Source organism: Paraliobacillus ryukyuensis, from assembly GCF_003315295.1.
Taxonomy (GTDB): Bacteria; Bacillota; Bacilli; order Bacillales; family Amphibacillaceae; genus Paraliobacillus; species Paraliobacillus ryukyuensis.
Genome location: NZ_QNRI01000003.1, coordinates 1 through 115,343, shown reverse-complemented (window position 1 = coordinate 115,343; position 115,343 = coordinate 1). Strand labels below are relative to the sequence as shown.

The window sequence follows — 115,343 nt, the reverse complement described above, 5'->3', positions numbered from 1 at the left end:
CATTGCAAGGGGCACAAGAGCTTCTCTGCTTCAATGCAGAAAAAGTATATGATTGGGTTATTCTACAAAACACCATTAATCAAAATGTACCTGCTGCAGATATAGGTGTACTACCAATTGACCCAGTTAGTCCAGCGGTAAGTAACTTAACCACTAGATGTTATTTAGTAGATCCACTAACAGGGAACCCACTACCACCAAATGCAGAAATTGAAGTCGTGGAAACTGCAGACAGACAAGATCGTATGTTTGTTATCGATGGTAGCCAAGTTACACTTCAACGTGTGAGCTTTGAAAAAGTCATTAACGTAGTTATTGAGTTCAGTGGATTTGATGGCACCACACCATTTGTAGAGATTTCAGATCCAATTGAAATTACCATTCCTGAGTCTGTTTTTCTTTGTGCACCTGAAGGAACAAGGTTAGTAGTAAGAATCTCTGATGTGGAATGTAGTGCTAGTGTTAATGGTACTGCTGGTGAATTAGTAAGTGTAGATCTTACTTTAGATCTTTGCCAAAGCGTGCAAGCAGTAGCAGATGTTACATTAGAGTTAGTAGCGGACTTCTGTGAACCAAGAGACAACTTAATCACAGAAGATTGCCCAAATCCGATTATTCCACCACAATGTCCAGTTGTTTTTCCAGGAATTACTGGCAACAATGGAACGCCTACAGTAACAAATAACTAAAAAATCAGTGACTATTTCTTTTGAAATAGTCCTTTTTTATTGTATTAAAAATTATCGTCATAGTGCTGCTTTGCGTTTGTGATTTTCCCTCGTACTTTTATTTAATAAATTTTGTTGAAAAGCATAAATTGATATAGAGGAGGGGTTATATGACTAGGTTATCTAAAATTGAAGAGAAGTTAGAGGAGTTGGATTTACAACGTGAGGCATATATTTCAAAAATAAAACGGATTATGGATAATAACAAGCAAAGTGAACAGCCTATACCAGAGCAGTATGAATCGGTAGTTGCCTTTTTTTCTTACAGTTGCAATCTAACGGAACAAGCAGATGAAGATAATGTCATTATTGGAAGTTTAGCAATACATAATTTTACATTTGATCCAATTGAGCAGTTATCGGTCTGTCTTGTTATCGAAACAGATGATAATTATCAGTTTTCTGGAAAATATGTGACGAATAATAAACAACAAAATAACCAAAACATAGCCGCAAATTGGGAAAGAATCACCGATACCGATGAACAAAATATGTATTGGTTTCAATGGGTAGGTAAACAGCCAATTGAACCATTTACTAGTGTGGCTTTTTCCGATTTCACCGTTAGTTGGCCTGTGGAAAGAAGTTTTTTTTGTTCGATTAAAGGTTTCATTTATAGTGAAAATCATACCACGGGGTTAGAGGCAATGAATACGGTAAGCTTGCAAAAAGTGGAAAGGGAGTGGGAGTGATCGTGAAGGAACAACTTTTATGGAATCAAATAAATGAACAAGTTGAACAATTATTAGTAGCGGATGAATCGGATAAAGAGTTAATTGAAGATGCTATTTGTTTACTTTTACTTAAAAAGAAGTGGAGAAAAAGTAGCGAGCAATCCAATCTAACAACTCAGTTTGAATCCCATATTGTCGAAGAAATCAAACAGTTAATGGAAAAAGATAGGAATAGTTTTGAGGGGATTCTATCTGATCTAAATCGGACATTTTATTAAACTAGTAGCTATAGTCAACATGTTAATGGAAACATGTCATGGATTTATTTTTGCATACACTTTTATCAGTAGCGTCATATTGATAGAAGTGTATTTTTTTATTACTTCAGTCAGCTATTTTCGTTTGTTTTTGTCAAAAAAATGCTACAATAAGGACAGGAAACGAAATAGGAGATGGGGTGATATTCAGTGAAAGGAAAACTATGGGGGAAGCGAATGAAGCGTCTGATGAAAGCTAGTATTCTATTAATTGGTGCGATTATAACCATAGGGATGGTACTTTTCTTTGTTGTTATCTTTGCAAATGAAGTAGGCAGAGAAGAAGTAAATCCATATCCATTAACGGAGGATGTTATTTCCTATCAACCTATCGTTGAAAAAGAACTAGCTAAAGAAGCGAAAGAGGAATATACAGCTGTAGTCCTAGCGCTAATGATGCAAGAATCAGCTGGGCGAGGAGATGACCCTATGCAAGCTTCTGAAAGTGCCTGTGGTGAGGTAGGGTGTATCGACAATCCGAATCAATCGATTAAACATGGTGTATCTTATTTCTTAGATACCTTGGAAGCAGCTAATGGTGATCTTGAATTAGCACTCCAATCTTATAACTTTGGTTTAGGGTTTATTGACTATGCAGTAGAAAAAGAAATGGGATATTCACAAGATTTGGCTATTAAATTTTCACAAAAAAAATACGATGAACTAAAAAATACAGGCAACTATAGTTGTTTGCGAGATGAAGCAGAAGAATATGACGCTTGTTATGGGGATATTTATTATGTTGATGCGGTGTATAAGTATCTACCGAGTGCGTTAGAACAGACAGACGAATCGGTTCAGGTAGCTCAAGTATCAGAATCGAATAAATAATTTTTGAAATACTCGAAATCCGTCGAATAAATATAGTACAATATTTTTAATTACATAGAAAAGGGGATGCAACAATGACCAAAAAAGTATATTTTAATCACGACGCAGGAGTAGACGATCTAGTATCGCTATTTTTACTAACACAAATGGAAGATGTAGAATTAACTGGTGTCGGAGTTATCCCAGCAGATGGATATTTAGAACCTGGTGCTGATGCAAGTCGAAAGATCATCGATCGATTCGCCTCTTATCAAGTCGAAGTGGCAAAATCAAACTCACGTGGAGAGAATCCTTTTCCAAGTGCTTGGCGCATGCATACATTCACAGTTGATGCTTTGCCAATTCTAAATGAAAGTGGTGAAATGAACACACTATTAAGTCCGCTCTATGCGCATCGTCATATGATCGAAAAACTACTGGAAACAGAGGGAAAAACAACGTTGCTATTCACTGGACCATTAACGGATTTGGCGAGAGCGTTAGATGAAGCACCAGAAATTGAAGATAAGATAGAAAAGCTCGTTTGGATGGGTGGCACATTTGAAGATGTAGGAAACGTGCAAGAACCAGAACATGACGGTACAGCAGAATGGAATGTGTTCTGGGATCCGTCCGCGGCTCAACGTGTGTGGGCAAGTGACATTACGATTGAAATGGTCGCATTAGAAAGCACACAACAAGTACCACTTACTTTAGATGTGCGTCAAAAATGGGCTTCTTTACGAAAAGATGAAGGTATCGACTTTTTAGGTCAATGTTATGCTGCTGTTCCTCCACTAGTACATGTGGAGACAAACTCAACATATTATCTATGGGATGTATTAACGACTGCTTACATAGGTAAACCGGATCTGGTTAAAACGAAAACAGTTAAAGGAAAAGTTTTAACAGAAGTACCTAGTCAAGGACGTACGATTGAATCGGAAACGGGTCGCGAGGTCAGTGTTGTCTATGATGTTACAGCAGATGCGTTTTTTGATTATATCACAGATTTGGCGCGACAAGTGAAGTAAGGAGGAGGCTACGTGAAACGAGTCATTATTGATACAGATACAGCTGGAGACGATACAATTGCCATCCTAATGGCCCTACATCACTTTCAAGTCGAAGGTGTGATGATTACCGGTGGAAATGTGCAGTTTGCTCAAGAAGTTGAAAACGCATTGTATACGATTGAAGTAGCAGGTAAAGGGGGACAAGTGCCTGTTTTTAAAGGACACGAAACCCCGATCCTTCAGTTAGGAAAGTCCCAACACCGTACCGTGGAAGATGTGCATGGCTCGGATGGTATGGGTGGTGCGAATTTTCCACTAGCCAAGCAACGTCCAGAACAAGAACATGCCGTTGACTTTTTCATTCGAAAAATTCATGAAAATCCAGGTGAAATGTCTGTTCTTGCGATTGCGCCCTTAACTAATATTGCGATGGCGATGAAAAAAGATCCAACCATTGTTCCGAAGATAAAAGAAATCTTCATTATGGGTGGAACAAATAATTACCTCGGTAACATTACACCAGCTGCTGAATATAATTTTTATGTTGATCCAGAAGCGGCAAGAATTGTGTTACATTCCGGTGTACCGATGACAATGGTTGGTTGGGAAATGTGCACGCAGTATTCCGTCATGGATGATGCCGACCATGCGGACATTGAACAGCTTCAGACAAAAGGATCGGATTTTTTCGTTGCGGTTAATACAGTCGTAAAAGCCTTTAATAAAGAAGTCCACCGTTTAAATGGAACCACCCACCCAGATACGTTGTTAATGGCGATTGCCGCCGATGAAGCAATCATGGCCAAATCGAATGATTATTATGTTGATATTGAAACAAAAGGGGAGCTGACACGAGGATATAGTTTAGTCGATATCAATGGTAGGTTAGCACACCCAGCCAATGTTCGTGTTTGTGAACTTGTTGACCGAGAACGATTTAAAGCGGCTTTGATAGACTGTTTAGCAGCAATTAATTAAAAGATGGAGGTAGAGAGAGAATGGACGAGATAGTTAAACGAACAGACGAACCCCGTACGAAACAATCGATTACGAATGACCTAAAAGCTTTAGGCGTAGAAGCGGGTATGCAAGTTATCGTTCATTCCTCTCTTTCTTCGCTTGGCTGGGTGAGTGGTGGACCGATAGCGGTTATTCAAGCATTGATGGAGGTCGTAACCGAGGAAGGTACGATTGTAATGCCTACTCAATCTGCCGACTTATCTGATCCATCAGAATGGGGGAATCCGGCTGTACCAGAAGCATGGTGGGATGCAATCCGCAATACAATGCCTGCTTATGATCCTGCTTACACACCTACTTTTCAAATGGGTAGAATCGTAGAAACTTTTCGCTCCTATCCTGGTGTGAAACGTAGTAGTCACCCGAATTTTTCATTTGCTGCTTGGGGAAAGTATCGTGATACTGTTATTAATGGGCAACCCCTTGCATTGGGCTTAGGTGAGCAATCTCCATTGCAGAAGCTTTATACACTTCCGAATAGTCATATTCTTTTGTTAGGCGTAGGGTTTGATAATTGCACTGCTTTTCACTTAGCAGAATATCGTCTCCCGAATCAAAAATACAAAGAAAGACATGCACCGGTGTTGGAAGACGGAAAGCGGGTTTGGAAAAGCCATCAAGAAATCACGTTTCGAGATGAGCTCTTTCCTTACATTGGGGAGAGTCTAGAAGATACAATGTATATTCCTAAGTCTAAAATTGGGTCAGCAACATTCCGAATAATTCCTTTCAAAAAAGCAGTAGATTTTGCCGAAAATTGGCTAACAAAGCGTGACGCTTATCAAGGTATTTGATAATAAATGCAAAAGGACGGATAACAAACGAGTTATTCGTCCTTATTTTCTTTTTTGTTAGCGCATCACAGCTCCACCAGAAATTTTGACCGATTCACCAACGATGTTCTTTGCTGCATCCGTGAGTAAGAACACAATGGTATTAGCCACTTCTTTTGGTGTAGTGATATGACCTGAAGGTAATCCCTGACGAGAAACTTCATATTGTTCTTCAAAAGATCGATTAGCACGCATACCTTTTTTCCTCATAGCGGTATAGGCCATCTCTGTCTCCACAAAGCCAGGGCAAACCGCATTTACACGTACACCATACTGGATTGCTTCCAACGCAAATGATTGAGTGAAACCAATTAAGGCAAATTTAGATCCGCAATATGCCGTCCCACCAAACGTACCGCGCAAGCCAGATAAAGAAGAAACATTTACAATAGCACCAGTATTCATTTTTTTCATTGCTGGAAACACTTGTTGGGTTAATAAGATTGGAATGGTGTAATTAAGATACATCGTATGCTCTAGTTGTGCTTGTGTTAGATCTTCGACTTTGTCGTCAGCAAATGCACCGGCAGAATTAACTAAATGGGTGATGGGCCCAAACGTTAACTGGGCCTGTTCGATTAGTGCTTGTTGTTCAGTCGGTTCAGCAAGATCTGCTACATAGCTAAATACTTCAGTTTGTGTGTTTTTTTCTTTTAACACTTGTTCTAACTGCTTCAACTTTTCCTCTTGTCTACCGGTTATGGTTACTTTAGCTCCCATTTCCGCAACTGTAATAGCTGTTTGATAACCAATACCACCTGTTGCACCAGTGATTAGCACATGTTTTCCTTGTAATGTTGTTTCGTTAAAAATCGTCATAAGCGACTCCCTCCTTAATTATTCATTCGTTTATTTAATGGAATACTCCTGCTTTTCATATAAGTTCTTCTTCCTTGTGTTAACGAAAAAAGCGTGAAAAGAATAGCTTGTATCTTTTCACGCTTGGTAATTTTTTAATTATGCTTGATGTATGATTGATAATTTTTGTTTCCACCTGAAAGGTTAAAGACTTCTTTAAATCCCATATTGAGTAAAACATTTTGCGCCGCGTTTCCGGTTACACCTTTATTACAATACGTTACTGTCGGTAGATTATGGTCTAACTCAGTTGCTTTTTCACGTAATTGTGCTAATGGAATGTTAATCGCACCAGCTACGTTGGCTACGTCATACTGTTTTGGTGCCCGTGTATCAATAATCTGGAATGCTTCCCCATGATTAATCCGATCGAGTAATTCACCAGGGGTAATTAATTTGTTCTTTTTATCAATGGCATTTTGTAAAGCCATCCCCGTATACATGACGGGGTCTTTTGTTGTACTAAAAGGTGGCGCATAAGCCAGGTCTAAATGGAATAGGTCTTCTGCTTTTGCCTTTAAAGAGATAGCTGTAACAAATACATCCAATCGTTTATCGACTCCCGTTTCCCCAATAATTTGGACGCCCAGAAGATGACTTGTTTTTCGGTCAGCAATGGCTTTAATCACCATTTCTTTCCCGCCCAAATAAGCTGCATTTCCTGGTTTAATATTGTGCAACACTTCAATGTCAAAGCCTTCAGCTATTGCTTCTTGTTCATTTAATCCGGTATAACCTACAGCTAAATCAAACACACGTAAAATACCAGTACCTAAGATGCCACGGTGTTCCAAACTACCACCAGTAATGATATCACCAGCAATCCGTCCCATTTTATTTGCGGTCGAACCTAATGGGCGATAGATTGGTTGATTGGTGATGAATGAAAAGCTTTCCGCAACATCACCAACCGCATAAATGTCGGTTATGTTGGTTTGCATTTTTGTGTTAACTGCGATACCTCCAGTCTTACCTAGTTTGACCCCAGCCGTTTGTGCTAGTTTAGTATTTGGTTTTACCCCGGTTGCTAAGATTACCATATCTGTATCAATGCTTTTTCCACTTTCGAGATCAACGGAGGTTGCTGTGATGTTAGCAGCTGTTTCATGTAAGAGAAGATGAATATTATTTTTCCTAAGATGTTTTTCGACACGAAATGCCATATCTTTATCTAGATGAGACATAATTTGCTTCCCTCGTTGCACAATCGTAACGTCTAAACCTTTATGTGCTAATTGCTCTGCCATCTCTAAACCGATAAAACCTGCACCAATAATCGTTACTTTTTTCGGTTGGTTTGTTGTCATAAACTGATGAATCGCAGCTGTGTTCTGGATGTTACGAACTTGGAAAACATGCTTTTGATCGATTCCTTTAATTGCTGGTGAGATAGGCGTCGCGCCAGTTGCAAATACTAAGGTATCATAGTGATCTTCTTTTGTTTCCTCCGTTTCTAAGTTGTTAACTTGTATTGTTTTCGTATTAGAATCAATCGCTACTACTTCGTGACGGGTATAGATGTCGACGTTATAACGTTTCTTAAACCATGCCGCATCTCTTGGGGTTAGTTGTTCCAGCTCGTCCACTTCGCCCCCTAGAAAGTAGGGGATTCCACAGATGGAATAGGAGATGTCATAATCGGCATTATAAATCGTAATTTCAGCATCTTCATTATTCCTTCTAGCTTTTGCTGCAACTGATGTTCCGGCTGCAACAGAACCAATAATAATGATTTTCATATAAATACCTCCGTACATGGGTGATTAGTAGTAGTATTTTGCTAATTTTTAAAAATAATCGACTTATAAAAAGCGCAATGTGAGATATAAACCGACAAGTGTAAGAAACAAAATTGGTATAGTTAATATAATTCCTGTCTTAAAGTAAGTGCCCCAAGAAAGTTTTATCCCTTTTTGTGATAAAACATGTAACCACAACAGGGTAGCTAGTGATCCGATTGGTGTAATTTTTGGTCCCAGATCTGAGCCAATCACATTTGCATAAATAAGCGCTTCTTTAATAATTCCTGATGTGTTCGTTGCATCAATTGCAATGGCATCAATCATAACGGTAGGCATATTGTTCATGATTGAAGATAAAACTGCTGCGATAAATCCCATTGAAATGGTACCAATAAATAATCCTTGTTCTGCACTTGCTTGAATGACAGTTGCTAATAAATCAGTGAGACCCGCATTTCGTAAACCAAAGACTACGACATACATACCAATAGAGAAAAATACAATTGCCCAAGGTGCGCCTTTTATTACCGATTTTGTATCCACGGCTGTACTTTTTTTCCCCATAATTAAGAAGCAGATAGCGATGATCCCAGCAACAACTGACACGGGAAGCTGAATAAATTCACTAACAAAGTAACCAATTAGCAACAGTGCTAAGACGTACCAAGATAAGCGAAACATTTTATTATCTTTGATGGCTTCTGATGGTTGTTTAAGTTGTGTATAATCATAGCTTCTAGGAATACTTTTTCTAAAATATATGAATAACACAAGGATGGTGGCGCTAAGAGAAAATAGGTTAGGTACAATCATGCGTGAAGCATATTCAACAAAGCTAATAGTAAAATAATCTGCTGATACGATATTCACTAAATTACTGACCACTAATGGTAACGACGTCGTGTCCGCAATAAAACCACTGGCGATAATAAATGGGAAGACCATTTTTTCTTTAAAATTCAAATGACGAACCATAGCGAGAACAATTGGTGTTAAGATTAACGCGGCACCATCGTTTGCAAAAAAAGCAGCAACCACTGCACCTAATACACTTACATAAATGAACATCTTCATGCCATGTCCTTTAGCAGCCCGCGCCATATGTAGCGCTGCCCATTCAAAAAATCCGATCTCATCTAATATTAAAGAAATAAGTATAATAGCGACAAATGCTAATGTAGCATTCCAAACAATTCCTGTAACTTCTATGACATCATGAAAATCAACCACACCCACAAGCAAAGCCAAGATGGCACCGCCGCAAGCGGACCAACCAATGGATAAACCTTTTGGCTGCCAAATAACGAGTACTAGTGTAATCAAAAAAATAAGTAAAGCTAAGATAACTGATGTAGACAATTGCAATACCTCCAATTAGCAACACGTAATGCGTGTTCCGTTTTCTTCCAGATATTTAATTCTGTAATCTTGCTTTGGTACTTGTTTTAATACTTCTTTTAGAAAAGGGAAGAATGCATGCTCTGTATTAATGGAATAGAAAATCCACTGTCCTCGTCGTTGCTCATTTACTAAGCCAACATCTCTGAGCTTGCGTAAGTGTTGACTAATCGAAGGTTGACTTGCTTGAAAAATTTCAACAAATTCACAAACACAACAATTATGTGTTTCTAGTAGTTTCACCATTGTTAGGCGTGTTTTGTCGCCTAACAATTTTAAAACAATAGCTGCACTATCTATTTTTATAGTAGTTGTTTGCATAGAAATGACCTCCTTTTAAATATAGTTATAATTATATAAGCATTCACTTATATAATCAACGTGAATTTTAAAGGTTCTATACTAAATGTGGTGGTATCCCTTGATTTCTCAAAGCTTCCCTCGAAGAAAAAAATACACGCAACCCCTCTTTAATAATGGATATATTGAGGGGGTGAACAACACAATAAAAGTGACCAAATGCATATCTTAGGGCATTAAGCGTTTTGAGCGATTGAAAAAGAAGATACTGGGGCCTCAAGAGATAAGAAGCGTGTACCTTAGCAGAGGAAATATGCGAGACTCCTACGGGAACAGCAAATGTTTTCGATGGGACGAGTAATCGCAGTCCCACGAGCCGAAGTTCCACTTGGCTAAGCGGCTAGAAGTTAGACGAAAACCGTCACGTCCTGTGACAACGTCTAACTGACTCACGTCCTGTGTGCCCGAGGAAAGCGAGTATATTTCCCCTGCGGTTCCGGTACAAGTATGATTAATAATGTAAGTGTAATAAAAGAGATGATGGAGTGAAAATGACACCACCACATTTGACAGAGAACCATTTTAAATAGTGAAACATACTTGAGGGATGGGGGAGGTTTTACATTTTCTCAAGTTAGGAAGAAGGGTAATCGCACACGGTCTATAAAAATTGATAATAAAAAAATCGCGGGATGAAACGCACGAGATTTATAAAAAATAACACTCAATTATTAATATAAACAAAAAAAGATGGCGCTCCCCATCTGATTAGGATGAGGAGCGCCATTCTGCTTAATCAAGTGTTAACTTATCCTTTAAAAGCGTTGCGGTAAACTTCAGCTAACTCTGTTACTAAAGGAAGTTTAGGGTTTGCTGTTGTACATTGATCTTCAAATGCACGATCAGCAAGGTAATCAACTCTAGCTTCAAAGTCTTTTTTGTCTACGCCGTTTTCAGCAATGCTCATAGGGATGTTTAATTCTTTAGCCAAATTGTAGATCGCTTGAACTAAGCTTTCTACACCTTCTTCTGTTGTACTTGCTGGTAATCCCAATACTTTAGCAATTTCTGCATAACGTTTGTCAGCAATAAAGTATTTATATTTAGGGAATGACACAAATTTCGTTGGTTTTTTCGCATTGTAGCGAATAACGTGTGGCATTAGAATAGCATTAGCACGGCCGTGTGCAATATGGAATTCTGCCCCTAATTTGTGTGCAAGACTATGGTTAATACCTAAGAATGCATTCGCAAATGCCATACCTGCAATGGTAGAAGCGTTGTGCATTTTTTCTCTTGCTAATTCATTACTTCCATCATGATAAGCTTGTGGTAAGTATTCAAATACAAGTTGAATTGCTTTGATTGCAAGACCATCTGTATAATCGTTAGCCATGTTAGAAACATAGGCTTCAATTGCGTGTGTTAATACGTCCATACCAGTATCTGCTGTTACCGTTTTTGGTACAGTCATTACGAATTGTGGATCAATAATCGCTACGTCTGGTGTTAATTCATAATCAGCTAATGGGTATTTTACATTGTTTTCTTTATCTGTAATAACAGAGAATGATGTAACCTCAGAACCAGTACCAGATGTTGTAGGAATAGCAACAAATTGTGCACGTTGACCTAATTCAGGATATTTGTATACACGTTTACGAATATCTAAGAATTTTTGTTTTAAGCCATTAAAGTCTGTATCTGGGTGTTCGTGGAATAACCACATTCCTTTGGCTGCATCCATTGCAGATCCACCACCAAGTGCAATAATAACATCTGGTTGAAATGCATCCATCGCAGCTGCACCACGCATAACAGTGTCTTTAGATGGATCAGGTTCTACGTCAGAGAAAATTTCACAGTGAACATAATCAGGACGTCTACGTAAGTTATAAAGTACTTTATCAACATATCCTAATTTCACCATCATAGGATCAGTAACGATAAATGCTTTTGAGATCTTAGGCATTTTTGCAAGATATTGTACTGAATTTTTTTCGAAATAAACTTTTGGTGGAACTTTGAACCATTGCATATTAACATTCCTTTTAGCCATTTTTTTCACGTTGATTAAGTGAACTGCACCTACGTTGGTTGATACAGAGTTGCCACCATAAGAACCGCAACCAAGTGTTAGAGATGGCATGTAGGCATTATAGATATCACCGATTGCACCTTGAGAAGAAGGAGCATTTACGATAACACGACCTGCTTTCATTTTTGCACCAAATGCATCGATTACTTCTTGATTGTTTGAATGAATGACTGCTGAGTGTCCTAATCCACCAAATTCAAGCATTTCTTCCGCACGTTTAATTCCTTCTTCACTACTGTTTACTTTATATGCAGCAAGAACTGGGCTAAGTTTTTCACGAGATAGTGGGTGATTTGGACCGACACCTGTTAATTCAGCTACTAAAATTTTTGTATCTTCTGGTACTTTTACGCCTGCCATTTCAGCTATTTTTACTGGTTTCATACCAACAATTTTAGGGTTAACTGCACAAGTTTCTTCATTAATAACTAGTTTTTCTACTTTTGCTTTTTCAGCAGCACTTAAGAAATATACGTTATTATCAATCATTTCTTGTTTCACTTCATTATAAATTTCTTTATCTACAATAATTGCTTGTTCAGATGCACAAATCATACCATTATCAAATGTTTTTGATAAAATAACATCATTAACAGCGCGTTTTACTTCTACTGTTTTTTCAATATAGCAAGGAACATTACCAGCACCTACACCTAAAGCAGGTTTACCAGAGCTGTATGCGGATTTAACCATTCCAGGACCACCAGTTGCTAAGATAGTTGCTACACCATCATGTTTCATTAAACTTTGTGTTGCTTCAATAGATGGTTTTTCAATAAATTGAATACAATTTTTTGGTGCTCCAGCTTTTACTGCTGCATCATAAACCACTTTCGCAGCTTGTGAGCTACATTTTTGTGCTGATGGGTGGAAAGCAAAGATAATAGGGTTACCAGTTTTTATAGATATAATTGATTTAAACAAAGTAGTTGATGTTGGGTTTGTAACCGGAGTTACCCCAGCAATAACACCAATCGGTTCTGCAATTTCAACCATACCATCTTGTTCGTTTTCACTAATGACGCCAATTGTTTTATCATATTTCACATTATGATAAACATATTCAGTAGCGAAGATGTTTTTAATAATTTTATCTTCATAAACACCTCGACCTGTTTCTTCTACAGCTAGTTTTGCTAGTGGCATGTGTTGATCCAAACCAGCTAAAGCCATTTCTTTTACGATGTTGTCAATTTGCTCTTGATCCAATTTTCTCATTTCACTCAATGCGGTTTGTGCGTTTTTTACCAATGTGTCAATGCGTTCAGCAACGGTACTCTCTTGTTTCTTTTCTACTTTTGTTACCATTTAAAATCCCTCCTAATTTTATGTGAAGTATTGAGCATAATAACTCAAAATAATAACCAACTATTTAACTGGGTTACGGGGTACTTTGACAAAAGCTACATCCTTTATCATCCGGGTATTTGGCTTGATGATGATAACGTATTGTTTTGTCCAGATGTAATTCGGTATATCCTGATTTTCTTCCACATGCATGGCTTCAAAGGTGTCGCCAACTTGTCGTTCAAAATTTTCTTGGGAATATAATTCAGCATCTGTACTAAAATCTTTCCAATGTTTCAAAATCACTTTTTATCACCCCTCCTGTCTTTCTGATTACATCATATCACCTGTTAGCGTTTACAAAATACTAGATTTGTGACGTCTTTGTGAAATTATTCACAAATAAAACGCTTACAAGGGAAACGAAGCAAAAATTGCAATCGCGAATTAGGTCTGTAGCTATTCAATCTATGGGTTTAATTGGTGGATATGTAATATTGCTTTATCAGAAATGCTTCAATCGTATGGAAGTAAATAGACTTAGCGGAAAGGGGGAGGGTAGCATTCGTTTTATAAATTATCATTGTAAAATCAGTTGATAGTATAGCTAATAGATAGGACAGATTATCGTTTATACAGAGAGTTCACTTGGGAAATTGTTTTTCACCAAGTGAACTAAATGTAAAATAGCTTGTCATGAGGAAGTAAAAAATTATTGTTTTTCACCTTGTTGCCTTAATTACTAAAATCTAGACGATGTACGTTTTTATCTTTGGTGTTTCTTATACGAATTTCAACTGGTGTAATTTTCAAAACAATATAGTTAGGATCATCTGGACCAGAGAACCAAGATTTTAGATGATCATTCCATAATTTATGTTTCATTGCTTCTTCATCGTGGATTTCAGCTTTACCTTCAATTTCAAGAAATTCATCCCCAATACCATCAAATGTGTAGCCAATTAAAATGTGGACATTTGGGTTTTCTTCTATATCTTCTACTTTATGGGTTTCCTTGTTTGTTGCAGTGTATAAGGTATATGCTTCATTAAAAAAAGTCATATAGCGGGAATAAGGTTTATTATTTTCAACCGTAGCAAGTGTTCCGATTTGATGATCTTCGAGTATTTTCAGTACCGTTTCTTTCATTTTTTGGTTATCCATTTAGTTATACCTCCTGATTATTTCTACATATAATATAAGAAGAAAATAGAGAATTATACGCAACGAATAAAACCATTTCCTATTTTGTTGACCGAAAAAGGGCGGGACAAAAAAGTAACTGAACAAGAAATATTCGAACATTAAAGTCTGCCGCACACATAACGCTTCGACAAAATACTTCGCTTTCCGTGGGCGCGGCCTCGGACACACAGGACGTGACGGGTTTAGTCTAACTTCTAGCCACTTCGCACAGTGGATCTTCGGCTCGCGCTTTTCCCACAGGCGTCTACGTATGTTGCCTATGCTTTATTTAGAATGTTCGGATGCTAGTTCTTTTGATTTAGTTATGTCCCAGCGTCTTTTTCATGTATTATTTATAAGCTTGCTTGATAAATAGAAACAGCGTCATCTCTTGTTAAAGATTTGAAATTCCCGAATTGAGGTCTTGCAATAACCGTTTTATCGGCCATTTCTTCTACACTGTCTTCATTAATATCATAATCAGCTAGACGAGATGGTGCACCAATGCTGTTCCAGAAATCGCGTAATGCGTGAATACCCTCAAGTGCAACTTCTTTATCTGATTTACCTTCCGCGTCAATATCAAATACACGAACAGCAAGTTGTTTGAAACGTGCAACATCTGTGTCTAATGTATGTTCCATCCAATGAGGGAATAGAATAGCCAATCCGCCGCCATGTGGAATGTCATGGACAGCTGATACCGCATGTTCAAGATTGTGTGTTGCCCAATCTCCAGCATATCCCATGCTAAGCATACCATTAAGAGCCATTGTTCCGCTGTATAGAATAGTAGCACGGTGTTCATAATTTTCTAGATCTTCTAGAAGTTTTGGCGCTGTTTCGATGACAGTGCGTAGTAAGCCTTCGATCATTCGATCTTGTAAGAGTGTATTTTTCTCTGGGTGGAAATAATGCTCAAGCGCATGAGACATCATATCTACCATGCCATAGATGGTCTGATCTCTCGGTACAGAGAATGTATTAACCGGATCTAAAACAGAAAAACGAGGGAAAGTATGTGGACTACCCCAACCATGCTTTTCTTTTGTTTCCCAGTTTGTAATAACAGAACCTGCGTTCATTTCAGAACCAGTTGCCGCAAGTGTCAGGACAGTTCCGAATGGAAGTGCATCCTCAGCTTGCGCCTTCTTCGTTACGATATCCCAAATATCATGCTCTGATTTTGCACCAGCAGCAATTGCTTTCGTACAGTCAATTGTACTACCGCCACCGACCGCTAGAATGAAATCAATGTTTTCAGATTTGCAAATTTCAATTCCTTTGCGTGCTGTCGTTACACGTGGATTAGGTTCAACGCCTGATAATTCAAATACATTAGCGTCAAACGCTTGTAGTTGGTTCATTACTTGGTCGTATAAACCGTTTCGTTTAATACTACCGCCACCATAGACTAACAATATATTTTTACCGTATTGTGGTATTTCCTGTTGTAATTGTTCAATCGTTCCTTTGCCAAAAATTAATTTTGTTGGATTTTGAAATACAAAGTTTTGCATATTTGATCCACCTCCAGTATCTATAATGGCAACTTTTACAGGCAAAGTAAAGTAAAACGGCTATCTACTAAGAACTTACCATGGCACCGCCATTTACATGTATGACCTGACCAGAAACATAAGATGAATCTGAGCTTGCTAAGTAGACATAAGCAGGAGCCAATTCAACCGGTTGACCTGCTCGTTTAAATGGAATGGTTTTACCAAATGTTGCTTCAATATATTCTGCTGAAAAACTACTCGGGATAAGCGGTGTCCAAATCGGACCTGGTGCTACTGCATTTACGCGAATATCGTCAGAAGCTAATTGTTGGGAGAGAGCCCTTGTGAAACCAACTACTGCTCCCTTCGTTGCGGTGTAGTCCAGTAGCTTGTCATTTCCTTCATACGTTACGATCGAAGCTGTATTAATAATCGCATCTCCTTTTGTTAGATAAGGTATGGCTGCTTTAGTTAAAAAGAAATAAGAAAGAATATTTGTCTGAAAAGTAAGTAACAACTGTTCTGTTGAAATATCACTAATATGATCTTGAGGGAATTGAACGCCATGATTATTAACTAAAATATTTAATTTGCCAAAATGATTAATTGTTTCATTAATTACTTGCTTGCAGTTCTGTTCAGATTTTAAATCACCAGTCAATAACATACAGTTGCTTCCGAATGATTCAATTCGTTCTTTTGTTCGGAACGCATCCTCATTTTCATAACTACTGTAATATGGAATCACAACATCTGCACCTTCTTTTGCAAAAGCAATCGACACAGCCGCGCCAATACCGCTGTCCCCACCGGTAACAATCGCTACTTTATCTGTTAATTTCCTAGCGCCTTTATAGGAAGAAGATTCAATTATTGGGCGTGGCACCATTAAAGATTCAATACCGGGTTGTACAGGTTGGTGCTGGGATGGAAAAGAGGTTGGAAATTCTTGCGTTTTAGACATGATAGTAGCCCCCTTAATATAGTATCTAGTTATGTATATGAAGCAATTATTAAGAAGTGAATGTGCTTAAATTGACAATCCTTTTAATTCATGCCTATAATGTACGTTGGAATTAAACTAATGAGTATAAAAATGACCGCATAGTCACACCGGTATAAGTGAAAGGAGGAAAAGCATGGAAGATCGAAAAGCAAAGGTGATGCAAGTGACGATTAAGCTCTTTGCTAATCGGGGTTATCATGAAACCTCCATGCAAGAAATAGCTGACCAAGCCGGTGTATCAAAAGGGTTACTATATAAATATTTTGAGTCAAAAGAAACACTACTTGTCGACGTTTTTATGGAAAATCATGAAAATATGGTGGAACGAGCCAAACACATTGCTATTGACCAGTTACTCACACCAAAGGAAAAATTGAAAAAAACCATTGAAGTTGAATTTGAAGGGATATTAGGCAATAAAAATTACTTTAATCTTATAACTAAATCGCTACTATTAGAAAGAAATAAACATCTACAGCCTATGCTTCAACAAGTACGTGCAGAATTGTTGGACTGGCATCGAGAAATGTTATTAAAAGTGTACGGCGAACCAATTAAACCCATTATTTGGGATATGGTTATGGTATTTCAAGGCATACTAAAAGAATATGTTTCCTTTATTATTGAAGGGAAAAAGACACTTTCCTCTAGTGAAGTAGCTACGTTTATTGTAAGTAGTATGGATGCTGTTATTGAGACAAGAAAGGATCAACAACCAGTTATTCAAGAACAACACATGTCTCATTATGTTTTTGCTCAAGAAAAACAACAGGGGACGACAGAAGAAAAATTAATCCAGCAGCTAAATAAGTTAAAAACAACAATAGCTAAAAAAGTAGATGTAACCGATGGAACCTATCAAGTACTAAAAGAGACCATTCAACTTTTTGAACAAGAATTACTGGAGAAATCCCCTAGAATGTACTTATTACAATCATTATATTTATTTTTGCAAAAACAATTAGGTGAAGGGAATGAACTCAATATAATAGATAAATTATTAAAACAGATTAGGGAGTAGTTAACAACAAAGGGGTGGCAAGATGACAGATGAAAATATTCAAAATTTTAACCGAACGCCAATTGTACTTGTCCTGTTAGCTGGTGGATTTGTTTCTATTTTAAATCAAACCTTATTTGCTACAGCGACACCACACGTGATGGAAGACTTTCAGATCAGTGAAAATATTGCCCAATGGCTAACCACGATCTTTATGCTAGTTAACGGGGTAATGATTCCGATAACAGCATTTTTAATAGAGACATTTACGACAAGAAGACTTGTACTGAGTGCATTATTCATCTTTGCATTAGGAACACTAATATGCGGGATTGCGCCAACATTTCCTTTACTAATGGTAGGAAGAGTTGTTCAAGCTGCGGGTGCAGGAATTATGATGCCGTTAATGATGACTGTATTTTTAACAATATTTCCAATTGACAAACGGGGGACAGCTATGGGAACGGTCGGATTAGTAATCTCTTTCGCACCTGCAATTGGTCCAACACTATCTGGTTGGATTGTAGAGACATATCCGTGGCGAACCATGTTTTTCATTATTTTACCAATTATTATAGTTGATATTATTTTAGTGTATATTTTTATGAAAAATGTGACAGAGCGGACGTTCCCGAAATTAGATATTTTATCTATTATACTTTCTACGTTAGGATTTGGCGGTTTACTGTTTGGTTTTAGTAGTGCAGGAAACGGAGACGGGAACTGGTTAGCGCCACAAGTGTTAATTTCAATAGTGGTTGGTATTGTTGCGCTAATCCTATTTATTCGCCGTCAATTCCAACTAAAGCAACCGATTTTAGAGTTTCGCGTGCTGAAATCTAAAATGTTCACCATTGGAACCGTAATCGGTATGATTGTGTTTATGGGGTTAATTGGTTCAGAAACAATTCTACCTATTTATATGCAACAATATGCTGATTTCTCTGCTTTAGAGTCTGGACTTATGATTATGCCAGGAGCGATTTTAATGGGATTAATGTCGCCTGTAACCGGAAGGATTTTTGATAAAATTGGTGCGAGGTACTTGGCGATTATCGGTTTATCAGTGATGACAGTGACTACCTTCTTGTTTACTAATCTATCAGCAGATACTTCACTGGTTTTCTTAACTGTCGTATTTGGTATCCGTATGTTTGGAATGTCTATGGTTATGATGCCAGTTACAACTGCTGGATTAAACCAATTGCCTGTACATTTAATTGCGCATGGGACGGCAATGAACAATACATTAAGACAAGTTGCTGGTTCAATTGGAACCGCGATTTTAGTAACTGTTATGACTACTTCGCAAATTAGTAATGCAACAAGTGATTTGATTCATGGCGTTAATGTGGCATTTTATGTAGCAACAGGCTTAACTATTATTGGACTAGTATTATCCTTTTTTATTACTGGAACAAACCCACAAGAACAAGCAAATAGACAAAATTCAAAAGCGTAAGGCAACAAAAACAAAAAAAGTTTTGATCAAATCGATCAGAACTTTTTTTGTTTTTTAATAAATAGATGTTGTTTTCTGTATTAGTCGTATTTTTGTGAATTTGTATAACAGTATAGTACAGATTATCTGTGTTGAAATAAATAAGTTATTGTATTACTTATAATCACCATGATTTTTGTTGGTTTATCAACTGTGTATTCGTATTCAGTAAAAGTATCTTATCATAAAACCGAAACGTGTTAAATTTTGAACATTTTAAGAACATTTAATATAACAGTTTAAAAATGTGATGTTTTTCACTTTCTTTTTTATACAGAAAGGTATATAATCAAATTAAGTTAAAAGTTTGTGCAACATTACACAAACATAAACATTGAGGAGGTAAATGAAATGAAAGTAGCAGAAGAGGTTTCACAACGAAATCCTTGGGATGGCTTCCGTGAAGGTAGATGGCAAAAAGAAATTGATGTACGTGATTTTATTTTAAAGAACTTTACGTTATACGAAGGAAATGAATCATTCTTAGCAGGTCCAACAGATGCAACCAAAGCATTATGGGACAAAGTGATGGAATTGACTAAAAAAGAACGTGAAAATGGTGGTGTATATGATTTAGATACAAAAATCGTATCAACTATTACATCACATGGTGCAGGATACTTAAACAAAGAACAAGAAAAAGTGGTTGGTGTTCAAACGGATGAACCTTTCAAACGTTCTTTACAACCATTTGGTGGTATTCGTATGGCAGTATCTGCGGCAGAATCTTATGGATTTAAATTAGATGATGAAGTAGTTAAAACGTTTACAGATTACCGTAAAACACATAACCAAGGGGTGTTTGATGCCTATACGCCAGAAATTAGAGCAGCAAGAAAAGCTGGTGTTGTAACAGGTTTACCTGATGCATATGGTCGCGGGCGTATTATTGGTGATTATCGTCGTGTAGCTTTATATGGTGTTGATCATTTAATCGCTGAAAAGAAAAAAGAACTTAACTTAATTGGCGATGGCACAATGACAGATAATATCATCCGTGATCGTGAAGAAACATCAGAACAAATTCGAGCATTACAAGAATTGAAACAACTTGGTGCAAGTTATGGCTTTGATATTTCAAAACCAGCAAATACTGCGCAAGAAGCTTTCCAATGGTTGTACTTTGGTTATTTAGCTGCTATTAAAGAGCAAAATGGGGCAGCAATGAGTCTTGGTCGTGTATCTACTTTCTTAGATATCTATGTCGAGAGAGATATTCAAAATGGTGTTATGACAGAGGAAGAAGCACAGGAATTAGTCGATCATTTCGTTATGAAACTACGTCTTGTTAAATTTGCAAGAACACCAGAATATAATGAATTATTTAGTGGAGATCCAACTTGGGTAACAGAATCTCTAGGTGGTATTGCTGAAGATGGTCGTCCATTAGTAACGAAGAACTCTTATCGCTTCTTGCATACGTTAGATAACTTAGGTCCAGCTCCAGAACCAAACTTAACTGTACTTTGGTCTACGAAGTTACCTGACAACTACAAAAAATATTGTGCAAATATGTCAATCAAAACAAGCTCGATTCAATATGAAAATGATGACATGATGCGTGAACACTATGGCGATGATTACGGTATTGCATGTTGTGTATCCGCAATGCGTATTGGTAAACAAATGCAGTTCTTCGGTGCACGTGCCAACCTTGCAAAAGCATTGCTTTATGCAATCAATGGTGGTGTAGATGAAAAACTTAAAATCCAAGTTGCACCAAACTATGCACCAATTACTTCTGAATATCTAGATTATGACGAAGTAATGAAAAAATACGATACGCTATTAGACTGGCTATCTGGCTTATATGTAAATGCACTAAACATTATCCATTACATGCATGATAAATATAGCTATGAACGAATTGAAATGGCATTACATGATCGTGAAGTATTGCGTACAATGGCTTGTGGTATTGCGGGTCTTTCTGTTGTTGCTGATTCATTAAGCGCAATTAAATACGCAAAAGTAAGAACAATTCGCGATGAAGATGGTCTTGTTGTTGATTACGAAATTGAAGGAGATTTTCCTAAATACGGTAACAACGATGATCGCGTAGACAATATTGCAGCTGATTTAGTGAAAACATTCATGAACAAAATTAAAAAACATCATACGTACCGTAATTCTGTTCATACACAATCTATTCTTACAATTACTTCAAATGTTGTGTATGGTAAGAAAACTGGTAATACACCAGATGGACGTAAAGCAGGCGAACCATTTGCACCAGGTGCTAACCCATTACATGGTCGCGATAAAAACGGTTCTTTAGCTTCCTTAAGCTCTGTAGCTAAAATGCCATATGAATATTCATTAGATGGTATTTCTAATACATTCTCTATCGTACCAAAAGCATTAGGTAAAGATGAAGAAACAAGAAAAGCAAATCTTGCTGGTATGTTAGATGGTTATGTAGTAAAACATGGACACCATTTAAATGTTAACGTATTTGATCGTGAAACATTATTAGATGCGATGGATCATCCAGAAGAATATCCGCAATTAACTATCCGTGTATCTGGATACGCAGTTAACTTTATTAAATTAACAAGAGAACAACAAATTGATGTTATCAACCGTACATTCCATGAAAGTATGTAAGGTTAAGTAGTAAGGAGGAAACTCCTCCTTACTACTAATTTTAACGAGGAGGGCGAACAACATGAAAGGTCGAATTCATTCAATAGAAACGTGTGGTACAGTAGACGGTCCTGGCTTACGTTATGTCATTTTCACACAAGGGTGTTTATTACGTTGCAAGTTTTGTCATAACCCTGATACATGGAAAATGGGGGAAGGAAAAGAAATGTCTGTGCAGGAGCTAGTGAATGATATTAAAGATTATATCCCTTTCTTCCAAGCAACTGGTGGTGGAGTGACAGTAAGTGGAGGCGAACCGTTGTTACAAGCTGAGTTTTTAGTTGAGCTATTTGCAGAGCTTAAGAAACTTGGTGTCCATACAACAATCGATAGTTCGGCCGGATGTTTTAGTCGTTCTCCTCGTTTTATGAAAAACTTAGATAACTTATTAGAATTAACTGACTTAATTTTACTAGATTTAAAACATATTGATCCGGTAGAACACAAAGAATTAACAGGCATGTCAAATGAACATATTATTGATATGGCCAACTATTTAGATTCTAAGAATATACCTGTTTGGATACGCCATGTACTAGTTCCTGGTGGTAGTGATAATGATGAATATTTACAACGATTATCTGATTTTATTGCTACATTAAACAATGTAGAAAAAATTGAAGTACTACCATACCATAAATTAGGTGTTTATAAGTGGGAGAATCTAGGCCTTGCTTATCCGTTGGAAGGTGTGGAACCTCCAACAGACGATCGTGTAAAGAATGCAGAAGATATTCTAAATCGAGTGAAAGTTATCTCTTAAAAGAAGCCATTTTTTGGCTTCTTTTTTGGTTCTTTGTCAAATAACGTTGGTGGAGAATTAAAATCGTTATAAATCGAAGCACATTCTTTTTTACTCCCACACTTTAGGCAACGCGTTGGTTCATACGTTAAACGACCAGTGATATCCTTCTTCGTTACCCTGTTATAGATTTTCGTAGTCACACAATTATCCTCAAATGTAATATGTTCGTCCTGAATATCTAGTAATTTTCTTATATGATGGTACATAGATATAGACAAGTGAGTACGCTTTCTAAATTGGTTTTCATTGACTTTAATTCTATAGGGATTCTCGCTTTTTTTCTATATAAATAAAGAAAAATAACGTTCGTGAGTTATTTTACCCACCACCGTTATTTATTGGAAGCTCTTTTTTATAGAGTAGAAAAGTGTAAGTTTCTTTACATCAACTATAAGTTACTCCCTCTAAACCTTTAATTGATAGCGCTTTCACAGTCTGTGCGTTAAGCTAATTTTAAGCGCTTTCTTATTGATTCAAGAAAGGGCTGACAGTGTTATAAAAAAACTATTAAAGTTTGTAAAGGAGGTAAAGAAAAACAGCAATATTAACAAGTAGCTGTTGCAACTTTTATCGATACAACTAGTGTCAAACAAACCTTAATGATTTATGAACTTCCTTCATAGAAGAACGCTTACCTTAGCCTGAAATCAATTCTATAACTCAAGAATTCTCTTCCTTATTTTCACTTTTTGTAAAACAGTTAAATGATTTAACCATAAAGTAAAGGGAGTTGAAAAAATGGATTTTAACTTGAATAAGGTCATTTACCCCCTCATATTAGTGAGCGCTGCTTTCGTTTTCTCTAGTTTAAATCTTGAAGTAAAGGCTGACAAAGACCTCTCCTATAGCACTGTCATTGAAATAGAGGATTGGGGACCAGCGATTACAGAAGTATTGGTTGATTTGGGTACTGAGGTTCCATTTGATGCTGTTACAGTAGACACGTTTAATGTGGATGTTTTGCTAACAGACGATAGATTAGACACGCCAACAGTTGCTGAAGGTACTAGAACAGTAATTGATGCTTATGTTTCTGATGCTGGTGGAAATAAATTGGAGTCAGGAACAGGTACTTACGCTGTATTAAAAATGGAAATTGGTCCTACGGTTACGTTAGGTAATGCAATGAACTATGATTTTGCGGGCACAGGACATAATGATTGGATAGATTATAGCTATACCATTACACAAAAAGAAGATATCACTACAGAAGATCAACCTGTTTCTGGACTAGTGATTGATACTCTGGCAAAGGAGACTCGTAAAATAGTAGATCAATTTGATACAGGTGAAGCTACGTATGGTGATAAGACGTTAACGTATGTTGACTATTCACCTGAAGAAGATGGTAAGAAAAACCCCCTAGTTATCTGGTTACATGGTGCTGGTGAAGGGGGTACAGATCCTACTGTTGCTATTTCAGGAAATAAAGCAGTAAACTTTATAAGCGATGAAAATCAATCACATTTTGAGGACGCTTATGTTTTAGCGCCACAAACACCAACAATGTGGATGGATGGTTTTGATGGATTTGGCGATGGTACTTCTATTTATCAGGACACTTTAATGTCATTGATTGAAGATTATGTTGCAAATAACCCAGATATTGACCCTAACAGAATTTATCTTGGTGGGGATTCCAATGGTGGTTACATGACAATGCTCATGCTTCGTGACTACCCAGATTACTTCGCAGCTGGATTTCCAACGTGTGAGCCATTAGCAGATGATTTACTCACTGATGATGATATTGTTGCTTTAGCAAAAACGCCAATGTGGTTTACGCATGCTAAAAGCGATACAGTCGTTGATCCTGAAAATAATACTATTCCAACCTACGAACGTTTAAAAAAAGCTGGAGCAGAAGTATACTTAAGCCTATATGACAATGTGGTCGATCAAACAGGGTTGTATACAGAAGAAGACGGTAATCCATATGAATACATGGGCCACTTCTCATGGATTTATGTGTATAATAATGACCCAACTCAAGTTATTGATGGTGAAGAAATTACACTTTTAGAGTGGCTTGCTAGTAAAACAAATGAATTAAATAGTTATGAAACTGTAGTGTCTATTGAAGACTGGGGGCCTGCAGTTACCAAGGTTATTGTAGATTTAGGTGAAGACGTTCCAACTAATACAGTAGATGAATCCACATTTAAAGTTCATGTTTCAAGAAATGATGCTAGGCTTGATCCTTCTTTCTTAGAGGATGGCTATCGTACAATTAGAGATAGCTATGTTTCTGATGTAGATGGAAATCCGGTATCAGAAGGTACAGGTAGTTATGCTGTTATAGAAATGACATATGGACCGAATATTTCATTATCCTCTCCAATGAATTATGACTTCACGGGCACAGGGCATAATGATTGGATTGATTATAATGTAACTGTTTATCAAGTAGAAGACATCATTACCGAATCAAAAACGATTAAAGGCCTAGTCATGAATGATTTTGCTGGTGAAAGACGATTACTAGTTGATGATTTTAACACAGGAACAAAAACATATGAGGATACTACGTTAGCATATGCTGATTATTCACCACCAGAAGACGACGGAAAAAATCCATTATTTATCTGGTTGCATGGTGCAGGTGAAGGGGGTACAGATCCGACGGTCGCAATTGGCGGCAATAAAGTAGTTAACTTTATCACAGATGACATTCAAGAACATCTTGATAATGCGTATATTTTAGCGCCACAAACACCAACAATGTGGATGGATGGTTTTGATAGATTTGGCGATGGTACTTCTATTTATCAGGACGCTTTAAAGTTATTGATTGAAGATTATGTTGAAAATAACCCAGATATTGATCCTAACAGAATTTATCTTGGTGGGGATTCCAATGGTGGTTACATGACAATGCTCATGCTTCGTGACTACCCAGATTATTTTGCCGCAGGAATCCCAACATGTGAAGCATTGCAAGATGACTTAATTACTGATGAAGGCATCGCTTCGTTAGCCAAAACACCAATATGGTTTGTTCATGCTAAAAACGATACAACTGTTGATCCTAAAACAACGGTTATTCCAACATATGAGCGTTTGTTAGATAAAGGGGCAGATGTTCATATTAGTCTATATGACAATGTAGTAGATAAAACAGGCCTATATACAGATGAAAATGGTGATCCTTATGAATACATGGGTCACTTCTCGTGGATTTATGTGTATAACAACGACCCAACGACAATAATTGATGGAGAATCAATATCAATTATGGAATGGCTTGGTGACCAAACATTAGCGGAAAATAATACCGGTGATGAATCAAATGAAAATGGTTCAGTAAATAATGATGAAGAAATAGTAGGGGAGCAGGATTCAAACCATCAAGATGCTGATAGTCCGATAACTAATGAAGATGTCGAGAAGGATAAAAAAGAAAAAGATGAAAACGAAGGCAAATTTAGTGAAAAAAAATTACCAAATACAGCGACAAGTACATTTAATTATCTCGCGATAGGCTTTATAGTATTAACTATAGCTGGCGTATTGTTATATCTACAAAACCGAAGAAAAAATTAAATAACAATTAAGGATGAGTAAAGAGCTGTTTCATTTTAATGAAGCAGCTTGTAACATGCACTTCTTAATCATGCTAAAATTAAAAATCTAGAATCGCATTAGGCTTGACTTTATCTAGTCATTTGAAGGCTCTGTTTCAGTACAAATTGTCTAAAAATAGGTAAAATATTAAATGAGAAAAGGTATAATAACAAAAGGCTTACTCTGAGTGCCAGACTGTGTATTCTATTTGTTTCACTGTAGTAATAACAATTATAAAAAAATTTAAAAATAAAGTTTAAATTCAATTCGTATAAGGAATACTCCCCATAGGACGTAAAATATTAATTGGAAAATTATAATAAAAGGAGTGTTTCCATTGAGTAAAGTAATGTTTACATCTCATGCAACTGCAAAAGGTGGCCGTGAAGGTCATGTTAAATCAGATGATGGTTTAATTGATTTAAACCTAGTGCAACCCGGATCTGGATCAAGTGAAAAAGGTTCAAATCCTGAACAATTATTCGCTGCTGGATATTCAGCTTGTTATGATGGAGCGCTTAATTTAATAGCTTCCAGAGAAGATAAAGACATCGATTCTACCGTTACTGCGGATGTTAGTTTAATGGAAGATCCAGAAGATAACGGTTTTCAAATCGGTGTACGATTAAACGTAGAAATTAAAGGTGTATCACAAGCGGAAGCAGAAGACTTAGCGAAAAAAGCACATGACTTCTGCCCATATTCAAAAGCAACGCGTGGTAACATTAATGTTGAAGTAATAGCAACAGCAGTATAATAGAGAAAAATCCTCGTTTGCGTATAGATCAAACGAGGATTTTTTTATGGTTATTGACCAGCACTTGCTGGTGCTACACTTGGTTTTGGCATATATAATTTTTTGGAGATTAGCTGCTGAATGATTAAGAATAAACCACCTACAGCCCAATATAAAGGCAAAGCAGCTGGGGCATTAAATGAAACAAAACCGATCATGATCGGCGAGATCAACCCCATAATTGCCATTTGTTTTTTCTGACTAGGCTCCATTCCAAGTTGCGAGACTTTAAATTGCATGAAATAAATAGCTGCAGCAACAAACGGCATAACTAAGTCTGGCTGCCCTAAATTAAACCAAAGAAAACTGTGTTGCGCAATTTCTTGCGTTGTCCGAATCGCGTAATAGAATCCGATTAGAATAGGGAATTGGATAATCATCGGCAGACATCCCATCGAAGCGATTGGGTTGAAATGATGTTTCTGATACAATTCCATTGTTTCTTGTTGCATTTTTCTCTGCGAATCGGTGTCTTTTTTTCCTTTATATTTTGCTTGAATAGCATCCATTTCAGGTTTTAAAACCGCCATCTTATCGCGCATCTCATAGCTTTTTTTCGATTGTTTTAACATAAGTGGCATTAAAGCTAGACGAACAATTAACGTAACTACAACAATAGATACCCCGTAGCTACCGCCTAGAAAAGAAGCTACCCCTTTGATGATTTTAGAAAAAGTTAATACAAAATACTTATCAAAAAAACCAGCAGTTTCAGGGTCGATAGGTTGACCTGAAGCAGCCGCTTGGCAACCAGATAATAGAATTATTGCTACTAGAGCAATCCCAATAACCCGATATTTTTTAAAGAAAGTGAATACAGATTCCATTTTTGTCCTCCTCGTATTAATTGATTATGTTTAACAAAAGAGGAGGCGTGATTATCTTCATCGTCATCCGGGCTTTCTTTCCGTTTCATTTTCATCGTGATCCAGCTATGAATATCTTGACACTGGCCGATGATAAAAGTACGCTGTTGACGATCTAAGTGAATAACATAATAATGATTGTTCACGACTTTTTTATGTCGCGTTAACTGGTATTGCGTAACACCTAATAAACCATAGTAACAAATTAACGCAATGTAACAAGTTAAATAAAAATACATTGGATGCAAATCACTATTCAATTCACCTATCAATTCAATTGTCATCTGTATTCACCTCCTTAATTGCATATTTAGTCTTTCTATATCATGATACAATCCAATCAAAAAGTCAAAGAACGAATTGTGACAACTTGTTGCGAATAGCGTGTAATAATAGGATAACTAAAATTGAAACCAGCACTGTCACTTTTTCGTAAAAAAAAGAGAAGGAGGCTGTCATATGATATGGGGGTTAGTTGCCTTTTTAGCTGGTGGATTATTGTTATTCTATTTATTTAATCAGTTAATGGGTTATCAAAAAAAGAATATCATTATCGATCTAGATGAACGTTATTTTAATTGGAGCAAGCATATCGAAGCAACAAAAGAAGAATTACAAAAGCGAGAGAAAGAAGTTAGTTATCTAGGAAATGGAGAATTCTTGATCAATGATGAGTTTTATACACTCATTAAACGAAATGTCAATATAAAAGGGATACCATTACAACGAACTATTTTGGTGTATGATAAGAATAAAAATAAGAAAGATACGTAAACAAAAAATAAATCCTTTCCTTTCAACTATCGTTAGGCAACTCTTGATAAAATCATAAGGGGCTGTAAAAGTAGATTGAAAAATCACCTATTCCCCCGAGTAATTCATCAAGTAAGGCATCCATTATTCCTGCTTTTTTCGTGCTATAATATGTTTACGGGTAAATATTGAAAAAAGTTCCTTCATTTTGTAAATACTAATAAGGAAATAACTATCGACATACTATATATTGCTAAACGAAAATGAAAAGTCTTATAATTATTATTAAATATTATAGGTATGTAAAAATTTCAAGGAAAGAAGTTGACTATATGGGAAAAGGAATTGCAAGAGAATTATTTTCATGGTTAAAAGCAATCATTATCGCGGTGATCATTGTATTCGTTGTACGAGAATTTCTAATGACACCTTCTATTGTAAAAGGGGAATCAATGATGCCAACCCTTCAAGACGGAGATCGCATCATGATTAGTAAAGTCACTTCCATTAACCGATTTGATGAAATAGCTTTTCACTCGCCAGATACGGATGAAAATTATGTTAAGCGCGTGATAGGGTTACCTGGGGATACGGTTGAAATGAAAGATGATGTATTGTATATCAACGGAAAAGCGTATGAAGAAAGGTATCTTGATAAATATAAAGAGGCATACGGCGACGAAGAATTAACCGAGAATTTTAATTTACAGCAAATAACTGGAGAAACAACCGTGCCGGATGATTACTTATTTGTCTTAGGTGATAACCGTCCAATCAGTAAGGATAGTCGCGCATTTGGCTTTATCAAACAAGATTCTGTAATAGGGGATGTTGTTTTTCGAATTTGGCCTTTGAATGCCATCGGTGTCCCTGAATAAATATTTTTTGTGAATAACGAGATACTAAACCTAACAATTTAGGAAAGTTAGGTGATAGTAATGGAAATAGTGAATGGATCATATTATCCTGGGGAGGTTGTTTATGTTATTATTCGAAACCCCCATGTTCAAGATGCAGCTAATGTTCAAGAAGCTGCTGTCGTTAATAATCCAGAAAAACCGAATGAATTAGCGTTATTTGTATATGAAACTTATTATCCACTGACGGATGAGATAGCAGTTTATAAATCAGCGGCAGAAGCGGAGACAGCTTTTCAACAAGCGTTTGGTGATACGGAAGTAGAGGGTTACTATGGTTAGACCCTTTGTTCCGCAAATAGTTTATTTTGAGCCGAAAGCATTGGAGTATCCGTTGGGAAAAACATTGTATGAAAAGTTTGCTAATATGGATGTAGAAATTAGAGAAACCACATCTCATAATCAAGTGCGTAACTTACCAGGGGATAATGATTTTCAAAAATATCGTAACGCAAAATCAACTCTAGTTGTCGGACTACGAAAAACATTGAAATTTGATACATCCAAGCCTTCAGCCGAGTATGCCATTCCTTTTGCGACGGGATGCATGGGGCATTGTCATTATTGTTATTTACAAACAACGATGGGGAGTAAGCCCTATATCCGTACCTATGTGAATACAGAAGAGATTTTTGCTGCTGCTGAAGAATATATGAAAGAACGCGCACCAGAAGTTACGCGTTTTGAAGCTTCTTGTACGTCCGATATCGTGGGGATTGATCATTTAACACATACACTAAAAAATGCGATTGAATATTTTGGTCAATCGGAACATGGCAGACTGCGTTTTGTAACAAAATTTGCCCATGTGGATCACTTGTTAGATGCAGAACATCGCGGTAAGACCCGCTTTCGTTTCAGCATTAATGATGATTATGTCATTAAATTTTTTGAACCAGGAACATCGCGATTAAACGAGCGACTAGAGGCTGCAGTGAAAGTTGCTCAAGCAGGTTATCCACTCGGCTTCATCATTGCGCCTATCTATTTACATGAAGGCTGGCGTGAGGGGTATCGAACCATGCTAGAAAAGTTAGCAGAAATGTTGCCCCCTGAAGCAACGAAAGATTTAACATTTGAATTAATCCAGCACCGCTTCACGAAACCAGCTAAACGAGTCATTCAAAAAAATTATCCGATGACAAAGTTGGAATTGGATGAAACAAAAAGAAAAACAAAATGGGGACGTTATGGGATTTGGAAGTACGTTTATACCGATGAAGAGCAGGACGAAATGAAACAACTCTTTCTGCAAACTATTCCCAAGCTGTTTCCTAAAGCGACTATTGAGTATTTCACATAATATGGAAGTTTGTTTAGGCAGGAGCAATCCTGCTTTTTTTGTTGCAGAAAAAGGCGATCATCGACTGATTTTGGAGATGATCGCGCGCTCAAGCATAAATCATCGACGCTCAAGCATAAATCATCGACGCTCAAGCATAAATCATCGACGCTCAAGCATAAATCATCGACGCTCAAGCATAAATCATCGACGCTCAAGCATAAATCATCGACGCTCAAGCATAAATCATCGACGCTCAAGCATAAATCATCGACGCTCAAGCATAAATCATCGGCGCTCAAACAACATCCCTAATGTTTGACAATTAGTATGAATCATGTTTTAGTAAAAATATATCTAACAATAAAAAAACTAACCACTAGGGGCGCCACTTTGGCTGAGATAAAGCGTTTGTGCTTTGGTCCCTTTGAACCTGAACTGGGTTGTACCAGCGTAGGAAAGTGGAGTCGGTTATGAAACTACACCATGATTCTGTATATCTCTCTATAATACAACCACTCCATTTTCTATGGGGTGGTTTTTGTTGTTTACATAAAGACATAGGAGGGTTATATAATGGGAAAAATAGCAAGTGCGTTAACGATTGCCGGAACAGATCCTACAGGTGGTGCCGGTATTCAAGCGGATTTAAAGACGTTTCAAGAGTTGGAAGTGTTCGGTATGAGTGTCCAGACATCTGCTGTTGCACAGAATACGCAAGGTGTTAAAGCAGTGCATGATTTGCCGATTGATTTCATTGAACAACAGTTAAAGGCAGTTATAGAAGATATTAAGCCTAATGCGATTAAAACAGGGATGATCTCCACTATAGAAATGATGGAACTGATTGCGACGTATGTTGCTAAATTTGATACGCCTTATGTAATTGACCCTGTCATGGTAGCGACGAGTGGAGATGCATTAATGGACGAAAGCTCACGTAAAGTGATTCGTGATGTTTTAGTACCAAAAGCGACGGTGGTCACACCGAATATTCCTGAGGCAGAAATATTGGTTGATTTTTCGATTAAAGGCTTAGATGCGATGAAAAAAGCTGCCAAAGTAATTGTGGATGAATTGGGTGCTACCGCTGCAGTTGTAAAAGGTGGTCATTTAGAAGGTAAAGCAATCGATATATTTTACGATGGATCCTTCCATTTACTAGAAGCAGATCGGTTCGAAACAAAGCACACGCACGGAACGGGTTGTACCTTTTCAGCTGCGATTACAGCTGAACTAGCAAAAGGGAAAACAATTTTAGAGGCAGTCCAATTAGGGAAAACATTTATTACAGATGCTATTCGTTACCCATTGAATATTGGAAAAGGTAATGGTCCGACCAATCACTGGGGATATCGTTTGCAACGACTACCAAATGAAGGAGGAAAATAATATGAAAATACCAATGATGATTGATGCAGTGAGAAACAAAAATCCACTGATTCACAATATCACCAATCAAGTAGTCGTTAATTTTACGGCTAATGGTTTATATGCCTTAGGAGCATCTCCGGTGATGGCCAATGCAGTCGAGGAAACAGCAGATATGGCAAGAAATGCAGATGCGTTACTGTTGAATATTGGCACCCTAACAAGTGATCAAGTGGAGGCCATGATTGAAGCAGGAAAAGTAGCGAATGAGAAAGGGATTCCTGTTGTATTTGATCCAGTTGGTGTCGGTGCAACGCCGTATCGAAATCAAGTAGCTGCCAAAATTTTAGAAGAAGTGAACGTTTCAATTGTTCGTGGTAATGCTGGAGAAGTTAGTCAGTTAGCAGGATTAGAAGCGGAAGTTCGTGGGGTAGATGCTAGTGGTATAACGGAAGGCAAAGCGATTGCGCGTCATGCGGTTGAAGCACTTGGTGTTCCAGTACTGGTCACTGGAAAAACAGATGTTATAACCGATGGCAAGCAATTGTTTGAAGCTTCTAATGGATCTTCCTTGCTAACTAAAGTAACAGGAACAGGTTGTTTGCTTGGTTCTGTTGTTGCAGCTTTTCTTGCCTCGCATCCAGATGAAGCGGTTGTAAAAGCAGCGACGGCTGCAGTTACGTTTTATAATGTAGCAGCAGAACAAGCTACTGAGCATGCGAATGGTCCTGGAAGTTTTCAAATGGCTTTCTTAGATGCACTCGCAGAAACAACAAATCGAACTGTTTCAGCGAATGTAAATATAAAACACCACATCTTAAGTGAGGAGTAAAGTATGTTGCAAAGCAAAGAATTAGCGGTTTATTTTATCATGGGAAGCAACAATGTTGGGGAAAAAGAGCCACTGGCGGTGTTAAAGGAAGCATTAGAAGGTGGTATAACGATGTTTCAATTTCGAGAAAAAGGTGCAGGTGCCACATTTGGAGAACAGAAACGCGTGCTAGCTGGTAAAATGAAAGAACTTTGCGATTCGTATAATGTTCCTTTTATCGTGAATGATGATGTAGATCTGGCAATTGCGGTAAATGCCGCTGGTGTGCATGTGGGACAAGATGATGAATCGATTCAAACGGTTAGAGCGCGTTGTCCCGCTTCTTATATTGTTGGTGTTTCTGCCACAAATATTTCTGAAGCGATTCAAGCAGCAAACGAGGGGGCTGACTACATCGGTGCAGGTCCTGTTTTTGCTACGAGTACGAAAGAAGATGCGAAAACACCAATTGGTCTAGATGGATTAACATTGATGCGTGAACAGATTGGTACTACACCAATGGTTGCGATCGGTGGCATTACTGAAAAGAACGCAGCATCTGTGCGAAAAGCTGGAGCAGACGGTGTATCGGTGATTTCTGCTATTAGTTTAGCAACGGATCCGAAGCAAGCAGTAAGTCATTTGCGTAAATAAAAAATGAGACCATAGAATAATTCAATAAAAATGACCAGTGCATTAGGGTATTGGTTATTTTTAACTGTAGGGTTAATTGTATAGGTCCACTAATTATGGAAGTTAACGGTTGGATTACGTGTTTATGGTAATATACGACGAGAATATTGTTTAACTTTTAACTAATGAAGCAGGAATGTTTAATAAAAAATATACAGAAGGAGTAGGTAATGAAGGTTAATGAAAAACGGTTTGATATTCGTAATTTACGTTATATCATAAGGTCAGCTAACGAGAATGATGCAAAAACTTTGTCTGAAATAAGAGGGCAAATAGATGGCGAAACAGAAATATGGATAGAGAAAAAGGCGAGGCATACATAGATGAATTAGATTTCAAACTACTAATCAACACCCCTATTCCTCTTCAGAAATTAGTAACTGAGATTTCAGCATATCAAATCTCTAAGTGAAGAAAAGTTATATTTAAACCCAATTTTTGATCTTTATAACGGAGAGATATATTTATCAAAATTTCTAATGGGTTCTTCATTATTTGAATAAGAAAGAACATAACATATTAGTATATAAAATATGTTATGTTCTTTCATTTATTTTCACTGCTTAAAATTAGGTCTTGTTAATTAAAAAAATGGGTTCTTCTTACTGAGAATTATTTCCGCAAAACCTTCTCTAACGATTTGCTGCTTCTTACTAACTTATCGATAAGCTTGTAAAAAAATATCGTAATTCTTGCAGAGTAGTTCCTTTGATCCTTCCGCTCACAACCCAGATAACCCCTTAATCAAAGATTTTGGTATAGGCATTAGTAAACAAAGTTCTTGACTTGGTACTTGGTTAAGTTTAATTTAAGATTAAACACTATTCAAAAATTAAACAGTGTTTAATGAAGATGTAAGAGGTGAAACCTATGGTAAATAAAGAACGGCAATTACGTAAACAAGAAAAAACGAAAAATGAAATTTTGGATGTAGCAAGACAAATCATTTCAAAGGAAGGCTTTAAAGGACTTTCGATACGTAAAATAACTAATACGCTTGATTACTCTCCTGGCGTTATCTATCACTACTTTAAAGATAAAAACGAAATAACTGAAATTTTAATTGGAGAGGGCTATAGTCGAATACTTGAAGCTGTGGATTCAGTAAAACCAAATGAAGCGGAACCGGAAAAAGAAATGAAAGAAATATTTATTAACTATATTAACGCAGCTTTAAACTTTCCAGAATATTATAAAGTTGTGATGTTAAGTGATGATTCTTCCATATTAAAAAAGACCGCTTTGTTAGAGGAAGGGGTAGCCAGTAAGAATCCTGCGTTTAAAAAATTATGCGAGAACATTGAAAGAGGGATAAGTAACGATCGATATGCAGCCTTCGATTCAGAACTTACGGCTCAAGTAATTTGGGCTTCTACTTTTGGTTTAGTTATACGACTGTTGACTGAAAAGAATATTTCTCAAAAACAGAGAAATCGTCTAATTGATCATCATTTTAATATATTGTTTAAAGGGCTTTTAGTATGACAATAAAAAGAAAACTAAAATAGCATTTAAGGTGCTAAGTTAAGGAGAAGAAACAAATGAAAGCAATCTTTCTTTTTTTAATATTAATTCATGGTCTTATTCATCTAATGGGTTTTTTAAAGGCATTTACAATGGTAGAGTTAAATCAGTTAACTATAGAAATATCAAAACCTATTGGTTTGTTATGGTTGATTGCAGCAATTTTATTCTTATTTGTCTTTCTTTCGTTTCTACTAAATCAGGATTGGTGGTGGATTCCTGGTCTAATAGCTATTGTTATTTCTCAATTACTAATTATGCTTACGTGGCAAGATGCTAAGTTTGGTACTATCGCCAATGTTATTGTTTTAGCTGGTGCTCTTATTGGCTATGTTGGATGGTCCTTCAACTTACAGACTAAGAATGACTTTCAAATACTTCAATCTAAACTTAATAGAGTTGATAAAAGCGAAGTAGTTACGGAAGAGATGATAGAAGACCTTCCACTTCTAGTTCAAAGATGGCTCAAAAATGTCGGTGTAGTTGGAAAAGAAAAAATAAATGAGGTAAGCTTAAAGCAAAAAGGACTTATGAAGTTGAAGCCTTCTCAGGTTAAGTGGACTACAGCTGAAGCTGTGCAATATACAACTGTGGAGAAACCAGGGTTCCTATGGAATGTGAATATGCGTTTCCTCCCATTTCTGCATGTGATTGGAAGAGACTCTTATATAGAGGGTAAGAGTGCAATGATAATGAAACTGTTATCTCTAATAACAGTGGCAAATGTTTCAGATAATTGGAAAGCAAATGAATCTACCTTACAAAGATATTTACTTGAAATACCATGGTACCCTTCTGCTGTATTAAGTTCGTTTATTACTTGGGAAAGTGTTGACCAGTTTTCAGCAATGGCAACAATGACCTATCAAGGGGTAAAAGGATCTGCAATCTTTTACTTTATGGAGAATGGAGACTTAGAAAAGATTAGTGCTCTTAGATTTAAAGATATTGATAAAAATGCTGAGCGAGTGGAATGTATAGGAGAAATTAAAGAGCAAGCGGTAGTTGATGGAATTACAATTCCAACAAAGTTACATGTATCTTGGATGTTAAAAGAAGGAAAGTACACCTGGTATAAAATAGATGTATTTGATGTGAAGTTTAATTAGATAAATGTTTTTTAAAAATAAAGTTCTCCCCATCTCGTCTGGATATGACAATTTACGTAAAAAGTAGTTAGGACGATACCAACTGGCTTCTTCTTAAACTAAAGGAGCCAGGAGGTGGAAATCGCTTTTTCCTCAACAACTCTTTTCACTTATGAAGTGAAAGCAAGAATACTAAATAAATCAATTGTATTATTATGGAGAAATTGTAAAGAGAAGTGGGGATGACTATAAAAGTAAATGAGATATTGTATTGCCGTCCTTGAGACTGAAAAGTTATCTTATTTACTAGGTGGAGTAATTTAGGATTCGTGATCTTAACAAGCTTTTATAAAGAAAATAAGTTAGAAAATTAATGAACTAACGATAAAACCATAGTAAAATGTGCTAATGGTTGCGTTCGCGCAAGAAGAATGCGCATAATCAATAAAAAATTTTGTTTTTGTATTTATTCAACAACATGGTAATTATTTAAATGGTGTAGTTTTATCATGTGATTAATCTCTCACTATACAAAGAAGCATAAATTTGCAATATAATCTAACATTGATTTACCAAGATTCAGGAAACTATTTGCATTTTTTACTATGTATTCCTAATATAATATGCTATCGTATCTAGCAAGAGGTGAGGAAGATGTTTACTTATATGATAGACGACGAGATCCAGTTGAAATTACTAGACCCATCAGATGCTTCAGCAATTTTTGCCTTAACAGATCAAGCTAGGCCATACTTAAGGCAGTGGTTGCCGTGGGTGGATGGAACAAAAACGATTCATGATACGGAGCAGTATATTGAAAGTACGATGAAAGGGTTTGCTAATCGACAATCACTAACGACCGCTATTTTTTATCAAGGAAAGCTGGTAGGTGTAGCAGGATTTAATGTTCTCGATTGGACAAATAATATTGCTTACATCGGCTATTGGCTTGGTGAATCTTATCAAGGAAAAGGTATTATGACACGTGTTGTTCGAGCGCTAACAACGTACGCAATCAATGATTTAGAAATCAATCGTGTTGAAGTGCGAGCGGCAACGCAAAACCATAAAAGTCGTGCTATCCCAGAAAAATTAGGATTTCACCATGAAGGAAATATTCGGCAAGCGGAAAAGTTATATGATCACTACGTGGATCATGCAGTATATAGTGTGCTTGCTGAAGAGTGGCCACTAACGTAAGTATTGCTGGAAAAAAGAAAACCTTTATTGATAGATGCATACAATAACCCAGATCATGTTTTAAGAAGCATAAAAAGGGTGAAGAATATGGAGAGAAAGCCAGCTTTAGAGGCGGCGAAACAATTTGTTCATACCAATTTTTCGACTTGTGAAGTGGCATTACTGGCAGGAAGTGTTGCAAGAAACGAAGCAACAGCTACTTCTGATTTAGATATTGTCATTATTGACGATACCCTACCAAATAGTTACCGTGAATCCGTTGTGTCAGATGGCTGGCCGATAGAAGTGTTCGCGCACAACAGCATTTCCTATCAAAATTTTTATGCGTTAGATGCGATGGAAGGAAAAACAACACTTGCTCGAATGGTTGCAGATGGAATTATAATTCGAGATAATGGTACAGTGAAGGTGATGAAGCAACAAGCTTATGACCATATGATTCAAGGACCAGCCCCTTGGTCAGCAGAAACAATTAAGATTCAACGCTATGAGCTGACAGATCTTATTGATGATCTACAAGGCGCACAACAACGCGAAGAGGAGATATGTATTGTCTTAAGCATAGCTTCTACGTTACAAGAATTTTATTTGCGTATCAATCGTCAATGGGTTGGGGGATCAAAATGGATCTATCGAGAATTAAAAAAGTATGATGCTAGCTTTGCTGCTACCTACATCGAGGCATTAGAAGCCTTTTATCAACAAGGGGACAAACAACCAATTATTGCGTTAGTTGATCAAGTGTTAGCGCCATATGGTGGTCGGTTGTTTGATGGTTTTTCTTTGGGGAAAGAATAACTAGTAGGAGCATTTTTAGTAAGAAACAGAGGAGGTATACAATGCGGCTCGCAGATAAACATGTTATTGCGTTAGTAGAAGAAGAATTTGAAGATTTAGAGCTCTGGTATCCAGTGCTTCGCTTACGTGAAGAAGGGGCTACAGTAGATTTGGTTGGAAAAGAAGCAAATAAAGTTTATCATGGGAAATACGGTGTGCCCGTTACCACTGATAGAAATTTTACTGAGGTGAATGTAGACGCATATGATGCGATTCTTGTTCCTGGTGGATGGGCGCCGGACAAATTAAGAAGGTATCCTGAAGTAATCGAATTTGTAAAACATATGGATCAGCAGAAAAAGCCAATTGGTCAAATCTGTCATGCTGGTTGGGTATTAATTTCTGCTGATATCTTGAAAGGGAGACAAGTGACAAGTACCCCGGGGATTAAAGATGATATGACCAATGCAGGTTCCACTTGGCATGATGAAGCGGTTGTAATAGATGGACACATTATTTCTAGTCGTCGTCCACCAGATTTACCACCATATATGAAAGCATTTGCTGATAAACTTGCCGAAAAATAGGATCGTGTGTGGAGCTGTCTTGAGAGGCAGCTCCATTTTGTCATGAAAAATACATAGTTGGAGGTGCAATCTGATGGTGGATATCATTATTTGGTTACTGATTATCGCTAGTTTTATTCTTAGTTTCGTAGGTATCGTATATCCAATTATTCCTTCGCCGCTGGTGCTATGGATCGGTTTTTTACTATATTATTTCATGCTTGATCCGGATTTCACGTGGATTTTCTGGACATCAATGATTGTGCTAACGATTATATTAATTGTATCTGATGTCATAGCCAATAGTTGCTTTGTGAAAAGGTATGGCGGAAGTAAATGGGGGGAGCGAGCAGCTGGGATTGCTGTTATTATCGGATCATTTATCATTCCACCATTTGGGATTATTATTGTTCCTTTTGTTGTTGTCATCATCATTGAATTAATCCAAAAGCGAACAGGGAAAGAAGCGATACGAGCGGCCATTGGTTCTTTATTTGGCTTTTTAGGCGGTGCGGTCGCAAAAGTGTTACTCCAATTGGTAATGATTATCTGGTTCTTTATTGCTATAGTTATTTGGTAGAAGGGAGGGAGAAAGTTTTCTATGAAAGCAAGAGTATTAAGTATTGCGGGATCAGCAGCGCAAGGAAGTGCAGGTATTCAAGCTGATTTAAAAACTTTTCAAGAGCGAGATGTTTATGGGATGGCTGCGATCACTGCAATCGTAGCTAACAATAGCAAGACAAACAAAGGGATATTTATACATGATAAACAGATGGTGAAAGCGCAGTATGATGCAGCCTTAGAACATGTTGGAGTTGATGCTGTTAAAACTGGTATGTTATTTTCAGCGGAATTAATTAAGGAGATTGCTAGTTGGTTGAAAGACTGTCCTGCGCATGCTATTGTAGTAGATCCTGTCATGATTGGAAAAATGGGATCACAGTTACTAGCGGATAATGCGATCGAAATGCTAAAAGAGAAGTTGATACCGCTTGCCACCATTATTACGCCAAACTTACATGAGGCTGCAAGGCTATTAAATAAAGAAGATGCGATTAGCTCAATTGAAGCAATGGAACAAGCTGCGAAAGAGCTTCATGAGATGGGGGCTGATTATGTATTAATAAAAGGTGGGGCGCTAAAAGATCAAGCGGTCGATGTATTGTATGATGGAAATTCATTAACTTATTTCAGAAAACCAAGAATTGATACGATTCATACGAGTGGAGCGGGATGTACTTATTCATCTGCTATTGCTGCCGAGTTAGCAAAAGGAAAATCGGTAGAAGAAGCGGTAGGTATTGCAAAAGATTTCGTACATGCGGCGATCAAGCATGCTTTATCATTTGGACGAGGCATTGGTTCTACTGATCATGCAGCATTACGAAATTATGGATTAGATTAAGCGGGAGTGACCGTGAAGCGCTTCTTAGTGACCATAACAGGTGAGCAAGCGACCGCAACGGACGTTTAACCGCCCGCAAGCATACTGTTAGTGACCGTAAGCAAAAAATAAAAGCGAAAAAAGTGGCGATTGCAGGATATGCAATCGCCTATTTATCTAATATAGGTGGGAAACGTGTATAAGACTGACTGCTATAGGAATAGCAGGTATTACCAATATATAAGTTAAGAGGATACTTTTGTTTCAGACAGATTATTCAGTCGATCGGCTAAGCCGAATTCTCCGTTAGAACCGCCAGTAGCTTCTTTTGTAACAAGTGAATCTTTAAATTCATATGCGCTTGACCCATGTTCAGCAAAGTCTAAGCCAGAAACCTCTTCTTCTTCCGATACTCGAATGGAAGAAAATCTTGAAATAACGAAGGTGAACGCGCCAACTGTTATCATGGTCCATGCAATAACTGCTACAACACCAATTGCTTGAATACCTAATTGTTCTACACCATTACCATAGAATAAACCAGTATTCGTAGAGAATAAGCCAACTGCTAATGTACCCCAGATACCACAAACACCGTGTACCGAGATAGCCCCAACTGGGTCGTCAATTTTAAGTTTAGAATCGAAGAAAGTAACGCTTTCTACTAATAGGACACCAGAAACTAAACCAACGATGATAGAGCCGCCAAGTGAAATTTCTGCACATCCTGCAGTGATCCCAACTAAACCAGCTAATACTCCGTTTAAGGACATAGAAGCATCAATTCGTTTAAAACGTAATTTAGAATATAATGCTGCAGAAAGTAATGCGCCAGAAGTTGAAAGTACTGTCGTACCAATAACCATTGGAACAAGTGTAGGATCAGCTGCTAACGTACTACCGCCGTTAAAACCGAACCAACCTAACCAAAGAATGAAAACACCTAAGGCTCCAATTGGAATATTGTGTCCAGGAATAACATTGACTTTCTTGCCAGCATATTTGCCTAAACGTGGCCCTAAGAATAAAACGACGGTTAAAGCAGCAACGGCACCAGTTAAGTGCACTACAGTGGAACCAGCGAAATCACTAAAGCCTAATCTTGTTAACCATCCATCACCTTGCCAAATCCAATGTCCAACAACTGGATAAATGAAAGCTGTCATGGCGATAACAATTAATACATAACTACCAAGTTTCATTCGTTCGGCAACCGCCCCAGAAATGATGGTAGCACATGTTGCGACAAACATAGCTTGGAAAACAAAGAAGCCGATATCTTCTACGCCGCTTAACATCCATCCATCCATACCTAAAAAAGATCCAGCAGATGTACCAAACATAAACGCATATCCTACTAAAAAGAAAAGAATAGGTGCAATACTAATCGTTAAAAAGTTTTTCATAATAATGTTCAACGAGTTTTTTGCCCTTGTAAATCCTGATTCTACCATGGCAAAGCCAGCGTGCATGAAAAATACTAGAAATGATGCAACCATTACCCAAACTAAGTCAACGGATAATTGTAAAGATTCAGTTGTAGGCGCTGCATACGCTGGGGTTGTAAATAATAATGCAAGAAAAAATAATAGTGCGCTCTTTTTAAGCATAAACCAATTCCTCCTCATAAAATTTGTTTAATGAACAGCTTGTTTGCCGTGTTCGCCCGTTCGAATACGAATCGAGTCCTCGACTGGATAAACGAAAATCTTTCCATCGCCAATGTTGCCAGTACTACACGTCTCGGTGATTAAGCTTACTGTCTCATCTAATTTTGTAGCGTCAATAACCATTTCCACTTTAATCTTAGGTAGCAATTTTATTTCGTAAGTGGTACCTCGAAACACGCCTGTTTGCCCTTTTTGCTTACCAGTTCCAGCTACTTCTGTTACCGTTAGTCCAGCAATGCCAATATCCGATAACTTATCTCGAAGTGCTTGAAACTTTTCAGGACGAATAATTGCTTCAATTTTCTTCATACCTTGCTCTCCTTTCAATGTTGTGTAAGGTTTCTTAACATATTAAGTTATGTTTATTATCATAAAGCCTAAAAGGCTAAATTTCAAGCCTTTTTATTAAATTTTTTGAAAATTTAGAAGAAAACGTTTGCAATCATTGGAATGCGTTTAAATTATTATTTTTCTACAAAATATGAAACGATTGGAACTCTCAATCGTATGGATAAGTGAGTCGTACAAAGAAGGGATGAGGAATAATGGTAGAACCTGCGATGCAGCTGGTAAATGTAGAAAAGCATATTGGGAAGAAACATATTATTAAAGGATTGAATTTTTCGATTTATCCTGGTGAAGTATTTGGTTTCTTAGGACCGAATGGTGCGGGAAAGACAACGACGATCCGAATGATGGTTGGGTTAATGAACATTACCAAAGGAGACGTACTAATCCAAGGGAAAAGTATTCAATCAGATTTTAAACAGGCCATTCGAGAAGTGGGAGCGATTGTTGAGAATCCGGAGATGTACCCATTTATGAGTGGTTGGAAAAACTTAATTCATTATTCACGTATGATTCCAGGGATAACCCAAGACAGAATGAAAGAAGTTATCCAATTAGTTGGGTTAGAAAAAGCAGTGCACGAAAAAGTCGGGCGTTATTCATTAGGTATGCGACAACGCTTAGGGATTGCTCAAGCGTTACTACACAAACCATCCATTTTAATATTGGATGAACCAACTAACGGGTTAGATCCAGCCGGGATAAAGGAAATCCGTCATTATATTCGTCGCTTAGCGGAAGAAGATAATGTTGCAGTCATTGTTTCTAGTCACTTACTAGCTGAGATGGAATTAATGTGTGATCGGATCGGTATTATTAAAAATGGCGAATTAATTGCTGTAAATGAGGTTCATGAGGATGACGCTATGGATAAAACGCAAGAAGTACATATTCTTGCTGAACCGTTAGACAAAGCGAAAGAAGTCATCACTGCTTCCTTTGGTACTGATGTGCAATTGAAAGATAACCAATTAATCGTTTCCTTAGATCGAGCTACCATTCCAAAAGTCATTAAAGAACTTGCTTTACAAGAGATTGCTATATTCGGTGTTCAAGCCCACAAGACAAACTTAGAGGATAAATTTATGGCAGTGATTGGAGAGAATGCAATTGAGTAATTTTTTACAATTAGTTAGAAATGAAAATATGAAGTTATATGCTAAAAAAGGAACATGGGCAATGGTGATTATTTTGACTCTCCTTGTTTTGGCTGGTGGCTTTATCGCTAAATTCATGGATGACACTACCACGAAAGAATATGGCGATAATTGGCGTGAGGAAATGCAACAAGAAATGGCAGAAGCAGAACAAAATCCAGATAGCTACATAAATGTAGATAAAAACACCTATTATCTAGAGAATGACATCGAGCCTCAAAGCTATGGTGCCATGCAATTTGCCTATGAAAATACAGGGATGGCCTCAATCATTACCTTGCTTACAATCATTGTTGCAGGTGGTATCTTGGCAACTGAATTTAATCAAGGAACAATTAAACTCTTATTAATACGGCCGGTATCAAGGTTAAAAATACTAGCGTCAAAATACGTGACTGTCCTGCTATTTGCACTTACTTTATTAGTGATCCTTTTTGTTTGGTCATGGATTGTTGGTGCAATACTATTTGGAGTGAATGGAATGAACCCTTCAGCAGTAATCTATCAAATGGCGGGCTATGCACAAGTGAATCTATTAAGTGAGATTGGAATTGAACTTGGTCTCAGTCTAGTAAACTTAATTATGATGGCAACATTTGCTTTTATGATTTCTACTATCTTTAGAAATAGTAGTATGGCGATTGGATTTGCGATATTCTTAATGTTTGCTGGTAACTTGGTTATAAACTTTGTAGGACAGTATGATTGGGCAAAATATATTTTATTTGTTAACACGGATTTAAGTCAATATCGTGAAGGTTTTGGGGGCCCATTGCTAGAAGGTATGAGTTTATCCTTCTCTATTACTGTACTACTTGTTTATTATATAATCTTTATCGTAGCGTCTTGGCTATCATTTATTAAAAGAGACGTAGCTGGACAATAAATAATGAAAGGGGAAATTTTTAATGAAACGAACAGCAGAAATAGTGCTTGGAATTATAGGAACGGTGGTTTACGCGTTGTCAGCGGCAATGGGCGGGTTTGTAATATGGCTTCAGAATAATCCTGATTTTCTAGAAGAAATAACTGCGCAAGCAAGAGCAGATAGTCCACAAATGGAAATTCCGGATGCACAAACACTTATTGATTCATTAGGTTCTGGTGGAGTTGTGTTACTAGTTGCTTCTATAATTGCTGTAGTGGCAGGTATTGTAGCGATGATATTACTTAAAGGAAATAACCGACCGAAAACAGCTGGAATTATTTTTATTGCAACTGCTGTTATTTTACCATTTATACCGGGTGCACCAGGCATCTTTGTTGGGATATTCTATGTTATTGCAGGGATTCTTGCACTTGCTCGAAAACCAAAACAAGATATTGCAACAATTTAATAGAAGCATGCTATGCTTAAGTGCATAGCATGCTTTTTCTTATCATTTACTTCATTCAGTATATGTAATTAACGTATCTTTACATGTACTGGATTATTTTTGTTTAATATTGACAATTTGTTGGTTTTTGTTTATATTGTATATAATCAATATATATATTATAAACAATATGAGGCGATGTGCATGAATATTTTGCTTTCCAATACGAGCAAAGAACCATTGTTCCAGCAAATAAAGGAACAAATTAAACGACAAATTTTTCAAGGAATATTAAAAGAAGGTGAAGCTCTACCTTCGATGCGTACCCTGGCAACGCAATTGCAAGTAAGTGTGATTACAACGAAGCGTGCATATGAAGATTTAGAGCAAGAAGGTTTTTTAGTCTCTTCCGTTGGAAAAGGGACATTTGTTGCTGGTCAACAGCCTCATATTTTGAAAGAACGGCAAATAAGAGAATTAGAGAATGATTTAGAGCAAGTCATTGAGCAAGCAAAAAGAATTGGGTTGAGCAAACAAGAATTAATTGATCGAATTGATTTATTTTATGAGTAATGAAATGGAGGATAACGAATGAACGCTATTGAAGTTCGAGATGTTACTAAGCAGTTAAGTCATTTTACAATTCAAGGTCTTAATTTTTCTATTCCTAAAGGCTATGTTACTGGTTTCATTGGTCAAAATGGTAGTGGCAAAACAACAACCATCCAATTGATCATGGATGTCCTTCGTCCGAATAAAGGAGAGATTAAATTATTCGATGCACCAAATAGGGATGTAGAAACGAAACAGCGTATAGGGTTTGTGTATGATGAATTATATATGTATCAGCATGTAACGATTAACCAAATGCGTAGTTTTATTAAACCACTCTATGATACATGGGATGATAATCTATTTAACTATTATCGGAGAGAATTTAATTTACCGACTAGACAGAAGATTAAAGAGTTCTCTAAAGGGATGAAAATGAAAACATCGTTGTTGTTTGCTTTAGCTCACGATCCAGAATTGTTAATTATGGATGAACCGACTGCCGGATTAGACCCTGTCTTTCGTCGAGAACTAATTGATTTGTTTCATGAGTTGATGGAAGATGAAAAACGCACAATCTTTTTTTCTACCCACATTACAAGTGATTTAGATCGATTAGCAGATTATATCGTATTAATTGATTACGGAAAAATTCAATTACAACAAAGTATGACTGAGCTAGAAGAGAACTATCATTTAGTGAAGGGTACTAAAGAACAGTTATCTGCAATTGATAAAGAGGCTTTCTTAGGTGTGAGGGTAACAAATCAAGGGTTTAGCGGTTTATATCAAGGAGACACGCAGTCGCTATTGCTATTACAAACCGATCAGCCCATGGTGATTGAAAAACCTTCTTTAGAAGATATGATGTACTTGATGAAAGGGAAAAAGAGGTAAAGCAGATGATTAAAGCTATGCAATTCGTTATCGGCATGCACGGGAAGTCCTTTAGTCTACTATTGATGGGGACTTTGTTAACTTTTGTGCTATCTCTTTATGTTGATATGTCATGGGGATTTGTAGTGCTTATTTTGCATTATTTTTTATTTATGGATATTTTGGATAAGCAAAACAATAACAACATCCAAACATTTGTATTTAGTTTACCAATAACACGGACAATGTATGTGGTTGCTAACTATCTATTTTTCGTACTATATACGGCTTGTTTTGTGTTTGTATTATTGGGAGTGTATGCATTGGTGAAAGCAATAATTCCAAGTATCAATAGCGTGGCGAATATGGGAGCTACTACTATTGTGCTCGGGCTATCGGTTTTACTAATATTTTGTTTTTTATTTCCGATATACCACCTTTATACCGGAAGTGGCAAGAAATCACGAGCATTCGTTGCGATAGGCATTATCCCTATCTATATGTTCTCGTTTTATGGGGACCCAGTAGCGGGTTATGTCTATCAAACGTTCACAACCGGACAAATAAGATTATTCGTTTTCATTATTGTTAGTTTCATTGGCTGCGCTATTTCATTTGGTATTGCTAGAGAGTTTGTAGAGAAGAAAAACGGTGTGTAGCATCAATTGGAGGTCGAATCATGAAAGGTTTTCAGCTAGTGGTTGCATTACACTGGAAAGCGTATACACCAATTTGGTTGGCATGTATCCTGGCTTTTACACTAATGGTTTATTTTAATTTGTCACCCTATTTTTTGGTAATATTAGCGTATGTTCATATTTTCAGAGAAATGTTTGAACGACAACGTAAACGATCTATTTTTCAACTAATCGCTTCCTTGCCAATTACGCGCAGTCACTATATTGTGTCTTTTTACTTATTTCATTTGCTTCATACCATGGTTATCGGTTTGGGATTGTGGCTAGGTTATCAGGGATTACAGTTACTTGTTCCGGCAGAGCACCTTTACCCAATGCATCATGGTGATCTTGTGATATTTGTTTGTCTGTTTATTCTCCTTTTATTAAGTAACTTTATTCCAAGTTACATTTATTTTAATTCACATACGCCAAGCGGTTATATATTTGGAATTGTTTTAAGTCTGTTTGTTGTTATATTTGCTGTGGCTGACATGTATGCAGCTTTACAGTCCAATTCACTTACTGTTTTCTTTGAAAATGATGCTTATTTCAGTATCTTGCTGTTAAGTACATGTGTTGTATACGTGATTTCAATGATTGTTTCTAGCTATATATTCAACAGAAAGACGGAAGTGTAAAGGAGGGAGCTGCGATGCAAGCGATGATTGCTTTGTGGAAAAAAGATTGGTTCGTGAATTGGAAAACAATCTTTATGTGTGCTTTGTTGATATGTTTATATAGTCCGATGATTGCCAATGTCTTTATTTTTGGTCTTTTAATTATGTTAAATTGCTTTAGTGTTTTTCGGGAAGACAAGCAAAGTCTAGTTTACATATTTTTAAAAAGCTTACCTACTCGACCAAAAACAATTGTATATAGCCGTTATACACTTTTGTTGATGCTTGTATGCTTATCTACACTATTAATGTGGCTCTTAAATTGGTGGGTAAGTTATGCAAAGCGTGATGATCCATTAAATTTCATCTATCCTTATCAAGTGCAGGACGTTATATTTATATTTTCGATTATATTAATTATCTTAAGTATTAGTTTACCAATGGTTTATTTCTTTAAAAGCCAACTGGTTGTCTATAGTTTAATGATATGTTGGGGTGGACTGTGGTTACTAGCTTTTTATTGGTCTGATGCATACGCAGAGAAGCAAAACCAATATGACTTTTTTGAACAATCGACAAGAGGAGCGTCTGATTGGTTAGCGCTTGTAATGCCTCTTTCCTCTGGAGTTACGGTGATTTTGGGAGTGATCGCTTATCTTGCATCGATGTTTTTAACAGAGCAACTATTAAAACGAAAACCATAACGATATATTGTGAAAATTTTTTTCTCAAAACAACCCTAGGTATGGTATCTTAAATATAAGAAAATTTTGAGTAATGTTAGTTCGGAAAGAAGGAGTAAAGCATGACAAAAACAAAAGTAGGAATTGTTTTCGGTGGAAAATCAGCGGAGCATGAAGTATCACTGCAATCAGCCAAAAATATTGTTGATGCAATCGATAAAGAGAAATATGAAGTTGTTTTATTGGGAATTGATAAACAAGGGAAGTGGCACATTAATAACACTTCATCCTATTTAATTAACGAAGAAAACCCTAAATTAATTCAATTAAATAAGAGCAATGAACAAGTAGCGGTAGTTCCAGGTGCAGAGAATGGGCAATTAGTGAATATGTCACGTACAGATGGTTTGGACCAAGTTGATGTTGTTTTTCCAATTGTGCATGGAACGCTTGGCGAAGACGGTAGTATTCAAGGTATGCTGCGCTTGGCTAACTTGCCATTTGTTGGAACAGATGTACTTGGCTCAGCGGTTAGTATGGATAAAGATTATGCAAAGCGATTATTACATGGAGCGGGTATTGCTGTTGCAAATGGAATGACGTTTCGAAAAAGTAAACAAAATGAAATTGATTTTGTAAAAGTGAAGGAAGCGTTAGGCCTGCCAATGTTTATTAAACCAGCTAATCAGGGTTCATCGGTTGGGGTAAGCAAAGTACGTAATGAGGAAGAGTTTTACCAAGGTATGAAAGATGCTTTCCAATATGATCAAAAAGTATTAGTAGAAGAAGCGATCGTTGGGCGTGAAATTGAATGTGCTGTACTGGGAAATGAAGACCCAATAGCCTCTTTGCCTGGTGAGGTTTTGCCACAAACAGATTTTTATTCGTATGAATCGAAGTATATTGATGAAACTGGCGCAGAACTTGCCGCACCTGCAGACTTATCAGATGAGCTGACCAAGAAAGTGCAACAGGCAGCAGTCGAAGTGTTCCAAACATTGGATTGTGAAGGAATGGCTCGTGTGGATTTTTTCTTGCAAGAGAATGGCGAATTAGTTGTTAACGAAGTCAATACCTTACCTGGATTCACGAAAATCAGTATGTACCCAAGGTTATGGGGCATCAGCGGCATCCCTTATGCAGAACTGATCGATCGGTTGATCACACTTGCGGTAGAGCGACACGAACGAAACAATCAATTGAAAAATACGATGTGGGATGAGTAATTGTAACAATGACGATCAAATCAAAATAAGATTTGATCGTTTTCTATATCTTTAAGGGCCATTTTGTAAAAAAGCAATCATCGACGGTTTTGGGAGGTGTTTGAGCAGTCAACATCGGCGCTCAAGGGGTGAACATCGGCGCTCAAGGGGCGAACATCGGCGCTCAAGGCGCGAACATCGGCGTTCGAGGGGTGAACATCGGCGCTCGAGGGGCGAACATCGGCGCTCAAGGGGCAAATATCGGCGTTCGAGGGGCGAACATCGGCGCTCGAGCAGCAAACATCAGCGTTCAACAAACAACGCCGCTCCGACCTACTCTTAATATTGTAGTGATACAAATCATATATAACTAAACCTAGGGAAAGGAATGATGAAATGAAAATTAGAGAAGCGGTACTAGGAGATCATCAAGCGATTGCGAAGGTGCATGTCGATAGTTGGAGAGAAACATACCGAGGTATTGTTCCGCAGACTTACTTGAACCAACTTTCCTATGCAGATAGAGCAACCTTATGGGAGAAAATAATTGCTAGTGATAATACGGTGTTTGTAGCTGAAAATGAAGCTGGAGATATTATTGGATTTGGCAATGGCGGAAAAGAGCGTTCTGGAGACTATCCGAATTATCAAGGTGAGGTCTACGCCCTTTACTTACTAACAGATTATCAACAACATGGTATAGGTAAGAAAATAGTTAAGGAAATTGCTAGTCATCTCAAGGGACTGCAATTGAATGGAGTATTAATCTGGGTTTTAGCTGATAATCCTTCTGTTGGTTTTTATCAAGCAATTGGTGGAAAAAAGGTAGATGAAGAAAGTGTGGATATTGGTGGGAAACAATTAATCGAGGCAGCTTACGGTTTTGATCAGACTATTTTCAAAAGCTAATTAGTAAACTTGCATGAACAAAAACAGAGGGGATACCACATGTATTAACTCTGCGTGGTTAACCCCTCAATCAGGCTAGACTGCAAAACTTGTTCTTTCTCTTTGCCATTATTAAGATAGATGACGCGTAATGCTCGGTCTTCGTTGGGGTGAACATTCTGTAATGAAATCTCCAAAATAAGCGTGCTAGCTTCTTCTATTACAAATCCATTAATCGGTTCTTTCTCACCGATGTCTGATCGTCCATAAACCCCTGTTTTCTTCGCTGGATTTCCCCCATAAAAGGTATAGCTGATGCTGGCGTTACTTGTGATCGGTTTGCCATCTTTTACAATGTCAATTGATTGAATCTCGGCAACTCCTTCTCCAGACCATTCAAATGGCATGACCATAAAATATTTCTGACCAGCTTGCTTTTCGCCTGTAGAGATATCTGTTATTGAGAACTCTCCGGCATTTTCTTGATTAGAGAAACCAATAACTAATACAGAACTGATCACGAAAACGAATAGCAGTGAAAGTTTCTTCATTCTTTCATCCTTTCTTGCTCAAGTAATCTTATGTAAAATTAACCCACTCCATACAGTAAGTGTAACAGAATGGGTTAAAAAAGCTAAACACTAATTACTCATTGTTTTTCCGGCGAATTCGTTTCCTTCTCCAACCAATATAGCCAATAATTCCAACAAGTCCGAGTAAAATAATTACAGGTAAGTTACCAACAAAGAAAACGATTAACCCTGATCCGGAGGCTAATAAGAAATTCACACTTTTCTTGAGCTGCTCAACTGTTTTATCCCATGTATTTAAATCCCCATCTTGCACAAGATCAACGTGATTTTCTCGAATATGCAATGTGACAGTTGCTAGTTCTGATTTATTTTCTAAATAGTTCATTTGACCGGTAATTTGCTCGATCTCTTCTTGTACAGTAGCTAAGTCTTCAGAAATTTTTAATAAATCTTCTGTCTTTTGTGCTTCTTCCATAAAAGATAGGAGTCGCTTTTCTACCACTCGTTTAGACTTCAAACGTGCTTCTAGGTCGACATATTGTTCTGTGACGTCTTCACCAGATACACTTTTTTGAACGACTTTCATATCCCCAGTCTCGATCACGCGGATAAAACCTTCAAATTTCTCTTGTGGGATTCTTGCGGTAATCGTTCCTTCTTGTAGTTCTTCTTCAACTTGATAAGCATTTGATGTGACAATGTATCCGCCAGTACCGTTAATTTCTTGTTCGAGTTGATTTACAGCTGTTTGAAAATCTGGAACTTCTAGCTCTAGGTTAGCGTTATAAATTATTTTTCTCTCTGTCTTTGTATCTTCTGGGATCTCTTGATTTGTTTCTTCGTTCGGTTGGCTGTTATCCTCAGTTTGATCTGCTGCAACCTGATCGTCATTGGTTGAACTTTGCTCTACCATCGTATCAGCAGTACTTCCGCTATTATCCTCTCCACTGTTTTCCATTCCTTCATTGCTACATCCAAATAGTGTGAACATAACAATGATACTTACCATTAACCAATTGTTCTTTGCCATCTAATTGACCTCCTTTTTTAAAATAGATTAGTCTCTTTATAAGTAGTCGTTGCTTACAAAACAAAAGTTACAAGATTGCATAAATATTAAACATAATTGTATAATCAAGTCTTTCCTTATTAAATGAGCTTGTATAACTAAATTATATAAAAACAAATAAAAAACATTCATAAAAATCGTCTTTACCACTTGAATTAATATACTTTATATTGCATAATAATTCGTAAGCAAATATTGAACGTATAAAATTAATTGAAGGAGCGATTATATATGGCGAAACAAAAAGTAGTATTAGCCTACTCTGGGGGATTAGACACGTCGGTTGCGATCAAGTGGTTACAAGACCAATACAATTATGACGTGATTGCCGTTGGCTTAGATGTAGGAGAAGGAAAAGATTTAGAATTTGTTAAGAAAAAAGCATTGGATGTAGGAGCAATCAAATCTTATTCCGTTGATGCAAAGGCGTTGTTTTCAGAAGAATATGTACTGCCTGCGCTACAAGCGAACTTATTATATGAACAAAAATATCCACTAATCTCTGCTCTATCCCGTCCATTGATCGCTAAAGTATTAGTGGATATTGCAGAAAAAGAAGGGGCGGTGGCAGTGGCTCACGGTTGTACGGGGAAAGGCAATGACCAAGTTCGTTTTGATGTTGCCTTTACTGCACTTAATCCGTCACTTGATATTGTTGCACCTGTACGTGAATGGAAGATGACCAGGGATGAAGAAATCGCCTATGCGCAAGAAAATGGTATTCCTGTACCAGTTGGTTTAGAGAGTCCGTATAGTGTAGATCAAAATTTATGGGGGCGTAGTAATGAATGTGGTATTTTAGAAGATCCATGGGCGGAAGCGCCAAAAGATGCGTTTGATTTAACAGTGGATCCGATGGATGCCCCTAACACACCTGAAACGATCGAATTAACATTTGTACAAGGGAAACCAGTGGCGATCAATGGGGAAGAGTTAGCGTTAGATACTCTTATTTTAAAATTAAATCAAATTGCCGGAAAACATGGAGTCGGTCGAATTGATCACGTAGAAAATAGATTGGTTGGCATCAAATCGCGTGAAATTTATGAAGCGCCAGCTGCTTTGACATTAATTGCAGCGCATCAAGAACTAGAAGCATTAACATTACCAAGAGAAGTAGCGCAATTCAAACCGACCATCGAACAAAAATTAGCACAAACCATTTACGACGGTTTATGGTATTCGCCGTTAACCAGTGCGTTGCAAGCTTTTATTAAAGAAACACAAACGTATGTGTCTGGTACCGTAAAAGTTAAATTGTATAAAGGGCTTGCACAGGTTGTTGGACGTAAATCAGCCCATTCCTTATACGATATGGATCTTGCGACTTATTCAAAAGGAGATGCGTTTGATCATGAAGCGGCATTAGGCTTTATTAAACTATGGGGATTACCTACTCAAGTACATGAGACGGTAACCGGTACTCAACAAGAAAAGGCATCAATCATGGCCAAAACAACGATTGACGTAAAGGAAGCGGTCAAACAATGAAACTATGGGGTGGAAGATTTACCAAACCAACAAATAAATTAGTTGATGAATACACCGCATCGATCTCCTTTGATCAAAAGCTAGCAGCGTTTGATGTTCAAGGTAGTCTTGCCCATGTTGATATGCTTGCTAAGTGTGACATTATTTCCCATGAAGATTCGACTACCATTGCCAAAGGACTAAAAGTTGTAGCCAAAAAAATCAGCAATGGGGAAGCGGAATTAACGCAAGAAAATGAAGATATTCATATGAATATAGAAAAGCTTCTCATCGATGAAGTCGGCGCTGTTGGTGGAAAGCTCCACACAGGCCGGAGCAGGAATGATCAAGTTGCCCTTGATATGCGCTTATATCTCAGAGATGCACTAGTAACAATTACGCAATTATTGGATGAACTGCAACATGCGTTGTATCAGCAAGCGACAGCAAACCTTGATACCGTCTTACCAGGGTATACACATTTACAACGAGCGCAGCCAGTGTTATTTGCGCATCATATGTTAGCTTATGTATTTATGTTTCAACGGGATATGGAGCGGATTATCGATAGTTGGAAGCGTGTCAATCGTTCTCCACTAGGAGCGGGTGCCTTAGCCGGTACGTCGTTTCCGATTGATCGGCACTATGTAGCAGACCAGCTCGGATTTGATAGCGTCATAGAAAACAGCTTAGATGCAGTGAGTGACCGTGATTTTGTTGTGGAATTTTTAGCAGATGCAGCATTGATTACGACCCATTTGTCTCGGTTATCAGAAGAATTGGTGCAGTGGTCTAGTGCAGAATTTAATTTCATTGAATTAGATGATGCATTCTGTACAGGGAGTAGCATGATGCCTCAAAAGAAAAATCCTGATGTGCCTGAGTTAGTTCGTGGAAAAACCGGGCGTGTAGTTGGTCACTTGATGGGCATGCTTACAACTTTAAAAGGATTGCCCCTAGCCTATAATAAAGATATGCAAGAGGATAAAGAAGGTATGTTTGATACGGTTGAAACGCTAAAAGGTGCATTAGCATTATTTGCACCGATGATCGAATCGATGGAAGTGAAGAAAGACAACATGTATGAAGCCGTGGTAAAAGATTATTCCAATGCAACAGATCTGGCTGATTATTTAGTTGGGAAAAACATGCCATTCCGTGAAGCGCATGCTGTAGTTGGAGAAACGGTTCTCTATAGTATTGAGCAACAAAAATATTTACTAGATTTATCGCTAGCAGAATTTCAGCAGTTTTCTAATGCGATTGAAGCGGATATTTACGATGTTCTAGCGCCAAAAGCAGTGGTAAATGCACGTAATGTAGCTGGAGGAACAGCCAAAAATCGTGTTGAGGAACAATTGAAACAAGCGGATGCATTATTTGCATCAAACCAAGCTTGGATTAGTAAAAAAGCAGCGCTATTAGAAGAATTAGCAATTGAAAACTAGCCTAAAGCTAGTTTTCTTTTCACATATTAATGTATATTTATTAATTAATTAGTATATTTATAGATTATAGGGAGGGAGAAAGGATGACGGAACAAACTGGCTATCTCGTTTTAAGTACAGGAGATATTTTAGAAGGGACATATCTTGGTCAAACAATACAACAAGAAGGGGAAATGGTTTTTAATACTGCAATGACAGGTTATCAAGAAGTGATGACCGATCCTTCTTATGCTGGACAAATCGTTACGCTAACGTACCCGCTGATTGGAAATTATGGTTGCAACGATGCAACAAAAGAAAGTTTTCGACCTGCATTAGCTGGATTAATTATCTCCACTCCTTTTGGCACACCCGATCATTATCAATCAAGCTATTCGATCACGGAGATGGTGGAAAACTATCAAATTCCAACGTTGTACAATATCGATACACGAGCACTAACAAGAATTATTCGAGAACACGGAGAGGTGTATGGAAAAATTACTACTGACAAAACCGATCAACCACAAAACGGTAAAATCGCTCCTAACTTTGTGCAACAGGTCTCTGTCTCATCGATTCAACAATACGCGGCTATGCCTATGTCAGCTAAGCATGCCAAACAGCAGGTAGTAGTTATTGATTTTGGCTACAAACATTCGATTACCAAATCATTATTGCACTTAGGGTGTGATGTGACTATTGTTCCTTTTGACACTTCTTTTGATACAATCACTACCTTTCATCCAGATGCGGTTATTTTATCGAACGGACCAGGCGACCCACAAGATCTACAAAACCATTTATCAGTCATAAAACAGGTAGCTACCACCTATCCAACATTAGGGATTTGTTTAGGACATCAACTGATTGCATTAGCCTTTGGAGCGACAACGAAGCGGCTGCCATATGGACACAGAGGAAGTAATCATCCGGTTAAGGATCTGTTTACTGGAAAAGTAGTGATTACATCACAAAATCATGGTTATGTCGTTGATGAGGCCTCGATTAGTAATGAGGAATGGGATGTCTCGCATATTAATGTAAATGACCGTTCTGTTGAGGGGTTAAAGCATAAACAAAAACAGGTCATGACAGTCCAATTCCATCCAGAAGCACACCCTGGACCAAAGGACACCCATGATATTTTTGTTCAGTTCGTTGATCAGCTAAGTGAAAAAGGAGCGAAGCAACATGCCTAAGCTTGAACAGATAAAAAAAGTACTTGTAATCGGGTCTGGGCCAATTGTGATTGGGCAAGCTGCAGAATTCGATTATGCAGGAACCCAAGCCTGCCTTGCCTTGAAAGAAGAGGGAGTGGAAGTTGTTCTTGTCAACAATAACCCAGCCACCATTATGACCGACGAACATATCGCAGATCACGTATACCTAGAGCCATTAACGCTAACATCACTCACCAATATAATAGCAAAGGAACAACCAGACGGATTATTGCCTACGCTAGGCGGGCAGACGGGGTTAAACTTGGCAACAGAATTAACTGCTGCAGGTGTATTAGAACAGTATCATGTTACCTTACTAGGTACGCCGTTAGAAACAATTCAAAAAGGAGAAGATCGCGAAGTATTTAAATCTATGATGAAGAAAATGGGTGAACCAATCGCGGAAAGTGTGTCGACTAGTTCTGCTGATCAGGCGATACACTTTGCTGAAAAGGTAGGTTATCCGTTAATTATTCGTCCAGCTTATACATTAGGTGGTGCGGGTGGCGGTATTGCCAATGATGAAGCGGAATTAAAGCAAATGGTTAAACATGGGATTCATGCTAGTCCAATCAGTCAGGTTTTAATAGAGCAAAGCGTTAAAGGATGGAAAGAAATTGAATATGAGGTGATGCGCGACGGCAATGACACCTGCATTATTGTTTGTAATATGGAAAATCTTGATCCAGTCGGGGTACATACCGGAGATAGCATTGTAGTAGCACCATCACAGACCTTAACGGATCAACAATATCAAATGCTACGAACTTCCTCCACTAGTGTCATTCGAGAGCTTGGTGTCATCGGTGGCTGTAACATCCAGTTTGCGCTAAATCCTGTGAGTAATGAATACATTATTATAGAAGTCAATCCTCGTGTTAGTCGTTCCAGCGCTCTTGCATCAAAAGCTACCGGTTATCCGATTGCAAGTATTGCAGCCAAACTGGCACTTGGCTATCACTTGGATGAAGTAATTAATCCGATTACACGTGATACGTATGCAAGTTTTGAACCAGCGATTGACTATATCGCTGTCAAAATTCCACGTTGGCCATTTGATAAGTTTTATCAGGCAGATCGTTCGTTAGGAACACAAATGAAAGCAACGGGGGAAGTGATGGCTTTAGCACGAAATTTCCCAACTGCCCTAAATAAAGCCATTCGTTCTTTAGAGGTTGGATTAGATAGTTTAACTTTACCTACTCTGGCAAACTGGAGCGATCAAGCAATCTATGACGCACTAGTTAACCCGACAGATGAGCGACTTTTTGTCCTTGCTGAGGCATACCGTCGCGGCTATACCATCAATCAATTACATGATATTACTGCAATCACCACGTATTTCTTGCATGAAATCGCCTTAATGTTAGAAATCGAAGAAGCTTTGAAACAAAAAGATTGGCAGGCGATCTGTAAGAGTGATTTAAAGAAAGCCAAGCAGTTCGGTATGTCAAATAAAACATTATCAGAAATGTGGGAGACGTCAGATGCAACGATACAAGCACGATTAGAACAGGAATCTATCTTACCGTCATACAAAATGGTAGATACTTGTGCCGCTGAATTTCGCGCAGATACCCCGTATTTTTATAGTACATGGAACGAGTTTGATGAAGTAGAACCATTAACTGGTAAAAAAAGAGTGGTTGTATTAGGGTCAGGGCCTATTCGGATTGGCCAAGGAGTAGAATTTGACTATTGCTCTGTTCATGCTGCCATGTCACTAAAAGCACAAGGAATTGATGCAGTGGTTGTAAATAACAATCCGGAAACAGTTAGTACAGACTTCCATACAGCGGATCATTTATATTTTGAGCCGTTAACAGTAGAGGATGTCCTCCAAGTGGTCAAAAAAGAACAAGCAGATGGTGTGCTTATCCAATTTGGTGGACAAACGGCGATTAATCTTGCTAGTGGCCTATCGAAACATGGCGTAGAAACAATTGGGGTGTCAATGGATGCTATTGAAGCAACAGAAGATCGAGAGCATTTCTATCAGTTATTAAAAAAATTATGTATCCCGCATATTCCAGGAGATACGGTTATGTCATCGGAAGCTGCGATAGATGTAGCTAATCAAGTTGGTTACCCAATTTTAATTCGTCCATCTTATGTTATCGGTGGTCAAGGAATGGTGATTTTACAAAATGAAGCTGCACTTATTTCTTATCTAGACCAATTGCAAACTACCGCCAGTTACCATCGCATGTTTCCATTACTAATCGATCGTTATATTGAAGGAAAAGAAGTGGAAGTTGATGCAGTTTGTGATGGCGAAGATGTTATTATTCCTGGGATTTTTGAACATGTCGAAAAAGCAGGGGTTCATTCCGGAGATAGCATTGCCATTTTTCCTGCGCCAAGTTTATCTGAACAACAAAAACAATTAATTGCACAGTATACCAAGCAAATTGCTAATGCCTTGCAAGTAAAAGGGATGCTTAATATTCAATTTGTTTTGGATACCGCTCAAGATAAGATTTATTGTTTAGAGGTTAATCCTCGTGCGTCTCGGACTGTTCCGATTGCAAGCAAAGTGACCGGTGTTCCACTAATTGATTTAGCAACCCGCGTGCAAATGGGAGAGAAGTTGTGCCAGCAAGTCTGGAAGGTTGGCTTACATGAAAATATCCCATTTTATGCGGCAAAGATGCCAGTTTTTTCAACCAATAAATTACCTGGTGTAGATCCAATCCTTGTGCCAGAGATGAAATCAACAGGCGAGGCCATTGGGATTGGTTCTACGGTAGAAGCAGCGTTAACAAAAGCATTTGGCTGGCAAAAAGGATACTTAAAATCACTAACCTCTGATATAACCATTTATCTCTCATTGCAGCAGGTAGATAATCAATTGGTTCAAGCACTTCAGTTTTTAAAAGCTGAGCTTGTCGCTGATCCTACAACCACCAGTCTCTTAGACGAGAAAGGTGTTAGTGTAACTAGAACAGAAACGTTAGCATCTGCAATAAGTGCAACAACCGATGAGGTATTTACAGTGATATGTAGTACAAAACGTGACACGTGGAGTACGCGCTTACGCACGGATGCTCTTCGGATAGGAACGATTTGCTTTTCATCGAATCAAACGCTGCTAGCATTCTTACAGGCGACTAACCAAACTTTAGAAGCACCTTTAACTATTATGGAATATCAACAGAAGCAAAGCAGAAGAAATAAAAAGGAGGGGATGATACAGTGATGAGCGATAGTGCAATCAACCAGCTCGCTGGCAAAGACTTTTTAACTCTATTCGATTATGATTCGGACGAAATTGCTGATCTATTAACGTTAGCAAAGGATATGAAACAAAGGCATAAACTAGGGGAAATTTATCAACCGTTAAAAGGAAAAGTAATGGGTCTCATTTTTGAGAAGGCATCAACTCGCACACGTGTTTCGTTTGAAGTAGGTATGTATCAACTTGGTGGCACAGGTCTTTTCCTTAGTTCAAAAGACATTCAGCTTGGTCGAGGGGAACCTATTGCGGATACCGCTAAAGTATTATCGGGATACTTGGATGGAATTATGATTCGGACGTTTGCGCAAGAGGATGTGGAAACTTTAGCCAAAAATGCTTCTATACCAGTAATTAATGGGTTAACAGATACGTTTCACCCTTGCCAAGTACTCGCTGATTTACAAACTATTGAAGAGGTAAAAGGAACGCTAAAAGGATTAAAAATTGCTTACATTGGGGACGGCAATAATATGGCCCATTCCTTAATGATCGGTGCAGCAAAAATGGGGATGCATTTTAGTACGGCAGCACCGGAAGGTTATTTACCAGATGAAACAATTGTTAATCAAGCGAAGGAAATAGCAACCGAATCGACTATAACGGTTACGACTGATCCAGTTGAAGCGGTAAAGGATGCAGATGTCATTTATACCGATGTTTGGGCTAGCATGGGGCAAGAAAGTGAACAACAAAAACGGGAGCAATTGTTTGCTGCTTACCAAGTGAATCAAGCGTTAGTAAACCATGCTAAACCGGATTATCTATTTCTGCATTGTTTACCAGCCCATCGTGGCGAAGAAGTAACAGCTTCAATCATTGATGGCAAACATTCGGCAGTGTTCCAAGAAGCAGAAAATCGATTGCATGCCCAAAAAGCATTAATGACGGCTTTATTAGCAGATGCTTAAGAAATGAAAGTACGGTACACTTTGGGGTGCCGTACTTTTGCTATTTATAAAATAGTTTCAAGTCCATTCATTGAAAACTTTTCTAGTAATTTATATAATATAAACAAATATAGGAAATTAATATTCAATTATCTTTTTAATTGTTTTATATAGGAGGCTTAATTGATGTTAAAACGAGCATTAATCAATGTAGATTATACGAATGATTTTGTTGCAGAAGATGGCAGTCTTACTTGTGGCGAACCAGGGCAAGCTATTGAAGAACGTATTGTCGCTTTAACGAAAGAATTTGAATCGCTAGACGAATATGTTGTTTTTGCAGTGGATGGACATGATGAAGGAGACACCTATCATCCAGAAACAGAATTGTTTCCACCGCATAATATCAAGGGCACAAAAGGTCGTGAGCTTTACGGCGAATTACAAAACCTCTATGAAGAGATAAAAGATCTTGATCACGTATATTATATGGATAAAACGCGCTACAGTGCTTTTGCAGGAACAGACTTAGAAATTAAGTTGCGTGAACGAAGTATTGAAGAAGTGCATATTGTCGGAGTGTGTACTGATATTTGTGTATTACATACCGCTATTGATGCATATAATAAAGGTTTTCGTATCGTCATTTATCAAGATGCAGTAGCAAGCTTTGACCAACAAGGGCATGATTGGGCACTTGGGCATTTCACCAACACACTGGGTGCTAAAGTTATTTGACATTAATCTGCAAAACCTTTCAAAAATCTATATTGGCTAATCACAGCTTCTCCTGCTATAATTTAATTTGTGTATGTCATAATGACAATTTAAAGGATGATAATGATGGTGAATGAGCCTTCTGTTTTGGAAGCATTAAGCCAAATTACTGCTGAAGAAAATATATTTATAGATGAACCACTTAGTAAGCATTTGTATACTAAGTTAGGTGGGAACGCTGATTTTTTTGTTACGCCTGCAAACAGAGCGGAAGTACAGAAAATCGTACGATATGCCAATCAAGCAAACATTTCTTTTACGTTATTAGGGAATGGATCTAATTTAATCGTACGTGATGGCGGTATTCGTGGTATTGTCGTGAGTCCGAAAAAATTTACAAACATCTATCGTGAAGGAAATACGCTAATCGCTGAAAGTGGTGCCCGTATTATCGATGTTTCCTATCGTGCGTTAGAAGAAAAACTAACAGGTCTTGAGTTTGCCTGTGGTATCCCTGGTACGGTTGGCGGTGCATTATATATGAACGCTGGAGCATACGGTGGGGAAATTAAAGACTGCTTAGAGAAATGTGTTGTTGTTGATCCAGACGGTCAATTACTCACCTTGCAAGCTTCTGAGTTAGCTTTAGATTATCGTACTAGTAATATCCCAGAAAAAGGTTATATTGTATTGGAAGCCCATTTTTCTTTGCTTCCTGGTGACGTGAATACGATAAAAGAAACAATGGCGAATTTAACAGAAAAACGCGAATCCAAACAACCGTTAGAATACCCTTCTTGTGGCAGTGTCTTTAAACGACCAGCTGGATATTTTGCAGGTAAATTAATTCAAGATAGTGAGCTCCAAGGTAAAGGCATTGGAGGTGCAGAAGTCTCGACTAAACACGCAGGTTTTATTGTAAACAAAAACAATGCGACAGCAACTGATTATATTGCTGTGATCGAGATGGTGCAGCGAACAGTTAAAGAAAAGTTTGGTGTTGATTTAGAACGAGAAGTTCGTATTCTTGGAGAAGATTAACGAGGTGCTCCTTTAGCATACCTGTTACACCAAAACAGGGTGCTATTTTTATATCTATTTATCATGATAGGCTTCATAATATACAACAAGCAAAATAAACTTAATACAACAATACATAAAAAACTTGAACTAGTTGATTGAGGTCATGAATGGTGAGGAAGGTAACTGTATGATTCATCTTAATCCAATTATAATTTATTCCATGCTTACGCTACTTTGGGTTTGGTATAGAGGCCATCGCTATTTGCAACGTAAGCGTTATTTTCATTTTTTACGAGAATTTATCCTTAATGCATTTTTTGTCTATTTATTAGCAGTTTCTTATGTGACAATGGAACCTTTCTATTTTACCAATGAAATAGCGATAGATGGTGCTATTCGTTTCGATACCCATCTTTTTTATAATCTACTTCATATGGCAGAAGGTTATATCGTTTTAAAATTACTTTATACAGTAGGAAATATTTTATTATTTGTGCCACTCGGTATGTTTATCCCTTATTTATTTAAACACACCAACCACTTTCTTGTGATTTTATTGCTTGGCTTTTTTTCGTCTTTAACCATTGAATTAATTCAGATGTTTTTTACGCCAACTCGATTGGCTACGGTGGACGATTTATTTTTTAACACGACTGGAGCTATAATCGGATATTTATTATTTGTTATATTAAGGACAAGTTACTATAAAACAATCCAATTAGTACGCAAAAGTACGAGGGTATAATGTATTCTATCTTTTGAGTAAGGGATGTGTTAAAATATGGAAATAAGACAGATGATGAAAACAAGACAGGCGATTAAGCAGCTTGCTGACATCTATCGGACAGTATGGAACAATGGTGACAATCAGCTTGTTGATCGTTTTTGGAGACATGCTCATTACGAAGGTTATGCGGCTTTTGCTATTATGAATGAAAGTAATGCCCCGGTAGGTTTTGTTTACGGCTACCGGTCATTACCAGGTCAGTATTATCACGATTTATTAAACCGAGCGTTAGCTGAAGTTGGCAAACAAGAGTGGCTGCATCATTGTTTTGAAATAGTGGAATTAGCGATCCTGCCTGAGTATCGGGGACAGGGCTTAGCAAAACAACTATTAGACACTTCATTAAATAATGTTGATTATCACACAGCTATTTTGACAACCAAAGTAAAGAACAAACCTGCCCGTGCACTATATGACAGTCATGGATGGAGTGTATTAAAAAACCCTTTTTATCCACAAGAGAATGAAAGCCCTTTTATAATCATGGGAAAAACGTTAGCGCATTAAAACTTATGATTAACAGGATAAGAAGCTAGTTTCTTGGTATGAAACATCATCCACCCACCAGCCAGACAGATAACTAGAATGGCTGCAACTGTATAGACCGTTGTTAATGTGAAGTACTCGAGTAAAACAAAGGAAATTAATGGTCCTAATGCCGCGCCAACATCAATCATGACGGTATGGGCTGTCATTACTTTAATGCGATTAGTTTTGCTTGCAACTTTTGCAGCAAGTGTATCCGATGTTGTGACAAAGGTAGACGAGATCAACTGAAAGGCCAACAATAAAGTGCACAATGTTAGAAAATGAGTGACTTGACCAATTATAAAAAATACAATTCCTGTACCAAATAAAGCAGCATATAATATCAAATTCTGAGATTTATTTTTGTCTAGTTGTTTCCCGATTAACGGTGCAAACCATGGCTCCCATGCCCAGCGAATTGCTTGAATACTGCCAGCGATCATTGCAGCACTAATGGTAACAGAAAAAGTACTCCATGTTTGTACATAGTTCTGTTCAATAATGGAACTTAATGTAGAAGAGAATAACCCAAAAATAACAAAACCCATGGTGAAGCTTGTTAATAGAACCATCAATACTCGAGTTGTTTTCCAAGATGATGTTATTAGGCCTGATGATGTCTCTTTTTGCTTTGTCTCTTTTTCTTTCATTACTGGTATGAGTGCTGGAATGGCTGGCAATGCCATGCAAGCGATGAAAGAAAATACAGTGGAAAGCATAGACACAGAGGTAAACGTGATTAATATTCCACCACCTAACATACCTAGTAGGCTACCTATTCCCCATATCCCGTTGTATAACCCAACATATTGACCACGGCTATCTTCTTTCGTAATTGTGATGACAGTTAAAAAACCTCCAAGTCGTATTAATGACCAAGCAATGCCCCAGAATATGCGCATTAACAGTAAAATCCAAAAGTTATGCACAAAACCATAAGAAAAATGTAGATAAGATGGTTAAAATAAAAGCAATCCATATTCCAGTTCGTAAGGAAAATCGTTGATAAAAATAACCTACTAATGGATTGATTGGTAAACGGATAAAGCGATTAATCGACAATAAGGCACCAATCTGCCAGATTGCGGTCAAGCCAAAATCCACCCAGTATATGGGTAATACAATAAATAACATTGCATCTCCCATTACAGCAATTCCGGTTAATATGGCAATACCGATTACTTCAGTTCTTGCTGAATGAATCATCATAAAACCAGCTTTCTATTATAGTTTGGAAGAAACGTATTTAAAAATGCACAAGTAAAAAAGTCTACTGTTTCTCCTTAACTAAGATTTTAGCTTTTTAAAAGAGGAAAAAAAGTGTACAATATCATCAATTATATTTCCCCTTTTATTTCTCATCCCTTTCTTTGTTTTTAAATGAAAGCTTAGAAATCAATTATTGATTGTTAGAAACCAAAACTATGGTGGAGGTGTGGATAATTGCAGATAATGGAACATTATCAACAACTTATAAAGGTTTTTCCTAATCAAGCTTTACATACTCCTTTTGATATAACCATTTCAGATCTTTCAGCAGTTTTTTATTGCACAGATCGAAATACAAAACATATTTTAGCTAAACTACAAGAGAAAGGCTGGGTTCGCTGGCGAGCAGGGAGAGGAAGGGGAAACTATTCTCAAATGACATTGCTGAAAGAATTAGATGATGCAATTATCGAGGAAGTAAAGTTAAAGGTGGAACATGACTCCATCGAAGAGGCAATCTCGTTTTTACAACGATATCAAACAAATCAAAATGTCCATCAACAATTTATTAATTGGTTATTCACAGCCTATCAAGATAACCGAGAGACAAAAGATCAACTTCGTTTTCCATCTTATCGACCTGTTCCGATTTTAGACCCGCTTTTTGTTAATCGACGTACAGAAAATCATATCATGTACTACGTGTATAGTCGTTTAGTTTACTATGATCGTGTGAACCAAATGTATCGGGGAGATGTTGCACATACTTGGGAAGCGAATCATTCCTCAACAGAATGGATATTTTACCTGAGGAAAGGGATAATCTTTCACAATGGTAAGGAGATGACTGTTGGTGATGTAGTATATAGTTTAAGTAGACACGGAAAAACAACATCACCCTATCATTGGATGACAAATTTCATTCATAATGTTCAAGTTATTAATACGCGCACCATAAAGGTTGTTTGCAATCATTCAGTGCCATTTTTACCTCAGATACTTAGTACATTAGGGGCCAGTATTGTACCATCAACAATTTCGTTAAATCCAAGATTGCCTATAGGAACTGGGCCATTTCAAATAACAGAAAATACAAAAGATAAGCTTAGTTTACAAGCATACACAGCCTATTTTGATAAACGTCCTTTCCTGGATAAAGTTACAGTTTATTTCTTTTCTAATCTTTATGATAATCGCTCAAGTGATGCAATAAAAGACCAAACGCAATTAAATTTTTTTGCTTATCCATATGTTAAGAAAGATGAGGCGCATTATCATCAAAAAACAAAAATAGATGAAGGAAGTAAATTACTTACCTTTAATCGAAAAAAAGGACCATTAGCGACAGATGATCTATTACGAAAAGCGATTGTTACTGCTCTTGATCAAGAAAAGATGATTCAAGAACTAGGAGGAAATAGGTTTGTTCCCGGATCGCGTTTGATTAGAAATTTAGAGCAAAAGCGACTTTCTCACAATCTAGAAGCAGCTAAAAAATTAGTATTAGAAAGTAATTATGCTGGCGAAGTGTTATCCCTTATCGGTTATACAGGGGCGGGAAACGAATTAGATGGTACTTGGATTCAAGAAAGATTACATGAAATAGGAGTGAACGTTAAAACTACGTTTTTCCCCTATCAAAACTTATACGATCAATTATTAGAAAGCACGGATTTACTTTTAGGGGAGCAACTGGCAGCGGAAGATGAGTTATTAACTTATTTACAAGCATTTTTAGGTAACCATAGCTTCATGCAATTGCATTTAAGTATAAAAGATAAACATGATATAGAAAAAGCAATAGAAAAGGCGACTTCCATTTCAATTCTGCTTGATTTTTTACAGACAAAAGAAGAATATCTCTGTCGCGAAAATAATCATGTTCATCTTTATCGACTTAAACAATTTTCAATCTATCCACCTTATGCTGAGAATGTCTCTATGAATGCTTTAGGATGGCTGGATTTTAGTGAGATATGGTACAAAAACTAGTTTAATGAGTGCTGCTGTTGATCGATCTCTAATCTAAATGTGGCCGCATCGATTGAATCTGTCTTTGGTAACGTTCGTAAAACAGGATGGACAAGCCATACGAGGGCAACGATCAACAGCCCACTCCCAGTGATTGAGAAAATAATCATTGGTGAGATTGTACTAGCCAACGCTCCCCCGACGAGTGATCCGACTGGCATGGCGATTACACTCATGCTTCCTGAAACGGCATTGACTCGGCCTAATAGATGGTGCGGAATGACGGTTTGGGATACAGAAGCAAACATAACATTCGTTGCACCGACAGGAACCCATGCACTTCCAAATAATACTATTCCTAATATCTGATTTGGAATAAAAGGTGCAAGTACCCAAAGTCCACCACCAATGAAAAAACATATGATCGCTAATTTACCTACTGCAAATCTACCAAACCAACTACTACTTAGTGCTCCTATTAACGCTCCACCTGACATGGCGGTTAAGTAAAGTCCATATAGATAAGCTCCTCCTTGCATATCAGCAAAAGCTGGTAGTACTGCTTGAGCAGCCCCAATTGCAAAGTTGGCGAAAATAGCTGCCAATAAAAAAGTTGCAAATAACGAACGAAACACAATCGTTATCCCCTCTTTAAGCGAGTGAAAGTAGCTAGCAGTAGCTTGCTTGACTGTTTGTTTAGATTGGGGTTTTTCTCTGTTTACAGCAGGCAATTTTATTAATGCAAATAATAATGTTGCAACTGCAAAAGTGACCGAATCAACTAGAAATAGACTAACGGCTCCAACAATTGCTACTAATATACCTGATACACTATTAAAGATTAGGTCTACGCCTTGGTAGGCCACAGAAAATAAACTGTTACCTTTCAGTAATTCTTTTTTGGTCAAAATAGTTGGTAATGCTTTGGTTTGCGCTGGATATGCAAACTGTTCAATAAAGGAAACAACCGGCATGATAAGTAAGATCAATTCAACACTAAGGATATTGAAGTAATATGCAAAAGGAATAATTAAAATCAAACCGCATTGCAACAATTGTGTTGTAATTAAGGTTGTTCGAATATTCCAACGATCAACAAAAGGACCGGTGAGAAACCGCAATGCCACTGGTAATAGCGTTAGAAAACCAGCGAGACCAGAGTAAAAAGCTGAACCACCGAGGTCATAGACGAGCCACATAGCTGCAACGTAATAGATACTGTCACCGACATTGGTGACGAGCCTTCCTAAAAATAAGAAAAGAAAGTTCCGATTTTTCCAAAGTAAATACATATAATCACTCCAGTTTATAATAATTATTCGGTTAAAATAAATTAACCGTTGGATTTGAAATTAATCTGTTAGTTGATCTAACAGATTAAATATTTTTCACTACCACATACTAATTTTCATCATCTTCATCTTGCTCTCTAACAAAGTTACTTTCTTCAATTTGAAATGCAAAGAGATCGATACGGTACAGTTTAGCTGATGGATTTTGTTCAGCTTGTTTGGCATTCTGTCTAAGCTCGTTGACTAACTGATGAAATCCTCTGTTGAACTTTTGATAATCTTCTTTTGTTGCCGTAACTTCAATCATAGGTATCATAAATGGCCATTCCGTAGGATCTTCGCTAACATGTTCTTGAAATGCTTCTTCAGGTGCGCTAATAATATTTTTTCTTGTTCGTTCAACGGATTCAAGCGCAAAACTTCGGGTAACCTCACCCATTTCTTCTTTGTGTGGCAACAAAGTTGGATCGGGAACAAAACCACTCGCAACGGATTGATAAAACTTTTGGACAATGCCGTTTTTTTCTTCTGTTCGTACAATGGTAATTAAATTGTTTTTAGCTAATTCCTTTAAGTGATAATGTACTTTGGCGCGAGATAAATTTAATTCTGCCGCAAGTTGCTGGCCAGTAAACGGACGCTCGATTAATAACATCATCATTTTCGATCGAAGTGGATCACTCATTGCTTTTAATTGTTCATGTGTCTGTAACGTTAGCATTGGTTTCATACTTATCATATCATCCTATAGTTATTGATTTTACACGGTTAAATTTATTTAACAATAAGATACCACAAATTAGAAATGAACACAAGAAGCAATTTACAGTGCATTCGTAAATAAAGTATGCTACAATATGAGCAATCGAATAGGAATTCCTTTGGGGCAGGGTGCAATTCCCGACCGACGGTGATAAATAGTGTAACTATTTTCAGTCCGTGACCCGGAGCACGAGTCGTGTGAAGGTGGATTTGGTGAAATTCCAAAGCCGACAGTTAAAGTCTGGATGGGAAAAGGAAAAGAAACGAGTAAGGCATAGCCATTTGGTTATGTGTATTTGCTAACGCTAATCAAGCCCCAGATTTATTGTAATCTGGGGTTTTTTGATGCTTCCACAAGAAGGAGTGGATGCAAATGACAAAAGAAGAATATATGAATATCGCTTTGACATTAGCAAAAAGCACAATTGGTCAAACCAGTCCGAACCCATCTGTTGGTGCAGTGGTAGTCAAGGATGGACGCATAGTTGGAATGGGAAGTCACTTGCGGGCTGGTCTGGCACACGCAGAAGTGATTGCCATCGAACAAGCGGGTGATGATGCCATCGGTGCAGACGTATATGTCACATTAGAACCATGTTCACATCATGGTAAAACACCACCATGTGCAGATTTACTAATTGAGCATCAAGTGAAAAGAGTCTACATTGCTTGTGTCGATCCCAATCCGAGTGTCGCAGGAGAAGGGATAAAAAAGCTAAAACAAGCAGGAATTGAAGTCGAAGTTGGAATCAGGGAAGCAGAAGCGTTAGCAATCAATAAATCTTTCTTTTTTTACATGCAACACAAACGACCATATGTCACCTTAAAAGCTGCAATGACCTTAGATGGTAAGACCGCTACCAAAACTGGTGACAGCAAATGGATTACCGGTGAAGCAGCACGAAAAGATGTGCACAAGCAACGTGCCATTCATGATGCCATTATGGTTGGCGTGAATACCGTTCAACAGGATAACCCACAGTTAACCACCAGACTGCCCCAAGGTGGAAAAAATCCCATTCGCATTATTTTAGATACCCAGTTATCGATTAATCAAGCAAGTAACGTATTACAAGACAAAGAGGCACCAACATGGATTGTGTGTGGAAGTAAGGTAAACGTTGAAGCTTTTGCAAATGCATTTCCTCACATCACTGTGTTGCAGCAATCAACACCTACTATTCGTCTTCCAGAACTACTCGATAAGTTGGGGGAATTAGACATTCAATCGCTTTATGTTGAAGGTGGAAGTACCGTGCACGGTTCGTTTGTCAAAGAAAACCTGTTTCAAGCATGTCATTGGTATATTGCGCCAACACTATTAGGTGGAATCGATGCTAAAACGGTTGTCGGTGGTCGTTCACCAGAAAATATGATTGATGCAACGCAATTGACGATAGCCTCGATGGAACAGATTGGATCTGATATCAAAGTGATTGCCTATCCAAAACAGGAGGTAGAGTAGATGTTTACGGGAATCGTTGAAGAAAAGGGACATATTATTGCCGTATCAAAACAGGCGAATAGCTTGAAGCTAACCATACAAGCGACGAGGATACTTTCAGATGTGAAAGTTGGTGACAGTATCTCAGTAAATGGTGTTTGTTTAACCGTTACGTCGTTTAACCAACAGCAATTTAGTGTAGATGTGATGCCAGAAACGTATCGCCATTCTTCTTTATCACGAGCGAAAGCAGGAACGGAAGTGAATTTAGAGCGAGCGATGCAAGCCAACGGTCGATTTGGTGGTCATTTTGTTTCAGGCCATGTGGATACTTTTGGAGAAATTAAGCGTATCTGGACCGAAGCGAACGCACGCTATCTTGAGGTTCAAGTCGATCCAAATAGCATCAAGTATCTGATGCCAAAAGGTTCCGTTACGGTAGATGGCACATCGCTAACCGTATTTGAGGTGAAAGCGAGCGCTTTTGTTATTTCATTAATTCCAGAAACACAACAGGCAACCATTTTAGGAGAAAAACAGCAAGGGGATATTGTCAATTTGGAATACGACATGCTGGCGAAATACATGGAGCATTTACTGCGTAACCACAAGCACAGTGAACAAGACAATCCGTTGACAGCACAGACATTAAAAGAAAATGGATTTATGGATTAGGAGGGAACAGAAATGCTCAATACGATAACAGAAGCATTAACCGCATTAAAAAAAGGGCAAGTAATTATCGTCGTCGATGATGAGAATAGAGAAAATGAAGGTGATTTTGTTGCGTTAGCAGAACACGCGACACCAGAAGTAATTAATTATATGGCGAAAGAAGGTCGTGGATTAATATGTACACCAATGGCAACTGAATTAGCTAGCAAATTAGGTTTAGACCATATGGTAGCAAACAATACGGATGCACATGGAACGGCATTTACGGTTAGTGTCGATCATAAAGATGCGCATACAGGGATTAGTGCTTATGAGCGATCATTAACGATTCAGAAACTCATTGAGCCCACTGCGTTGGCCACTGATTTTAAGCGACCTGGGCATGTATTTCCATTGGTAGCACAGGATGCTGGAGTATTGGCACGAGCAGGTCATACTGAAGCTTGCGTGGATCTTGCTCGCTTAGCAGGCTCGACGCAAGCAGGCGTGATTTGTGAAATTATGCAAGAAGATGGCACCATGGCGCGACTACCTGCACTGCAGGATTTGGCTGAAAAAGAAAACATGCCAATCATTTCGATTCAAGATTTGATTGCATATCGTAAAAAATATGACAAATTAATAGAAAAGGAAGTCGGGATTAATCTCCCAACCAAGTACGGTGATTTTCACTTAATCGCTTACACGGAAAAATGGACAAAAAAAGAACACTTAGCCATTGTGAAAGGTGAGATATATCCAGAAGATAAACCGTTAGTGCGGATTCACTCGGAATGTTTGACTGGAGATGTGTTCGGTTCTCATCGCTGTGATTGCGGACCACAACTAGAGCAGGCACTTGCGGAAATCGAAGGAGCTGGAAAAGGTATCTTAATTTATATGCGTCAAGAAGGGAGAGGGATTGGTTTATTAAACAAGTTGAAAGCCTATAAACTGCAAGAAGAAGGCTACGATACAGTCGAAGCCAATCATCAACTAGGCTTTCCCGATGATTTACGTGATTATGCCGTTAGTGCGCAAATGTTACGTGACATTGGAGTTAAACAAATGGTGTTGTTAACCAACAATCCTAGAAAAATTGCGAGTATGACGGAATATGGTATTGAAGTCGTTGAGCGCAAGGAAATTGAGATTCAAGCAAATAAAGATAATGAAAACTATTTAAACACGAAAAAATCAAAACTAGGTCATTTACTACACGGATAGGGAGGCGTTTTTGACATGACAAAAACATTAGAAGGACATTTAATTGGAACAGATTTAAAAGTAGGGATTGTCGTAGCGAGGTTTAATGAATTCATCACAAGCAAACTATTAGGTGGAGCAGAAGATACATTACAACGTCATGGTGTTCAAGAAGATAATATCACGGTTGCTTGGGTGCCAGGTGCATATGAAATCCCTTTAGTAGCGAAACAAATGGCTCATTCAGGAAAATACGATGCTGTCATTACATTAGGTACGGTTATTCGAGGGGCAACGCCACATTTTGATTATGTATGTGCAGAAGTGTCAAAAGGGATATCTAGCGTAGCGATGGCAGCTAATTTGCCGGTGATTTTTGGTGTGCTTACAACAGAAAATATTGAACAAGCAATTGAACGAGCAGGTACGAAAGCAGGAAACAAAGGAGCAGAAGCAGCTGTATCTGCAATTGAAATGGCAAATTTAATGCAAGCATTAAACTAGTAGAAATTAGGGGGAGCGAGCCTGAGATGGCTCGCTTTCTGTTTTTATAGAAAAGTCAAAGATTTTTTGTGAAACAAAATGATCATCGACGAACTTTGGAGATGATTGGCGGAAAAGCCCCAATCATCGGCGGAAAAGCATGAATTAATGCAACTGTGTCCCAATCCCCGTAACTTTTACTTTATAGGTCACATGAATAGGGATTTTTTTGTAAATTCGTTCCCAATCTGCTTCTTTTTTTACATGTTCATTCCAATATTTTGGTAAGTGAGCGCGGACAATTTCACCAAATCCAAAAATATCGGATTGGTTTTTTTGGGTGTCTTCAATTAAATTTAATGATTCTTCTTCCGCCATCTTTTTTGCACTTTGTTCAATGGATTGAATCGTTTTTGCTAAATGTAAATTAATTGCTTTGCTTGATTTTTCTTCGATTACTCCTTCTATGCCAATGGTAACGTTAATAGTTGGCATTCCATTTTTTAGTTTCACCTCATACTTAACTCTCCGATAGTTGGATTCCATTAAGACATTGCCATTAGTAAGCTTAATAATAGCAGAAGCCCCTCCAGGTTTTTCTCCTGTAATACCGTTATAAAAAATCACATGAAATGGATCGACAAAATGGATGTCGTCATTTTGATAAGCTAATCCAGCGATTCGAATATTATCTCCGTTTTGTTCAAGATAGGGAAGAATTTCGTGTTTCCCCTTTGCTACATTAGCGAACCAGTATTGATCAATTGGTAAATCAGGAAATTTGCCCATTTCTGTTGCTTGATCTAATGAAGTGGCTAAGTACATAGCGGGAACTAGTTCGAGTTTTGGGGATATATGTAACAGATCGGCTGCCTTATCTGTAGCAAGTGCCATCCAAATAGATCGACGTATATCTGTGCGCCTTTTAAAATAATCATTAATATCATTCATCCCTTCTTTGAACACATCAGGAGAGATAATGATTACTTGTAGGTGTCCAAGAAAAACATCATGTGCTAACTTTTGTTGCATACTTTGGATTGCATCACCTATATTCTGTCCATACCCTTCTACTGTCCAAACCGCCTCGTCTGGGGAAGATTCACCTGACTTTGGTCCGAGTTGAATTTTTCCAGGTACAGCTAATTGTCCCGTTAATTTTACGAAGACTTTATCATTGGTTGTATTAGTATTGGAAGCTGTGACTTGCTCTTTTTCTACTTCTTCTGGGGTTGCGATATCTACTGCTAATCCAATGATTGTTGCTCTTTTCTCAATTTCATGCTGATCCCAGCAACCACTCAGTGTAATTAAAAGGAATAGATATAAGATACAACAGGTAATGAATTGTTTCACTGTTCGTGTCTCCTTGCGTACCAACCATATTTAAATAAGCTAATAATAAGCAATAGAATTGGGTAACTAGCTGTAAAAATAAAACTATACTTACCGATGAGAAACATCCATTCATATAGTATGAGGTGATTTTTTGGTATAAGCGCAATTGTAAAGACAACTGGGACAAAAAGTATTGCCACGTGTCGCTTCTTTTCGTCTATATTAACTAGCATACAACATAGTTCATTGGCTATAAAATAACCGGTAAAAATGGTGGTGTACCCAGTTATAATCCAAAAAACAACAAAGATAACATCTAGTCGTTGAAGTGGGGGCAAGGGTATGGTTGCTGATTTAGATAACGTTAACACAGGCCAAACTTCGTCCTTAATAATATCACTACCTAAATAACCAAATGTTATTACAATGATGGACATAATAATGAAACTAGCGGTTACCCAGGCCAAGATGCTACTTTTAAGTGCTTTTTTAGGTTTTTTCATTCTAGGAATAACAATTAAAATGGTAAATAGCCCAATTTGAAAAAAAGGGAGGGTAAGCATGTTTGTTCCAACATCCGTCATATTTGTGATAGAAAAATGATTACCTAACACAGGCAATAAATTATAGTAATGGATTTTAGGAAATAGTAACATAATCAAGAGTATTCCAGGTACAAGAATATAGGGAAAGTAGTACATATGTGTATAACCAAATACAATGAATTCTTTTTTTATAGATAGCATGACTGTAATAAGCATGATTAGCATAATGACGTATAAAGGCGTTTCCCTCAACAGAGCAACAGCCATAAGTTCAGCAAATTCCCGCAAAATAAGCGCAGTTAATACCAAAAATTGCAATACTAATAGAATACCAAAGATAAAATTGATTGGTTTGCCTAATAGGGTATTTCCGTATTCTATTAGTGTTTGGTTCGCGTGTCTTCGCCCCAATATCGCAAACAGAATGACAAATAAGAAGAGAATGATAAGTACGATCAATGTAAGTAGCATAGTGCCAGTTCCAATTTCTTTAGCACCTAGTCGAGGTAAAGAGAGTACACTGATCCCAATCGTACTATTAATTAGTACAGTTGCCTGCTGCAGTGTGGTAATTTTGATGTCCTGTTTTTGCATCGTTTATATGCTCCTCTGGATCGATCACGTTAGAACAAAGTTTACTCCATGTTTCGTTTATTCATTTTTGACGATTGATTAACCATTTAATCGGTGCTTTTATAATCGAATCTCGTAATCCTTTCCAATGGACTGGGGAGATAGGCGACATATAGGGGACACCGAAAGAACGTAGGGAAAGTAGATGATTCATAATGATCATCCAACTAATCATAAATCCATAAAAACCTAGTAGACCTGTCAAAAGGAGTGAAAAGAAACGAAGCAAACGAAAAGAAAATCCCATACTATAATTCGGTGTTGCAAACGATCCGATTGTTGTAATCGCGACAAATACAACAGTTAATGGGCTGACAAAACCGGCTTCTACTGCTGCCTGACCAATGACTAAAACACCGACAATACTAATGGCATTGCCGATTTGTTTTGGCATTCTTATCGTAGCTTCTCTAAGAATTTCCATAATTATTTCCATGATAAAGACTTCCATAATTAAAGCGAAGGGTACGCCGGTTCTACCACTAGTGATGGCAATGGCAAAGCGCGTTGGGATTAATTCCGGATGGTAAGACACAACAGCAACATAAAAGGATGGTGTTACTAAAGAAAGAATTAATGCTAGGACGCGAATCATTCGAATAAATGAACTGATCATAAAGTTTTGATTATAATCAGATGATGTTTGAATGAATTGTGTGATAGTTGCTGGTGCGATTAAGCCTCCTGGTGATCCGTCGGTCATAATGGCAACGCGACCTTCTAGCAGGTTTCCTACAATGACATCAGGGCGTTCGGTATATAGCAACTGTGGGAAAGGCGATCTAGGGTGGTCTTGAATCAACTGCTCTAGATAACTGGTATCTAAAATTCGATTAATGGTAATGGCGTTCAGCCTGTGCTCGACTTCCTCACGGACATTATTATCAACTAGATTTTCTACGTATAGGACAGCGACTTTTGTTTTCGTTTGTTTGCCAAGTTCTTTTGGTGTAATCCGTAATGATTGATTGGATAGTCGGTAGCGTATTAATGAAATATTGGTTGCTAAATTTTCTACAAACCCATCATGAGGTCCGCGGATAACTTGTTCGGACTCAGGTTGTGTGACACTGCGCTCTGGGATCTTATATGTATTGACGTAATAGGCACTAGTGTGACCAGCAATTAAAATAACAGTGTCCCCTTGGAGAATAGAATTAACCACGGTAGTTAGGTTATTGGCTTCTTGTATTTCCGTAGGATAGATAATTTCTTCCATCACCGTTTTATTTATGTTATTAGCCAATTGATTACCACCGTTTTGTTGTTGTTTCAATGCTTTTAACACATTTTGTGCAATCATGTCTTGGTCAACAAGGGTATTAAGATAAACAAGTGCAGCAGGGACGGTACCACTAAAATGAAAATGCCGAATGGAAAAGTCACGATCGTCTTTAAAGATGGCTGTGATTTCCGATAAGTTTTGATTGAGATTTGCAGTGATTAGCTTTGTATTTGTTGCTTTTGTTGAGATACTGTTTGATTTTTTACTAAACATAGATCATTCTCCAGAGCAAATTGTTAATACTGGTATTATCTCAGAGGAGTAAATGATTTATGCATAAAATTCTAATTTTAATAATAAATGGTCAGGAGATAGCTATCTCCTGACCATTGAGGTTTCTTATTTATTTAATACTTCTTGGATATCTGTTTCAATGTCTTTAGGCTCTGTTTTTGGTGCATAGCGCTTTACTACTTTTCCTTCCTTATCGATAAGGAATTTAGTGAAATTCCACTTTACGTTATCACCTAGTAAACCTGGTGCTTCTTTCGTAAGATAACGAAACAGTGGGTGTGCTGACTTGCCATTCACATCAACTTTACTGAACATTGGGAATGTGACACCATAATTTAATTTACAAGTGGAATTGATGTCTTCATCTGAACCAGGTTCTTGATTCATAAATTGGTTGCTAGGAAAACCTAATACTTCAAACCCCTCTTGATTGTATTTATCATAAAGCTTCTGTAATCCATCAAATTGCGGTGCAAACCCACATTTTGTAGCGGTATTAACAATTAATAATGCTTTTCCTTGGTAATCTGCTAGCGATTTGTCTTCACCAGAAATCGTTTTTGCTTTATAGCTATAAACTGTCATCAATCATCATTCCCCTCCCTTTTTATGTAATTATATTTAAAGTTATCAAGGAACATGTATAAAGTCAAAATAAATGCCCTGCATGATAGGGAAGTGCCCGTAAATGGCTGACAAGTGACCACAAAGCACCACAGAGCGACCGCTAATCACGTGGAATCGTCCATAATGCAGCAAAAATCCGCTCCCTAATCATGCTGGGAAGCGGATTTTTAATAAGATAGTTACATTGCTGTAGTAACGTTATCTTCTTCTTCAATACGTTGTAAACGAGCTTGGATTTCAGCTTCTGTTAAGCCGTGCTCTTTTACATACATATTTCTAGGGGACACACGGCACTCATGTGTACAACCTCGCATATATTTATGCTCATTTTCTTCTGAGCAGAGAATTTGTTTGTTACAGTCTGGGTTTGCACAGTTGACATAGCGTTCACATGGAGTCCCGTCAAAATAATCTTTTCCAACAATTACATGTTCTTTGCGGTTAATTGGCACGCTAATCCGCTCATCAAATACATACATTTGACCATCCCATAATTCGCCTTGTACTTCTGGATCTTTCCCATACGTTGCAATACCACCATGTAATTGGTTGACATCTTCAAATCCTTTTTCTACGAGCCAACCAGAGAATTTTTCGCAACGAATACCACCAGTACAATACGTGAGGATTCGTTTATCTTCAAATTGTTCTTTATTTTCTTCAATCCATTCAGGTAGCTCGCGGAATGTGTGGATATCTGGACGAATTGCTCCACGGAAATGACCTAGATCATATTCATAGTCATTTCGTGCATCAATGACAACAGTATCTTCGTCTTGCATGGCTTCATAAAATTCTTTTGGTGTTAAATAGTTACCAGTTGTTTCTTTTGGATTAATGTCATTTTCTAAACGCAGAGTTACAAGTTCTGGACGTGGACGCACGTGCATTTTCTTAAAGGTATGTCCTTCTGCTTCATCGACTTTAAACATCATATCAGCAAAGCGTGGATCTTTGTGCATGGCTTCCATGTACTTGTTTGTCGCTTCTTCTGTACCAGAAACGGTACCATTCATTCCTTCTTCAGCAACTAAGATACGCCCTTTTAATCCTAATTCATTACAAAAGTCTAAATGCTCTTTTGCAAATCCCTCTGGGTCTTCTAAGTGTACATAATTGTAATACAATAATACTTGATATTTTTCCATTTTGGTTTAACCACCTATTCATTCGTATTTGCAAGATACGCGTGTAGGGGTGAACTTTTCTATCTGCATGTCTCTTGCAAGCACATATTATACAAAAAATTGACGATTTTTTCAACTTAATTATATAGAAAGTTGGCAATGTCGCCAATCACTTAGCAAGATAAAATCTTAATAAGTAACAATTTATGGTGATAATTAACATAGGTTCTAAAACTAACAAATTCTAGAGGAATTAAAAAAATTAATAAATTTCTATAATATGGAGCAAATAGGCATGATGATAACAATTGGCAGTATCAACATAAAGAAAATAGCTAGCTTTTTCCATTGTAATGAGTTGATTTTTACATGAAAACGTAGTACATTTGTATTGTAAAAGCAATTGGAAGTGGTATATTTCTTTACGGTCTCTTCACAATAAGTGTTGTAAAGGTAATATCATTTGTTCCATTACTTTTCACTTTTATTGTAAGGAGGTCGATGAGCATGACAGGAACAGTAAAATGGTTTAATGCAGATAAAGGTTTCGGATTCATCGAACGTGAAGACGGAGACGATGTATTCGTACACTTCTCAGCAATTCAAGCTGAAGGCTTTAAAACGTTAAACGAAGGTCAAACAGTAGAATTCGAAATTGTTGAAGGAAACCGTGGACCACAAGCAGCTAACGTTGTAGCTAAATAATATTAATGAAAGATGTATCTCTGCTTAAGAGATACATCTTTTTTTCTAAAAGGTGGTATTTGTGTTGAATCAAAATGAACGAGAGCAACAAATCATTGAAAATTATCAAAATCAAGAAAAAGACATGATATTATTGTTTGCCCAATGGTGTATAAATAATAAGCTTGATCCAATAACCATTTATCAGGAAGCATATCCGATGCAACCAGTGAATGCGCTATTAGAAGAAGTCATGGAATACACCGTTTCTGCCAATGACTCGGATGAAATCGATCATGAGTTACTGTTACAAGTACTACAAGCTTTTGGGAATGATGATCTAGCATTTGTTGTTGCAGCTTATGCAGACAAAATAAAACGGTAATTAAATCATGGAGCTGATCGTCTAAATGATATAATCACTCGTGCTAACAACATCAAACCTCAAATAAAGTTTAATCTCCTTCGTTATTGGAACAATTTAATTAACGCTTGCGTTCCACTATCCGCTTCACCTTGCTCAGCTAGTTGCTTATAAAGTGACAATGATAGTTCTAATCCTGGCGAAAGCATGTCCATTTCTTTTGCACTTTCTAACGCAATCGTCATATCTTTAATAAAATGTTTGACATAAAACCCTGGTGCATCATCTCCAGCCATCATGCGTGGTGCTAAATTGGATAACGACCAGCTTCCAGCGGCCCCGGCACTGATGCTTTTTAACACTGTTGTTGGATCCAATCCAGCTTTTTTAGCATATGTAATTGCTTCACATACGCCAATCATAGTTGACGCAATGGTAATTTGATTTGCCATTTTAGTATGTTGCCCAGCACCAGCTGGTCCTTGTCTGACGATGTTTGTTCCCATCACATTAAAAATAGGTAGCATTGCTTCATAAGCTTTTTCATCACCGCCGACCATGATGGTAAGGGAGCCGTTTTTCGCTCCAATATCTCCGCCAGATACAGGTGCATCTAACGCAAATAATCCATTCTGTTTCGCTGTTTCTGCGATTTGCATGGCAAGTTTTGGTTTGGAAGTAGTCATATCAATTAGGCAACTACCTTGTTTGGCGTTTTCGATAATACCATCATTTCCATAGTATATTTCTTCCACATCTTTTGGATAGCCAACTATTGAAATAATAACATCAGCTGTTTTCGCTAACTCTTTTATACTAGCCTTCCAAATTGCTCCTTGTTCGAGCAGTGATGCTGCTTTTGCTTTTGTTCTGGTAAAAACAGATACATGATAGCCAGCTTTCATTAACAGTGCTGCCATGCTTTTTCCCATCACGCCTATTCCTACAAATCCGATGTTTTTCACTGTGGTCACATCCTAACTGAAAAATTTGTTATACTCATTTTAGCATAATAATTGCTGGAAAATGGAGGGATAACCCAATGAATTGGACGTTTAAGACGTTTGATCAATTAACCAACAATGAATTATATTACATATTAAAAGCGCGAGTAGATATATTTATTGTAGAACAAAATAGTCCTTATAAAGATATGGACGGTGTCGATCAAGATGCCATGCATCTTTTTCTAGAAAATCAAGGAAAAATTATTGCTTATGCGCGCATCATACCAAAAGGTGTGTTGTATAAACAGCCCTCTATTGGTCGTATTGTTGTAGATAATCAACATCGCAAATCGGGTTACGGCCGTTTGTTACTTCAGAAAAGTATTAACTGGATTGAAAAGAATTGGGGGAAGCAGGAGATTTATTTACATGCACAAGTGTATTTACGTGATTTTTACCGTTCGTTTGGATTTGAAGAAATATCAGATAGCTATGAAGAGGATGGCATCCCACATGTGGATATGATTCGAACAGTGCCTGAATAATTCATAGTCACGTTTGTTTTGGTTATACTAAGTGTGCCTCAAAAATTAACTTTAGGGAGGCGAATTGCATGTTGACCAAACAACAAATCAATTTACTAAAAGATCGCTTATTACGAAGGAAAGCAGAAATTCAGGAACATGTGCATGGCCATTATGGAATCACAGAAGCGCAAAATAATGAATCCGTTGGTGAGTTATCCAATTATGATAACCATCCAGGTGATACCGCTACTGAACTGTTTGAACGGGAAAAGGATATTGCTTTGAACGAGCATTCCGAAGCCGAGTTGAAAGCAATCGACCGGGCCTTGGAAGCCATCAACCAAGGTACCTATGGTCGTTGTCTCGTATCACATCAAGAGATTCCCTTTGAACGTTTAGAAGCCGTTCCGACCACACTATATGCTGTAGAATATGCTGAAGATCAAGTAGTGGAGCGTAAGCGTATCGCAGAGCAAGGTATTCTAGATAGTGACATTAGTCGAGATGACAATGATGATTCTACGATGTTTGATGCGGAGGATGCTTGGCAACGTGTAAGCAAGTATGGTTCATCGGAGACCCCTTCAGATTTTTATAATACAGAAAAAACATACCAAGATATGTTTTTCAATTCTGAGGAATTAGTAGGAAGTGTCGAAGAATTAGAAGGGTTCTTACTAAGTGATCAGAATGGTAAATTTATTGGCGTAAATGAACGTCATGAACGCTATGAAGATTATTTGGATGAGAATGATATAAACTCGATTATGTATGATTAAAAATTAAGCAAGAAGTACCTACTATTAAGGTGCTTCTTGCTATTTTAGTGCTTTCGATGAAACTTTACAAAAAACAAATTCGTACATATTTAGTAGATGTATTTATAAGGAGGAAGACAATGAATCAGAGTCAAGGTTGTATAAAATGCGGCAGTACGGACGCAGGTCAAAAAGAGGTTTCTATGTCAGGTACAGGGTTATCAAAGATGTTTGATGTCCAGCATAACCAATTTGTTGTAGTGTTTTGTCATAACTGTGGCTATTCTGAATTTTATAACAAACAAAGTTCAACAGGTAGCAATATGCTTGATTTATTTTTTGGTTAATCGTGTGGTGGTCATTAAGTCGTGTTAACAGACCTAACCGGAAATTACTTTGACTAGGAGCATACTAAATTGTATACAAAAAGGCACTGCAATTTCGCAGTGCCTTTTTGTATCTATATCAAATTCTAGTTAAGAAAATGGGGATAGTCTTAAGTAGAATGAATTATTGATTAGATGGTTGTTGCTGTTGTTCTTGGTCTTGTTGTTCTGTTAATGTTAGGCTTGTTGTTTGTTGCTCACCTTTTCGATAATAAGTTAACTGAATTTTATCGCCAATTTTTGTTTCAGAATATAGATACTCTTTTAAATCCATCATGGAAGTAATTTCGGTATCATTAATTTTTGTGATAACATCATATCTTTCTAGACCAGCATTTTCTGCGGCTGAACCAGGTTGAACTTCGGCAATAACAACGCCATCTCTCACATCATTACCAAGTTGCAATGTTTCTTGAATTTGACGTTCTGGAACGGTAGACAAGGCGATTGCGCTAATACCGATGAATGGACGAGATACTTCACCATTTGTTTCTAATTGTTCAATAACTGGTTTTGCTTCGTCAATTGGAATGGCAAAGCCGATCCCTTCTACTGATTGTAATGCGATTTTCATGGAGTTAATCCCAATAACTTCACCGCTATCATTAACTAAAGCTCCACCACTATTACCTGGGTTAATCGCTGCATCTGTTTGAATAACTTCAGTTGTCCAATCTGGTACAGAATCACCATTTAAATCTACTTCAACGGAGCGATTTAATCCACTGACAATTCCTTTTGTTACGGAACCAGCAAATTTTTGTCCTAATGGATTTCCGATAGCAATGGCTGTTTGACCAACAGTAAGGTTAGATGATGTTCCTAACTCGGCAACAGTATCGACATTACTTCCGTCAATCGTCAACACAGCAAGGTCTGTTAACTCATCTGAGCCTAATAATTGTGCATCAACTGTTTCTCCGTTTGGCAAAGTAATTTCTAAACTATCTGCGCCTTCTACCACATGGTGATTGGTTACAATATATGCTTTACCATCTGCTTTTTTGTAGATTACACCGGAACCTGTACCCCCACTTTGGGAAGGCGATTGCGACCATAAATCAGCAGTTTTAACATTAGAGATACCCACTACTGCATCCCCCACTTTACTTAAGGTCTCTGAAGAGATACTATCACCGGCAGTTGATGTTTGGATGACATTACTTGTTTCGTTACTATCATTTGTTTGTTCCATTATCTGATTCTGATCAACTGGGATAATATCTGTGAGTAATAGGATAAACCCGATGATCGCTACCGTAATACCGCCAGCTAAACTACTTAAAAACATCGCCCAACGATTTTGTTTTGGCTTTTTCGGTGGATTTTGCGTCGATTGATTAAAAGTCGACTCTGTTTGTTCCTCTGTTGTAGCGGCTTGTTCACTGGACCATTCATTGGTCTCATTTGTTGAAGCAGCCGGCACTTCGCTTACTTCTTTTGGTTCTACTTCTTCGTGTTGCTCTTGACTGTTGTAATCAGTTTGTTCATTATTATTATCATTTTGATTATTGCGTTCATCTTGATAACTCATTTATTTAACCACCTTTCAGTTAATGTCTATGTTATTTTTTCTACATTTTCTATTATAGGAAGCAGGATTGGCAAGATTTCGGTATAATTGTGAAAAAAGTATGTAATTACAACTATTAGGCATATTACCGATAATATGCGAAAATAAACCTTATAATAGGAGGGGATTTTATATGAAACACAGCATTTTTATTGTAGAAGATGATCCGAATATTCGAGACATCGTTTCAACCTATTTAAAAAAAGAAGGCTACCACGTGTCTATGGCAGATAATGCTGAAGATGCTTGGGAACTTACGAAAGAACATGCGCCAAATATGTGGATTTTAGATATTATGTTGCCTGGGATGGACGGCTATGAATTATGTAAAAAAATAAGACAGCAAAGTGAAGTTCCTATTATTATTATTTCGGCAAAAGATGAAGAGGTAGATAAAATCTTAGGATTAGAATTAGGAAGTGATGATTATCTAACCAAACCATTCAGTCCAAGAGAATTGGTTGCAAGGGTAAAGCGATTATTTAAGCGTGTGGACACCTCCAATACGTCGAATGAGCAACAAGATAGTGATTACTATGAATTAGGAGAGTTAAAGCTTTATGTTGATGGAAGAAGGGTGTTTTGGAAAGGAGATGAAGTTGAAGTAACTACCAAAGAATTCGATATGCTACATATTCTTATCCGGAATCAAAATCGAGCATTTGCTAGGGAAGAATTACTTGCTTTAATTTGGGGGGAAGATTACTTCGGAAGTGACCGTGCTGTAGATGATTTGATTAAACGGTTACGAAAGAAAATAGATGGCTTACCAGTCGAGACCGTATGGGGGTATGGTTACCGATTAAGTAGTATTAATGAGGAATCAGAATGAAATTACAGACACAAATAACAATTGCTTTTACTACGTTGCTTGTCATTATTATGTCTGTCGTATCTGTCATGATCTATTCATTAATTTTGGATGTTCTAATTCAAAATGAACGGGAGCAATTACAAGAGAAGGGAGATTTAATTAAACAGTTTTTGTGGAGTGAAGTATCGGTCAATAATCTAGCTCAGTTAATTGGCGATGATTCTTTGCAATTATTTCTCTATGATCAAAATACGGATAATGTAATGTTAAGTACGCTCCCTAAGGAATTAATCGATTATTGGCTAGAAAATTATGATGTCAGTGATGAAGACCAACGATTATGGAAAGCGGGTAATGAACGTTACGTCGTATCTATCATTCCGATTTATCCGAATTTGCTTGATCAACAACTGATCTTGGTGACACCACTAGATGATTTACAAGAAGTGCAACGCAACTTTTTTAATCGTCTTATTTTCATTTTCTTAATAGGTATAGGGATCATAAGTGTGTTGAGCCATTTTCTCACAAAACGACTTGTCACCCCATTAACAAAATTAAAGTATCAATTGAAAAAAATTGAGAAACGTAAATTTGATGACTTAGAACGAGTGCACGCTTCTGGTGAAATGAAAGAAGTAGAACAAAGTGTCTATGATATGGCAAATGAGTTAAGTCGTTATATTCAGTCACAACATCACTTTTTCCAGAATGCGAGTCATGAGTTGAAGACACCGTTAATGACGATCCAAGGATACGCAGAAGGTATTCGCGATGGTGTTTTTGAAGACGAAGCTTCTGATCGAGGGTTGGATGTCATTGTGGCAGAGATTAGCCGTTTAAAGAAAATTATTAATGAAATGATTTTATTAGCCAAACTAGACAGTGAAGAAAACATCTATGATGAAGAGAATGTTCCGGTGGCTAATCTAATTCATTCGACCATTGATCGAGCACTTCCGTTGGCAAACGAGAAACAAGTCCGACTAACATACTATATAGATACAGACGCAAACATTGCGGTTGATAAGGAAAAATTATTGCAAGCGATGATGAACGTAGTATCCAATGGTATTCGCCACGCGAATGGAAAAGTGATCATTCGAGCTTTTCAAGAAAATAAAAGTCTGAAAATCACAGTGGCAGATGACGGAAAAGGGATTGATGAAGCGCTCATGCCGAAACTTTTCCAACGTTTTATGAAAGGAAAAAGTGGAGAGACTGGTTTAGGATTGGCCATCTCACGTGCCATTGTCGAAAGATCGAACGGAACAATTACCGCTGGACGTTCAGAACTTGGCGGAGCGTTATTTACCATTACGTTTAAAAGTGAATAAGTAGTGATATAGGTGAGAGGGACACTAATATAACTAGCAGTTGCGCAAACAACTGCTAAATTTGCAATAACTAAGTTTAAATCCAACACAATTCGCTACGATGAATCGATTTTGCAAAAGAAATAGCCAATATCTTAGAACTATGATACAATTGGTTGGTTATCGACTAATTTGAACGTTTGATAAAGAGGAGATGTTAAAAGGGATGCAAGTTAGAGAAGATGTTCGTAACATTGCAATTATTGCGCACGTTGACCATGGAAAAACGACACTAGTTGACCAATTGTTACGCTATTCTGGAACATTTCGTGATAACGAACATGTAGATGAGCGTGCAATGGATTCCAATGACATAGAAAAAGAACGCGGAATTACGATTTTAGCAAAAAATACAGCAATTAATTACCAAGATACACGTATCAATATTCTAGATACACCAGGGCACGCGGATTTTGGTGGTGAAGTAGAACGTATTATGCGTATGGTAGATGGTGTTTTATTAGTTGTTGATGCCTATGAAGGTTGTATGCCACAAACACGCTTTGTGTTGAAAAAAGCGTTAGAGCAAAAGCTTACACCAGTTGTAGTCTTAAACAAAATTGACCGTCCGAACGCAAGGCCGAATGAAGTAATTGATGAAGTACTCGATTTATTTATCGAGCTAGGGGCTGACGATGAGCAATTAGAATTTCCAGTTGTTTATGCGTCTGCATTGAATGGTACCTCAGGTGAAGAGCCGGAAGAGCAAGAAGAAACAATGGAGCCTGTTTTCCATACAATTTTAGATCACATTCCAGCTCCGGTTGACAACACCGAGGAACCACTTCAGTTCCAAGTAACTTTACTTGATTACAATGACTATCTTGGTCGAGTTGGGATTGGTCGTATTTTCAGAGGAACCATCAAAGTTGGCCAGAGTGTGTCATTGATGAAAAAAGATGGTACAGTGAAAAACTTCCGAGTATCAAAATTATTTGGTTTCATCGGCTTAAAACGAATTGAGATTCAAGAAGCAAAAGCTGGTGATATCATTGCATTATCTGGTATGGAGGATATTAACGTCGGTGAAACAGTTTGTCCGACTGATCATCAAGAAGCATTACCAATCTTGCGGATTGATGAGCCTACATTGCAGATGACATTTGTCGTGAACAACAGTCCGTTTGCTGGAAAAGAAGGTAAATACATTACGTCAAGACGAATTGAAGAACGTCTTTTAACACAATTAGAAACAGACGTGAGTTTACGTGTTGATCCAACAGAATCCCCGGATGCTTGGATTGTTTCTGGACGTGGAGAGTTGCACCTTTCTATCTTAGTTGAAAATATGCGTCGTGAAGGTTATGAATTACAACTTTCTAAACCGCAAGTAATTATCAAAGAAGTTGATGGTGTGAAATGTGAACCTGTGGAGCGTGTACAAGTCGACGTCCCAGAAGATTATACTGGTGCAGTAATGGAATCATTAGGTTCTCGTAAAGGTGAAATGTTAGATATGACTAACCAAGGAAACGGACAAGTTCGTATGGAATTTAAAGTTCCTTCTCGTGGTTTAATTGGTTATTCTACTGAGTTCATGACTCAAACGAGAGGTTACGGAATTATTAACCATACGTTTGATACGTATGAGCCATTAGTTGATGGACAAGTTGGTGGTAGACGTCAAGGGGTACTAGTAGCACTTGAAAATGGTAAAGCTTCTACCTATGGTATCATGGGACTTGAAGATCGAGGAACCATTTTCGTTGAACCTGGTACTGAAATTTATGCAGGAATGATTGTTGGAGAGCATAATAGAGATAATGACTTAACGGTTAATATCACAAAAGAAAAACACTTAACCAACGTTCGTTCAGCTACGAAAGACCAGACAGCAACGATTCGTAAAACACGTACTTTATCATTAGAAGAAGCGATTGAATACTTGAATGATGATGAATACTGTGAAGTAACACCTGAATCAATTCGTTTGCGTAAGAAAATATTAAACAAAAACGAACGTGAAAAAGCAGCGAAAAAGAAAAAATAAATCATTTAGCCAGCGAAGAAATTCGCTGGTTTTTTGTTGCGAAAACTAGAAAATCACTGTTTCATTGCTTGCTATGTTAAGATAGAGGAGTGTATCTATATTTCGAATGACACGAAGCGAAGGAGTTGGTGACAATGCGATTTTGGCAAAGAATCAAATTTTTAGTGAAGTTTCATAAATCCATTCCTTTTCTAAAGGCTTTCTTTTCTTCAAAAGAAGTGAAACGAAGTACAAAAATTATCTCAATTGTACTGGTTGTTGGTTATTTATTCTTTCCATTCGACTTAATTCCAGACTTTTTACTGGGAGCAGGAATCCTTGATGATGTCGCTATTGCTGGTTTGATCTTTCAACAATTGATTCGAATGGCTCCTGATCAATTGCGAGAGAAATATGGTTTCAATGCATGATTACATGAACATTTTTTCATGTTAATTGACACAAATAATTATTGCGAATAGAATAACGATAACGTAATCGATAAGATAATACATGTTAATACAACCAGATTGTAAGCAAAGGAGTTTTCAACCATGATGCAATGGTTAACGGAATTAAATCCGATTATTTTAGCATTACTTGCAACCCTATTTACATGGGGGTGTACGGCATTTGGTGCTGCGTTTGTTTTTTCTACGAAAAAAGCAAATCAGTTAGTTTTTGATAATATGCTTGCTTTTGCGGGTGGCGTCATGATAGCGGCTAGTTTTTGGTCCTTATTATCTCCGGCAATTGAACGAGCGGAAGCACAAAGTGTACCTGCATATATTCCTGCAGCTGTTGGTTTTTTATTAGGTGGTTTATTTCTATTATTAGTAGATCGTATTTTACCTATGATTAATGAAGATTTGTATTTTAAAGAAATTACCAATCGAAAAGCAAAGCATCGAACCGCTATGTTGGTATTCTCCATTACCATGCACAATATTCCTGAAGGACTAGCAGTTGGTGTAGCTTTTGGAGCGCTAGCTACTGATCTCACTTCGAGTGCTTTATCTGGCGCCATTGCATTAGCGTTGGGAATCGGTATCCAAAATATACCTGAAGGAACAGCAGTCTCCATTCCGTTAAGAAGAGAAGGAATGAGTACGAGAAAAAGTTTCTTTTACGGTCAATTTTCTGGAATGGTTGAACCGATCGCAGCTGTTATAGGTGCAGCTACTGTAATTATTATTGAGCCACTATTACCGTATGCTTTAAGTTTTGCTGCAGGAGCAATGATATTTGTGGTAGCAAAAGAAGTAATACCAGGCTCACAAGAAAGAGGTAGTGTGCAACTAACGACAATGAGTTTAATGATAGGATTTGTCGTGATGATGATTTTAGATGTAGCGTTAGGGTAGGGTTAAAGAACTTTTATAATCATTTAATAGAAGACAGAAAAAACCTAGGTAGTGGGGGGTACTACCTAGGTTTTATTTAAGTAAACATTAATCTTCTTGACGAATTTCACGTAATTTTTGCTGACGGAAACCACCAGCGATATCAGCCTGTTTGAATTCGTGATTGTAATTCACTTCTTGAGCAGAAGATAATTGCATTCTTGCTTTCTTCGTAGGTTGATATTGTTGCTTGCGTGCCATATTATTAATACATCCTTTCTATAAATCGATTGGTTGTAATGGCTTACTAGCAGTATACCCTCGTTAAAATTAACTTAAACATCAAATTAACCAACAATATTATAACCAGCATCAACATGAACAATTTCGCCCGTAATACCGCTCGATAAAGGACTTAATAGCATTAATGCCGCATTTCCAACTTCTTCTTGTGTAACATTTCGTTTTAATGGCGCTTTTTCTTTTGTATCCCGCAACATCTGCTTAAATGTTGGAACCCCTTGCGCAGCTAAAGTTCTAATTGGTCCAGCAGAAATCGCATTAATACGGATGTTTGCTTCACCTAGATCAAGTGCTAAGTATTTGCAAGTCGATTCCAAAGCGGCTTTAGCAACCCCCATTACTTTATAACCATCAAGTGCACGCTCGGCGCCTAATGCACTCATAGTTATAATCGAAGAACCAGCTTCTAGATAAGGTTTGGCTTCTCTAGCTACAGCAATTAACGAATATGCACTCGTGTCTTGAGCAAAAGCATAGCCGCTTCTGGTTGTGTTAACAAAATCACCATGCAAATCTTCGCCATGTGCAAAAGCAATCGCGTGCACAATGCCGTGAATCGTGTTCACTTCTTCTCCAATTTTCGTGAAAGCTTGTTGGAGACTGTCATCTTCATTCACATCACAAGCAACCGTTAAGGTGTGCTCTATATTTTCTTTTTCTAATAGCTGGATAAGTTTTTGATATGAGCGTTCTTTACGATAAGTAAAAATAAGGTTCGCGCCAGCTTTATGAAGTGTTTTGGCAATCCCCCAGGCGAGACTACGCTCATTGGATACGCCCATAATGACGATGTTTTTGTCTTTTAATTGGATTAAGTCGTTCATTGTTTCCTCCTTAAATAAAGCGATCTACCAATTTCTTAAGTTCTTGAAGTAATGGAACATTTCCATGGTCAAGGTTCATTTGCAAGCTGTGATAGATCTCTCGGTAATACCATTGTTGTACTTCTTTTCCACGCGAGAAAAATTTCCATACTGCTGCCCCTTTGACGTATTCATTTTCTAATATGGAACGAAGGTTATCAATTTTATCTGCGCACACGACAAGTTTGGCCTCTATGGGGGCATCTTTTAATGTTTCAATTGTATGCTGTTTACGTTCTTCCCATGGTCTGCTTTTTTCAGGTTCGGTAGCATAAGAGACCAGGGAAGCTACGTGCTCACCAAATAAATTAGAAATCTCAATAATATTGCCATCCGTGTCTTCAACGACATCGTGTAAAAGCCCTGCTATTACTACATCATCCTGATACCCTGCTGATTTTAACAACATGGCAACTCGATAAGGGTGGACGATATAAGGCATACCATCGACTTTCCTTGTTTGACCTTCATGTCTTTTGGTTGCATATGTAATTGCTCGCATTAATTTATCCGTACGCATGGAATCACCTCAGTTTTATTATACGTTTCTTTAGCATAAATGAAAAATGATTTTTGTTTTTTTATGATCTGAGTGAAGCCAATAGTGGAGTTTTTTTCTAAATGTTATTAATTAAGAATGGAACGTTTCGACAAACTACGATACGATAGAATGAGCCTATTAAATATAGATGATAAAGTCATGGGATTAAAGGATGAGAATAATGCAAAGAAAGACTCTATTCGCGTGTTTAACGTTATTACTATCGATTTCTTTGTGGGGGTGTCAGGGGCAATCTCCTGACTATTCAGCAAAAAAGCATTCAGATAAAACAGTTCATGAGTCTGCCAAAGAAAAGGGAGATGTTGTGTCCGAAACTTCTTCGATTACATTAGCAGCTGTTGGTGATATTTTAATTCATGATCGTGTCTATCGAGATGCTAAAGAAGCGAATGGGTACAATTTTATGCCAATGCTACAACAAGTTCAACCGTATTTAGCGAAACCAACTGTTACTACAGCTAATCAAGAAACGATGATTGGCGGACAAGAGATAGGTCTGTCTTCTTACCCTTCGTTTAATAGTCCTGTTGCTGTTGGTGATGCTTTAAAAGAAAGTGGTGTGGATGTTGTCTCACTAGCTAATAATCATACATTAGATCGAGGTGAGACCGCAGTGCAAAACGCAATTGCGCATTGGGATAATATTGATATGATGTACACAGGAGCGTATCAAAGTCAAAAAGATAGTGAACGAATTAGAGTGCTAGAAACAGAAGCGAACATTTCCCTCGCTTTTCTTAGCTATACCTATGGAACGAATGGGATTCCAACCCCTAGTGGGAAAGGTTATTTAGTTAATCGGATTGATCGCGAAAAGATTGCTGACGATGTCGAAAAAGCAAAGCAAAAAGCCGATGTCATCGTAATGCAACTGCATTTTGGTACGCAATATGAACGAATGCCAAATAATAAACAGAAAGAACTTGTACAATACGTTTCTGATTTAGGTGTGGATGTAGTATTTGGTCATCATCCGCATGTCCTTCAACCAGTAGACTGGGTAACAGGAAAAGACGGGAATCGAACATTTGTGATTTATTCCCTGGGAAATTTTTTGTCTGGTCAAGACGAATTTTACCGTCGAATTGGTGGTATCGCAGAAGTAACAATTGAGAAACGAGCAGATAACGAAATTATACTTAAATCACCAAAGTTTTTAGTAACCTTTTTGGACTTTACGGAAGAAACAGAAACCAACTATCAAGTAGTCCCGATGTTTCAATTAACGGAAGAACAATTACCGCAACATCAGCAACATTATCAAGAGATGAAACAACATGTATCTCAGTGGATGCCTAAACTAGAATTTATCGAGAAATAATTTTCTATGGTAGATACTATTCGCTATAGGTGTTTGCTATAATATAGTACATGTATTGACTTTTAAAAAAGGGAGAAATTATACATGGAATGGAAAAATATATATCGAGGGATGTTAATGGGGGCGAGTGATGTAGTTCCAGGTGTTAGTGGTGGAACCATTGCAGTGGTGCTTGGTATTTATGACCGTCTTATTGCAGCAATTAACGGATTTTTAAGTAAAGAGTGGAAAAAACAGCTAACATTTCTTATTCCTTTAGGTATTGGTGTTTTGACTTCTATTTTTCTTTTAGCTAATGCTATTGAATTTTTGTTTGAACATTATCCAATACCGACACAGTTCGCGTTTTTGGGTCTGATTATTGGAGTTCTACCTTATCTCTTTCATAAATCAGAGGCAAAGCATAAATTTAAGATTAATCATTATTTCTTGTTATTAATTGGTGCGGCACTCGTGGCTTCTATGTTATTTTTCCAAACAAGTGAGTCGGGAGTAATCAATGATCGAAGTATTACTGCCTATAGTTTCTTATTTTTAGCAGGATTTATTGCTAGTTCAGCGATGATTTTACCTGGTATTAGTGGTTCTTTTATGCTACTAGTTATTGGTGCATATAGTACGATTATTAATGCTGTTAGTGAATTAAAATTTGATATTATTGCAGTTGTCGGTATAGGTGTTGTTATTGGAATTGTGGTGATGAGTAAAGTAATTAATTATTTTCTCACCCATTTCACAACGGCTACCTTCGCGGTCATTATCGGGCTTGTTATTGGTTCTATCTTTGTAATCTTCCCTGGTTGGCCAACAAGTGGTTTTGAGGTTACAGTAAGCATTCTCACCTTTGCTTTTGGTTTATTGGTTGCCTTTCTACTTGGTCGAATCGAATATAAAAAGTAATAAGTTGAAACCCTTATAAACTATCTGGTAATGTGATGGTATTGAGGAGGCGCATAAGTAATGAAAAATATTCAAACAAAAGAAGCATTTAATCAAATCATTCAATCGGACAAACCTGTCATTATTAAATTTTATGCGGATTGGTGTCCAGATTGTAAACGTATGGATATGTTTATTGGTGACATTTTAGATGCATATAGTCAATACGAATGGTACCAAGTCAATAGTGATGAGATCGAGGGTATTGCACAAGAAAATGATGTGATGGGAATTCCAAGTTTATTAATCTTTAAAAACGGAGAAAAAATTGCTCATCAACATAGTGCATATACGAAAACGCCAGAAGAAGTAACCGCATTTTTACAAAAAGCACTAGCATAAATACCGGGGCATCGATTCGTGTAATCGATGCTCTTTTTTCTTAAAAAAATAAATAGTTGTGATTCTACTGATATTAATCGCTCAAAAAAATAATACTATCCTACTACGTTAAAATTTATAGTACAATAGCAAATAAAAAAGGATGGGGATGGCCATGATTCGCAAGGCAACCACAACGGATATACCTGAGATCATGAAGGTAGTTAAACGAGTAGTGAAAGCAATGAATGAGCAAGGGAGTTATCAATGGGATCATACGTATCCGTTAGCGGCAGATTACCAAAAAGATGTGAACCGCAATGAATTATATCTTTATGAAGTAGCAGAAGGAATTCGGGCTGTTTGCACCATTAGTTCTAGAGGGCATAAAGAATACAATGAAATTGCCTGGACTGCTCATGACCAATCATTCACTTTAAAACGTTTAGCTGTAGATCCAACTGCAAGAGGCAAAGGGATCGCTAATCAATTTTTCGCATATGCAGAACAATTAGCGAAACAAACAGGTGTCCCTTTGTTAAATACCGATACTTTTTTAGAAAATCAGTATGCGCAACAATTGTTTAAACGTAATGCCTTCCAATTTGTCCAAACGAGAAAAGAAACGGTTGAAGCACCTGAATTAGTATACTTTGAAAAAGTAATTGAACCAAAAGAATAGTAAAGTTACCAATTACCAATTTTTTAAGGAATATGCTATTATTTGTTTGTATTGTAAAAAGTATTACTGAAACTAAAATTAGTTTACAGTCTATTTTATTCTTGTGGCTTCATATCCACAGAAAATGACATAAAAAAGTTTATGATGTGAGAAGGGGAATTAGTATGGACGAAATAAAGAAATTATACCACGAAAAAAAACAAGATCCTTCTTTGAAGTTATTTGTTGTATTGTCAAAAGCATATCGTTCAGTAGCGGATCAAGTTTCACAAGATATTAGAGGAAAGGGACTGAATACAACAGACTTTGGTGTATTAGAGCTTTTGTATCACCAAGGTGATCAACCATTACAAAAAATCGGAGATAAAATCCTGCTGGCAAGTGGAAGTATCACTTATGTCGTTGATAAATTAGAGAAAAAAGGTTATCTCCTGCGAGTGCCAAGTGAATCCGATCGCCGTATTACTTATGCTTCGATTACACAAAAAGGGGAAGCATTGCTAAATGATATTTTCCCAGAGCATTGGAAGCAAATAGAGGCTATTACCAATGGTCTAACGGAAGTAGAGAAAACAGAAGCCGTTCAGCTTTTAAAAAAATTGGGTATGTATGCGGATCAATTAAAATAATTGATCGATAGCTTTCCTTCATTTTCTACATAAGATTCTAAAAACAGTTTAGCGCCTAGTGATACAATAGGCGCTAAAAGCATTCTCTTCAAGAACGCGTTTGTCTCTCTTGATTCCGCTTTATTATCCTACATCTACGATTAAATCCTCTTTGTTTCATTCTTGCTTGTAATTGATTGATTATTCTTACCGTTCTTTTAATAAAGAATAATAAAAAAGTTAAATGAAGTGATTTAATTTGATCTGTAACGGGTATGAAAATATAGATAAATATAGTTAAATAGTCCCGCTTTATTTAACAATAATATTACGCTGTTAGGAAACATGAACTGTTAAAACAACACGAGAATCAGAATATGCAAGGAGGAACAACCATGCAAGGTAAGGAAGTTATTGTTTATGTTAGCGATAATTGTAAAGAATGTGACCGTGTGAAAGAGTATTTGGAGTTATTAGGAGCCGATTATAAGCTGAAAAATGTAACCGAAGAGAGGAACTTTTTGAAAGAATTACAAACGCGACACATTTATGCAACACCAGCAACTATTATTAATGGTGAAGTTATTTTAGGATTTCAAAAACAAAAAATTGAGAACGAGTTGTATGATCTTTCAATTAAATAAGCACGCATAGATGAAGAATGGCATAAGCTATAGAAAACATAAAGGAGTGTGCCTATGCCAGAACAGCGTAGAAGTCCATTTCCTTTTCAATCTTATCCAGGATTCCCGTTTGTTCCTAACCAGCAGAATCCTTACCAAGCACCAACACCATTTCAACAACAAATGCCTGAACAACAGCAATTTTCAACACCTTATCAGTATTTGTCCAAACCACAGCATCCAATGGAATGGTTTCCTGAACAACAAAATGCTACTTCAAGTGGTTATGGAAATCAAATGAAAGGCTTTATGAGTTATTTTCAAGATAAAGATGGACAGATGGATTTGGATAAGATGTTAAATACAGTTGGGCAAGTTGCTAACACATATCAACAAATTACACCAGTTATAAAAGGAATTGGATCATTTATGAAAGGTTTTAAATAATAGTCCTTGTCAGTTCATTGACAAGGATTTATTTCAATTTTTTACATAGTTACCAGTAAATTTGGGTATAGCTAAAAGAAAAAGTGGGGTTATATACATGATTGGGTGTTTATGTCTTCATGGTTTTACGGGAGGTTCATATGAAATTGAACCATTAGCAACTTATTTAAAAGAACACACCGATTGGTTAATTGAAATACCAACATTACCTGGCCATGGGATGTCATTAGCGCTACATAATGTTGGATATAAAGACTGGATAGAAACAGCCGAACAACGTCTACAAGTATTGAAACAAAAAGTGGATCGTGTATATGTCATTGGTTTTTCAATGGGAGGTATGATTGCATCTTACTTAGCAGCTAATTATCAAGTGGATAAATTAGTGCTGTTATCTCCTTCAAGAAGATATTTAAATATAAAACAAATGGTTGCGGACATTGGTGATATGATAAAAGATAAAATGACGGGTCACTTACAAGAAAATATGCTGTATCAAAATTACCAACATAAAAAAGGTGCTGTGCCGCTTCGAGCGTATGTTGAGTTTTTAAAATGTATGAAATGCACCAAACCATCTTTAAAACAGATTACTTGTCCAGTATTCGTAGCACAAGGAATACAAGATGGTATGGTACCTTATCGGGTAACGCATTACCTTGATAAAGAAATACCGATAGATATTGATGTCATCTATTACCTCGATTCAAGCCATCTGATTTGTTTAGGAAAAGACAAAGACGTGCTTAATAAAAGTGTGCATAACTTTTTAATAACAAAAAAAGAAAAAGCAATTTCTACTGCACTTTGAGTAGCTATTGCTTTTTTGTTAATTATTTATCTTTGAAAAACGAAATAACTAAACCACCTTCTCCAGTATGTGTTGCAATTACTGGTCCTACATCAGATAAAATGATTTGCTTAAAACTATACTTTTGTTTTATTTGCTGAAGGACATCTTCTGCACGTTCTTTTGCATTACAATGCGTCATTGCTAATACTTTATTTTCTGCATTGGAGATATAATCGCCAATTTGATCGACAAAGTGACGAAGCGCTTTTTTGTCTCCGCGCACTTTTTCTAACACTTCAACTTTTCCTTCATCACTAGCATGTAATAATAATTTGATGTTTAATGTTTTTGCAATAGCACCCTTTACTTTATCTAAACGTCCACCACGAATTAAGTTGTCTAACGTTCTTAGCACGAACAAAGTAATTGTGTGATCGACGCGATCTTCTAAATGGGTTACTAATTGCTCATAACCATATCCTTCTGCAATCTTATCGGCAGCTTCGTTTAACAGTAAAATAAGTCCTGGTGAAGCTGTTTTGGTATTAATTACAGCAATTTTCCGATTTGGTTCTTCTTCTAAAAGCATGTTTCGCCCCATTTTCGCATGATTATAAGCACTACTTATCCCTTCTGATACACCCAATAAGATAATTGGTTTATCAATTGGGCATGCTTTAAATGCTTGATAGTATTCATGCGGTCCTGGAGCGGAAGAACGAGGAAGTGTATTAGAAGCCTCAATTTTCTCCAGTAAAGTTACTGTGTCTAATGCTTCACCTGTGTATTGTTCATTACCGAAATGCACAAATAAAGGGATCGTTATGATTTGTAATTTTTGTTTTAAGTCTTTCGGTAAATCAGCACTGCTGTCTGTCATTAATTGAATCTGCATGTCATCACCTTTGAGTAAAATTATATTTTCATTATAACATCTTTTATATTCTAATTGGTGAACAAGGGAAATAAACCGTTCTTTCTCTATAAATTAATCGGAAATCACGTATATTTTAACCCGAATAAAAGAAAATAAAAATAAAACAAGCAAGGGAGAAACGTTTAAAACGGTAATAATAAGGATAAATAAGTATAGGCTTTACTTTGCTGTTTCCATTATTACTATGCAAATGTTTGAAATACATACAGATTCTATGTAGAATTAATAGAGAGAGTATGGTAAGATGTAATAATCCATTGAATGCTCGATAGTTAGCCTCTTCCGTGCGTGGAGGAAGGCTTTTTTCACGTTAATGATTCAGGGAATGAAAACCCCCGTATTCAACTATACAATAGCAATAGGTAAACCTTCTATTACTTCTGTTTTCACTTCGATGTTGACAAAAGATACATGAAAACCACCTATAAGCATTTAAATTTATAGAGAAGCTTACAATCATAGAACTGTTAAGCCCACATGTGGCTAAAAAATAAATTCATACATCTTAACATACAAAAGGTCGTTAACGTGTGAAACGTGCGAATGATGAGATTTTAAAAAAAGAAGGAGTAGGAAAATAAATTGACAACATTTCAATCACTAGGTATTTCAAAACCAATCATGAAAGCTCTTGAAAAAATGGGCTTTGAAGAAGCAACACCAATTCAAGCACAAACAATTCCATTCGGATTACAAGGAAAAGATGTGATCGGACAAGCACAAACAGGTACTGGTAAGACAGCAGCTTTTGGTATTCCGATGCTTGATAAAATTGACAAAGATCAAAAGAAAATTCAAGGTTTAGTTGTAGCACCAACAAGAGAACTTGCTATTCAAGTATCTGAAGAAATTCATCGTTTAGGTAAATTCAAAGGGGTTCGCACCCTTCCAGTGTATGGAGGACAACATATGCAACGTCAAATTCGTGCATTAAAAGATGGTCCACATATTGTCGTTGCAACACCAGGTCGTTTACTAGATCATATTCGTCGTAAAACAATTGATACAAGCAATGTTCATACAGCAGTGCTTGATGAAGCAGATGAAATGCTTAACATGGGCTTCATCGACGATATTCGTGACATCTTAAAAGCAATCCCTGAGCAACGTCAAACATTGCTATTCTCTGCAACAATGCCAAAAGAGATCAGAGAAATTGCCACAACGTTGATGAAAAAGCCGGAAGAAGTAAAAGTAAAAGCAAAAGAAATGACAGTATCTAACATTAACCAATTTTTTGTTGAAGTCCAAGAAAAACAAAAATTTGATACGTTAACGAACTTGTTAGATATTCATGCGCCAGAACTTGCGATTATTTTTGGTCGTACGAAGAAAAGGGTAGACGAAGTAACAGAAGGTTTACATGCAAGAGGATTTCGTGCAGAAGGTATTCACGGTGACTTAACGCAAGGTAAACGTATGTCCGTATTAAACAAATTCAAAAATGGCCGTATTGAAATTCTAGTAGCTACTGATGTAGCAGCTCGTGGATTGGATATTTCTGGCGTGACACACGTGTATAACTTTGATGTACCACAAGATCCAGAAAGCTATGTGCACCGAATCGGTCGTACTGGTCGTGCTGGTAAAGGTGGAGAAGCAATTTCATTTATTACACCAAGAGAGATGCCACATCTTCACTTAATTGAAAAAACAACTAAAAGTAAGATGCAACGTCTGCAAGCACCTTCAGTTGATGAAGCGCGCCTTGGACAACAACAAATTACAGTTGATAAATTGAATCGCACGATTGAAAAAGCGAATTTACAAGATTATCGTGAAACAGCAGCAGAATTATTGAATCAACATGATTCAATGACTATCGTGGCAGCTGCATTGAAGATGATGACGAAAGAACGTCGTCAAACACCAGTAACACTTACATCGGTGCAACCAGTAAGTGTGAAAAAAGCGAATAATGATAAAAACAAACGTAAAAATTATCGTGGAGATAACAAGCGCAATTCTTATCGCAAAGGAAAACAAAGTGGAAGAAACCGCAAATTTCAAAATAAACGTGGATCAAACAATAAAAATAATTATTAATAACAAAAAACCAGCGCTTACCTAGCGCTGGTTTTTCTATCTAGAACAAAGATAATCCGATAATACTTATCACAGGAATGGAGTTAATTATAAAAATACCAACATATCCAAGGGATTGAATAAGCGTTGTATCCATCTTCGCTTGTTTCATTTGTTGATTTAATTGTTTTACACTCCCTATCACTTGCAGAATTGCAAAGCCAATTAAGGCTAAGAGCAAAACCAATGCAACAATTTGTGTAGTAGTTGATAGGACATAGCTTTCCAACTGGGTAAAGCCTAGAATAATAAGCAAAATGGGAATTACTTCTACTAAAGAAAATTGAATGAAATAACTCGTTTGCTCCTTTTGTAATACTTCAGCAGTTAGATCTCCCTGTCCTATACGATTTTCTAATCGTTTCATCAAGCGTTTGTAACAAAAAACACCACCAAAAACAGCTAGGAAGGAAGCGAGAAAAAATAAACTAACTGGATTCAAGTAAATTCCCCCTCTTAAAATAATGATAAATTTCGCAGTAAACCCAAAACAATAAGTACAATGATAATGCCCCAAATAATGTTGCGTGTGTTTTTTCCACGTAGAAATCGTCGCTTTTTCCAACGATTCGGATCAAAACCAATCTCATCGGGGTCTCGCTGGCGTCGTCTATTGCGCCAAGGAGAGAAAGGTTGTGTTTTTGTTAATATAACAGGTCCTAAAGCAATACCTGCAATGAAACCAAATAAATGGGCATAAATATTAATTCCAGGCCGAAGGAAGGTCATGAGTAAACCAATCACAGCAATGATAACAATGACCTGTGAACTAGATGGATCCATGAGATCTTTTCGAAAAAGGGTCATGAAAATATATACGCCAATAATGCCATACACTGCCCCAGATGCACCGTAAGAGAAATACCCTGGATCTGCCAATAAGACTGTAAATACGTTTCCGATAATGCCTGTAAATAAATACACGAAGATGAATTTGGCTTTTCCAAGCATTTGTTCTAATGCAGGGCCGAATAGGACTAATGAAAATGAGTTGAATAGTACATGTGTAAAGCTATTTGGAGCATGAATAAAGATAGAGGTAACTACACGCCAAAATTGCCCTGCTTCGATCGCGGCGTTAAAATTCCCTCCCCATAGAATTATCCATTGCTGCAGTGTAGGTGAAATAAATGTTAGCAGCCAGATAACCAGTTGTAGTGCAATTATCCCTGTAACAATTGGGTAAAATCTTAAAAAATCTTTAAATGATTCCGTTCGAAAAAACATAGCGATACTCCTTTATAAGTCATTTCTACTTGTAGCGGGTGAATGACAAAACGTAATAAAAAAAGTATAACATTATGTTGATATAGATAGCACTAATCTTGTATGATTTTTGGAAATTCACTACAGATTTCCGATGGCTGATCTATTTTTAGTAGAAAATCACTTTTTACTTTCGTTATACTAGGGTATATCAAATGAAAAGGACGTATGGATCAATGATTAACGGAATAGGCATAGACATAGCAGAGTTAAATCGTTTTCACCACGATCGGCAGCAGCGGCTAGCAGAAAAAATTTTAACGGAAACAGAATTACAACAATTCCAAAATTGTAAAACAGAAAAACGGAAACTAGAATTTCTAGCAGGGCGTTTTGCTGCCAAAGAAGCTTTTGCGAAAGCTTACGGTACTGGGATTGGAAAACTGGCTTTTAAAGATATCGAAGTTACAACAAATCAACTTGGAGCACCTTCAATTCAATCTTTTCATACAGCGAGGCAAAATGTTTTTCTTTCTATTTCTCATAGTGAACATTACGCTGTAGCTCAAGTAATCATAGAAAGCTAGACGAGCAATCAGCATATTTTACAAAGTAATCTCATATAGTTTAGTGCGGGTAGGAGGGAATGAAATGTATATTGTTACCGCAACAGAAATGTACGAAATGGATCGCTTGGCCATGGAGGAAAAAGGGCTGGATGGAAAAATTTTAATGGAGAATGCAGGACAAGCTGTAGCGAAAAAAATTAAATCACATATCAAAACGGAGGATATCATTCTTATTCTTATTGGTAGTGGGAATAATGGTGGTGATGGTTATGTGATCGCGAGGTACTTGTATAATCAAGGGTATTCACTACGAATCATTCAACTTGTTCCCAATGAAAAAATAACAGGAGATGCCGCCTATCATAAACACGTGTTAGAACAATTTGGGGCTGAGGTAGAATTATTTGAACAGATGGAAAGAAAACAACTAGAGGGTGCTATTCATCAAGCGGATATTCTGGTAGATGCAATGTTAGGCATAGGTATAAAAGGAAGTATTCGATCGCCATTTAAAGAAATGATTAAGCTAATAAATGATACAAAGAATCTAACTATTGCTGTTGATGTCCCTAGTGGTATGCCGATGGACGGTACGAGAGCACATGACCAAATCGTAAGAGCAGATTATACGTATGTGATTGGTGCCGCAAAAACGAGTATGTTTCATGCTAATCTTGCTCCTAATTTCGGACATTGGGAAGTGGTGGAGATTGGTTTACCTACGGAAGCTTTCCAACAGCTCACAAACAAGCAAATTTGGGGTCTTAATTTTGTACAAGCTACGCTACCCAAGCGATCGCCGTTTTCACATAAGGGTACACATGGGAAAGGGGTTATCATTGGCGGAAGCTTAGAAATGCCGGGATCCATTACAATGGCTGCGAAGGCCGCTTTACGTTCAGGTATAGGACTACTTACGGTCGCGACAGTGCAAGAAGCAATTTCATCTATTGCCGCACAATGTACCGAAGCGACATTTCATCGCCTAGCAGGTGAACATGGTACCATTGCCAAGCAACCAATGGATTTGTCGGGGTACGATGTTTGTTTAATTGGCATGGGGATGGGGAGGTCAGCACAATCAAGTACATTTACCAAACAATTGCTAGAAGAAACGGAACTACCAGTTGTGGTTGATGCTGATGGACTTAACCATATAAAAGACCATTTAGAACTATTGTCTAAGCGGAAAGCACCGACCATTTTAACGCCTCATCCTGGCGAAATGGCTACACTTTTAAAGGTTTCTGTTGCTGAAGTAGTAAACCATCCTTTTCAGGTTGCCAAAGATTTTGCGAAAGCCTATGGGGTCTATCTGGTATTAAAAGGAACCTATACGATTATTACAACCCCAGAAGGAAAACAATGGGTGAATACTACTGGTAACGCAGGACTTGCCAAAGGTGGCAGTGGTGATACATTAGCAGGTATAATAATGGCAATGATAGCTCAGAATCAATCGCTACCAGCGGCTATTGCCAATAGTTGTTTCATCCATGGGAAAGCAGCAGAATTACTTGTCGAACAAAGCCATTCTTCTTACGATCTTTTAGCAACAGATGTGATTGAAGCAATTCCTTCTGTTATTCGTACATTTCTATCAGAGCGATGATATTTTTTCATTCCCTTTTTGTCCTTGGATCTTGAATCGAAGGAGTTGTGACCATGAAAAAATACATCACTATATTGGTGATTCTCTCATTATTGGTTCTTGCTGGTTGTGGTGAAAAAACAAAAGAAGATGTCATTACCAAACTAGAGGACACATTAGAGTCGATGAGCGGTTATCAAACAAAAGCGACTATGCAGCTAAAGACAAGCGAAAAAGAACAAAGTTATGCGTTGGATATTGCCCACAAAAAGAAAGCCTATTATCGTGTGCTACTAAAAAATGATCAAGATGAAGCTGGCAGTCAAATTATTTTAAAAAATGAAGATGGGGTATTTGTCTTAACACCAGCACTAAACAAAAGTTTTAAATTTCAAAGTGACTGGCCAAGCAATACAAGCCAACCGTATTTATTCCAATCATTGGTCTCCGATATTAAAGCAGACAATGATGCGACGTTTAATATAACGGAAAATTACTATGTGTTTGAAACGAAAACGAATTATCAAAATAATACAACATTGCCGAGTCAACAGATTTATTTTGATAAAAAACAATTTACTCCTGTCATGGTAAAAGTATTAAATAAAGATCAAGAGGCCGTTGTTGAAGTGAGTTTTTCCGAATTCAAACTTGATCCAACCTTTGAAGATAAGATGTTTGAGATGGAAAACAACATGACCAGTAGCTTATTTGGAATTCCGGCTTCAGCAGATGTGGAAAATGAGAGTGATGGTGAATTAAGTGTACTTTACCCACAAAACTTATTAGGCAGTGAATTAGCAGAAACGACAGAAATAGATTTAGAAGATGGTCAACGCGTGCTATTGTCTTATGAGGGAGAGAAGAACTTTACCCTTGTGCAAGAAAAGCACACTAGTTACCCAACAACTGCAATGAAACCACAAACAGTAACCGGTAATCCAGTTAGTTTAGGATTTACGGTAGGGGCGCAAACCGATGCAGCATTGGAATGGAGCCACCAAGGCGTAGATTATTATTTAGCCAGTGAAGAATTAACAAAAGAAGAAATGATCGAAGTTGCTACCTCAATAACGACACAAGTTAGCAAATAACCCATGCAGAATAAAGTGAATACGTATACGAAGCAGAAACCTGTATCAAAGGGCTCTGCTTTTATTTTTTATTTTGAGTGCAATTCGCTATATTGACACAACCATTTACAAAGTAAATAATGATAATTATAAGGAGAGCGATTATCATGACAGAAATGTCCTATCGACCGACATGGATCGAAGTAGATCTAAATGCTATTGACTATAATATCAACCAATTAAAACGAAGATTATCAGAACATACAGAAATATTCGCGGTTGTAAAAGCGAATGGATATGGGCATGGAGATGTCGAGGTGGCGAAGGCTGCATTAAAAGCTGGTGCTTCGATGCTTGCGGTAGCCTTATTAGAAGAAGCGATAAAATTAAGACATGCAGGGATAGAAGTTCCAATTCTTGTGCTTGGGTGGGTTGCGCCAGAATATGCTCCAATTGCTGTAAAACATGATATTACATTAACTTTTTTCCAAAAAGAATGGGTACAATCAGTTAAACAATTGTCTTTTCGTGGTGCGCTGACCCTTCATTTGAAAATAGATACGGGAATGGGAAGAATTGGCGTGAAAACAGAAGATGAACTAACAGCCTTATTAGAAGAACTAGACGATGAAAGATTGCAGTTAACTGGTTTATTCACACACTTTGCAACAGCAGATGAAGCTGATTTGAATTATTTTCAACAACAACAACAAACCTGGTTATCTTTTCAACAACTTATTTCATCCTATCGACAGGATGTAATGTATCATACTGGAAACAGTGCTGCGAGCATGCGTTTTCCTGATAAAATGTTTGATGCCGTTCGTTTTGGTATAAGTATGTACGGGCTTTATCCTTCCGGTGTGGTGAAACAGGAGAAACCGATAGAACTTCAGCCAGCTATGTCTCTGCATAGTAAATTAGTTCATGTAAAACAACTTCCTCCAGGTAGTTTCGTTAGTTATGGTGCAACGTATACTACAAAAAGTGATGAATGGATCGGAACCGTTCCGATCGGGTATGCTGATGGACTTGCGAGGAGCTTAACTGGAATGGATGTGTTAATTGACGGGAAAAGGATGCCGATTGTCGGAAAAATTTGCATGGATCAATGTATGATTAAACTTGATCAATCATATCCTATTGGTACACAAGTAACATTCATTGGCAAACAAAGGAACGAAGAGATATCGATGGATGAGATTGCTGATCGCTTAAATACCATAAATTATGAAGTGGCGTGCATGTTAACGCAGCGTATTCGGCGAACATACGTAAATCAATAATAATTTCCTGTTAAATTCTCATGAAGATTTTTAAAAATGCCTTTGCAAAGCGCTTTTCATAATGATATGATAGGAATTGGATTAATCATTCGGACTTGTAGATTTGGTGGAGGTGTAGAGTTTTGACAGAAAGTGTGCAAGAAGTAGTTGTGCGATTACCTAAAAACCTACTTAATGAGGTGGATGGTCTTATGAAAAACGATAACAGTGATTTAAGTGAAATTATTTATCAGGCAACCAAATCGTATTTGCAAGATAGAAAGAAAAAACATATTCGTGAGTCTATGCAAAGAGGCTATATGGAGATGGCAAAAATTAATCTAAGTATTGCTTCAGAAGCTTTTCAAGCCGAAGAGGAGGCGGAAAACACCTTAGAGCGCATAGTGAGCGGGGTGTAGTATTTTGATGGTAAAAAGAGGCGAAGTATATTTCGCTGATCTTTCCCCTGTGGTCGGATCAGAACAGGGGGGCGTACGCCCAGTGTTGGTCCTACAAAACAATATAGGTAACCGCTTTAGTCCAACAGTTATTGTCGCGGCGATTACCGCTCAAATTCAAAAAGCAAAACTACCGACGCACGTAGAAATTGATGCGGAACGGTATGGTTTCGAACGCGATTCTGTTATTTTGTTAGAGCAAATTCGGACAATAGACAAGCAACGGTTGACGGACAAAATCACTTACTTAGATGACAACATGATGGGAAAAATCAATAAAGCGTTAGAAATCAGCTTAGGGTTAGCTGATTTTTAAATACATAAATGTTGAGAAAGATACTTATGTCTAAGATAGATATAAGGTCTTTTTTTATTTACAAAAAGTGTAGGAAAAACCCTGGAATTGTATGAAAAAAGAAAAAATAATCAGATATTCTGGTACTCTTTAACAAACAATGATAAATTATAATAAGACATTTATAAAATTAATTTGTTGTAATAAATAATTTCATTTCGATTCGGGGGAATATTTTAATGCATAAGAAGTTGCAAAGAATTGTTGTCGAAAACAGCGATACAATTATTAAGAACTGGCTTGAACAAGTTTCTGAAAAACGAAAAAATGAATATACAAATGCTATTTCAGAAGATTTATTTCAAAGTACCAGTCGTGAGTTTGTTAATGTTATTTTTACTAGTCTGGATAATCAAGGTCTAACAACAGAGCTAGATCAATTTTCAGAGCGCTTGATTAATTTGGGCTGGCCGTTAAGTTACATAACAGACGGTTTGCAATCATTCAGACGTGTAACGATCGATTTTATTTTAAGTCGGTCCGAACAGATTGATTCTGAACATTTTTCTACTGTATTAGATATGGTAGATGGTTGGGTAGACCCCATTATTAATCGCTTAGTAAATGAATACTCAGGAAGTTGGGAAAACACCGTTTCCTTGCAACGTGTAGCATTACAGGAATTGTCTGCACCACTTATTCCTGTAATGAAGAATATTACCATTATGCCGCTTATTGGTACGATTGATACAGAACGTGCCAAGCAGATTATGGAGAACTTATTAGAAGGTGTAATTAAACATAACTCTGAAGTTGTGTTGATTGATATTACAGGTGTCCCTGTAGTGGATACCATGGTAGCTCACCACATTATTCAAGCTGCTGAAGCAGTTCGTTTAATTGGGTCTACGTGTATTTTAGTAGGAATTCGTCCGGAGATAGCACAGACCATCGTTAACTTAGGAATTGATTTAGGTAAGTTTCCGACGAAAAGTTCCCTTCGAAAAGGTTTTGAAACTGCGTTAGAGTTAACTGATAGAAAAATTGTACGTTCGAAAGAGAAAGATCAAACAATCGAACATATGCTGAGTTCGTTAAATAAGGAGTGATTAACATGCGAATCCCAATTCTAAAACTACACCATTATTTGTTAATCTCCATTCAAATCGATTTAGACGACAAAACCGCTATTCAATTTCAAGAAGACTTATTGAATAAAATTCATAAAGAAGGCGCTACCGGTGTTGTCATCGATCTAACATCTGTTGATATTATTGATTCGTTTATTGCGAAAGTGTTAGGAGATGTAGTGACTATGTCCGATTTAATGGGGGCGAGAGTAGTTTTAACTGGCATTCAGCCTGCTGTGGCGATGACATTAATTGACTTGGGCATCCACTTGCAAGACGTGCCCACGGCATTAGATTTAGAACAAGGATTAATTAAACTTCGCCAGGAATTGGAGGACTAATCTATGGAATCCAAATCCTGTGTACATATAAGGCAAGAATGGGATATTGTAGGCGCTAGACAACTAGGACGTGAACGTGCAAAAGAAATTGGGTTTGGTACCGTTGATCAAGCTCGAATAGCAACAGCTATATCTGAACTTGCGCGGAACATATATCTTTATGCAGGAACCGGCAAAATCTGTTTTACGATCATCGATGACTTAGAGCACAAAGGGTTACAAATTATCGCGAAAGATGATGGGCCTGGCATTCGAGATATTAGTCAAGTGATGGAAGATGGCTATTCCACTTCTGGAGGACTCGGAGCTGGTTTACCGGGTGTCAAAAGGCTAATGGATTATTTCGATGTGATCTCTGAAGTTAATAAAGGGACAGAAATTCGCACGGCGAAATGGGTAAGGTAGTGGTGGGAGGTTTGTTGATTGGAAACGATTAGACTCGATCTAGAAAATTACCGAAATTTATTAAAAGAATATTTAGTTACAAAAGATGAAACAGCATTATATCGAGCAGAACAATTTAGCAAGCTCTCGATGCAACATAATGTTTCACCAGAAGAAATTGTTCATGTGCATATTGAGGCTTTAAAAGAATTGTATCCTGACTTACCTGAAGCAGTGGATGATTCATTGAATTTTTTATTAGAAGCGATGATCTCCTATGGTCTTGCTTATCAAGAATTTACCACACTGCGCCAGAAACAATCCGAGCTGAAATCAGAAATTTCGGTGGCGGCGAGAATGCAAGAAACGCTACTTTCCACCGTTAAGCCAGATATTAGAGGTTTAGAGATAGGTGCGATTAGTGTTGCTGCCAATCAAATGAGTGGCGACTATTACCACTTTGTTGCAGATAAAGATGATGATACATTAGGAATTGCTATTGCGGATGTCATTGGTAAAGGGATACCGGCAGCGCTAGCAATGTCGATGATAAAATACTCGATGGATAGTTTCCCAGAAAGTCAACGTAATCCAAGTGCTATTTTAGAAAATTTAAATCGAGTAGTAGAGCGAAATGTGGATCCGAGCATGTTCATCACTATGTTTTATGGTTTATATAACCCAAATAATGAGACTTTTTCTTATGCGTCCGCAGGTCATGAACCGGGTTTTTACTACCATTCTCGTAAAAATGAATTTGAAGAAATTGAAGCGAGAGGGCTAGTACTTGGTGCTACCGAGCAAGCTAAATATAAACAATATGAACGGAAAATTAAAAAAGACGATTGCATCATTTTGTTAACAGATGGTGTGACTGAATGTAGACTAGGCGATCGTTTCATTGAGCGAGATGAAATTCTAGAAGTAATACAAACCTATATTGATTTGCCAGCACAAGAAGCGGTTGAGCAGGTATATAAACACTTTGAACGCTTACAGGATTTCCATTTTCGGGACGACTTTACTTTAATTATTATCCGGAAAAACGTTTAAAACCCATTTTTCTAGGGTAAATGCAAAGGACGATTGAACGAAGACAATTGGGGGTAACTTTATGAATATTAATTTAAATGTCGAATTGGTTGAACAAGGAACCACTTTGCATTTAGTATTGAGTGGAGAGATTGATGCGTATACAGCTCCAAAGCTAAAGGAAGAGCTATTACCTTTAACAAAAAGAGCAGGTGCGAGCATTATCGTTGATTTGGAAAATGTTAACTACATGGATAGTACAGGATTAGGCGTATTTATCAGTGCATTAAAATCCACAAAAGAACATGGAAGTGAGTTAAAATTAGTGCAACTTCAAGATCGCGTGCGCCGATTATTTGAAATTACTAGTTTAGATAGTATTATTTCAATTGATTCAACAGTACGAGGTGGAAATTAATGGAACGATTTGATTTTGTCGAAATGAAAGTACCAGCAAAGCCAGAATTTGTGGGGGTTGCACGTCTTAGTACTTCAGGGGTAGCTAGTCGAATGGGTTTTTCTTATGAAGATATCGAAGACTTAAAAGTAGCTATTTCAGAAGCGATAACGAACGCTACCACGCATGCTTACAAGAATGAAGAAGAAGGAGAAGTAACCATCGGATTTGGTGTATACCACAATCGCTTAGAGATTATGGTTGCAGATCATGGTGGAAGTTTTAATTTAGCAAAAGTGAAAGAAGGCATTGGCCCCTATCGCCAATCAGAATCTATTGAACAACTTCGTGAAGGAGGGTTTGGTTTATTCTTAATTGATGCGTTGATGGATAAAGTGGAGATAAAAAATGAGTATGGAGTAATAGTTTTAATGACGAAATATCTCCATACAAATGAGGTGGGATTAGATGACGACCAAATCTCAGCCACACAATAAACGTGGGGATGAGATTTACCAATGGATACAGCATCTACAAAACAACCCTGAAGACGAAGAAATACAAGAGAAAGTTGTATTAACTTATCAAGATCTTGTACACTCAATCGCTCGTAAGTATGCGAAGAATAGTACGATACATGAAGATCTCGTCCAAGTGGGGATGCTGGGGTTACTAGCGGCAATAAGAAGATATGATCCAACATTAGGTAAATCATTTGAATCTTTCGCAATACCAACAATTATCGGAGAAATCAAACGCTTTATACGTGATAAAACGTGGAGTGTCCATGTTCCGAGGCGAATTAAAGAACTTGGTCCAAAGATAAAAAAAGCAACCGAAACATTATTAAATGATAACCAACGTTCGCCATCAGTTCCGGAAATCGCAGCTTATCTGAATGTTTCAGAAGAAGAAGTGCTAGAAACAATGGAAATGAGCCAAAGTTATAAAGCCCTCTCTGTGGATAAGAAGATAGAAGCGGATTCGGATGGTAGTACGGTATCAATCTTGGATTTAATCGGGGATCAAGATAAGGGATTTGAAGCAACGGAGCAACGACTTTTACTAGAAAAAGTTCTCCCCATTTTAACGGAAAGAGAACAAAAAATTCTGCAATACACCTATTTTGAAAACAAAAGTCAAAAAGATACAGGTGATTTATTAGGAATATCCCAAATGCATGTCTCTAGAATTCAGAGACGAGCGTTAACTAAACTTCGTGAAGCACTTCAAACAGATGGAACAGGAGCGTAATAAGTGGCACAATCTATGGATATCTCAGTTTTCCAACAACCGAAAAAAGGTAACTACTACTGTGGTGATAGTTACTATTATGCAGAAACTGAAGATGGGTTTATTTGTGCACTAGCTGATGGATTAGGTAGTGGAGAATTTGCGAAGGAATCTTCCCAAGCTGTCATGGATGTCATAAAGACGAATACGAAGTCGTCGATAGAACATATAATTAAACAATGCACACAACAATTAGCTGGTAAGCGTGGTGCGGTACTAGGCATCCTTAAAGTAGACTTTCAAGAAATGAATTATAGTTTTTCTTCTATTGGAAATATTGGTATGATGACGATATCAGATGAATCGGTGAAAAACCGTAACATTCCAAACGCGGGATATTTAGGTGGTTATCCAAAACCATTCAAAATACTACGTGATAAAATATCAGATAAAATGGTGTTTGTTATGTTTTCGGATGGTGTTAATTCGCTTGATTTGTCATCTCGTTTCTTTTTAGGGAAAGACGTTGATAAAATTACAGAATCATTCTCACATTACTTTTCACCTATACCTAGTGATGATACCACCCTGATTGTTATGAAATATAATGCCTAACAAGTTCTTATCATAATTGATAAGAACTTGTTTTATTTGGTTCAATTGAAGTTGGGAAAAAGATTACTTTTTGATACACTATAGTAGTAGAATAGGAGGAAATGATGTGACCGCATATAATAAAGAAAATATTATAAAATGGGTAGCAACAGAAACATCACTAGCTGCCCCATCGATCAAACAAGTAATCGCGCTATTAGAGGAAGGAAATACAGTTCCTTTTATTGCAAGGTATCGAAAAGAACAAACTGGTGCCTTAGACGAGGTCCAGATCAAAGATATTGAAGAAAAATGGTCTTATGCCCTGCATTTAGCGGAACGAAAAGAAGAAGTTATTCGCTTGATTGATGAGCAAGGTAAGTTGACAGAAGAACTACAGCAAGCAATTACCCAAGCAACGCAATTGCAACGTGTCGAAGATTTATATCGGCCATATAAACAAAAGAGAAGAACAAAAGCAACGATTGCGAAAGAGAAAGGCTTAGAGCCACTAGCAGATTTGATCTGGAATCAAAGTCTAATTAATTTAGAAGAAGAAGCAACGCATTACTTATCCGAAGAAGCAGAATTGCTGACGACGGAAGATGTATTACAAGGTGCTAACGATATCATTGCAGAATGGATTTCTGATGAACCGACATACCGTGAATACATTCGTGAAGCTACATATAAAAAAGGTTTACTACAGACTGTTGATAAGAACAAAGCCGATGATGAAAAAGGTGTATATGAAATGTACTACGCCTATGAGGAGCCAATTCGTTCAATAGTTGCTCACCGTGTTTTAGCAATAAATCGAGGAGAAAAAGAAGCTATCCTCAAAGTTTCTGTACTTCCTCCGACCGAACAAATAGAGAGCTATCTTAAAAAACAAGTCATCGCTATGCAGACAGCAGAATCTAGTCGTGTTTTCCTAGAGCAAAGTATATCTGACAGTTATAAACGTTTAATTCAGCCATCTGTTGAAAGAGAAATTAGAAATACATTAACAGAAATGGCTGAAAATCAGGCGATTGATATTTTCTCTAAAAATCTAAAAAACCTGCTACTGCAACCGCCGTTGAAAGGAAAAACAATACTTGGGGTTGACCCAGCTTTTCGAACAGGGTGCAAGCTAGCGGTAATTGATGAGACAGGGAAGATGCATAGCGTTAGTGTAATGTATCCTACCGCACCAAAGCATGATGTTGAAGGTGCAGAAAAAATTGTACTAGATTACATGAGAGATTTTCCAATTGAATTAATTGCAATTGGAAATGGAACTGCTTCTAGAGAAACAGAACAGTTTATTGCAAATCTAATTGAGAAACACGCATTAGCTGTTTCCTACATGATCGTCAATGAAGCTGGCGCTAGTGTGTACTCCGCTTCGAAACTAGCAAGAGAAGAATTTCCTGATTTACAAGTAGAAGAGCGAAGTGCTGTATCCATTGCAAGGCGTGTACAAGATCCGCTTGCTGAATTAGTGAAGATTGATCCAAAATCGATTGGTGTTGGACAATATCAACATGATGTTAGTCAAAAAAGTCTAAATGAATCCTTGACATTTGTTGTAGAGACAGCCGTAAACCAAGTTGGGGTGAATGTTAATACTGCCTCTTCTTCTTTATTACAATATGTATCAGGTTTAAGCAAGGCGGTTGCAAATAACATCATTAAACAGCGAGAAGAATTAGGGAAATTCACAAATCGCAACCAATTAAAAAAGGTTCCTCGTTTAGGTGACAAAACTTATGAACAGAGTATTGGGTTTTTGCGTGTTATTGATGGTGCAGAACCACTCGATCGAACACCAATACATCCAGAAAGTTACCAAGCTACGAATAAGTTGCTAGCGATGATTGGTTGCACTTCTGAGGATCTAGGTACAATGCAGCTTAAGCAGAAGTTGGATACATTAGAACCAGAAACAGTAGCAGAGGAATTAGCGATCGGAAAACTTACTTTATTAGATATCATGAAAGCATTACGAAGCCCAGAACGTGATCCTCGTGATGATTTGCCAAAACCACTGTTAAAGAAAAATGTACTTTCTATGGAAGATTTACAGCCAGGTCTTGAATTACAAGGAACGGTACGTAATGTTGTTGATTTTGGCGTATTTGTAGATATTGGTGTAAAGCAAGATGGACTTGTGCACATTTCAAAAATGTCTAAAAACTTTGTGAAGCACCCGATGGATATTGCTGCCGTGGGTGACGTTATAACTGTTTGGGTCGATCAAGTAAATGTAGAAAAGCAGCGTATCGCCTTAACAATGATAAAAAATGATTAAATCAAAAATAGAGAAGGTATCAATTCATTTTGATATCCTTCTTTCTTTATAAAAAAACCAACACTGATTCAGCATTTTTATCTGACTCTTATTCTTTGCATAAAAAGCAGCAACCATTTGTTTTTTAAACCAATTTGGCATAACCTATCTCCCCCAAGCCTTCTGAAACGAAAAGAAATGCGATCAGGATAATTACTATAAAATATGTATATGAATAAAAAAGGTGCATTGTTGAGTGGAGTAACTGCTAAAGAATTATATTGAGAGAGGAGGGAAAGCTAATGCAACAATCTGAATTAGAACAACTGGTGGATGATTTGTCGGTTACCTATTTTAAAAAGCCGTTTATTGATCATGTCAACTTTAATCAGCGATTGCGTACGACGGGTGGGAGGTACTTACCATCTGTGCGTAGAATTGAATTAAATCCAAAGTACTTAGAAGAATTAGGAATGAATGAGTTTATTGGAATTATTAAACATGAATTATGTCATTATCATTTACATATTGCGGGGAAAGGATATAAACATGGAGATAAGGAATTTAAACAACTATTAAAAGAAACAAATTCTCCACGACATTGTCAGGCACTTCCAACTACTTTACAGAAATCATTAATTGAGTATGTATGTCATGAGTGTGGTCAACATTATCAAAGACGAAGGAAGATTGATTTAAGCAAGTATCGTTGTGGAAAATGTCAGGGAAGATTGCAAAAAGTAGAAGTGAGCAAAACTTTCTATAATTTTAAATAAATCATTGACGAATGAAGTTACTTCATGTTAAGTTATATAAGCATTTGAATTTGTTTATTCTACGTCATTTGTATAATGAGCAAATGGCGGTACAATGATTTATTTAAAGTAATTACTTTGTTACTTTTTATTTTTTCAAAAACGACGTTGACAAACATTTATAGCTACGATATAATTTTTTACGTCGCTGATAAACAATTACATTATTCCACAGTAGCTCAGTGGTAGAGCTATCGGCTGTTAACCGATCGGTCGCAGGTTCGAATCCTGCCTGTGGAGCCAGTGGAGAAGTACTCAAGTGGCTGAAGAGGCGCCCCTGCTAAGGGTGTAGGTCGTGTAAGCGGCGCGAGGGTTCAAATCCCTCCTTCTCCGCCATTTTATTATGTTTTATGGCCCGTTGGTCAAGCGGTTAAGACACCGCCCTTTCACGGCGGTAACACGGGTTCGAATCCCGTACGGGTCACTTGATTTTGTCATAAAACGAATAGGTCCGGTAGTTCAGTTGGTTAGAATGCCTGCCTGTCACGCAGGAGGTCGCGGGTTCGAGTCCCGTCCGGACCGCCATTGTTGGGCTATAGCCAAGCGGTAAGGCAACGGTTTTTGGTACCGTCATGCGCTGGTTCGAATCCAGCTAGCCCAGCCATTACAACTTTAATATTGTGTATGTTTCTGATAAAAAACCTTTGAAACAGTTTTTGTTTTCGAAGGGTTTTCTATTGAAACCACGATTTATATCAAATATGGTTTTGCGGTTTGAGCCATTAGCTCAGCTGGCAGAGCATCGGACTTTTAATCAGAGGGTCGGAGGTTCGAATCCTCCATGGCTCATTATCAATGTGTGTTGCATACAAAGTAACAAGCATATATGCGGTCGTGGCGGAATGGCAGACGCGCTAGGTTGAGGGCCTAGTGGGAGGTAATCCCGTGGAGGTTCAAGTCCTCTCGACCGCACCAAAAAGAGTTGTTGACAACACATTTGAATGTATGTTATATTTAAATATGTCGCTTTACTAAGCGCCCGTAGCTCAATTGGATAGAGCGTTTGACTACGGATCAAGAGGTTAGGGGTTCGACTCCTCTCGGGCGCGCCATTTACGGGAAGTAGCTCAGCTTGGTAGAGCACTTGGTTTGGGACCAAGGGGTCGCAGGTTCAAATCCTGTCTTCCCGACCATCGCAAGGATTTATTGAAATAAATAACATTGTATGTCCATTTATGAAATGATGCGGGTGTAGTTTAGTGGTAAAACCTCAGCCTTCCAAGCTGATGTCGAGGGTTCGATTCCCTTCACCCGCTCCAATAAATGGGCCTGTAGCTCAGCTGGTTAGAGCGCACGCCTGATAAGCGTGAGGTCGGTGGTTCGAGTCCACTCAGGCCCACCATTTGATCTTTGAAAACTGAACAAAACAACCAATATGGTAAGAAGTAACATGCTAGTCAAGTTATGAGTAAAGACATCTCATAAAAGCACATTAGGT

General features: G+C 37.4%; 120 protein-coding genes, 11 tRNA genes, 1 pseudogene and 2 riboswitches (1 of these 134 running past the window's edge). Of the genes and pseudogenes, 99 read left to right on the top strand and 33 right to left on the bottom strand.

From position 1 onward, the window contains the following. From DES48_RS06735 to DES48_RS06705, 7 genes are all read left to right on the top strand, one after another. A protein-coding gene (locus tag DES48_RS06735) for a BMQ_0737 family morphogenetic spore coat protein (protein WP_079707859.1) crosses the window boundary here: on the top strand, positions 1–689 show its 3' portion. Its footprint begins 13 nt before the window's first position; only the last 689 of its 702 coding nucleotides appear in the window; its start codon lies off the left edge, out of view; it ends in the stop codon at positions 687–689. Between the two features lie 149 nt (positions 690–838). Continuing rightward, positions 839–1,420 (top strand): hypothetical protein, encoded by a 582-nt coding sequence (locus DES48_RS06730; RefSeq protein ID WP_113867944.1) that lies wholly within the window; start codon positions 839–841, stop codon positions 1,418–1,420. A gap of 2 nt (positions 1,421–1,422) precedes the next feature. Continuing rightward, positions 1,423–1,680 carry a hypothetical protein gene (locus tag DES48_RS06725; protein ID WP_079707857.1) on the top strand — a complete coding sequence of 86 codons (258 nt, stop codon included), beginning with the start codon at positions 1,423–1,425 and terminating at the stop codon, positions 1,678–1,680. Between the two features lie 189 nt (positions 1,681–1,869). After that, a complete protein-coding gene (locus DES48_RS06720) occupies positions 1,870–2,550 on the top strand; it encodes a lysozyme family protein (protein ID WP_245911322.1) in 681 nt (226 codons plus the stop codon). Between the two features lie 74 nt (positions 2,551–2,624). Next, the gene (locus tag DES48_RS06715) at positions 2,625–3,563 is read left to right on the top strand and encodes a nucleoside hydrolase (protein ID WP_113867942.1); all 939 of its coding nucleotides are present in this window, start codon (positions 2,625–2,627) and stop codon (positions 3,561–3,563) included. A gap of 12 nt (positions 3,564–3,575) precedes the next feature. Further along, positions 3,576–4,523: a nucleoside hydrolase gene (locus DES48_RS06710; RefSeq protein WP_113867940.1), complete on the top strand. Its 948-nt coding sequence runs from the start codon at positions 3,576–3,578 to the stop codon at positions 4,521–4,523. 20 nt (positions 4,524–4,543) lie between these two features. Then, complete coding sequence (locus DES48_RS06705) at positions 4,544–5,359, top strand: AAC(3) family N-acetyltransferase (RefSeq protein ID WP_113867938.1); 816 nt, start codon at positions 4,544–4,546, stop codon at positions 5,357–5,359. A 57-nt stretch (positions 5,360–5,416) separates the two neighbouring features. Here the strand turns inward: DES48_RS06705 and DES48_RS06700 are convergent, their stop codons facing one another. From DES48_RS06700 to DES48_RS06685, 4 genes are all read right to left on the bottom strand, one after another. After that, positions 5,417–6,217 carry an SDR family NAD(P)-dependent oxidoreductase gene (locus DES48_RS06700; protein WP_113867936.1) on the bottom strand — a complete coding sequence of 267 codons (801 nt, stop codon included), beginning with the start codon at positions 6,215–6,217 and terminating at the stop codon, positions 5,417–5,419. 134 nt (positions 6,218–6,351) lie between these two features. Beyond that, the gene (locus tag DES48_RS06695) at positions 6,352–7,995 is read right to left on the bottom strand and encodes an FAD-dependent oxidoreductase (protein ID WP_113867933.1); all 1,644 of its coding nucleotides are present in this window, start codon (positions 7,993–7,995) and stop codon (positions 6,352–6,354) included. 63 nt (positions 7,996–8,058) lie between these two features. Continuing rightward, entirely contained in the window at positions 8,059–9,357 is a 1,299-nt protein-coding gene (locus DES48_RS06690) for an arsenic transporter (RefSeq protein WP_113867931.1), read from the bottom strand. A gap of 15 nt (positions 9,358–9,372) precedes the next feature. Then, positions 9,373–9,717 carry an ArsR/SmtB family transcription factor gene (locus DES48_RS06685; protein WP_113867929.1) on the bottom strand — a complete coding sequence of 115 codons (345 nt, stop codon included), beginning with the start codon at positions 9,715–9,717 and terminating at the stop codon, positions 9,373–9,375. A 148-nt stretch (positions 9,718–9,865) separates the two neighbouring features. On the opposite strand from DES48_RS06685, the pseudogene DES48_RS16575 reads away from it, so the two are divergent. Further along, positions 9,866–10,057: pseudogene (locus DES48_RS16575) on the top strand (transposase); the annotation flags it as partial. A 447-nt stretch (positions 10,058–10,504) separates the two neighbouring features. Here DES48_RS16575 and adhE read toward each other — a convergent pair. The 5 genes from adhE to DES48_RS06660 form a co-directional block, all read right to left on the bottom strand. After that, positions 10,505–13,102: a bifunctional acetaldehyde-CoA/alcohol dehydrogenase gene (adhE, locus tag DES48_RS06680; RefSeq protein ID WP_113867927.1), complete on the bottom strand. Its 2,598-nt coding sequence runs from the start codon at positions 13,100–13,102 to the stop codon at positions 10,505–10,507. Between the two features lie 60 nt (positions 13,103–13,162). Further along, entirely contained in the window at positions 13,163–13,387 is a 225-nt protein-coding gene (locus DES48_RS06675) for a hypothetical protein (RefSeq protein ID WP_113867926.1), read from the bottom strand. Between the two features lie 429 nt (positions 13,388–13,816). Then, a complete protein-coding gene (locus tag DES48_RS06670; protein ID WP_113867924.1) occupies positions 13,817–14,245 on the bottom strand; it encodes a pyridoxamine 5'-phosphate oxidase family protein in 429 nt (142 codons plus the stop codon). Positions 14,246–14,619: 374 nt separating this feature from the next. Further along, positions 14,620–15,786 carry an iron-containing alcohol dehydrogenase gene (locus DES48_RS06665; protein ID WP_113867922.1) on the bottom strand — a complete coding sequence of 389 codons (1,167 nt, stop codon included), beginning with the start codon at positions 15,784–15,786 and terminating at the stop codon, positions 14,620–14,622. A 67-nt stretch (positions 15,787–15,853) separates the two neighbouring features. Further along, positions 15,854–16,732, bottom strand: coding sequence for an SDR family oxidoreductase (locus DES48_RS06660; protein ID WP_113867920.1), 879 nt, complete (start codon positions 16,730–16,732; stop codon positions 15,854–15,856). A gap of 175 nt (positions 16,733–16,907) precedes the next feature. On the opposite strand from DES48_RS06660, the gene DES48_RS06655 reads away from it, so the two are divergent. The 6 genes from DES48_RS06655 (at position 16,908) to DES48_RS06625 (ending at position 27,047) form a co-directional block, all read left to right on the top strand. After that, positions 16,908–17,795: a TetR/AcrR family transcriptional regulator gene (locus DES48_RS06655; protein WP_113867918.1), complete on the top strand. Its 888-nt coding sequence runs from the start codon at positions 16,908–16,910 to the stop codon at positions 17,793–17,795. Positions 17,796–17,817: 22 nt separating this feature from the next. Next, positions 17,818–19,236 (top strand): MDR family MFS transporter, encoded by a 1,419-nt coding sequence (locus DES48_RS06650; RefSeq protein ID WP_079707841.1) that lies wholly within the window; start codon positions 17,818–17,820, stop codon positions 19,234–19,236. A 390-nt stretch (positions 19,237–19,626) separates the two neighbouring features. Beyond that, positions 19,627–21,882, top strand: coding sequence for a formate C-acetyltransferase (pflB, locus tag DES48_RS06645; RefSeq protein ID WP_079707840.1), 2,256 nt, complete (start codon positions 19,627–19,629; stop codon positions 21,880–21,882). A 61-nt stretch (positions 21,883–21,943) separates the two neighbouring features. Beyond that, on the top strand, positions 21,944–22,684 hold the full coding sequence (pflA, locus tag DES48_RS06640; protein WP_079707839.1) for a pyruvate formate-lyase-activating protein: 741 nt from the start codon (positions 21,944–21,946) through the stop codon (positions 22,682–22,684). Between the two features lie 780 nt (positions 22,685–23,464). Further along, positions 23,465–26,269: a prolyl oligopeptidase family serine peptidase gene (locus DES48_RS06630; RefSeq protein WP_113867914.1), complete on the top strand. Its 2,805-nt coding sequence runs from the start codon at positions 23,465–23,467 to the stop codon at positions 26,267–26,269. 358 nt (positions 26,270–26,627) lie between these two features. Beyond that, the gene (locus tag DES48_RS06625; protein ID WP_113867912.1) at positions 26,628–27,047 is read left to right on the top strand and encodes an organic hydroperoxide resistance protein; all 420 of its coding nucleotides are present in this window, start codon (positions 26,628–26,630) and stop codon (positions 27,045–27,047) included. Between the two features lie 50 nt (positions 27,048–27,097). Here DES48_RS06625 and yidC read toward each other — a convergent pair whose 3' ends face one another. Both yidC and DES48_RS06615 read right to left on the bottom strand, forming a co-directional pair. Continuing rightward, positions 27,098–27,913 carry a membrane protein insertase YidC gene (yidC, locus tag DES48_RS06620; RefSeq protein ID WP_113867910.1) on the bottom strand — a complete coding sequence of 272 codons (816 nt, stop codon included), beginning with the start codon at positions 27,911–27,913 and terminating at the stop codon, positions 27,098–27,100. Next, positions 27,859–28,236, bottom strand: coding sequence for a hypothetical protein (locus DES48_RS06615; RefSeq protein ID WP_113867908.1), 378 nt, complete (start codon positions 28,234–28,236; stop codon positions 27,859–27,861). Before DES48_RS06615 ends, yidC begins: the two co-directional genes overlap by 55 nt. Before the next feature lie 175 nt (positions 28,237–28,411). Here DES48_RS06615 and DES48_RS06610 point away from each other — a divergent pair, with 175 nt between their 5' ends. The 15 genes from DES48_RS06610 to thiD (DES48_RS06540) all read left to right on the top strand — a co-directional run bounded on the left by DES48_RS06610 (position 28,412) and on the right by thiD (DES48_RS06540) (position 40,339). Continuing rightward, the gene (locus DES48_RS06610) at positions 28,412–28,726 is read left to right on the top strand and encodes a hypothetical protein (RefSeq protein ID WP_079707832.1); all 315 of its coding nucleotides are present in this window, start codon (positions 28,412–28,414) and stop codon (positions 28,724–28,726) included. Between the two features lie 311 nt (positions 28,727–29,037). Then, positions 29,038–29,583, top strand: a complete 546-nt coding sequence (lepB, locus tag DES48_RS06605; protein ID WP_113867906.1) for a signal peptidase I — start codon at positions 29,038–29,040, stop codon at positions 29,581–29,583. A 60-nt stretch (positions 29,584–29,643) separates the two neighbouring features. Then, positions 29,644–29,904 carry a transcriptional regulator SplA domain-containing protein gene (locus DES48_RS06600; RefSeq protein ID WP_113867904.1) on the top strand — a complete coding sequence of 87 codons (261 nt, stop codon included), beginning with the start codon at positions 29,644–29,646 and terminating at the stop codon, positions 29,902–29,904. After that, the gene (gene splB, locus DES48_RS06595) at positions 29,897–30,925 is read left to right on the top strand and encodes a spore photoproduct lyase (protein ID WP_113867902.1); all 1,029 of its coding nucleotides are present in this window, start codon (positions 29,897–29,899) and stop codon (positions 30,923–30,925) included. Before DES48_RS06600 ends, splB begins: the two co-directional genes overlap by 8 nt. Positions 30,926–31,275: 350 nt before the next feature. Continuing rightward, positions 31,276–31,381, top strand: a riboswitch (TPP riboswitch). Between the two features lie 99 nt (positions 31,382–31,480). Further along, the gene (thiD, locus tag DES48_RS06590; RefSeq protein WP_113867901.1) at positions 31,481–32,296 is read left to right on the top strand and encodes a bifunctional hydroxymethylpyrimidine kinase/phosphomethylpyrimidine kinase; all 816 of its coding nucleotides are present in this window, start codon (positions 31,481–31,483) and stop codon (positions 32,294–32,296) included. Between the two features lies 1 nt (position 32,297). After that, complete coding sequence (thiM, locus tag DES48_RS06585; RefSeq protein ID WP_245911321.1) at positions 32,298–33,107, top strand: hydroxyethylthiazole kinase; 810 nt, start codon at positions 32,298–32,300, stop codon at positions 33,105–33,107. Positions 33,108–33,110: 3 nt separating this feature from the next. Further along, positions 33,111–33,740, top strand: a complete 630-nt coding sequence (thiE, locus tag DES48_RS06580; protein WP_113867899.1) for a thiamine phosphate synthase — start codon at positions 33,111–33,113, stop codon at positions 33,738–33,740. Positions 33,741–33,949: 209 nt separating this feature from the next. After that, on the top strand, positions 33,950–34,102 hold the full coding sequence (locus DES48_RS06575) for a hypothetical protein (protein ID WP_245911320.1): 153 nt from the start codon (positions 33,950–33,952) through the stop codon (positions 34,100–34,102). 547 nt (positions 34,103–34,649) lie between these two features. Continuing rightward, a complete protein-coding gene (locus DES48_RS06570; protein WP_113867897.1) occupies positions 34,650–35,264 on the top strand; it encodes a TetR/AcrR family transcriptional regulator in 615 nt (204 codons plus the stop codon). Positions 35,265–35,320: 56 nt separating this feature from the next. Beyond that, entirely contained in the window at positions 35,321–36,412 is a 1,092-nt protein-coding gene (locus tag DES48_RS06565; protein WP_113867895.1) for a DUF6920 family protein, read from the top strand. 633 nt (positions 36,413–37,045) lie between these two features. Continuing rightward, positions 37,046–37,591: a GNAT family N-acetyltransferase gene (locus DES48_RS06560; protein ID WP_113867893.1), complete on the top strand. Its 546-nt coding sequence runs from the start codon at positions 37,046–37,048 to the stop codon at positions 37,589–37,591. An 87-nt stretch (positions 37,592–37,678) separates the two neighbouring features. Beyond that, on the top strand, positions 37,679–38,389 hold the full coding sequence (locus DES48_RS06555) for a nucleotidyltransferase domain-containing protein (protein WP_113867891.1): 711 nt from the start codon (positions 37,679–37,681) through the stop codon (positions 38,387–38,389). 41 nt (positions 38,390–38,430) lie between these two features. Then, a complete protein-coding gene (locus DES48_RS06550) occupies positions 38,431–38,955 on the top strand; it encodes a type 1 glutamine amidotransferase domain-containing protein (RefSeq protein ID WP_113867889.1) in 525 nt (174 codons plus the stop codon). A gap of 73 nt (positions 38,956–39,028) precedes the next feature. After that, the gene (locus tag DES48_RS06545; RefSeq protein WP_113867887.1) at positions 39,029–39,514 is read left to right on the top strand and encodes a DUF456 domain-containing protein; all 486 of its coding nucleotides are present in this window, start codon (positions 39,029–39,031) and stop codon (positions 39,512–39,514) included. Positions 39,515–39,535: 21 nt separating this feature from the next. Further along, positions 39,536–40,339: a bifunctional hydroxymethylpyrimidine kinase/phosphomethylpyrimidine kinase gene (gene thiD, locus DES48_RS06540; protein WP_113867885.1), complete on the top strand. Its 804-nt coding sequence runs from the start codon at positions 39,536–39,538 to the stop codon at positions 40,337–40,339. Between the two features lie 224 nt (positions 40,340–40,563). Here thiD (DES48_RS06540) and DES48_RS06535 read toward each other — a convergent pair whose 3' ends face one another. Together DES48_RS06535 and DES48_RS06530 are read right to left on the bottom strand one after the other, a co-directional pair. Beyond that, positions 40,564–41,928 carry an ammonium transporter gene (locus tag DES48_RS06535; protein WP_113867883.1) on the bottom strand — a complete coding sequence of 455 codons (1,365 nt, stop codon included), beginning with the start codon at positions 41,926–41,928 and terminating at the stop codon, positions 40,564–40,566. A gap of 27 nt (positions 41,929–41,955) precedes the next feature. Further along, positions 41,956–42,297 carry a P-II family nitrogen regulator gene (locus tag DES48_RS06530; RefSeq protein WP_079707818.1) on the bottom strand — a complete coding sequence of 114 codons (342 nt, stop codon included), beginning with the start codon at positions 42,295–42,297 and terminating at the stop codon, positions 41,956–41,958. A gap of 236 nt (positions 42,298–42,533) precedes the next feature. On the opposite strand from DES48_RS06530, the gene DES48_RS06525 reads away from it, so the two are divergent. The 10 genes from DES48_RS06525 to DES48_RS06475 all read left to right on the top strand — a co-directional run bounded on the left by DES48_RS06525 (position 42,534) and on the right by DES48_RS06475 (position 50,331). Beyond that, the gene (locus DES48_RS06525) at positions 42,534–43,454 is read left to right on the top strand and encodes an ABC transporter ATP-binding protein (RefSeq protein ID WP_113867881.1); all 921 of its coding nucleotides are present in this window, start codon (positions 42,534–42,536) and stop codon (positions 43,452–43,454) included. Further along, positions 43,447–44,379: an ABC transporter permease gene (locus tag DES48_RS06520; protein ID WP_113867879.1), complete on the top strand. Its 933-nt coding sequence runs from the start codon at positions 43,447–43,449 to the stop codon at positions 44,377–44,379. Before DES48_RS06525 ends, DES48_RS06520 begins: the two co-directional genes overlap by 8 nt. 22 nt (positions 44,380–44,401) lie before the next feature. Further along, positions 44,402–44,830, top strand: a complete 429-nt coding sequence (locus DES48_RS06515) for a DUF4064 domain-containing protein (RefSeq protein WP_113867877.1) — start codon at positions 44,402–44,404, stop codon at positions 44,828–44,830. Between the two features lie 183 nt (positions 44,831–45,013). After that, entirely contained in the window at positions 45,014–45,382 is a 369-nt protein-coding gene (locus tag DES48_RS06510) for a GntR family transcriptional regulator (RefSeq protein ID WP_113867875.1), read from the top strand. Between the two features lie 18 nt (positions 45,383–45,400). Beyond that, on the top strand, positions 45,401–46,258 hold the full coding sequence (locus DES48_RS06505) for an ABC transporter ATP-binding protein (protein WP_113867873.1): 858 nt from the start codon (positions 45,401–45,403) through the stop codon (positions 46,256–46,258). Between the two features lie 5 nt (positions 46,259–46,263). After that, on the top strand, positions 46,264–46,896 hold the full coding sequence (locus tag DES48_RS06500; RefSeq protein WP_113867871.1) for an ABC-2 transporter permease: 633 nt from the start codon (positions 46,264–46,266) through the stop codon (positions 46,894–46,896). A 20-nt stretch (positions 46,897–46,916) separates the two neighbouring features. Further along, positions 46,917–47,555, top strand: a complete 639-nt coding sequence (locus tag DES48_RS06495; RefSeq protein ID WP_113867869.1) for an ABC-2 transporter permease — start codon at positions 46,917–46,919, stop codon at positions 47,553–47,555. 14 nt (positions 47,556–47,569) lie between these two features. Continuing rightward, the gene (locus tag DES48_RS06490) at positions 47,570–48,238 is read left to right on the top strand and encodes an ABC-2 transporter permease (protein WP_113867867.1); all 669 of its coding nucleotides are present in this window, start codon (positions 47,570–47,572) and stop codon (positions 48,236–48,238) included. A gap of 101 nt (positions 48,239–48,339) precedes the next feature. Then, positions 48,340–49,443 (top strand): D-alanine--D-alanine ligase, encoded by a 1,104-nt coding sequence (gene ddlA, locus DES48_RS06485; protein WP_113867865.1) that lies wholly within the window; start codon positions 48,340–48,342, stop codon positions 49,441–49,443. A gap of 375 nt (positions 49,444–49,818) precedes the next feature. After that, positions 49,819–50,331 (top strand): GNAT family N-acetyltransferase, encoded by a 513-nt coding sequence (locus DES48_RS06475; RefSeq protein ID WP_113867861.1) that lies wholly within the window; start codon positions 49,819–49,821, stop codon positions 50,329–50,331. A gap of 44 nt (positions 50,332–50,375) precedes the next feature. Here DES48_RS06475 and DES48_RS06470 read toward each other — a convergent pair whose 3' ends face one another. Beyond that, a complete protein-coding gene (locus DES48_RS06470) occupies positions 50,376–50,861 on the bottom strand; it encodes a hypothetical protein (RefSeq protein WP_113867859.1) in 486 nt (161 codons plus the stop codon). Between the two features lie 94 nt (positions 50,862–50,955). Next, a complete protein-coding gene (locus tag DES48_RS06465) occupies positions 50,956–51,873 on the bottom strand; it encodes a DUF4349 domain-containing protein (protein ID WP_113867857.1) in 918 nt (305 codons plus the stop codon). A 270-nt stretch (positions 51,874–52,143) separates the two neighbouring features. On the opposite strand from DES48_RS06465, the gene DES48_RS06460 reads away from it, so the two are divergent. From DES48_RS06460 to DES48_RS06420, 9 genes are all read left to right on the top strand, one after another. Next, positions 52,144–53,403: an argininosuccinate synthase gene (locus tag DES48_RS06460; RefSeq protein WP_113867855.1), complete on the top strand. Its 1,260-nt coding sequence runs from the start codon at positions 52,144–52,146 to the stop codon at positions 53,401–53,403. Then, the gene (gene argH, locus DES48_RS06455) at positions 53,400–54,830 is read left to right on the top strand and encodes an argininosuccinate lyase (RefSeq protein ID WP_113867853.1); all 1,431 of its coding nucleotides are present in this window, start codon (positions 53,400–53,402) and stop codon (positions 54,828–54,830) included. The genes DES48_RS06460 and argH overlap by 4 nt, the downstream gene beginning before the upstream one ends. An 83-nt stretch (positions 54,831–54,913) precedes the next feature. Beyond that, complete coding sequence (locus tag DES48_RS06450; protein WP_113867851.1) at positions 54,914–56,011, top strand: carbamoyl phosphate synthase small subunit; 1,098 nt, start codon at positions 54,914–54,916, stop codon at positions 56,009–56,011. After that, the gene (locus tag DES48_RS06445; protein ID WP_113867849.1) at positions 56,004–59,231 is read left to right on the top strand and encodes a carbamoyl-phosphate synthase (glutamine-hydrolyzing) large subunit; all 3,228 of its coding nucleotides are present in this window, start codon (positions 56,004–56,006) and stop codon (positions 59,229–59,231) included. Before DES48_RS06450 ends, DES48_RS06445 begins: the two co-directional genes overlap by 8 nt. Then, on the top strand, positions 59,231–60,178 hold the full coding sequence (gene argF, locus DES48_RS06440; RefSeq protein WP_113867847.1) for an ornithine carbamoyltransferase: 948 nt from the start codon (positions 59,231–59,233) through the stop codon (positions 60,176–60,178). Before DES48_RS06445 ends, argF begins: the two co-directional genes overlap by 1 nt. Positions 60,179–60,343: 165 nt before the next feature. Further along, positions 60,344–60,895 (top strand): cysteine hydrolase family protein, encoded by a 552-nt coding sequence (locus tag DES48_RS06435; RefSeq protein WP_113867845.1) that lies wholly within the window; start codon positions 60,344–60,346, stop codon positions 60,893–60,895. A 105-nt stretch (positions 60,896–61,000) separates the two neighbouring features. Then, positions 61,001–61,915 carry a UDP-N-acetylmuramate dehydrogenase gene (gene murB / locus DES48_RS06430; RefSeq protein WP_113867843.1) on the top strand — a complete coding sequence of 305 codons (915 nt, stop codon included), beginning with the start codon at positions 61,001–61,003 and terminating at the stop codon, positions 61,913–61,915. A 169-nt stretch (positions 61,916–62,084) separates the two neighbouring features. Continuing rightward, positions 62,085–62,642 carry a VanZ family protein gene (locus DES48_RS06425; protein ID WP_170126179.1) on the top strand — a complete coding sequence of 186 codons (558 nt, stop codon included), beginning with the start codon at positions 62,085–62,087 and terminating at the stop codon, positions 62,640–62,642. Positions 62,643–62,678: 36 nt separating this feature from the next. Then, positions 62,679–63,191 carry a GNAT family N-acetyltransferase gene (locus DES48_RS06420; protein ID WP_113867841.1) on the top strand — a complete coding sequence of 171 codons (513 nt, stop codon included), beginning with the start codon at positions 62,679–62,681 and terminating at the stop codon, positions 63,189–63,191. On the opposite strand, the gene DES48_RS06415 is transcribed toward DES48_RS06420, so the two are convergent. Then, positions 63,188–64,114, bottom strand: coding sequence for an MFS transporter (locus tag DES48_RS06415; RefSeq protein ID WP_113867839.1), 927 nt, complete (start codon positions 64,112–64,114; stop codon positions 63,188–63,190). The genes DES48_RS06420 and DES48_RS06415 overlap by 4 nt on opposite strands. Before the next feature lie 19 nt (positions 64,115–64,133). Continuing rightward, a complete protein-coding gene (locus DES48_RS06410; RefSeq protein WP_113867837.1) occupies positions 64,134–64,421 on the bottom strand; it encodes a hypothetical protein in 288 nt (95 codons plus the stop codon). Between the two features lie 243 nt (positions 64,422–64,664). Between DES48_RS06410 and DES48_RS06405 the strand changes: the two genes are divergently transcribed. Next, positions 64,665–66,413 (top strand): ABC transporter substrate-binding protein, encoded by a 1,749-nt coding sequence (locus tag DES48_RS06405; RefSeq protein ID WP_245911334.1) that lies wholly within the window; start codon positions 64,665–64,667, stop codon positions 66,411–66,413. On the opposite strand, the gene DES48_RS06400 is transcribed toward DES48_RS06405, so the two are convergent. Beyond that, entirely contained in the window at positions 66,410–67,684 is a 1,275-nt protein-coding gene (locus DES48_RS06400) for an MFS transporter (RefSeq protein WP_079707794.1), read from the bottom strand. The two genes, DES48_RS06405 and DES48_RS06400, sit on opposite strands and share 4 nt — an antisense overlap. A 109-nt stretch (positions 67,685–67,793) precedes the next feature. Next, complete coding sequence (locus tag DES48_RS06395; RefSeq protein ID WP_113867833.1) at positions 67,794–68,414, bottom strand: ArsR/SmtB family transcription factor; 621 nt, start codon at positions 68,412–68,414, stop codon at positions 67,794–67,796. A 143-nt stretch (positions 68,415–68,557) separates the two neighbouring features. Then, positions 68,558–68,707, top strand: a riboswitch (FMN riboswitch). 112 nt (positions 68,708–68,819) lie between these two features. On the opposite strand from DES48_RS06395, the gene ribD reads away from it, so the two are divergent. Genes ribD through ribH form a run of 4 tightly spaced genes read left to right on the top strand, consistent with a single transcriptional unit; the run spans position 68,820 to position 72,254 of the window. Next, on the top strand, positions 68,820–69,911 hold the full coding sequence (gene ribD, locus DES48_RS06390; protein ID WP_113867831.1) for a bifunctional diaminohydroxyphosphoribosylaminopyrimidine deaminase/5-amino-6-(5-phosphoribosylamino)uracil reductase RibD: 1,092 nt from the start codon (positions 68,820–68,822) through the stop codon (positions 69,909–69,911). Beyond that, the gene (gene ribE / locus DES48_RS06385) at positions 69,912–70,565 is read left to right on the top strand and encodes a riboflavin synthase (RefSeq protein WP_113867829.1); all 654 of its coding nucleotides are present in this window, start codon (positions 69,912–69,914) and stop codon (positions 70,563–70,565) included. Positions 70,566–70,577: 12 nt separating this feature from the next. After that, positions 70,578–71,771: a bifunctional 3,4-dihydroxy-2-butanone-4-phosphate synthase/GTP cyclohydrolase II gene (locus tag DES48_RS06380; protein WP_113867828.1), complete on the top strand. Its 1,194-nt coding sequence runs from the start codon at positions 70,578–70,580 to the stop codon at positions 71,769–71,771. 15 nt (positions 71,772–71,786) lie between these two features. Then, complete coding sequence (ribH, locus tag DES48_RS06375) at positions 71,787–72,254, top strand: 6,7-dimethyl-8-ribityllumazine synthase (protein ID WP_079707789.1); 468 nt, start codon at positions 71,787–71,789, stop codon at positions 72,252–72,254. Between the two features lie 144 nt (positions 72,255–72,398). On the opposite strand, the gene DES48_RS06370 is transcribed toward ribH, so the two are convergent. From DES48_RS06370 to trhO, 5 genes are all read right to left on the bottom strand, one after another. Then, positions 72,399–73,589 (bottom strand): Ger(x)C family spore germination protein, encoded by a 1,191-nt coding sequence (locus DES48_RS06370; protein ID WP_170126178.1) that lies wholly within the window; start codon positions 73,587–73,589, stop codon positions 72,399–72,401. Further along, positions 73,586–74,710: a GerAB/ArcD/ProY family transporter gene (locus DES48_RS06365; RefSeq protein ID WP_113867824.1), complete on the bottom strand. Its 1,125-nt coding sequence runs from the start codon at positions 74,708–74,710 to the stop codon at positions 73,586–73,588. The genes DES48_RS06370 and DES48_RS06365 overlap by 4 nt, the downstream gene beginning before the upstream one ends. Positions 74,711–74,771: 61 nt before the next feature. Next, complete coding sequence (locus tag DES48_RS06360) at positions 74,772–76,247, bottom strand: spore germination protein (protein WP_113867822.1); 1,476 nt, start codon at positions 76,245–76,247, stop codon at positions 74,772–74,774. Between the two features lie 126 nt (positions 76,248–76,373). Then, positions 76,374–76,853 carry a glutathione peroxidase gene (locus tag DES48_RS06355; RefSeq protein ID WP_079707785.1) on the bottom strand — a complete coding sequence of 160 codons (480 nt, stop codon included), beginning with the start codon at positions 76,851–76,853 and terminating at the stop codon, positions 76,374–76,376. A gap of 221 nt (positions 76,854–77,074) precedes the next feature. Further along, entirely contained in the window at positions 77,075–78,043 is a 969-nt protein-coding gene (trhO, locus tag DES48_RS06350; RefSeq protein ID WP_079707784.1) for an oxygen-dependent tRNA uridine(34) hydroxylase TrhO, read from the bottom strand. 486 nt (positions 78,044–78,529) lie between these two features. On the opposite strand from trhO, the gene DES48_RS06345 reads away from it, so the two are divergent. Together DES48_RS06345 and DES48_RS06340 are read left to right on the top strand one after the other, a co-directional pair. Next, entirely contained in the window at positions 78,530–78,727 is a 198-nt protein-coding gene (locus DES48_RS06345) for a cold shock domain-containing protein (RefSeq protein WP_079707783.1), read from the top strand. A 61-nt stretch (positions 78,728–78,788) separates the two neighbouring features. Further along, complete coding sequence (locus DES48_RS06340; protein WP_342769932.1) at positions 78,789–79,091, top strand: hypothetical protein; 303 nt, start codon at positions 78,789–78,791, stop codon at positions 79,089–79,091. An 83-nt stretch (positions 79,092–79,174) separates the two neighbouring features. Here DES48_RS06340 and DES48_RS06335 read toward each other — a convergent pair whose 3' ends face one another. Next, positions 79,175–80,035, bottom strand: a complete 861-nt coding sequence (locus DES48_RS06335; protein WP_425451863.1) for an NAD(P)-dependent oxidoreductase — start codon at positions 80,033–80,035, stop codon at positions 79,175–79,177. Between the two features lie 77 nt (positions 80,036–80,112). Between DES48_RS06335 and DES48_RS06330 the strand changes: the two genes are divergently transcribed. The 3 genes from DES48_RS06330 to DES48_RS06320 all read left to right on the top strand — a co-directional run bounded on the left by DES48_RS06330 (position 80,113) and on the right by DES48_RS06320 (position 81,649). Next, positions 80,113–80,562: a GNAT family N-acetyltransferase gene (locus DES48_RS06330; protein ID WP_113867818.1), complete on the top strand. Its 450-nt coding sequence runs from the start codon at positions 80,113–80,115 to the stop codon at positions 80,560–80,562. A 68-nt stretch (positions 80,563–80,630) separates the two neighbouring features. Continuing rightward, entirely contained in the window at positions 80,631–81,323 is a 693-nt protein-coding gene (locus DES48_RS06325) for a TraR/DksA C4-type zinc finger protein (protein WP_113867815.1), read from the top strand. Positions 81,324–81,442: 119 nt separating this feature from the next. Continuing rightward, a complete protein-coding gene (locus DES48_RS06320) occupies positions 81,443–81,649 on the top strand; it encodes a zinc ribbon domain-containing protein (protein WP_113867813.1) in 207 nt (68 codons plus the stop codon). Positions 81,650–81,812: 163 nt separating this feature from the next. On the opposite strand, the gene DES48_RS06315 is transcribed toward DES48_RS06320, so the two are convergent. Then, positions 81,813–83,222, bottom strand: coding sequence for a S1C family serine protease (locus tag DES48_RS06315; protein ID WP_245911319.1), 1,410 nt, complete (start codon positions 83,220–83,222; stop codon positions 81,813–81,815). 172 nt (positions 83,223–83,394) lie between these two features. On the opposite strand from DES48_RS06315, the gene DES48_RS06310 reads away from it, so the two are divergent. The 5 genes from DES48_RS06310 (at position 83,395) to DES48_RS06290 (ending at position 88,784) form a co-directional block, all read left to right on the top strand. Next, the gene (locus tag DES48_RS06310) at positions 83,395–84,093 is read left to right on the top strand and encodes a response regulator transcription factor (RefSeq protein WP_113867811.1); all 699 of its coding nucleotides are present in this window, start codon (positions 83,395–83,397) and stop codon (positions 84,091–84,093) included. Continuing rightward, positions 84,090–85,412, top strand: a complete 1,323-nt coding sequence (locus DES48_RS06305; protein ID WP_113867809.1) for a sensor histidine kinase — start codon at positions 84,090–84,092, stop codon at positions 85,410–85,412. Before DES48_RS06310 ends, DES48_RS06305 begins: the two co-directional genes overlap by 4 nt. Before the next feature lie 205 nt (positions 85,413–85,617). Beyond that, positions 85,618–87,441 carry a translational GTPase TypA gene (typA, locus tag DES48_RS06300; RefSeq protein ID WP_079707771.1) on the top strand — a complete coding sequence of 608 codons (1,824 nt, stop codon included), beginning with the start codon at positions 85,618–85,620 and terminating at the stop codon, positions 87,439–87,441. A 134-nt stretch (positions 87,442–87,575) separates the two neighbouring features. Then, positions 87,576–87,851, top strand: coding sequence for a YkvA family protein (locus DES48_RS06295; RefSeq protein WP_079707770.1), 276 nt, complete (start codon positions 87,576–87,578; stop codon positions 87,849–87,851). Positions 87,852–87,974: 123 nt separating this feature from the next. Next, on the top strand, positions 87,975–88,784 hold the full coding sequence (locus DES48_RS06290; protein WP_113867807.1) for a ZIP family metal transporter: 810 nt from the start codon (positions 87,975–87,977) through the stop codon (positions 88,782–88,784). A gap of 87 nt (positions 88,785–88,871) precedes the next feature. Here DES48_RS06290 and DES48_RS06285 read toward each other — a convergent pair whose 3' ends face one another. The 3 genes from DES48_RS06285 to DES48_RS06275 all read right to left on the bottom strand — a co-directional run bounded on the left by DES48_RS06285 (position 88,872) and on the right by DES48_RS06275 (position 90,449). Further along, a complete protein-coding gene (locus DES48_RS06285; protein ID WP_079707768.1) occupies positions 88,872–89,024 on the bottom strand; it encodes a YfhE family protein in 153 nt (50 codons plus the stop codon). An 86-nt stretch (positions 89,025–89,110) separates the two neighbouring features. Beyond that, complete coding sequence (locus DES48_RS06280; RefSeq protein WP_113867805.1) at positions 89,111–89,890, bottom strand: enoyl-ACP reductase FabI; 780 nt, start codon at positions 89,888–89,890, stop codon at positions 89,111–89,113. Between the two features lie 10 nt (positions 89,891–89,900). Further along, positions 89,901–90,449: an HD domain-containing protein gene (locus DES48_RS06275; RefSeq protein WP_113867803.1), complete on the bottom strand. Its 549-nt coding sequence runs from the start codon at positions 90,447–90,449 to the stop codon at positions 89,901–89,903. Between the two features lie 202 nt (positions 90,450–90,651). On the opposite strand from DES48_RS06275, the gene DES48_RS06270 reads away from it, so the two are divergent. From DES48_RS06270 to DES48_RS06235, 8 genes are all read left to right on the top strand, one after another. Next, the gene (locus DES48_RS06270) at positions 90,652–91,812 is read left to right on the top strand and encodes a CapA family protein (protein WP_113867801.1); all 1,161 of its coding nucleotides are present in this window, start codon (positions 90,652–90,654) and stop codon (positions 91,810–91,812) included. An 84-nt stretch (positions 91,813–91,896) separates the two neighbouring features. Continuing rightward, complete coding sequence (locus DES48_RS06265; protein WP_113867799.1) at positions 91,897–92,712, top strand: DUF368 domain-containing protein; 816 nt, start codon at positions 91,897–91,899, stop codon at positions 92,710–92,712. A gap of 60 nt (positions 92,713–92,772) precedes the next feature. Continuing rightward, positions 92,773–93,093, top strand: coding sequence for a thioredoxin family protein (locus DES48_RS06260; RefSeq protein WP_079707763.1), 321 nt, complete (start codon positions 92,773–92,775; stop codon positions 93,091–93,093). Between the two features lie 154 nt (positions 93,094–93,247). Continuing rightward, complete coding sequence (locus tag DES48_RS06255; protein WP_113867797.1) at positions 93,248–93,754, top strand: GNAT family N-acetyltransferase; 507 nt, start codon at positions 93,248–93,250, stop codon at positions 93,752–93,754. Between the two features lie 164 nt (positions 93,755–93,918). Next, complete coding sequence (locus DES48_RS06250) at positions 93,919–94,383, top strand: MarR family winged helix-turn-helix transcriptional regulator (protein ID WP_113867795.1); 465 nt, start codon at positions 93,919–93,921, stop codon at positions 94,381–94,383. Positions 94,384–94,757: 374 nt separating this feature from the next. Continuing rightward, entirely contained in the window at positions 94,758–95,006 is a 249-nt protein-coding gene (locus DES48_RS06245) for a glutaredoxin family protein (RefSeq protein ID WP_170126177.1), read from the top strand. A 54-nt stretch (positions 95,007–95,060) separates the two neighbouring features. Further along, a complete protein-coding gene (locus DES48_RS06240; RefSeq protein WP_113867791.1) occupies positions 95,061–95,432 on the top strand; it encodes a YppG family protein in 372 nt (123 codons plus the stop codon). 97 nt (positions 95,433–95,529) lie between these two features. Next, complete coding sequence (locus DES48_RS06235) at positions 95,530–96,243, top strand: alpha/beta hydrolase (protein WP_113867789.1); 714 nt, start codon at positions 95,530–95,532, stop codon at positions 96,241–96,243. 22 nt (positions 96,244–96,265) lie between these two features. Here the strand turns inward: DES48_RS06235 and DES48_RS06230 are convergent, their stop codons facing one another. Beyond that, entirely contained in the window at positions 96,266–97,120 is an 855-nt protein-coding gene (locus tag DES48_RS06230) for a DegV family protein (protein WP_079707757.1), read from the bottom strand. Positions 97,121–97,744: 624 nt separating this feature from the next. On the opposite strand from DES48_RS06230, the gene cshA reads away from it, so the two are divergent. Then, on the top strand, positions 97,745–99,208 hold the full coding sequence (cshA, locus tag DES48_RS06225; RefSeq protein ID WP_113867787.1) for a degradosome RNA helicase CshA: 1,464 nt from the start codon (positions 97,745–97,747) through the stop codon (positions 99,206–99,208). Between the two features lie 40 nt (positions 99,209–99,248). Here the strand turns inward: cshA and DES48_RS06220 are convergent, their stop codons facing one another. Both DES48_RS06220 and DES48_RS06215 read right to left on the bottom strand, forming a co-directional pair. Beyond that, positions 99,249–99,689 (bottom strand): hypothetical protein, encoded by a 441-nt coding sequence (locus tag DES48_RS06220; protein WP_113867785.1) that lies wholly within the window; start codon positions 99,687–99,689, stop codon positions 99,249–99,251. Between the two features lie 14 nt (positions 99,690–99,703). Continuing rightward, positions 99,704–100,474, bottom strand: a complete 771-nt coding sequence (locus DES48_RS06215; protein ID WP_113867784.1) for a rhomboid family intramembrane serine protease — start codon at positions 100,472–100,474, stop codon at positions 99,704–99,706. A gap of 215 nt (positions 100,475–100,689) precedes the next feature. Here DES48_RS06215 and acpS point away from each other — a divergent pair, with 215 nt between their 5' ends. The 15 genes from acpS (at position 100,690) to DES48_RS06140 (ending at position 113,111) form a co-directional block, all read left to right on the top strand. Beyond that, entirely contained in the window at positions 100,690–101,040 is a 351-nt protein-coding gene (gene acpS / locus DES48_RS06210; protein WP_113867782.1) for a holo-ACP synthase, read from the top strand. A gap of 64 nt (positions 101,041–101,104) precedes the next feature. Beyond that, on the top strand, positions 101,105–102,634 hold the full coding sequence (locus DES48_RS06205) for an NAD(P)H-hydrate dehydratase (RefSeq protein WP_113867780.1): 1,530 nt from the start codon (positions 101,105–101,107) through the stop codon (positions 102,632–102,634). A gap of 53 nt (positions 102,635–102,687) precedes the next feature. After that, the gene (locus DES48_RS06200; RefSeq protein WP_113867778.1) at positions 102,688–103,707 is read left to right on the top strand and encodes a LolA family protein; all 1,020 of its coding nucleotides are present in this window, start codon (positions 102,688–102,690) and stop codon (positions 103,705–103,707) included. 146 nt (positions 103,708–103,853) lie between these two features. Further along, positions 103,854–104,972, top strand: coding sequence for an alanine racemase (gene alr / locus DES48_RS06195; protein WP_113867776.1), 1,119 nt, complete (start codon positions 103,854–103,856; stop codon positions 104,970–104,972). Positions 104,973–105,094: 122 nt separating this feature from the next. Next, positions 105,095–105,370 (top strand): CopG family ribbon-helix-helix protein, encoded by a 276-nt coding sequence (locus DES48_RS06190; protein ID WP_079707749.1) that lies wholly within the window; start codon positions 105,095–105,097, stop codon positions 105,368–105,370. A 4-nt stretch (positions 105,371–105,374) separates the two neighbouring features. Continuing rightward, entirely contained in the window at positions 105,375–105,725 is a 351-nt protein-coding gene (locus DES48_RS06185) for a type II toxin-antitoxin system PemK/MazF family toxin (RefSeq protein ID WP_113867774.1), read from the top strand. Between the two features lie 218 nt (positions 105,726–105,943). Next, a complete protein-coding gene (locus DES48_RS06180) occupies positions 105,944–106,813 on the top strand; it encodes an RsbT co-antagonist protein RsbRA (protein WP_079707747.1) in 870 nt (289 codons plus the stop codon). A 5-nt stretch (positions 106,814–106,818) separates the two neighbouring features. Then, complete coding sequence (locus tag DES48_RS06175; RefSeq protein ID WP_079707746.1) at positions 106,819–107,175, top strand: STAS domain-containing protein; 357 nt, start codon at positions 106,819–106,821, stop codon at positions 107,173–107,175. A gap of 3 nt (positions 107,176–107,178) precedes the next feature. Beyond that, the gene (locus DES48_RS06170; RefSeq protein WP_079707745.1) at positions 107,179–107,580 is read left to right on the top strand and encodes an anti-sigma regulatory factor; all 402 of its coding nucleotides are present in this window, start codon (positions 107,179–107,181) and stop codon (positions 107,578–107,580) included. Positions 107,581–107,598: 18 nt separating this feature from the next. Further along, positions 107,599–108,612 (top strand): PP2C family protein-serine/threonine phosphatase, encoded by a 1,014-nt coding sequence (locus tag DES48_RS06165; protein ID WP_079707744.1) that lies wholly within the window; start codon positions 107,599–107,601, stop codon positions 108,610–108,612. A gap of 61 nt (positions 108,613–108,673) precedes the next feature. Further along, positions 108,674–109,009: an STAS domain-containing protein gene (locus DES48_RS06160; RefSeq protein ID WP_079707743.1), complete on the top strand. Its 336-nt coding sequence runs from the start codon at positions 108,674–108,676 to the stop codon at positions 109,007–109,009. After that, positions 109,009–109,485, top strand: coding sequence for an anti-sigma B factor RsbW (rsbW, locus tag DES48_RS06155; protein ID WP_079707742.1), 477 nt, complete (start codon positions 109,009–109,011; stop codon positions 109,483–109,485). The genes DES48_RS06160 and rsbW overlap by 1 nt, the downstream gene beginning before the upstream one ends. Continuing rightward, positions 109,457–110,242 (top strand): RNA polymerase sigma factor SigB, encoded by a 786-nt coding sequence (sigB, locus tag DES48_RS06150; protein ID WP_079707741.1) that lies wholly within the window; start codon positions 109,457–109,459, stop codon positions 110,240–110,242. Before rsbW ends, sigB begins: the two co-directional genes overlap by 29 nt. Positions 110,243–110,245: 3 nt before the next feature. Beyond that, positions 110,246–110,836, top strand: a complete 591-nt coding sequence (locus tag DES48_RS06145) for a PP2C family serine/threonine-protein phosphatase (protein WP_306291504.1) — start codon at positions 110,246–110,248, stop codon at positions 110,834–110,836. A gap of 106 nt (positions 110,837–110,942) precedes the next feature. Further along, complete coding sequence (locus DES48_RS06140) at positions 110,943–113,111, top strand: Tex family protein (protein ID WP_113867772.1); 2,169 nt, start codon at positions 110,943–110,945, stop codon at positions 113,109–113,111. A 24-nt stretch (positions 113,112–113,135) separates the two neighbouring features. Here the strand turns inward: DES48_RS06140 and cmpA are convergent, their stop codons facing one another. Further along, complete coding sequence (cmpA, locus tag DES48_RS06135) at positions 113,136–113,252, bottom strand: cortex morphogenetic protein CmpA (RefSeq protein ID WP_113867770.1); 117 nt, start codon at positions 113,250–113,252, stop codon at positions 113,136–113,138. Positions 113,253–113,392: 140 nt separating this feature from the next. On the opposite strand from cmpA, the gene DES48_RS06130 reads away from it, so the two are divergent. From DES48_RS06130 to DES48_RS06075, 12 genes are all read left to right on the top strand, one after another. Next, complete coding sequence (locus DES48_RS06130; RefSeq protein WP_113867768.1) at positions 113,393–113,866, top strand: SprT family protein; 474 nt, start codon at positions 113,393–113,395, stop codon at positions 113,864–113,866. 207 nt (positions 113,867–114,073) lie between these two features. Next, positions 114,074–114,148 (top strand) — tRNA-Asn (locus tag DES48_RS06125). A 2-nt stretch (positions 114,149–114,150) separates the two neighbouring features. After that, positions 114,151–114,241 (top strand) — tRNA-Ser (locus DES48_RS06120). A gap of 16 nt (positions 114,242–114,257) precedes the next feature. Next, positions 114,258–114,329 (top strand) — tRNA-Glu (locus DES48_RS06115). Between the two features lie 24 nt (positions 114,330–114,353). Then, positions 114,354–114,430 (top strand) — tRNA-Asp (locus tag DES48_RS06110). Between the two features lie 4 nt (positions 114,431–114,434). Continuing rightward, positions 114,435–114,509, top strand: a tRNA-Gln gene (locus tag DES48_RS06105). Positions 114,510–114,621: 112 nt separating this feature from the next. After that, a tRNA-Lys gene (locus tag DES48_RS06100) sits at positions 114,622–114,694 on the top strand. Positions 114,695–114,733: 39 nt separating this feature from the next. Continuing rightward, positions 114,734–114,820: transfer RNA gene (locus tag DES48_RS06095), tRNA-Leu, on the top strand. Between the two features lie 60 nt (positions 114,821–114,880). Then, positions 114,881–114,957: transfer RNA gene (locus DES48_RS06090), tRNA-Arg, on the top strand. A 4-nt stretch (positions 114,958–114,961) separates the two neighbouring features. Continuing rightward, positions 114,962–115,038 (top strand) — tRNA-Pro (locus tag DES48_RS06085). A 52-nt stretch (positions 115,039–115,090) separates the two neighbouring features. After that, positions 115,091–115,164: transfer RNA gene (locus tag DES48_RS06080), tRNA-Gly, on the top strand. Positions 115,165–115,170: 6 nt separating this feature from the next. Next, a tRNA-Ile gene (locus DES48_RS06075) sits at positions 115,171–115,247 on the top strand. Positions 115,248–115,343 lie beyond the last annotated feature (96 nt).

Coding starts and splice junctions, on each gene's coding strand:
- DES48_RS06705 (WP_113867938.1), top strand. CDS start 4,544: ATGGACGAGATAGTTAAACGAACAGACGAACCCCGTACGAAACAATCG.
- DES48_RS06695 (WP_113867933.1), bottom strand. CDS start 7,995: ATGAAAATCATTATTATTGGTTCTGTTGCAGCCGGAACATCAGTTGCA.
- DES48_RS06525 (WP_113867881.1), top strand. CDS start 42,534: ATGGTAGAACCTGCGATGCAGCTGGTAAATGTAGAAAAGCATATTGGG.
- DES48_RS06545 (WP_113867887.1), top strand. CDS start 39,029: ATGGTGGATATCATTATTTGGTTACTGATTATCGCTAGTTTTATTCTT.
- rsbW (WP_079707742.1), top strand. CDS start 109,009: ATGGAACGATTTGATTTTGTCGAAATGAAAGTACCAGCAAAGCCAGAA.
- DES48_RS06435 (WP_113867845.1), top strand. CDS start 60,344: ATGTTAAAACGAGCATTAATCAATGTAGATTATACGAATGATTTTGTT.
- ribE (WP_113867829.1), top strand. CDS start 69,912: ATGTTTACGGGAATCGTTGAAGAAAAGGGACATATTATTGCCGTATCA.
- DES48_RS06295 (WP_079707770.1), top strand. CDS start 87,576: ATGCGATTTTGGCAAAGAATCAAATTTTTAGTGAAGTTTCATAAATCC.
- DES48_RS06565 (WP_113867895.1), top strand. CDS start 35,321: ATGAAAGCAATCTTTCTTTTTTTAATATTAATTCATGGTCTTATTCAT.
- DES48_RS06650 (WP_079707841.1), top strand. CDS start 17,818: ATGACAGATGAAAATATTCAAAATTTTAACCGAACGCCAATTGTACTT.
- DES48_RS06505 (WP_113867873.1), top strand. CDS start 45,401: ATGAACGCTATTGAAGTTCGAGATGTTACTAAGCAGTTAAGTCATTTT.
- DES48_RS06420 (WP_113867841.1), top strand. CDS start 62,679: ATGGAAATAAGACAGATGATGAAAACAAGACAGGCGATTAAGCAGCTT.
- DES48_RS06255 (WP_113867797.1), top strand. CDS start 93,248: ATGATTCGCAAGGCAACCACAACGGATATACCTGAGATCATGAAGGTA.
- thiD (WP_113867901.1), top strand. CDS start 31,481: ATGGGAAAAATAGCAAGTGCGTTAACGATTGCCGGAACAGATCCTACA.
- DES48_RS06205 (WP_113867780.1), top strand. CDS start 101,105: ATGTATATTGTTACCGCAACAGAAATGTACGAAATGGATCGCTTGGCC.
- DES48_RS06400 (WP_079707794.1), bottom strand. CDS start 67,684: ATGTATTTACTTTGGAAAAATCGGAACTTTCTTTTCTTATTTTTAGGA.
- DES48_RS06670 (WP_113867924.1), bottom strand. CDS start 14,245: ATGGATAACCAAAAAATGAAAGAAACGGTACTGAAAATACTCGAAGAT.
- thiD (WP_113867885.1), top strand. CDS start 39,536: ATGAAAGCAAGAGTATTAAGTATTGCGGGATCAGCAGCGCAAGGAAGT.
- DES48_RS06310 (WP_113867811.1), top strand. CDS start 83,395: ATGAAACACAGCATTTTTATTGTAGAAGATGATCCGAATATTCGAGAC.
- DES48_RS06365 (WP_113867824.1), bottom strand. CDS start 74,710: ATGCAAAAACAGGACATCAAAATTACCACACTGCAGCAGGCAACTGTA.
- splB (WP_113867902.1), top strand. CDS start 29,897: ATGGTTAGACCCTTTGTTCCGCAAATAGTTTATTTTGAGCCGAAAGCA.
- DES48_RS06270 (WP_113867801.1), top strand. CDS start 90,652: ATGCAAAGAAAGACTCTATTCGCGTGTTTAACGTTATTACTATCGATT.
- DES48_RS06685 (WP_113867929.1), bottom strand. CDS start 9,717: ATGCAAACAACTACTATAAAAATAGATAGTGCAGCTATTGTTTTAAAA.
- yidC (WP_113867910.1), bottom strand. CDS start 27,913: ATGGAATCTGTATTCACTTTCTTTAAAAAATATCGGGTTATTGGGATT.
- DES48_RS06315 (WP_245911319.1), bottom strand. CDS start 83,222: ATGAGTTATCAAGATGAACGCAATAATCAAAATGATAATAATAATGAA.
- DES48_RS06555 (WP_113867891.1), top strand. CDS start 37,679: ATGGAGAGAAAGCCAGCTTTAGAGGCGGCGAAACAATTTGTTCATACC.
- DES48_RS06665 (WP_113867922.1), bottom strand. CDS start 15,786: ATGCAAAACTTTGTATTTCAAAATCCAACAAAATTAATTTTTGGCAAA.
- thiE (WP_113867899.1), top strand. CDS start 33,111: ATGTTGCAAAGCAAAGAATTAGCGGTTTATTTTATCATGGGAAGCAAC.
- murB (WP_113867843.1), top strand. CDS start 61,001: ATGGTGAATGAGCCTTCTGTTTTGGAAGCATTAAGCCAAATTACTGCT.
- DES48_RS06180 (WP_079707747.1), top strand. CDS start 105,944: ATGCATAAGAAGTTGCAAAGAATTGTTGTCGAAAACAGCGATACAATT.
- DES48_RS06245 (WP_170126177.1), top strand. CDS start 94,758: ATGCAAGGTAAGGAAGTTATTGTTTATGTTAGCGATAATTGTAAAGAA.
- DES48_RS06280 (WP_113867805.1), bottom strand. CDS start 89,890: ATGAACGACTTAATCCAATTAAAAGACAAAAACATCGTCATTATGGGC.
- argF (WP_113867847.1), top strand. CDS start 59,231: ATGAGCGATAGTGCAATCAACCAGCTCGCTGGCAAAGACTTTTTAACT.
- DES48_RS06230 (WP_079707757.1), bottom strand. CDS start 97,120: ATGCAGATTCAATTAATGACAGACAGCAGTGCTGATTTACCGAAAGAC.
- DES48_RS06445 (WP_113867849.1), top strand. CDS start 56,004: ATGCCTAAGCTTGAACAGATAAAAAAAGTACTTGTAATCGGGTCTGGG.
- DES48_RS06530 (WP_079707818.1), bottom strand. CDS start 42,297: ATGAAGAAAATTGAAGCAATTATTCGTCCTGAAAAGTTTCAAGCACTT.
- DES48_RS06730 (WP_113867944.1), top strand. CDS start 839: ATGACTAGGTTATCTAAAATTGAAGAGAAGTTAGAGGAGTTGGATTTA.
- pflB (WP_079707840.1), top strand. CDS start 19,627: ATGAAAGTAGCAGAAGAGGTTTCACAACGAAATCCTTGGGATGGCTTC.
- DES48_RS06495 (WP_113867869.1), top strand. CDS start 46,917: ATGAAAGGTTTTCAGCTAGTGGTTGCATTACACTGGAAAGCGTATACA.
- DES48_RS06490 (WP_113867867.1), top strand. CDS start 47,570: ATGCAAGCGATGATTGCTTTGTGGAAAAAAGATTGGTTCGTGAATTGG.
- DES48_RS06535 (WP_113867883.1), bottom strand. CDS start 41,928: ATGCTTAAAAAGAGCGCACTATTATTTTTTCTTGCATTATTATTTACA.
- DES48_RS06325 (WP_113867815.1), top strand. CDS start 80,631: ATGTTGACCAAACAACAAATCAATTTACTAAAAGATCGCTTATTACGA.
- DES48_RS06655 (WP_113867918.1), top strand. CDS start 16,908: ATGGAAGATCGAAAAGCAAAGGTGATGCAAGTGACGATTAAGCTCTTT.
- DES48_RS06560 (WP_113867893.1), top strand. CDS start 37,046: ATGTTTACTTATATGATAGACGACGAGATCCAGTTGAAATTACTAGAC.
- DES48_RS06240 (WP_113867791.1), top strand. CDS start 95,061: ATGCCAGAACAGCGTAGAAGTCCATTTCCTTTTCAATCTTATCCAGGA.
- DES48_RS06215 (WP_113867784.1), bottom strand. CDS start 100,474: ATGTTTTTTCGAACGGAATCATTTAAAGATTTTTTAAGATTTTACCCA.
- DES48_RS06715 (WP_113867942.1), top strand. CDS start 2,625: ATGACCAAAAAAGTATATTTTAATCACGACGCAGGAGTAGACGATCTA.
- DES48_RS06320 (WP_113867813.1), top strand. CDS start 81,443: ATGAATCAGAGTCAAGGTTGTATAAAATGCGGCAGTACGGACGCAGGT.
- DES48_RS06610 (WP_079707832.1), top strand. CDS start 28,412: ATGATATGGGGGTTAGTTGCCTTTTTAGCTGGTGGATTATTGTTATTC.
- DES48_RS06600 (WP_113867904.1), top strand. CDS start 29,644: ATGGAAATAGTGAATGGATCATATTATCCTGGGGAGGTTGTTTATGTT.
- DES48_RS06160 (WP_079707743.1), top strand. CDS start 108,674: ATGAATATTAATTTAAATGTCGAATTGGTTGAACAAGGAACCACTTTG.
- DES48_RS06570 (WP_113867897.1), top strand. CDS start 34,650: ATGGTAAATAAAGAACGGCAATTACGTAAACAAGAAAAAACGAAAAAT.
- sigB (WP_079707741.1), top strand. CDS start 109,457: ATGACGACCAAATCTCAGCCACACAATAAACGTGGGGATGAGATTTAC.
- DES48_RS06130 (WP_113867768.1), top strand. CDS start 113,393: ATGCAACAATCTGAATTAGAACAACTGGTGGATGATTTGTCGGTTACC.
- DES48_RS06575 (WP_245911320.1), top strand. CDS start 33,950: ATGAAGGTTAATGAAAAACGGTTTGATATTCGTAATTTACGTTATATC.
- DES48_RS06355 (WP_079707785.1), bottom strand. CDS start 76,853: ATGACAGTTTATAGCTATAAAGCAAAAACGATTTCTGGTGAAGACAAA.
- DES48_RS06460 (WP_113867855.1), top strand. CDS start 52,144: ATGGCGAAACAAAAAGTAGTATTAGCCTACTCTGGGGGATTAGACACG.
- alr (WP_113867776.1), top strand. CDS start 103,854: ATGACAGAAATGTCCTATCGACCGACATGGATCGAAGTAGATCTAAAT.
- DES48_RS06305 (WP_113867809.1), top strand. CDS start 84,090: ATGAAATTACAGACACAAATAACAATTGCTTTTACTACGTTGCTTGTC.
- DES48_RS06170 (WP_079707745.1), top strand. CDS start 107,179: ATGGAATCCAAATCCTGTGTACATATAAGGCAAGAATGGGATATTGTA.
- DES48_RS06260 (WP_079707763.1), top strand. CDS start 92,773: ATGAAAAATATTCAAACAAAAGAAGCATTTAATCAAATCATTCAATCG.
- DES48_RS06425 (WP_170126179.1), top strand. CDS start 62,085: ATGATTCATCTTAATCCAATTATAATTTATTCCATGCTTACGCTACTT.
- typA (WP_079707771.1), top strand. CDS start 85,618: ATGCAAGTTAGAGAAGATGTTCGTAACATTGCAATTATTGCGCACGTT.
- trhO (WP_079707784.1), bottom strand. CDS start 78,043: ATGGAAAAATATCAAGTATTATTGTATTACAATTATGTACACTTAGAA.
- lepB (WP_113867906.1), top strand. CDS start 29,038: ATGGGAAAAGGAATTGCAAGAGAATTATTTTCATGGTTAAAAGCAATC.
- DES48_RS06330 (WP_113867818.1), top strand. CDS start 80,113: ATGAATTGGACGTTTAAGACGTTTGATCAATTAACCAACAATGAATTA.
- DES48_RS06415 (WP_113867839.1), bottom strand. CDS start 64,114: ATGCGCATATTCTGGGGCATTGCTTGGTCATTAATACGACTTGGAGGT.
- DES48_RS06700 (WP_113867936.1), bottom strand. CDS start 6,217: ATGACGATTTTTAACGAAACAACATTACAAGGAAAACATGTGCTAATC.
- thiM (WP_245911321.1), top strand. CDS start 32,298: ATGAAAATACCAATGATGATTGATGCAGTGAGAAACAAAAATCCACTG.
- ribH (WP_079707789.1), top strand. CDS start 71,787: ATGACAAAAACATTAGAAGGACATTTAATTGGAACAGATTTAAAAGTA.
- DES48_RS06410 (WP_113867837.1), bottom strand. CDS start 64,421: ATGATGATTCATTCAGCAAGAACTGAAGTAATCGGTATTGCCATATTA.
- pflA (WP_079707839.1), top strand. CDS start 21,944: ATGAAAGGTCGAATTCATTCAATAGAAACGTGTGGTACAGTAGACGGT.
- ddlA (WP_113867865.1), top strand. CDS start 48,340: ATGACAAAAACAAAAGTAGGAATTGTTTTCGGTGGAAAATCAGCGGAG.
- DES48_RS06345 (WP_079707783.1), top strand. CDS start 78,530: ATGACAGGAACAGTAAAATGGTTTAATGCAGATAAAGGTTTCGGATTC.
- DES48_RS06235 (WP_113867789.1), top strand. CDS start 95,530: ATGATTGGGTGTTTATGTCTTCATGGTTTTACGGGAGGTTCATATGAA.
- DES48_RS06360 (WP_113867822.1), bottom strand. CDS start 76,247: ATGTTTAGTAAAAAATCAAACAGTATCTCAACAAAAGCAACAAATACA.
- DES48_RS06175 (WP_079707746.1), top strand. CDS start 106,819: ATGCGAATCCCAATTCTAAAACTACACCATTATTTGTTAATCTCCATT.
- cmpA (WP_113867770.1), bottom strand. CDS start 113,252: ATGCCAAATTGGTTTAAAAAACAAATGGTTGCTGCTTTTTATGCAAAG.
- argH (WP_113867853.1), top strand. CDS start 53,400: ATGAAACTATGGGGTGGAAGATTTACCAAACCAACAAATAAATTAGTT.
- acpS (WP_113867782.1), top strand. CDS start 100,690: ATGATTAACGGAATAGGCATAGACATAGCAGAGTTAAATCGTTTTCAC.
- DES48_RS06550 (WP_113867889.1), top strand. CDS start 38,431: ATGCGGCTCGCAGATAAACATGTTATTGCGTTAGTAGAAGAAGAATTT.
- DES48_RS06200 (WP_113867778.1), top strand. CDS start 102,688: ATGAAAAAATACATCACTATATTGGTGATTCTCTCATTATTGGTTCTT.
- DES48_RS06275 (WP_113867803.1), bottom strand. CDS start 90,449: ATGCGTACGGATAAATTAATGCGAGCAATTACATATGCAACCAAAAGA.
- DES48_RS06615 (WP_113867908.1), bottom strand. CDS start 28,236: ATGACAATTGAATTGATAGGTGAATTGAATAGTGATTTGCATCCAATG.
- DES48_RS06395 (WP_113867833.1), bottom strand. CDS start 68,414: ATGAAACCAATGCTAACGTTACAGACACATGAACAATTAAAAGCAATG.
- DES48_RS06405 (WP_245911334.1), top strand. CDS start 64,665: ATGGAACATTATCAACAACTTATAAAGGTTTTTCCTAATCAAGCTTTA.
- DES48_RS06475 (WP_113867861.1), top strand. CDS start 49,819: ATGAAAATTAGAGAAGCGGTACTAGGAGATCATCAAGCGATTGCGAAG.
- DES48_RS06515 (WP_113867877.1), top strand. CDS start 44,402: ATGAAACGAACAGCAGAAATAGTGCTTGGAATTATAGGAACGGTGGTT.
- DES48_RS06265 (WP_113867799.1), top strand. CDS start 91,897: ATGGAATGGAAAAATATATATCGAGGGATGTTAATGGGGGCGAGTGAT.
- DES48_RS06660 (WP_113867920.1), bottom strand. CDS start 16,732: ATGTCTAAAACGCAAGAATTTCCAACCTCTTTTCCATCCCAGCACCAA.
- DES48_RS06510 (WP_113867875.1), top strand. CDS start 45,014: ATGAATATTTTGCTTTCCAATACGAGCAAAGAACCATTGTTCCAGCAA.
- DES48_RS06500 (WP_113867871.1), top strand. CDS start 46,264: ATGATTAAAGCTATGCAATTCGTTATCGGCATGCACGGGAAGTCCTTT.
- ribD (WP_113867831.1), top strand. CDS start 68,820: ATGACAAAAGAAGAATATATGAATATCGCTTTGACATTAGCAAAAAGC.
- adhE (WP_113867927.1), bottom strand. CDS start 13,102: ATGGTAACAAAAGTAGAAAAGAAACAAGAGAGTACCGTTGCTGAACGC.
- DES48_RS06450 (WP_113867851.1), top strand. CDS start 54,914: ATGACGGAACAAACTGGCTATCTCGTTTTAAGTACAGGAGATATTTTA.
- DES48_RS06285 (WP_079707768.1), bottom strand. CDS start 89,024: ATGGCACGCAAGCAACAATATCAACCTACGAAGAAAGCAAGAATGCAA.
- DES48_RS06630 (WP_113867914.1), top strand. CDS start 23,465: ATGGATTTTAACTTGAATAAGGTCATTTACCCCCTCATATTAGTGAGC.
- DES48_RS06470 (WP_113867859.1), bottom strand. CDS start 50,861: ATGAAGAAACTTTCACTGCTATTCGTTTTCGTGATCAGTTCTGTATTA.
- DES48_RS06290 (WP_113867807.1), top strand. CDS start 87,975: ATGATGCAATGGTTAACGGAATTAAATCCGATTATTTTAGCATTACTT.
- DES48_RS06465 (WP_113867857.1), bottom strand. CDS start 51,873: ATGGCAAAGAACAATTGGTTAATGGTAAGTATCATTGTTATGTTCACA.
- DES48_RS06380 (WP_113867828.1), top strand. CDS start 70,578: ATGCTCAATACGATAACAGAAGCATTAACCGCATTAAAAAAAGGGCAA.
- DES48_RS06250 (WP_113867795.1), top strand. CDS start 93,919: ATGGACGAAATAAAGAAATTATACCACGAAAAAAAACAAGATCCTTCT.